The following is a 112901-nucleotide window of genomic DNA, read 5'->3' on the forward strand; positions in this document are numbered from 1 at the left end:
GACGGTTTCATCAACGCCGTGCGGCGCCACGGCTTCGAGCCGCACGGCACACGCGCGCTGATCGTTGGCGCGGGCGGCGCCGGCAGCGCGATCGCCTGGTCGCTGAGCGAGAACGGCGTTGCGAGCCTCACGCTCGCCGATCTCGATACCGCGCGCGCACAGCGGCTCGGCGCGCTGCTCGCCGCGCGCTTCCCGGCGGTGGCGATGAGCTTGCAGTTCGATTCACTCGATCCGTTCGATCTCATCGTCAACGCGTCCCCGGCCGGGATGCCCGGCAACGACGTGCTGCCGATCGCGGAGGATCGATTCGCCACGCTGCGCGCCGGCACGCTCGTCGCGGATGTCGTCACGACACCCGAAATCACGCGCTTCCTGGAGCTGGCTCGCCGCGCGGGCTGCCGCATCCAGACCGGGGCTGAAATGGCTCTGGCCCAGTTCGGCAATCTGGGCGCATTCATGAACATGACGCCGCTTACGGCGTGATCGCCGTGGCCACGCGTGCGCTATGCGGCGCACGAGCGTGGCTGCGGCACCCACTCGAACATCAAACAGGAGACCACAAATGGACATCGACGGAAAAATCCCCGCGCCATCCAGGCAACAAACGAGGCGCGCGACGGCCAGCGGCTGGATCGGATCGGTGCTCGAATACTACGACTTCTTCATCTACGCCCAGGCGGCGTCGATGGTGTTCCCACAGCTGTTTTTCCCGCATGGCAATCCGAAGCTTGCGATCGTCGCATCGCTCGCGACCTACGGCGTGGGCTACGTCGCACGGCCGATCGGCGGTTTCGTTCTCGGGCGCCGCGGCGACACGCACGGCCGCAAACATCTGCTGCTGCTGTGCATGTTCCTGATGGGTATCTCGACATTCGCGGTCGGCCTGCTGCCCACCTATAAGCAGATCGGCATCGCCGCGCCGATCGCACTGGTCGTGCTGCGTCTGATCCAGGGCTTCGCGGTGGCCGGGGAAATCTCGGGCGCCAGCTCGATGATTCTCGAACAGGCGCCGTTCGGACGGCGCGGCTATTACGCGAGCTACGCGCTGCAAGGCACGCAGGCGGGCCAGATTTTCGCGGCAGCCATCTTCATGCCGCTCGCGTACTGGTTGCCGGCCGACGCATTCGCCTCGTGGGGCTGGCGAATCCCGTTCCTGCTCAGCGCTTTCGTGCTCGCAGCCGGCTACGTGATCCGGCGCAACGTTCAGGAATCCCGAGCATTCATCGACGAAGGCTTGCAGGGCGCGATTCCCGAGTCGCCGATCCGGGTTGCCTTCCGCGAAAGCTGGCGGGACATCGTTCGCATCGCGGTGATGGCGTCGGCCGCCGTGATCGCGATGGTCGCGACGATTTTCGGCGCGGCCTATGCGGTGCAGCCGGCCTACGGCATCGGCTTTCACCCCGACACTTATCTCGTGATACCTCTGGTGGGCAACATCGTCGCGGTGATCGTGATCCCGTTCGTCGGCCGGCTGTCCGACCGGATCGGGCGGCGCATCCCCGTCGTCGTCGGTTCTCTGGGCGCGGGACTGCTGTCGTACGTCTATCTGTATGCGATCAGCGCGGGCAACGCGCCTGTCGCGATCGTCACGTCGGTGCTGATGTGGGGCATCGTCTATCAGGGCTTCAACGCCGTGTTTCCGAGCTTCATGCCTGAACTGTTTCCGACCCGTACGCGCGTGTCGGCAATGTCGATCGGGCAGAACGTCGGCATGGCACTGACCGCGTTGCTGCCGTCGCTGTTCGCCGCCATCGCGCCGCCGGGCACGAAGGACATTCCGCTGTTGATCGGTACGCTCACGCTCGTCATCACCGCCGTCGCGGCGATCGCGGCCTGGACGGCCCGCGAGACCTACCGTACGCCGTTGCACGAACTGGGTGGGCCCGGTTCGGGCCGGCGCCCGGCCGCGGGGATTGCATCTGCCGATGCCGTCGAGGCTCGCTGACGAAGAGGCGCGCGTAATGACGAATTAATAGCGAACTAATGACGAACTGATGGCGAACGATCGTACCGAAGCGGCGATCCGGCTTCGGCCAATCGTCGGGCAAATCGCGAGACAGTGCGCGACCTCTGGAAGCAACGCTTTTTCATGACGTCCATCGCGAAACCGGCAAAAGGATTACCGCCTGGCTTACCACCTCCGCTTTGCCGGTAACCCAGGCTTCAGCCAATGAGATCGGCACCTGTCGTCAGGACAATCTTCCCAAAGTGGGTGCCGGAGTCGATCAACTCGTGAGCGCCGCGAGCGTCGGCAAGCGCAAAGGTCTTGTAGACGACCGGCTTGATCTTGCCGCTCTCGATGAGCGGCCAGACCTGCCGCTCCAGGTCATTGATGATGATCGCCTTGTCCGCGGATGTGCGCGATCGCAATGTCGAGCCCATATGCGTCAGGCGTTTCGTCAACATCGGCACGATGTCGAGATCCTTCGCCGGTCCCTTGATCACGCCCACCTGGAGGATCCGTCCGTCCATGGCTGCGGCGTCATAGTTTCTGGCCACGTAGTCGCCGGCGATGATGTCGAGGATCAAGTCGACGCCTCTGCCATCGGTAAACCGCTTCGTTTCGGCGACGAAATCGTCCTCGCGGTAATCAACCGCGAGGTCTGCGCCTAGCGCCAGGCTGGCCTCCCGATGCGCCTGCGAGCCAACCGTCGTGATGATTTTCGCAGCGCCGAATGCCTTCGCCAGCATGGTCGCCGCGGTACCGATACCTGACGCGCCGCCATGGATCAACACCGATTCACCGGCAACCAGCTTGCCGCGCTGGGACAGGTTCAGCCATACGGTCATAAACGTTTCGGGCATAGCCCCCGCTTCCACCAACGTCAGGCCTTTGGGGATATGCATGGTGTTGCAGGCGTGCGCGACTGCGTATTGCGCGTAGCCACCGCCGGGAATCAATGCACACACCAGTTCGCCGATCCGGAATTGGGACGCGTCGGAGCCCACGGCAACCACTTGACCTGCCACTTCCAGCCCCGGAATGTCCGAAGCGCCGGGGGGCGGATCATACAGCCCTTTGCGCTGGAAAACGTCCGGGCCATTCACGGCAGCCGCGTGGATGCGGATCAGAACCTGATCGGCAGCCGGCATCGGCACCGGGCGCGTTGCCGGCACCAGGACTTCAGGACCGCCGGGCTGTTTGATCTCAATGGCCGTCATGGACGACGGCACACGATAAGTCGAAGCAGACATGGATACCACTCCTTCAATTGATGAGGCTCGATTGATCCGGGTGGATCATTAAACGAGGAACTCCTGGGTTCAGTATAGGCATCGACATTGATGAATAAGCGCAGCATTATTCAGGTAATGAGATGCAAATTTGCATCAGGAGGGTGGCACGATGAACTGGGATGATGCACGCGTGTTTCTCGCGGTGGAGCGCGAAAAAACGCTCCGTGGTGCGGCGAGGACGCTCAATCTCGATCAGGCGACGGTCGGCAGACGAATTGCGGCACTGGAGCACGCCCTACGTGCAACGCTTTTCCTGCGCACCTCCGAGGGTTACGCGTTGACCGCCGCAGGCGAGGCCGCGCTGAGATCAGCGGAGAAAATGGAACATTCCGCACACGAACTCGTGAGACGAACGCAAGGCACGGATACCCGGCTTGCGGGGGACGTAAGAGTCACCAGCACCGACTCGATTGCGCTCGAATTCCTGCTTCCCGCCATCGAACGCCTGCACGCTGCGCATCCCGAAGTGCGTGTCCTGCTGGACACGTCGACGCGCATGCTCAATCTGGCAAAGCGTGAAGCGGATATCGCGGTCCGCTCCGTCAGGCCGGATAATCCCGATCTCGTCGCGCGGCGCCTCGCTCGCTGGCCCATGGCGCTCTTTGCCTCGAATGCTTATCTCGAGCAGCACGGCGAGCCCGCCGCTGGCTCCGCGTTCGCGGGTCACGATCTTGTCGTCTATCAGGGAAGCTGGACCGGTAATCGATCACCGACTCTTGCTGGCGAACCGATACACGCGGGGCGCATCGTATCGACCTTCAATTCCAGCCTCATGCTGCGTACCGCGGTAAAGGCTGGCATCGGTATCGGCGAGCTTCCGATAGCTCTGGCTCAACACGACGGCCTCGTGCAGATATGGCCGGAACCCGCGCGTGGGGTGGCCTACGAAATCTGGCTCGTCACGCATCAGGACCTTCGGCATACCGCGCGCATCACAGCAATGATCACGGCATCGTCTCCGCGTTCGAAGATCACACAACCCACGCGAAATAGTTAGGCACGGCTTAGCTACGGCCGGGCGGCCGATTTGTTCGACTATTTGTTCAACTAACAGACGCCTGGCTGCGCGATCATCGCGATTCAGCTAACCGAGGAGTCTCGATGCCGTCCGGACGATTTCCTCGACGAACACTTTGACGATTGGATGGTTGCGCTCGCCGCGTCGATAAGCGACGTAGATTTTGCGGCGAACCTCTGGCTTCAGCTTTACCCATGCCACGCCGCGCGGCGAGCGTAGCCTCCTGAGTCCGGGGACGATCGACACCGAGCAACCGGAGGCCACCATCGCTTCGATCATCTCAGATCCACGGCATATGGCGTTGGTCCGAGGCTCGTACCCGGCGCGGCGGCATAAATCGGCGACGAAGCTGCCGAAGGGGCCGCCACTCGATTCGATCGCCCAGGTTTCGTCCGTGAGATCGGCCAGGCTAAGCGACGGTCTTTTGCTCAGCGGGTGGTCAGTCGAGACTGTCACGTACCACACGTCCTCGGCCAGCGGCACAATCGCGACGTTTTCCCGATTGTCGCCCGCGACGATTGAAAGATCGTCAATCAAGGCGATGTCCGTTCTCCAGGACCGCAATGCCGCAACCCCGTCTATCGCCTCCAATTCTTCAATTGCGATCTCCAGGCGTGGATACGCGTGCTGCAGCGCCTTGACCGTGTCAGGGAGTACAACCGAGGCGATCGACGGAAACGCGGCGACGCGCAGCTCGCCGGCTATTTCACGCCGAAGCTCCGCCATTTCCGACCGAGCCTCGTCCAGCACAACCATCAGCCGCTCGGCGTACCCCACCAACGCGTGGCCGGCGGGAGTAAGCCTGACCCCGCGGCCGATGCGCTCCGTAAGCTTGACGCCGGCCTCCTCTTCCAGTTGTGCGATCTGCTGTGACACCGCCGAGGGCGTCAGGAACAGAGCCTCAGCGGCGGCGGCCATCGTGCCGCACCGCGCCAGTTCCAGGAGCGCCCGCAGTCGACCGACTTCCACCGTAGGTGCCTCCTGAAAAAGCAGGTTGATTCAACAGAATGGTTAATGTATTGCATAAGAAACGATAAGTATACGTAAGCATATTTGCCGCCTACGATTGAATCGTCGAACGGTGCCGGAGAACAGCCGCGAGACACATGCATCGCGCCGCGTCCGGCCGACTGCGTCACTGGTAAGCAATTTCTCGGAGATTATTATGTTTGCCTTCCTTCTCACTCAGATTGGCCGCTGGTTCGACCGCGCCGAACAACGCCTTGATGATCAGTACCTTGCCGGCGCGCGAGACCTTGCCGAGCTCGAACGGCGCATGCGCAAGCTGGAAAGCAGCTGTTGACTGAGGTGATGCTTCCGCGATCAAAGGACAAAAGAGTACGCCGCATCGAGATACTGCAGCACTGCGCGAGGACCGAACTCGAGGCGCGCCCGTAGCGTCGCCTCGATGCTTCCACTCTCGAACACCGTGCGCCACGGAATGTTCTCGTCCGCAAGCACACCAGGCACGACCCGTTACCCACGTTACCCACACCAGCGGTTCGACGCGGATCTGTACGAACGCAATCGAAACCTGCGGGCCGCCTTTATCGACGGTCTGATACGCAAGCATGTATTTCAGTCCTCACACGTTATGGACGAATCTCAACCTGTTACGTACTAATACATCCTGTGTATTGTATTATCTGAACGAAGGATGTCACCGTATGGAAACAGGCCATGTTCAAACTGACGCGAGAGGAAATTCGGGAAGGCAAGGCGGATTCCATCCGGCGTGCGATCGAACGGGCAATACTCGACGAGCGGCTCAAGCCCGGCGATGCACTGCCAACCGTCCGTTCGCTCGCCGAAGACCTTGGCATCAACAAGAACACGGTGGTCGCCGCCTATCGGCAGCTTCAGCAGGCCGGCCTCGTGACGGCGGACGGCAGGCGCGGCTCGACCGTTTTCGCGCAGGCTTCGTCGCGGCAAGATCGCGGCGCATCGGCTCGCGACAGCCGGCAAACACTGTCGGTGCGGGACGGCAATCCAGACATCGAATTTCTGCCGGATGAAGCGGAAATCCGCAACGCGCTCGGCCGAATGACGGTCGCCCATCATCTATACGGCGAACGGCGCAACTTTGGGCCGTTCCTCGACTGGGCCACGGAGCGCTTCGCCGCTGACCATGTCGACGTGCCGCACGGCGTGTTCGTCTCAGCGGGCGCGCTGGACCTTGTCGAGCGGGCGCTGAGCGCGTTCGGTCTGGAGCCGGGCGACAGGGTTGCGGTGGAAGACCCCAGCTACATGACCCTGCTCGCTCTCGCCCGGTCGATGGGCTTCCAGCTTTTGCCGCTCGAGCTCGATCAGAACGGTATCGTGCCGGCGAGCCTGCGCGGGGCGTTGAAGCGCGGAGCAAAAGCGGTACTGACCTGCAGTCGCTCGCAGAACCCGACCGGCATCGCCACGTCGAAGTCGCGCGCTGCGGAACTGAAGCGTGTGGCGGGCAGCGCCGGCGAGGTACTGTTCATCGACGACGACCACTCGAACCTGCTCGAACTCGCCCCCTACTACGCATGGCACACCGACGCGCCGCGCTGGCTGACGGTGCGGTCGCTGTCGAAACTGCTCGGGCCGGATTTCCGCATCGCTGTCTCGACCGGGGATGCCGAAACGATCGCCCAGCTCGAAAGCCGACAGAGCGTGGGCATGGGCTGGATCAGCACCTTCTTGCAGCGGCTTGCATTCGAACTGCTGACGAGCGCGTCCGTCCAGAAAAAAATCACGGCGGCCGGTCTGGCTTACCGCGATCGCTATCAATCACTTCAGGCCGCTCTGAAAAAGAAAGGCTTCAAGGTGACCGGCAGCGCCGGGCTGAATCTGTGGATACCCATCCAGAACGAAACGGAAGTGGCGGAACGGCTGTTCGATGCGGGTTGGCTCGTCTGCCCTGGCCGCGAATTCTGCGTCACCGAACAGCCCGGAATCCGCGTGACGTCGTCGCGCATGACGACGCAGCAAAGTCTCGCGTTCACCGAAGCACTCCTGAGCATCTCTCACTCCACGGCAACGACACTGATCGCGTGACACGCCTGTCCACGCGTGGCACAACACCCGATTCAGCGTGCAGCTAGTGGACCCCAAGGCCGACCGTATCGCGCGGACGGCCCTGTCTTCCTCGCTTGACTCCGTGGCATCGATTACGCGCCCCCGATACGCGACTGGTACGCACGGCCCGTGGCCATACGCTTCTCCGTGATCGCCCTCGCCCGCTCGGTGATGGTCGCGAGAATCGAATCCGGCGCAGTTGCGGGAGACCCGGCGTGGAATGGTGGCTTCGGGTCGTAAGCCATGTAGAGCTGCAGTTCCTGCGCGACGGTCTCACCGCGCAAAAGCGATACGACGATCAACGACCCGTCGATTCCGGATGTGACGCCACCGGCGCTCACGAACTGACCATCGATCACGACCCGCTCGTCGGTCGGAATTGCGCCGTACAGCGGAAGGACGTCCATCGCGGTCCAGTGCGTTGTGGCGCGCTTGCCTTGCAGCAGGCCCGCCGCGCCGCAAATCAATGCGCCCGTACAGACCGAGTACACATAGCGTGCTCCTGCTGCCTGCCTGCGAATGAACGACAGCACAGTTTCGTCGTTCATCAGCGCTTCCTGGCCATAACCGCCAGGCACCAGCAACACGTCCAGTTGCGGGACTTCGTCGAATGTCGTGTCAGCGAGCAATTGCATGCCTGCAAGATCCCGCACGGGATTCCTGTCCTTCCAGATCGTCATGAACGACGAGTTCGGTACACGCGCTAGCGCTTCGAATGGGCCAGTGAAGTCGCACTGATCCATGTTCGGGAAAATGATGCCGCCGATCTTCAGATGAATGTCCAATGGAATAGTCACGATCTCTACCTTTGCGATTTTTGGGTTAGTACAAATATATATTTGTATGCATGCAAATCACTATAGACCTGCGCCCGACTATGTCAACCCCTTCTTTGCCGATGACCGCATAACGGGATCGAACCGGCGAATCGACACCTGGTGAGATGTGGCGATTACATGCGAAGTAATTGCCCGGAATGGTGGCGAATCGAAATATTCCGGTATCCGGTCGAGTCCGATCGCCGATCGGCTGCAACGGAGCGTTTGTCCTAATACATACGGGAGGACCATGAACGCATTGAACCTCAACCAGCGAGTGCCGAAGGAACTGGGTGGACTACTACGGCACTGGCGAGAAGTGCGAGGCGTCAGCCAGCTCGATCTCTCTTTCGACGCAGGCATCTCGCAACGGCAGATCAGCTTCATCGAGAGCGGACGAAGTGTGCCGGGACGGCAGACGCTACTGAATATCGCACAGTCGCTCGAGGTGCCGCTGCGCGAACGCAACGTTCTGCTGTTGTCGGCCGGATACGCGCCGATGTATTCGGAAGCGGAGTGGAATGCCCAGGAAATGTCGCTCGTGACAAACGCGGCCGGACGTGTTCTTCAGCAGCACGAACCGTTTCCCGCGATCGTCATGGACCGGTACTGGAACGTGCTGATGACCAATCGTGCCGCGCCGGACTTCTTCAACTGCTTCATCGACATGGAGGCACGCATGGGGCCGCGCAACATCCTGCACCTGATATTCGATCCCCAAGGTATGCGGCCACATGTGGCCAACTGGGAGACGGTGGCGCGCAGTCTGATCCAGCGCGTGCAACGCGAATCGGTGGGCCATGTCGTCGATCTTCAGACACAGCAGCTCCTCGATGCACTGCTGTCCTACCCCGGCGTGCGCCCCGAATGGCGATCACAAGGCATGGCCGGTTCTGCGTCCATGCTGCCGATGGTGCCGATGGGCTTCATCAACGGCGGCGAGGTACTCAACTACTTCTCGATGATCACCACGGTCGGAACGCCATTGACTGTGGCCGCACAGGAGTTGCGGATCGAATGCATGTTTCCCGCCGACGGCGAAACCGAAGCGCGGCACCTCGCCCTGCTCGACGTGGCCCACAAATAGTTTGCTTTGCTTATTACATGCCATGTAATTGGCGTGGCTCGCATCTCTCACTAACCTGTGCTCATCGCCTGATCGTCTCAGCGATACCTTCAACTCTCAAGGAAACATCGTGGCTCACTTTCCCATCTATACACTCGACTCCGCACCCGAACAATCGAAGCCTGGGCTGAACGGCCTGGCTCAGGCCTTCGGCATGGTGCCCAACATCGCTGGCGCAATTGCCGGCTCGCCGAAGCTGATCAATGGCCTCGTCGGCGTGTTCCAGCAGGTGCATGGCGGCAGCTTCACCGAAGCGCAGGTCCAGACCGTGCTGCTCACCAATGCGGTGACCAATGGCTCCACCTGGCCAGTCGCATTCCACTCGTTCCTCGCGCTCAAGGAAGGCTTGAGCGAGGCCGACGTGCAGGCGATCCGCGAACGCCGCCTCCCGCAGGACGCCAAGCTCGCGGCGCTGTCGCGCCTGGCACGCACGCTGATCGAAAAGCGCGGCCGCGTCGATGAGCACGACATCGCTTCGTTCACTGAGGCGGGCTTCGATCAGGCGCTGGTGCTCGATGTCATCCTCGTGGTCGCCGCCTCGACGATGACGAACTACACCGCGAGCGTCGCCCAGCCGCCGCTCGAAGAACTCTTCCAGCCCTACGCATGGAAGGCTTGAGGCGAGTTTAAGCGGCGGGAGCACCGACCGAACCCGCCGCCGCAGAATGCCTCGTTCAAGCCCTTTCCCTGTCGGGAAAGGGCTTTTTTGATTTCCTGATTCCGGCTGGCAGACATTCCCGCATTTCGCCGCTCTTACCGCCAGAATCGATACTCGCGAGCGCTGTCTGGACGACTACAGTGAGTCTTTGCAATGGCCCTTCCAACCCTTGCGTCACGCGAGCACCGAGAGCCGCGAAGGTGCGATGGCAGTGTTGTGCGACATCGATTCGCGTATGTAGCGCGCGAATTCCAGCGCCGCCGGCTGCGCCGTCGAGGGCAATCGCAGGCAGATCGCGAACGGCGGGAGAACAGGCAAGCCGGCCGCGTGCGGCACGATCGTTTCCAGGTCGGGCGGCACCGTCGAAGCGAGCCACGCTGTGATCGCAAGGCCCGCGCGCACTGTTGCGGCGGTCGTCTCGATGTTCCCGCTCTCGAACACCGTGCGCCAGGCGATGTCCACATCCGCAAGCGCGCCGAGCACCACCGGACGGAACGCACAGTGTTCGTCCACCATCGAAAGCGGCAACGGCCGCTTCGCCAGCGCATCGCTGCCGCGACCCGTCACCCAAACCAGCGGCTCGATGCGGATCACTTCCCCTTCGGCTTCACTCGCAACGTATTCGACCAACGACACATCCACTCGTCCGCTATCAACCGCTTCGCAGAGCTCCCGCGACGCTGCGCACTCGAACGAAATCTCCACGTGCGGATGCGCTTCGGCGAATGCTTTCATCGCGGGCGCGAGCGCTGTCACGAGATCGAAGGGCACGCCGACGCGCAGGCTGCCCTGCAGCGATTGAGCGGTCATGTCGGCCCAGATTTCGTCGTTCAGCCGCAGCATCTGTCGCGCCTTGACGAGAAACAGCTCGCCCTGGCGCGACAGTTCCAGCTTGCGCGCCTTGCGCACGAACAGCAGGCAGTCCAAACGATCTTCGAGGCGTTTGATCTGCTGGCTGACCGCGCCCTGCGTCATGTGCAGCACATTCGCGGCGACCGTCATGCTGCCGCCATCGGCAACGGTAACGAATGTGCGGATCAGATCGAGGTCAAGGTTTCGGGTCATCGACACATCATGCGGCGTAATGGATTGCATCAATATTATTGCCTTTTCTCATGCGTCGGCAATCCGTACAGTTCAAGGCACGATCACCCGGACATGTCCCGATGACCTCGATCCTGCCGCTTCTCCTGTTCGTCGCCGTCGCGACCGTCACGCCTGGCGGCGCCACCATGCTCGCTACCGCGTCAGGCGGGCGCTTCGGCTTTGCGCGTTCGATTCCACTGATGCTCGGCATCGCGATCGCCCTCGCCTCGCTCGCCGCCGTGGCCGCGCTCGGCCTCGGCAGGCTGCTGCTTGCGATGCCCGCGCTGCAGACGACCGTGAAGGCTCTCGGTTCCGCGTATCTGCTGTGGCTCGCTTGGCGCATCGCGCGAAGTGGTGCGCCGAACACGGGCAACGGCCCCGCGCAGCCGATCACTCTCGTGAGCGGTTTTCTGCTGTTGTGGCTCAATCCGAAAAGCTGGGCGATGACAGTGGGCGCCGCGGCGTCCTTCGCGCTGCTCACGAGCAGCCCGAACCGGCTCGCACTGCTGCTCGGCACGGCGTTTGGCCTTGCCGCATGCGTCTCGCTCGCGCTGTGGTGCGCGCTCGGCATGCTGCTCGCGCGGCTTCTGCGCACACCGCTTCACTGGCGCATCCTCAATCTTGCGATGGGCGCGCTGCTCGCCGCATCCGTCGTTCCGACCTGGAAGTAGTCGTGTCACATCATCCACTTGCCGGATCGCACGACGTCGAAGCCACGTTCAGCCATCTATTCTCTTGAAGAATCGATTTTATGAAAAATCTGCTGATTATCATTTCCGTTGGCGGCAATTACCCTATTTCTGTCATTCATCAGCAGACGGAGGATTTCCATGTCCACTCTCGCAGGCAAAGTTGCCGTCATTAGCGGCGGAACCACCGGCATCGGTCTGGCGATCGCCCAGAGCTTCGTAGCCGTTGGCGCTCACGTTTTTATCTTCGGCCGCAGGCAAGCCCAGCTCGACGAAGCCGCCGAACTGATCGGACGCAACGTCACCGCGATCCAGGCTGACGCCGCGAACCTCGACGACCTCGCCCGGGTCGCAGCGGCAGTCCGTGAAGAAAAAGGTGTGGTCGACATCGTCGTGTCGAACGCGGGCTTTACGGAGCAGGCTCCAATCGACACCCTCACACCGGAACATTTCGACAAGACTTTCAATCTCATGGCCCGCGGGCCCGTCTTCATGGTGCAGAAACTTCTGCCGCTGATGGCGGGCGGCGGATCGATCATCCTGGTGTCGTCGGCCATGCACCTCATGGGCATTCCCGGCCATACTGCCTACGCGGCAGCCAAGGCGGCCTTGCGTTCGTATGCGCGCACCTGGGCTGCCGAATTCAAGGATCGCGGCATTCGCGTCAACATGCTAAGCCCTGGCGTGACCGACACCCCGATCCTCGACTCCCAGTCGGCGACACGCGAAGAGCTGGTCAACATGTACCAGAGCATGGTCCCGATCGGTCGGCTCGCTCGGGCCGAAGAGATTGCCAGCGCGGCGCTCTTCCTCGCATCCGACCAGAGTTCCTACGTGACAGGGGCGGATCTGATGGCCGATGGCGGTATCGGCCAGGTCTAAGTGAATCTGGAGAACGTAGACGGCGCTAGAACACGTCGAACGGAGTTGCTATGAGTCACCCAATACTGTTCACGCCGACACAAGTCGGCAACCTGAAACTGGCCAATCGTATCGTGATCGCCCCAATGGCCCAGTACTCGGCCGAAGACGGGCAGATGGGCGCCTGGCATCTGATGCACCTCGGCCAGTTGGCGATTTCGGGTGCGGCGGCGCTGACCATCGAGGGGACGGCTGTCACCACCGAGGGACGCACCAGTTATGGCGACGTAGGCCTCTATTCGGACGAGTGCGAAATCTCCATGGCGCGAGTGCTGCACGACGTTCGGCGGTGGTCGGACATGCCGGTTGGAATCCAACTCAACCATGCTGGCCGGAAGGGATCCCGGCAGAAGTTATGGGACGGCGGTGCACAGATTCCACATGGTCACGCAAATGGTTGGAACACGTACGGGCCATCACCAGTCGCTTTTGCGGCCGGTGACACACCACCCATCGCCCTGAACCGCGATGGTCTGGCCGCTATTCGCGACGCCTTCGCGGCCGCAGCGCGACGCGCCTCGAGGCTGGGGCTGGATTTCATTCAGATTCTCGGCGGGCATGGCTATTTGCTTCATCAATTCCTCTCACCGCTCTCAAACCGCAGGGACGACGAGTACGGCGGCTCCGTGGAAAACCGCATGCGCTTTCCGCTCGAGGTATTTGAAGCCGTGCGAGACGCATTTGCGCACGATCGCCCCGTTACGATGCGGGTGTCCGCTACCGACTGGGTGGACGGCGGGTGGTCCATCCAGGACGCGGTCGCATTTGTCGAAGCACTGGAGGCGAGAGGCTGCGCAGCGATCAATGTCTCAAGCGGCGGCCTTAGTGCTACCGCGCGAATTCCGACCGGGCCCAATTATCAGGTTCCCTTTGCCCGGATGGTGAAGCAGGCGACGACACTCCCAGTCATCGCCGTCGGCATGATCACTGAATTCGAGCAAGCTGAATCCATTCTCAGCACGGGAGACGCCGATCTGGTCGCGCTCGCGCGGGCCGTGCTCTTTGACCCTCGCTGGCCGTGGCACGCCGCCGCTCACTTCGGGACCCAGGTCAAAGTGCCGAACCAATATCGTCGCGCCCAGCCCGCCCGGCTGCAAAACCTGTTCATTTGAATCTGTCTTGTCGCTCAGATAAGCATGCGAACTCATCCGTTTTCCGAATCGTTCCACCTCGAAGCCGCGTTCGGCGATGTGTCGGAATATCGGTTACCGAAAGCGAATGCTGGATCGTGCTGATCGAGCCCGCGCAGACGAAGCACACGGGCGATGTTGTGTCGTCGTTGACGCGGACGATCTCCACGCCGGTCCTCAAGCTATTTCAACTGCGGCTCGCGGCCGACGCAATCGACCAGAAACGCCATCACGGCTTTAATGGCGGGCGTCCGGCGCAGATCAGGATACGTCACCAGCCAGAGCGTCGTTTCGGGGGGCTCGTGCTCGACGTCAAGTTTGACAAGTTCAGCATCGCGTTCGCCGATTATCGTCGGCAGGACTGCAACCCCGGCACCGCTACGCGCGGCCATCTGCTGTGCAATCACATCGCTCGTTTCGAATACGATCGGTCTGCCGTCGAGATATCGGCGCAGCCACTTTTGATGCTTTACATGATCCAGCGACGCGTCGTAAGCAATGAACTCCCATTGCCCGGGAGGACGAGTCGCATACGTGACATTGGCATATAAGCCAAAGCGAATCGCACCGATCCGTCGCGTCATGAGGCTTGCCTCTTCTGGCTTGACCATGCGAATGGCAACATCCGCGACGCCGCGGTCCAGCGGCTCGATTTCGGGTGTGCCTGCCATGACGATTTTCACGGATGGATGTGCTTCATGAAATGCCTGCAGATGCGGCGCAATGCAAAAGTTGCCGACCGTAGGCGGAACGCTGACTCGCACCGTCCCGGACAACGCGGACGATGCACGAAGCGCATAGGCGTCGATTGCCTGAGCGCTTTCGGTCATCGCTGCGGCGAGCCGCGCAACTGCTTGTCCATCCTCGGTCAAACGGCTGCTACGGGGGAGCCGATAAACGAGTTTCAAGCCAAGCGCCTTCTCCAGCGCCGCCACTCGCCTGCCGACCGTGGCGTGCTCAACCGAGAGTTCGCTGGCAGCGCCGGAGAACGATCCGGTACGCGCGAGCATGAGAAAGTAACGCAAATCCTGCCAGTCAAACATAGCGAGTCTTTCACCGAGTCTGTGAGCGAATGCGGAATTCCCCGCCGGGCCGGCTCAGTCTAATCTTGTTCGTAAGCGGATGCCTGATGGCCATTCGCCGACTCAGGAGAATCGACATGCTTTACGAACTGACTACACTGTCTTCGCACATCCTGAAGCTGTCTCAGGTGATCGAGAACGCGCAGGCTTACCTGAACCACCCCGAAACGAAGGGCCGCTGGCTCGGCTCATGGACTTCGGAGAATGGACGACTCGGAGCCGTGCGCGTGCTGCGAGGATTCGCCGACGCCGGGGAACTCTCGCATGAAAGAACGCGCGCGCTCTTTCATGCCGACCCTTTCGGCGCATCCACCAGCGAGTGCGGAATCGAGATGGAGAGCTATGCGGGCTTTCCTTTTCTCCCCCCCGTCGAGCCCGGTGTGTTCGGTAAGTACTACGAATTTCGTACCTACTGGCTAAAATCGGGCGGACTCACGCCGACCATTGAGGCGTGGGAGGCTGCCATGCCCGAGCGCTCGAAACGGTCTCCCCTGACGCTCAACATGTACGCGCTCGACGGTGCGCCGCGCATCACGCACATTTGGCCGTGGCAAAGTCTGGATGAGCGTATCGCGATACGCGCAAAATCCTTCGCCGATGGCATCTGGCCGCCGAAGGGCGGCCCAGAGCAATTTTACGAGGCGACATCGACGATCTGGATACCGACCGCCAATTCGCCACTTCGCTGAGTCGATAAGACCGCGCCCCTGATTCGGCAGGCGATGCAAGATCATATCCGCGCCGATCCTGACGAAACGGATGTCGATGGAGTTGGGCGGATTTCAAGTCTGGAACTATCACGACCCACCCACACCGAACACAACGTAACACATTGATTTTTCTAGAGTAGCATCATTTTTCTTCACGTTCGCGTTACTCGATTGTGGTAGGTTGCGATGTGAGTTACGCACGACTTACACACGCTACGCTATACTCGCGTCCTCGCCCGGATGACGAAATTGGTAGACGTACCGGACTTAAAATTCGGAGGCTAACGCCGTGCGGGTTCGATTCCCGCTCCGGGCACCACGCTGCAAACAAAGAGCCCCACCATGCCGGCGGGGCTTTTGTCTTTTGCGGCCTTCGTCGCGCTACTGAGCGGAACCGCCGAACATCGCGCTGCGCTGCTCCACGCCCGCATGTTTGTTCATCTGGCGGATCACTTCACGGCCAATTTCCTGTAGCGACTGCCGCCGCGCGTGTCGCCGCCCGGCCTCAAGATGCCGGAGCCGCGCGCTTTCCCGTGATTCTGCAAAGAACCGTTAAATGTTCGATTAACGGCCAAAATTAGGCGCAAGCCCATTGCGATCAAGAATGAGCTCCGGTAAAAAAATAAACCGTTCGTCTATCGCGTATCTCATCGGATGAGGTTCGCAGTTATACAACGCTCAGAAACTTACCAACGGAGAATTTGGAGATGGCGAGCCTTGCTTATATGCGGCTTAAAGATGATAGCGATGCAAACGTCAAAGGTGCATGACGAATGGCCTATCACGGAAAGTTTGTAGTGGATAATGAGCCCTTATCGCCGTTGACGATTTTTGGTGTCGGCACATTTAACGCTTTTTCCGGTAACCACCAATATCGCAATCGTGGCGGATGCACGGCGGTGCCTGATGATGGCCCGATACCGGCGGGTAAATACTGGATCGTTGATCGTCCTACGGGCGGTATCCGCTCCCAGGCCACTACGTGGGCAAAAGACACCTTCAACGCGGCATTCGGTACGCCATCAAATCACAACGAATGGTTCGCGCTCTTTCGGGATGACGGCCGCATTGATGACATAACCTGGGTTAATGGTGTCAAGCGCGGGCAGTTCCGGTTGCACCCGGCAGGCGGTCAAGGTATTTCGTTAGGCTGTATTACCCTGCCGAGTCATACAGATTTTCAGGCGATCCGGCGCTCACTTTTACAGACCACCACTATCCCCGTGCGCAATTCGGGGCTTCACGCGTATGGAACGATAGAGGTCATCGCGTATGGCAACACTTGCCCGTAGGCTGTTCAAGATCGCGCTGTTTATCGGCCTGTTCTGTCTTGCCGTGCCCTATGTCCACACGTACCCGTGGCCGATGCCTGAAAGCCAGTCGCTGATATGGTGGCGCACTTCGCGTTGGCTCGGTGTCCGCGATCCCGAGGATTTATATTTCACGGTGTGGGCAACGATTGATCTGATCGTCGCGGCTTTAGCATATGTGGCGATTATGAGGCTCTGGCGGTACTACCGAAAACGAAAAAAACCTATCGAGGGATAATGCGAGCCCGCCCCCAAGGCGGGTTCATTTTCTATGGCTTCCTTGGTGTAGTTTTCCGCTTGGCCGGCCTGTGTCAGCGCCTGATCGATTTCCGCGAGTAGTTTCTTCTTCCAGATCGCCTCATTCACCTCGTCCATCAACTGAATGACAGCGCGCTGAGGAATGCTGCGCATGTTGGCCTGGATCGCGGCACCCAAACGCGCGCCCCACGCGCGCATTTCCACACTGACTCACCCGCGATCCAGCCGCATTTTCCCCTCCACCACCCTCCTCGCGCGAGTCATCCGCCAGTCACAAACGTTCCCGATAATCCGCTCACGAAAACGTTTACAACCGGGCGGAATTCGAAACCCCATGACACCGACGATCAAAGATGTCGCCGCTCACGCGGGCTTTTCCATTGCTACCGTGTCGCGCGTGATCAATGCCCCGCACACCGTGAATCCCGTCACGCTCGACAAGGTGCGGAAGTCCATCGACGCGCTCAACTTCCGTCCCAGCGCGCTCGGCCGGCAATTGCGCGGCGAGCGCACGCGTTTGATCGGCGTCATCCTGCCGACGCTCGCCAATCCGGTGTTCGCCGAATGCCTGCAAGGCATCGACGATCTCGCCTCGGCGCAAGGCTATCGGCTGATGCTGATGACCACGCAGTACGACGTGGACCGCGAACGCCACGCCATCGAAACGCTGCGCGAACAGCGCGTCGAAGGACTGATCCTGACCGTCGCCGATGCCGACACGCATCCGCTGCTCGACGAACTCGACCGCGCGGGCCTGCTTTACGTGCTGATGCATAACGACACCGTGCGGCGGCCGTCGGTTTCGGTCGACAACCGGCTCGCCGCCTACGACGGCGTACGCCGGCTCATCGCGCAAGGCCATCGGCGCATCCTGATGCTGGCCGGCTCGTTCGCGGCTTCGGACCGCGCGCGTCAGCGGCATCTCGGCTACACGCAGGCGATGCAGCAGGCCGGACTCACGCCCGCGCCCGCGCTCGAAGTCGATTTCAACGCGGCGGAACTCGCGCCGTCGGTGCTCGCGCACCTGACGCACGGCGCGAACCGTCCCACCGCGCTCTTCTGCAGCAACGATCTGCTCGCGATGGTCGTGATGCGCGGCCTGCATCGCGCGCGTCTGCGGATTCCCGAAGACATGTCGATTCTCGGCTTCGACGGCCTCGCGATGGGCGAGCTGCTATCGCCGCCGCTCGCGAGCATCTGCGCGCCGAATCGGGAGATCGGCTGCGCGGCGTGGCAGCGTCTGCTCGCGCGCATCGGCGGCCATGACGACGCATGCGGCGACGCCTCGCTCGCGCTGACCCTGCCGCACAGCGTGCGCGAAGGCGCGACGATTGCGGGACTTGCGACGCTCACACCCGCTCCATAGCACGACCACGAACCACAACCTCGCACCACCACCCGCTCTCTTCGCGAATAGGAGACCCGCAGTGATTCGCTCAACCTCACGCTTCGCTTCATCGCTCGAACCGCTCTTGCACAAACTCTCGCGCGTTGCCGCGACGGCGTTGCCGGTGAGCCTGATCGTCGCGAGCGCCGCCTTCGCCACGCTCGCGCCGCAGGCAGCCCGCGCCGACGAAACCGCGATCTGCTACAACTGCCCGCCCGAATGGGCCGACTGGGCAAGCCAGATCAAGGCGATCCAGCAGAAGACCGGCATTCGCGTGCCGTTCGACAACAAGAACTCGGGCCAATCGATCGCACAACTCATGGCCGAGCAGAAAAGCCCGGTCGCCGACGTCGTCTATCTCGGCGTATCGTCCGCGTTCCAGGCGAAGGACAAGGGCGTGATCCAGCCGTACAAGCCCGCTCACTGGAACGACATCCCCGCCGATCTGAAAGACCCGCAGGGCTACTGGTTCACGATCCATTCGGGCACGCTCGGCTTTTTCGTCAACAAGGACGCGCTCGAAGGCAAGCCCGTGCCACGCTCCTGGGCCGACCTGCTCAAGCCCGAATACAAAGGCATGATCGGCTACCTCGATCCGTCGAGCGCCTTCGTCGGCTATGCGGGCGCGGTCGCGGTGAACGAGGCGCTCGGCGGCACGCTCGATAACTTCGAGCCGGGCCTCGACTGGTTCAAAAAGCTCAAGGCCAACGAACCGATCGTGCCGAAACAGACCGCGTACGCGCGCGTGCTGTCCGGAGAAATTCCGATCCTGCTCGACTACGACTTCGACGCGTATCGCGCGAAATACAAGGATCACGCGAACGTCGAATTCGTGATTCCCAAGGAAGGCACGATCTCGGTGCCTTACGTGATGAGCCTCGTAAAGGGTGCGCCGCATGAAGCGAACGGCAAGAAGGTGCTCGACTTCGTGCTGTCCGACGAAGGCCAGAAGCTGTGGGCGCAGGCGTATCTGCGGCCGGTGCGCGCGAGCGCGATGAGCCCCGAAACCGCCGCGAAATTCCTGCCCGCCAGCGACTATGCCCGCGCGAAACCGGTCGACTTCGCGAAGATGGCCGAGAAGCAGTCGAGCTTCGGCGAGCGCTATCTGCAGGTGATGCATTGAACGACGTCACGTTCCCGCTGCGCTGGCGCATTGCGTTGCTCGCGCCGGCGCTCGCGGTCTTCCTCGCGTTCTGGCTGCTGCCGATGAGCGCGCTCGTGCAGCTCTCCGGCGGCGGCCACGCGTTCGCGACCTATCGCGCGATGCTGACGAATCCGCGCTACATGTCGAGCCTCGGTGCGACCGTCGTGTTGTCGGCGGCGGTCACGGCGGCCACGCTCGTGCTGTCGGTGATCGCGGGCCTGCTGCTCGCGCGCCGCGAGTTTGCGGGCAAGCGCACGCTGCTCGCGCTGCTGACGTTTCCGCTCGCGTTCCCGGGTGTCGTGGTCGGCTTCATGGTCATCATGCTGGCGGGTCGTCAAGGGCTGATCGGTGCGCTCTCGCTGAAACTCACGGGCGAGCGCTGGGTGTTCGCGTATTCGATGAGCGGCCTCTTTCTCGGTTACCTGTACTTCTCGATTCCGCGCGTGATCGTCACTGTGATGGCCTCGGCGAGCAAGCTCGATGCGTCGCTCGAAGAAGCCGCGCGCTCGCTTGGCGCCTCGCCGTGGCGCATCACGCGCGACATCGTGCTGCCCGCGCTGTCGCCGGGATTGATCGCCGCGGGCGCGGTGTGCTTCGCGACCGCGATGGGCGCGTTCGGCACCGCCTTCACGCTCGCCACCGACATCGACGTGCTGCCGATGACCATCTACACCGAGTTCACGCTCAACGCGAACATGGTGACGGCCGCGGGCCTGTCGATCGTGCTGGGCATCGTCACGTGGGCCGTGCTTGCGATCGCGCGCAGCGCGAGCGGCTCGGGCGTGGCGGCGAGCGCATGAGCGGCGCGCGTGACCCTGTGACTCGCGTACCGAAAGACAGGATACCTATGCATTCCATCACCGCCTCTTCTTCGCAAGCCGGCGCCGGCGCGCGTGCGCGGCGCAGTTGGCTCGGGCGTTGGTTCCGTCAGTCCCGCCGGCCTGATACGCGTACATGGCTCGCCGCCGGCCAATGGCTCGTCACGCTGCTCCTGTGCGCGTTCCTGATCGTGCCGGTCGTCATGTCGATCGTGGCCGGGTTGACGGTCAACTATTTCAAGGGCGTCTCGAGCGGACTCACGCTGCGCTGGCTCGCCGAGGTGTGGACGCAGTATCACGACTCCGTGTGGCTGTCGCTCGAAGTGGCGGCGGCAACGCTCGTCGTCACGCTGCTGACCGGCGTGCCCGCCGGTTATGTGCTCGCGCGCAGCAAGACGCGCTTCGCACGCGTCGTCGAGGAATTTCTCGTGCTGCCGATCGCGCTGCCCGGGCTCGCCTCCGCGCTCGCGCTGCTCGTGATCTACGGCGGCTTCACGGCGTTCCGCATGAGCGCGGCGTTCATCGTCGCCGGTCATGTGGTGTTCACGCTGCCCTTCATGGTGCGCGCCGTCGCCGCGATCTGCGCGAGCAGCGATCTGCGCACACTCGAAGAAGGCGCGGCGAGTCTCGGCGCGAGCTTCTTCCAGCGCTTCGTGACGATCGTGCTGCCGAACGCGCGGCCCGGCATCGTCGCGGGCGCGCTCGCGGTGCTGACACTGTCGATCGGCGAATTCAACCTCACGTGGATGCTGCACACGCCCGATACGAAGACGCTGCCGGTCGGCCTCGCCGACACCTACGCGTCGATGCGCATCGAGATCGGCAGCGCGTACACGATCCTGTTCTTCATCATGACGATGCCGCTGCTCGTCGCGATGCAATGGCTCGGCGTCGATGCGACCGGCCAGCGCAGCGCGTCGAAAAAGCGCGGCGCCGCTTCTTCCGCGAAGTCCATCGACACGCCATGAAACTCACTTCGGTTCCCATCACGCTCACGCAGTGCGCCAAAACGTTTCGCGGCACGCGCGTGCTCGAGCCGCTCGACCTCTCGATCGGCGCGGGCGAAACCCTGGTGCTGCTCGGCCCCTCCGGCTGCGGCAAGACGACGACGCTGCGCCTGATCGCGGGGCTCGAAACGCCCGACGCGGGCGGCCGCATCGCATTCGGCGACGACGACGTGACCGCTTTGCCGATCGAGAAACGCGCGGTCGGCATGGTGTTCCAGAGCTACGCGCTGTTTCCGAATCTCACCGTGCGCGGCAACATCGGCTATGGGCTGAAGATCAAACGCGTGCCGGCCGGCGCCGCGCGGCAACGCGTGGACGAACTGCTCGACATGATGCGGCTCACCGCGCACGCCGACAAACCGGTCGATCAGCTCTCCGGCGGTCAGCGTCAACGCGTGGCGCTGGCTCGCGCGCTCGCGGTGCAGCCGCGCGTGCTGTTGCTCGACGAGCCGCTGACCGCGCTCGACGCGCGCCTGCGCGACACGTTGCGCAGCGAGATGAACGCGCTTCTGCGCGAGCTCGGCATCACGACCGTCTACGTGACGCACGATCAGGCCGAGGCCATGGAACTCGGCGACCGCATCGTCGTGATGAGCGCGGGGCGCATCGAGCAGATCGGCTCGCCGCGCGACATCTACTATCGCCCGGCGAATCGCACGGTCGCGCAGTTCGTCGGCACGATCAACCGGCTCGCGGGCGAGCGGCGCGACGGCATGCTGACGACGAGCGGCGGCGCCGTGCCCTTGCCTGCCCATGTCGCCGATGCGGCAACCGCCGCGCCCGCGCACAGCACGCACGAGATCTTTTTCCGCCCCGAAGACGCGCGTCTCACCGACCCGGCAAGCGCGCAATTGCGCGGCCACGTCGAAAGCACCGCGTTTCTCGGCGAACGCACGCGTCTGACGATTGGCGGCGCCGCGCCAGAGCCGCTCTTCGTCGATGTCGCGGGCCGCATCGAACTCGCGCGCGGCACGCTGGTCGGCATCTCGATCGAACAGGGCGCGCTCATTGCGCTATCGTAGTGAAAGCAGCGCCGGGTTCCGGCGCGCCATATCAAGGACTCCCCATGCTACTGGCTCAAATCAGCGATCTGCATATCAAGCGGCCCGGCGCGCTCGCCTACCGCCGCATCGATACCGCACCCTATCTCGCGCGCTGCGTCGCCGCGCTCAATGCGCTCGTGCCGCGCCCCGACGCGGTCATCATGACGGGCGATCTCGTCGATCAGGGCGACCCGCAACAGTACGAACACCTGAAAGCGCTGCTCGCGCCGCTCGAGATCCCCTACTTTCTGATGGTCGGCAATCACGACGAACGCGCCGCGTTGCGCGCGGCTTTTCCCGAGCGCGCGGAACTGCATGGCGGTGGCGAGTTCGTGCAGTATGCGGTCGACGTCGGCGCGCTGCGCCTGATCGCGCTCGATTCGCTGGTGCCGGGCGCGAGCGGCGGCATGCTGTGCGACACGCGGCTCGCGTGGCTCGCGCAGCAGCTCGACGCGGCAAGCGGCAAACCGGTCGTGGTCGCGCTGCATCATCCGCCGTTCGCCTGCGGCATCGGGCATATGGACGAAATGCGGCTCGACCCGGCGGCGGCGGACAAGCTCGCGGCGTTGATCGCCCGTCACCCGAATGTGGAGCGCGTGATCTGCGGACACGTGCATCGGCCGATGCACGTGCGCTTTGGCGGCACGATCGCGTGCGCGGTGCCGGCGCCCGCGCATCAGGTCGCGCTCGATCTGCGCGACGACGCGCCGTCGATGTTCGTGATGGAGCCGCCCGCGTATGCGCTGCACCGCTACGATCCGGCCACAGGCATCGTCACGCACCATGCGTATGTCGATGCGTCCGACGGGCCTTATCCGTTTTACGACGACGACGGGCTGATCGACTGAAGCGGGTGGCCCGCCGGGCCGACACTCAACGCGTCGGCCCGGCACGAGCGCGCAGAAAACACCGCTTTCCCGCGCCGGGCGTCCGTCAGCACGATCCGCCCCGCTCCGGTATGATCGGCACGCTCGAGGATCGCGCATGGGCCGGTCCGCTGCTCCACGCCTCTCTCATGTCCACTCCCGACGCTTCCCCCTCCGCTCCCGCTTCCTCGTCCCGCTCGTTGCGCGGCCTGTTGCTGCTGCTCGCGACGATCGCCGGTATCTCGGTCGCGAACATCTACTACAACCAGCCGCTGCTCGACAATTTCCGCCAGTCGTTTCCGGGCAACGCGTCGTGGGTCGGCGCGGTGCCGGCCGTCACGCAGCTCGGCTACGCGGCGGGCATGCTGCTGCTCGCGCCGCTCGGCGATCGCTTCGACCGGCGCCTGCTGATCCTGCTGCAGATCGCCGGCATGTGTATCGCGCTCGTCGTCGCGGCTTCGGCGCCGACGCTCGCGGTGCTGATCGTCGCCAGTCTCGCGATCGGCGTGCTTGCGACGATCGCGCAGCAGGCCGTGCCGTTCGCGGCCGAACTCGCGCCGCCGTCCGAGCGCGGCCACGCGGTCGGCATGGTGATGAGCGGCCTGCTGCTCGGCATTCTGCTCGCGCGGACCGCGGCGGGCTTTGTCGCCGAATACTTCGGCTGGCGCTCCGTGTTCGGCGCGTCGGTCGTCGCGCTGCTCGTGCTGGCGGTCGTCATCATGCTGCGTTTGCCGAAGAGCCAGCCGACCTCGACGCTGCCGTACGGCAAGCTGCTCGTGTCGATGTGGCATCTCGTGACCGAGCACCGCGCGCTGCGCGAGGCGTCGCTGACCGGCGCGGCGCTGTTCGCGGCGTTCAGCATCTTCTGGTCGGTGCTCGCGCTGCTGCTCGCGGGCGCGCCGTTCCATCTCGGACCGCAGGCGGCGGGTCTGTTCGGTATCGTCGGGGCAGCGGGCGCGATGGCCGCGCCGCTTGCGGGCAAGTTCTCCGACCGGCGCGGACCGCGCGCGATCATCACGGTCTCGATCGTGTTCGTCGCCATTGCGTTCGTCGTGTTCGGCGCATCGGCGAAGAGCATCCTGGGGCTCGTGGTCGGCGTGATCGTTCTCGACATCGGCGTGCAGGCCGCGCAGATTTCGAACCAGTCGCGCATTTACGCGCTGAAGCCCGAAGCGCGCAGCCGTGTGAATACCGTGTACATGGTCGCGTATTTCATCGGCGGCGCGCTCGGCTCGGGTGTCGGCGCAATCGTCTGGCCGGTGTTTGGTTGGATCGGCGTGAGTGTCGCGGGGATTGCATTCACGGGGTTGGCCGCGTGGAATCATTTGCGGCTGCCGGCGCGGGCTGGGCATTGACATCGGGCTGACCAACGCGGCGCACCTACACTTTTGCCGATCCAACACCGCTGGACCGTAATTCGTGTATCTCGCTGAGGAAAATCATCCTTCGCCCATTTCATACTTCGTCGCGATTGGATAGCTTAACGGACGGTTAACATCTATAACAGCCTCGTGAAACAAGAGGACCGCCTGTAATGAACGACACATGGGTCGATCTCGATCAGTTCATACGGGAAATGCGCACACCTGCTGCGTTGCCTCTCGACGAGGAACTGACCCGCGACATGGATCTGTATCACGATCTCGATTGGGAGCCTGCGAGGATCACAGACGTGATGCATCGGTGGGCCGAGCGGTTCCACGTGGACCTGAAGGACTTCGATGTGGCCTACTACGTTCCCTCCGCAAACATGCGAAAGCGCGACGTCATGGCGGCCGCACTGAAATCTCCTTTTAGTGCAAAGGCACGCGAATTACTCGGTGGTCGCTCACTCACACTCGGGATGCTCGAAGAAGCAATGAAGCGGGGACGGTGGCAACGGGACTAGAAACACAGCCCAAACCCGGGCAGCGCGTGGCGGGCGCTTCGACATCCGGCGCGGTGCGTTGAGCGGCACGGATATCGATGTCGTGATGCCAGGTGTCAGCACAGCAACGCCGCCGGTCGATCTGCCGCCGCCGCAGACTTCACTCGCATCGCTGACTTCGTCGCAAAGCAAGGCCCGGCGGCATGGCGCAAGCGCCGTTGTGGGGCTACGCCGGCGCAAACACCGGCGCCTGCCTACAACAAAATCGCCCCGCGTCTGACAGCGCCGCTCCTGTCCTTTTTTACCGTACAATCAGGCCAGTTCGAACCCGGATCGACTGGCATGGCTCCGACCGGGCGATATCAACCGCTGCTTTCTCGACAAGGAGAACTTTCATGACCCGACTGATCGCTTTGCTTCTGCTTGCAGGAACGGCAATGCTTGCCACCGGTTGCAACACAATAGCGGGGGCCGGTGAAGATATCTCGAAGGGTGGCAATGCCATCACGAACTCCGCGGATAAGGCCAAGTAAGCGGAAGTCTGGTGGAATCGGGATAGCCCGTCGCGGAAAGCCGTGGCGGGTTTTTTATTTCTGTCGTGCTTTATAGGCCGCGCCCCTCACGCAGTGCCCTTCTTCCGGTAATCGAACCAGAAAGACAGCCCGACGCTCACCAGAATCACGATCGTCGCCACCACCGTCGAGCGCGTGACCGGCTCGCCGAGCAGCAGCGCGCCGAGCACGACCGCGATCACCGGATTCACGTACATGCAGCTGCTCGCAATGATCGGGCTCGTGTGGCGGATCAGAAAGCCGTACGCGACATACGCGGCCATCGTGCCGATCAGCATCAGGTAGAAAAACGCGAGCACCGGCAGAAAATGAAGCTCGAGCATACGTTCGCCCGACACCCACGCGACCAGCGTCGAGATCGCGCCGCCGAGGCCGATCTGCAGCGCGGTCGACAGAAACAGATCCGACGGCAGCTTCAGCCGCCCGGCCAGATGCGCGCCGACCGCCCAGAAGAGCGCGCCGCAAAGAATCGCGAGACTGCCGCCCGCTGAACCTGGCGTGCTGTCGCCGTGACTGAGAATGGCAATACCGACGAGCCCGAGCCCGACCGCGAACCATTCGCCACGGCCGATCTTGCGGCCCGCGACGGCCGCGATGATCGTCGCGAAGAGCGGCACGGTCGCGACCATCACCGCCGCGGTACCGGTGCCGACGGTGCGCATCCCGTAAGCAAGCATGCCGCTCGACAAGCCCACGAGCATCGTGCCGACGATCCCCGCGTTGCGGATTTCAGCGAAAGTCGGCCACAGCGGCTTGCGGCGCACCGCGAATACGAACAGGCCAATGCCGGCGAACAGGTTGCGCAACCCGGAGAGCAGCAGCGGCGGGAACGAGCCGAGCGCGACGTGCACGGCGAGATACGTCGAGCCCCATACGAGATAGACGACGGTGAGCGCGAGCGCAATCTGGCCGTTATGCGACTGCGGCAAACGGATCGGCCAGTTACGCGGAGAAAAAACCGAGCGTTGCAACGACATGCGTTCAGCCCGCCTGCGCCGCCGAGGTTGTCCATGTGGGAGGCGTGGCGCCTGCGCTGAAAACGCGGGGGCGGCATGGCGAACGCCGCATCGGCGATGCGGTCTGGCGGGTGAGGCTGGCGGACATGTCGGTGGAACGGGAAAACGATGCGGGCGGCCAGATCGGTCAATGAGGTCGATCAGGCCAATGAGGCCACAATGCCGCGGCCCCGATGAGAAGTGCCGCGACTGGCACGTGCCGAAAGCTGCGGCGCGCACCGCATTATGCAGTAAGCGCCCACCGCGTCGCTCGGGAGAATCGTAACTTTTTGGCGTACTTGCAACAGAAAAAAGCCGGGGACGCCGCCCCGGCTTCTTATCGGCCTCTTATCGGCTTCCGGCCGGCTTCTTGCGCGCTTCTTGCGCGCTTCTTGCCCGCCTCTTGCCGGCTTTTTCGGCCCGCGCCTTACCCGCCCAAGTTGGGACCGGCGAGGGCCGCTGCGCGGCTCAATTGGCCATTGCGCCCGACGCCTCGTGCTTCATGCCCGGGGAGCCCATGGCGTCGCCCTTCTTCATCGAGTCGTGCTTCATCGCGTCCTTCTTCATGCTGTCCTTCGACATGCTGTCTTTGGACATCGAATCTTTCGACATCGTGTCCTTCGACATCGCGCCGCTCGCCTGAGCGAACGCTGCGCCGCTGCCCGTGAGCAATGCGGCCGTGATCGTTACGATAGTTGCGACTGCAAACTTTTTCATGGGATGACTCCATTTGTGGTGAGTGAATCGATGCCGGCTCGAGCCGGCGCATTTCCGAAGCCGCTGCCGCAAGCGGTCGCGTGCGCGGCGCGCGTGGCGTAGCCCTGCGCGTGCGCCGCTGTCGCCTGCGTCAGGAGCCTCCGAACCAGTTGTAGCCCTGGTCGACCCAGTAGCCGCCAGGATAGGTGTTGGTGACGAATATCTCGACGATGTGCTTCGGATTCTTGTAGCCAAGCTTGGTCGGCATGCGCAGCTTCATCGGGTAGCCGTATTTCGCGGGCAGGAGCCCGCCGTCGTACGAGAACGTGAGCAGCGTTTGCGGATGCAGCGCGGTCGGCATGTCGATGCTTTCGTAGTAGTCGTCCGCGCACTTGAAGCCGACGTACTTCGCGCTCGTGTCCGCGCCGATGCGCCGCAGGAAATCGCCGAACGGCGTGCCGCCCCAGCGGCCGATCGCGCTCCATCCTTCCACGCAGATATGCCGCGTGATCTGCTCGGCATGCGGCAGCGCGTACAGTTCGGGCAGCGTCCAGACGCGCTGGCCGGTGACGAGGCCGCTCACCTCGAGGCGGTAGCTGGAGCCGTCCACGTGCGGCACGTCGTCGATGCCGTAGAACGCGTTGAACGGGAACGGCCGCGTGATCTGCGCCTCGGTGTAGGTCGGCGCGAGCTGGCGCGGATCGAACAGCGCGGCCTGTGCACGGTCGTTCAGACGTGAGACGGCGGTGAGGAATTTATTGACCGAATCGTCGTCGGTCAGCGAGCAGCCGGTCAGCATCGACAGGCCGCCGAGCGTCAGCAATTGCTTGCCGAACAGGCGCCGCGACGGCATCGAGAGCTCGCGCTTCGCATCGGTCAGGATCGATGCGCGGTCGAGCCGATGGATGCCGCGTTGGGTGGATTGATCGCTGGGCTTGTTCATGATTCGTTATCCATAACGTTTTGCGTTCTCTGCCTGCGTTTTTGCGCGAATGCAGGCACGCATGCCATTCAACGGCCGCGCAGCATCGCGAGCAGCGAGCGCGGCACGAGCGCCACCATCGCCAGATGCACGGCGAGGAACGCGGCCAGCAGCGACATCGCCGTGAAGTGGACGACGCGCGCGTTGTCGTAGCCGCCCATCAGCTCGCGCAGCAGCGGAAACTGCACCGACTTCCAGATCGCGAGCCCCGAGAGCACCAGCACGATCAGATCGCCGATCACGAACAGATAGGCGAGCTTCTGCACCGCGTTGTAGCTGCGCAGATCGGCGTGCGAGAGCTGGCCGCGCAATGCCGCGACGAAGTCGCGCAGCACCGCGCGCGGCGTGAGCGGCAGGAACTTGCGCACGAGGCGTCCGCTCGCGAGATTCAGCGCGAGATAGACGAGGCCGTTGAACACGAGCAGCCACATCGCCGCGAAGTGCCACTGCAGCGCGCCGCCCAGCCAGCCGCCGAGGGTGATCGCAGTGGGAAAGCTGAACGCCGGGAAAATCGGTGAGGCGTCGTAAATGCGCCAGCCCGAGAGCATCATCACGATGGCCGCTAGCGCGTTGAGCCAATGCGTGACGCGCACCCACAGCGGATGAATCGCGCTTTGCTTGGGCATGGCGGGTGGCGCGTTGTCGCGCAAGGCGTGGGGCGTTGCCATGGGACTCTCCTGAATCAGGTGTGCAGATCCACTGCGTTTGATCGCGCTCAACGGCACGCGGGAAGCTCGGCCGCTTGCAGCACGTCACCGGTTGCATCGTTTTCGACGAAGGCGACGACGCCGAAGCGGCCGGCGGCGTCGCTGGCATCTGCTTTGACGTTGGTGTTGGTGTTAGCGTCGGCCGTCGCATCCGCGACGCGTATGTCCTGACGGATTCGCGCCTTGCCCGCGACGAGCGGCACGGGGCCGATCCACTGCCGCACGACCCGCTCGTGATGCAGCGTGGCGCCACGGTTTTCACCGGCGCCGACCTGCGACGTGAGCGAGTTCTCATAGACCGCGAGATAAGCGCTCAACGGGCTCGCGGCGGACTCGGCCGCGCTGCGGAATTGCGCGTCGACGTCGAACGCGCCTTGTGCGTGCGGCGTGAGCGCAAGCGCGACGTTCGCCCGCGCCGGTTCGGCGACGAGCTGCGCGATGCGGCGCTCGAAGCTGTCGCGTTGCGACCAGTCGCGCAACTCGCGGCCCGCGACGAAAACTTCCGGCGTGTAGATCGTGTGAGCGCCCGCGAGACCGGTCAGCGTCTGCTGACGCTCGGTGAAGCGATGCTGGGCGAAGCGGTCGGTCCAGCCGAGGCTGTTCCAGTAGTCGACGTGCAGCGCGAGCGGCACGATGCCCTGCGCGGCCCCGCCGCTTTTCCATTGACCGAGCCAGCGGTCGGCGGGCGGGCAGCTATCGCAGCCCTCGCTGCTGTACAGCTCCACGAGCGCCACGCGATGCGCCGGGCTCTGTGCCGCGCAACTGCTATCGGCGGCATAAGCGCCGACGCTCGCAGCCATTGCGCTGACGAGAAGCATCGCCAGCACAATGGCTGGCGCGAAAGACAAGGCGGAAAGCCGAAGCGTTAGACGGCTGCGCGCGATCGACATGACGTGCTCCAATCGGAATCTGCACGTTTGTCGAACCGCGCGGCCGGTTATGACAGCCTGCTTTTAATTTTTTTCCGGCTTCGGGTGAACCGCCCGAAACATGCCGTTGCTCACTGCGCCGCTGCTCACTGGTAACTGACGACCACCGTCACGCGCGTGCCGGCATCGGCAGGCTTCGCCATGAGCGACAGCACGCCGCCCATGCGGCCCACGTCGTAGTGTCCGTCGCGGGCCACGGCGGGCCGTCCGCCGCCGTCGACGAAACGCGTCGCCACGAGATCACGCGACTGCGCACTGCCGTTGACCTCGAGCGCGATATCGGCGCCGCCCACGCCCGGCGGCGCGCTGAACGTGACCGTACGCGTGAGCCCCTGCCCCGCCACCTGCACGCCCGCCGCGCTGGTGCTCGCCACCGCGGGCGCCGCATCCGCGCTGATCTCCAGTGGCGGCGCCACGATCGTCCCCACGAACCTGATCACCCCGCTACTGGCCGCCGACGCCGCGAGTGGCGCAGCCAGCAACGCCGCAACCGCCGCCCCCTTGCCCAACGTTCGCCACCGCCATGTTTCCGCTTCCATGCGCACCTCCCCCGTCAATCGGCTCGAGTCGCCTCGCGCCATTCACCCGCGATCCCACGCGAATCGCTTCGCCGGACAGCGGCCTCGCTGCACACTCCTCGTTGCAGATTCAACGGCATTGCTTCGACTGGCCTGAGCGCATCGCGTACAACCGCCTTCCTCACGCTTTGCGCATATTGCAGCGCATGAAACGGCGCGTTGGCGGAGCACCGCGGCGCAAATGGAAGCGCACGCGGCGGCGTGCTAACATTTGGCTTTCGCCTCGCTCTTTCAACGCTTTTTCAGGCGCTATTTAACGGTGCTTGAAGGGGCCCGAGGGTGCTCGAGGCGCTTTCCGGTTTCCGGCTTCGCGCGGCCTTCTTCACGGTACGCGGCGCGTTTGCCTCGCTCTCTCCGACACTTGCCCCGTACTGCGATGCGTCCTCCGACTTTCCGTGCTCTCGTCCGCTTGCGCCCCTGCCGCGCAAGCGGTTGCGCGCGCGCGAACGTCGCGCCGCATACCGCCGGCGAGCCGTCCCGAACGCTCCCGCTCCCCGCCGCCCGGCGCCCAATCTGACGCTTCCCGTTCCATGAGCCGGAGCCGCGTCGACGGGCTCCGGGCTCATCTCATCCGCACACCGTGCCGCGCGCCGTTTTTTGCGCGCCTCACCCCCACACCCGTCTATCTGGAGCGTTCATCGTGAAAAAGACCAAAACCCTTTACCTGACCGAACTCGACCTCACCCGCCTCGAAAAACATGCTGCCGCCGACCCGAAGATGCAGGACATGCTCGACGACGTCCTCGAGCGCGCCGCGATCGTCGACTCGCGCGAAATCCCCGCCAACGTCGTCACGATGAATTCGCAGGTGACACTCGTCGACGAAGCGAGCAGCGAGCAGATGACGTGGACCGTCGTCTATCCGCCGAACGCCGATTTCTCACAAGGGCGCCTGAACGTGTTCTCGCCGGCCGGCCTCGCACTGCTCGGCGCAAAGCGCGGCGAACGGATCCACTTCACGCCGCCGAGCGGCACGCCCAAGGCGCTGCGGATCGAGAAAATCCTTTATCAGCCGGAAGCTGCCGACGATTTCTCGCTGTAAACCTCGCTGTAAGCCATCGAAGTTCGATACGGTGCCAGAACAAGAATAGGATATGTCTGATTGCAACCCAATCCTTCTTCAGACCTATTCGGACAGGTTGCCAAACAGCGGGCGGCCGGTGTATCGTGTGCGCTGCTAACGCGGGGGTCCTGCGTAGCACGGTGCTGGAGGTCCGTGCCACGTGGGTGAGAAATACCCTTTGAACCTGATCTGGATAATGCCAGCGCAGGGAAGCGTACGGATTTCGCACTGCACCGCCGCCTCACCCTCCCGCGATCTCCGACTCCTTCCATCTCAGTCTCCTGCTTAGCGGCCCCACATTGTTTTGAATGGGACCGGGGCAGCGCTTTGTCACCTGCTCTGGTCGCTCGCAATATGTTGCATGGGACCAGAGTAAGGCGCTGAAGCGCCAACTCTGGTCGACAGGAGATAACTCATGAACGCCAATCCGAAGTTCCTTTCCGCCGACGCCCATGTCGACGAAGCCGCCGTCGCGCCGCTGCCGAATTCCCGCAAGATCTACGTGAGCGGCTCGCGCCCCGACATCCGCGTGCCGATGCGCGAAATCTCGCAGGCCGATACGCCTGACAGCTTCGGCGGCGAAAAGAATCCGCCGATCTACGTCTACGATACGTCGGGCCCCTACTCCGACCCGGACGCGAAAATCGACATCCGCGCGGGTCTGCCCGCGCTGCGCCAGGCGTGGATCGAGGAGCGCGGCGACACCGAGCCGCTGACCGGCCTGTCGAGCACGTTCAGCCGCGAGCGCGCCGCCGACCCGGCGACCGCCGAGCTGCGCTTCCAGGGGCTGCACCGCACGCCGCGCCGCGCGAGCGCCGGCAAGAACGTCTCGCAGATGCACTACGCGAAGCAAGGCATCATCACGCCGGAGATGGAGTACATCGCGATCCGCGAAAACCAGCGCCGCGCCGAGTATCTGGAGAGCCTGAAGACGAGCGGCCCGAACGGCGCGAAGCTCGCCGCGATGATGGGCCGCCAGCATCCGGGCCAGGCGTTCGGCGCGAGCGCGTTCGGTCCGAACGGCCTCACGGCGATCACCCCGGAATTCGTGCGCGACGAAGTGGCGCGCGGCCGCGCGATCATCCCGAACAACATCAATCACCCGGAAAGCGAGCCGATGATCATCGGCCGCAACTTCCTCGTGAAGGTCAACGCGAACATCGGCAACTCGGCGGTGACGTCGTCGATCGGCGAGGAAGTCGACAAGATGACGTGGGCGATCCGCTGGGGCGGCGACACGGTCATGGATCTGTCGACCGGCAAGCACATTCACGAAACGCGCGAGTGGATCATCCGCAACAGCCCGGTGCCGATCGGCACGGTGCCGATCTATCAGGCGCTCGAAAAGGTCAACGGCAAGGCCGAAGACCTGACGTGGGAAATCTTCCGCGACACCCTCATCGAACAGGCCGAACAGGGCGTCGACTACTTCACGATCCACGCGGGCGTGCGTCTGCAATACGTGCCGCTCACCGCGAACCGCATGACCGGCATCGTCTCGCGCGGCGGCTCGATCATGGCGAAGTGGTGTCTCGCGCATCATCGCGAGTCGTTCATCTACGAGCACTTCGAGGACATCTGCGAAATCATGAAGGCCTACGACGTGGCCTTCTCGCTCGGCGACGGCCTGCGTCCCGGCTCGATCTACGACGCGAACGACGAAGCGCAGCTGGGCGAGCTGAAGACGCTCGGCGAACTCACGCAGATCGCGTGGAAGCACGACGTGCAGGTGATGATCGAAGGTCCGGGCCATGTGCCGATGCAGCTCATCAAGGAAAACATGGACCTGCAGCTCGACTGGTGCGACGAGGCGCCGTTCTACACGCTCGGGCCGCTCACGACCGACATCGCGCCCGGCTACGACCACATCACCTCGGGCATCGGCGCGGCGATGATCGGCTGGTTCGGCACGGCGATGCTCTGCTACGTGACGCCGAAGGAACACCTCGGCCTGCCGAACAAGGACGACGTGAAGACCGGCATCATCACGTACAAGCTCGCCGCGCACGCAGCCGATCTCGCGAAGGGCCATCCGGGCGCGCAGGTGCGCGACAACGCGCTCTCGAAGGCGCGCTTCGAATTCCGCTGGGAAGATCAGTTCAATATCGGTCTCGACCCGGACAAGGCGCGCGAATTCCACGACGAGACGCTGCCGAAGGATTCGGCCAAGGTCGCGCATTTCTGCTCGATGTGCGGACCGCACTTCTGCTCGATGAAGATCACCCAGGACGTGCGCGAATTCGCGGCGCAACAGGGCGTCACCGCCGACGAAGCGCTGAAGAAAGGCATGGAAGTGAAGTCGATCGAGTTCATGAAGCAAGGCGCGGAGATTTATCAGCGGCAGTGAGCGGCTTCACGCGTGGCGCGTCCCGTTGATCCCATGGATCGATAGATCGCATCACGCTGATCTTCATCGTGCATAGCAGCATCGAAGCCCGCCGCAATGGCGGGCTTTTTCGTTTCGCCGCGACAGCGGGCACGCAGCATGCTGACAGAAGGGAAACAGCTGATTACGAAGCCGACGCTCCGCTGACAGGCTCACACGACTGGATAGGGACCGCGCGGCTACGATCAGACGCAAGGACGGGGTTGTTCCGCTTCCATGAACACGCCCCACCACGAACCGGAGTCAGCATCATGAAAACGATCCGTCACATCGGTACGCTCGCAGCCGTCGCAATGCTCGCCGCCAGTCTCGCGGCATGTGGCGACATGTCTCCACGCACACGCGATACCGCGATTGGCGCGGGCGTGGGCGGCGCCGCCGGGGCGGCGATAGGCGGCAACGGATTGTCGACGCTCGGTGGCGCGGCGGCGGGCGGCATCATCGGCAATCAGATCGGCAAGTGATCCGGTCATGAGCGATGCGGATCTAGCCGCCAGTTCAGTCCGGTTAAGCCAGCGGTGACCGGAACCGCGCGTTTCATGCGTGCCTGAGTCCGGCTTTTCACCCAGCTTCGCGCCCAGCTTTGCAGCCGACAACAACTGATGATTCGCACAGGATACCGAACGATATCCGACGGCATGCGAGAGCGGCCAAACCTCTGCGCTCTCGCCTCGGGCATGCGCTGAAATGAACTGAAATACCCCGTTACGGTTTTGCCACAGTGTTCCCACCGCAAGAGCGTAAGCTCACTCCCAGTGACGTCGCGCATAGCGGCGTCGTTCATCGAGGAGCGCGCCATGAAGCCCCGCGTCGTCAACACTATTTGCTCGGCGCGCCCGTGGCCGCCGCGCGGTTTTTCCCCTTCCGTCCGTACCTTCGCGCACCACGTCGCCATGCTCGGCGGCGGCGCAGCCGTTGCGCTCGCGTTATCGGGCTGTTATTACCCGGCCGGCTACTATCCGTCCGGGTACTACACGTCGTACTACGCCACCCCGCCCGCGGCCACGACCCAGCAGAGCGCGACGGCCGATCCGTCGAATCCGTCCGACGCGCAGCAGGCCCAGGCGCAAGCGCAAGCACAGGCAGCGCCGCAAAACCCGCCACCGGGCTATGTCGTCGCAGCACCGCCGCCCGCGTATGTCGCGCCTTATCCCGCGTACTATCCGCCGCCTGTCTATCCGTACCCGGCGTATTACGGTTATCCGGGCTATTACGGGCCGTCGGTCTCGATCGGCTTCGGCGGATATTGGGGCGGCGGGTGGGGACGGCACTGGCGTTGAAGCGCTTCCGAGCGCCATGCCATGTGAGCCTCGCGACCATTGAAAAGCGCGTGGACCAGACAAGTGAACCTCGCAGTCGTTGAGAAGGCGCGTGGATCAGATTCGCGGTCCACGCATCAGCCGTCGACGCGCTCGCCGCGCCTTATCCCCTTCCCGCTTCTCGCCCCTCGTTCACCCGCGCCTCGTTTCACGCTCCGATAACGCGAGTCGTCTCCACGAGGACGCTGAAGGCGCGCCACTCGCGAGAAGGCACAGCGAGCGGGATTCCGCCGCCCCGCCCGTAGTTTCCCGTCTTGACGCGCCCGCGCAGCGCTCTATCCTTGGCAAAGCCACATGCAGCATTCGCTTAAATCAGGCGGCGCCCGCTTCCTCGGTTTTCCGGCGCGCATCCGCCCTGCCACAGCGACGCGCCCGTCATGCGCAGTCCACGCGTCGATCCGAACGACAACGAAGGAGACGTGATGTTTCATCAACTACTCACTCCGGTCGGCAACTCGCTTTTCCCATCATTCCTCGTCGCCGCGCTGCCGATCATCGCGGTGCTCGCGCTGCTCGGCTGGGCGCGCAGACCGGCCTGGCAGGCGTCGCTCGCGGGGCTCGTAATCGGTCTGATCGTGGCGATTTTCGTCTGGCAGTTTCCGGTTGGACTCGCGTTCAACTCGGTGGCCGCAGGCGCTGTGTTCGCATGCTGGCCCGTGATGTGGATCGTGTTCGCGGCAATCCTGCTCTACAACATCGCGCAACGCTCGGGACGCTTCGCGGCCTTTCGCCTGTGGATGATCGACAACCTGCCGAACGACCGGCGCATCGTCCTCGTCGTGGTCGGTTTTTCGTTCGGTGCGCTGCTCGAAGGGATTTCCGGCTTCGGCACGCCGGTCGCGATCACGAGTTCACTGCTCATCATGCTCGGCTTCCCGACGCTCGAAGCGCTCACCTTCACGCTGATCTTCAACACCGCGCCGGTCGCGTTCGGCGCACTCGGCGTGCCGATCACCGTGCTCGGCGCGGTCACGCATCTGCCGTCCGACATGCTCGCGAAGATGGTCGGCCGGCAGTTGCCGTTCTTCGCGCTGCTGCTGCCGTTCTACGTGATCGGCGTCTATGCGGGCTTTCGCAACATGCTGCGCGTGTGGCCGGTGCTGCTCGTGTCGGGCGCGAGCTTCGCGCTCACGCAGTTCGTCGTCTCGAACTTCGTCAACTACAGCCTGACCGACGTGCTGTCTTCGCTGGTGTCGCTGATTCTCACCGTCGCGTTCCTGCGAGTCTGGAAACCCGCCGTCGATCCGAAGTTCGCGATCAACATCGACCGCATCAACGAGGTGCGCGGCAAGATCGGCGGCGCGCAGGGCTGGTATCCGTGGATCATCGTGTCGGTGGTCGTCATCATCTGGACCGTCGCCAAGATCTTCACGATCGGCGACATCAAGGTGCTGTGGCCGGGTCTCGACAAGGCCGTGTTCATCACGCTGTACAACACGCCTTACGGCGCGGTGTGGGACTTCCAGCCGCTCGCGACCGGTACGGCGATTCTCGTCGCGGCGATCATCACCGCGTTCGTCGTGCGCCTCTCCCCGGGCGAATTCGGCAAGGCGATCGCCGACACGTGGGTACAGACGCGCATCGCGATCCTGACGGTGGCGACCATCGTCGGCCTCGCGTATCTGATGAACTACTCGGGACTCACCTATACGCTCGGTCTCGGCGCCGCCTCGGTCGGGCCGTTCTTCCCGCTCGTGTCGGCGTTCCTCGGCTGGGTCGCGGTGTTCCTGTCCGGCAGCGATACGTCGGGCAACGCGCTGTTCGGCAATCTGCAGGTGGTGGCGGCCAATCAGCTCAATCTGAACCCGGTGCTGATGGCGGCGACCAACTCGTCGGGCGGCGTGATGGGCAAGATGATCTCGCCGCAGAACATTTCGACCGGCGTCGCGACCACCGAACTCAAGGGCAAGGAAGGCGTCGTGTTCGCGAAAACCTTCAAGCACTCGATTCTGCTGACGGTGCTGCTCGGCGTGCTCGTATGGGCGCAGCAGAATTTCCTGCAGTGGATGATTCCGCATTGAAGCGGACGCAGGGTTCCCGGGGCTGAAGAGCTTGCCTCGCGGAACCCCCGGGCGCGCCGCCCGGTAGTGAGCCAAACCGATGACCGCGGGCGCCATGCCCGGTCCGCGTCCGATGGCGGCGCACACCGGAGCGCCGCAAAATATCCCACGTTTTTTCACGTGCCCGCCGCCACCGCACGGGCACGGTTTAAAATCCCCGCCGGTCAGATCGCGATTTTTCTCACATATCGGTGAGAATTGCTCGTTTTGAGCGCACCAGTGACGCGCTTACGATCGACACCACCGGACGCCGCCATCTCCCGGATCTTGCCGTTTCACTCCACACTGAAACGTTTCGCGTGAGCCCGCTGTTACGATGCGCAGGCGTCCCGACTCAACCGCGCGCGGCGCCTGTCCAATGAAAGCCAAAAATCTGCTGCAACTGCTGATTCTCGCCGCCCTGTGGGGCGCGTCGTTCCTGTTCATCCGCGTCGGTGTGACCGACTTCGGCGTCGCGCCGCTGATGGCGCTGCGGGTCGGCATCGGCGCAATCTTTCTCACAATCGTGCTGATCGCGCGGCGGCCGCTGCAACAGTCCGCCACGATCTTGCGCACGCGCGCGCTGCCGCTGCTCGTAGTCGGCATTCTGAATTCGGCGGCGCCGTTCTGCCTGTTCGCGTACGCCGAGCTGACGCTGTCGGCGGGCGTCACCTCGGTAATCAACGCAAGCACGCCGCTGTGGGGCGCGCTGGTCGGCTTCCTGTGGCTGCGCGACCGCCTGAGCGCGCTGCGCACGCTCGGTCTCGTGATCGGCTTTCTCGGCGTGCTGATGCTCGTGTGGAATCAGATCGCCACGCCGGACGGCTCCTCCGCTTCACCGGTGACCGTCACGCTCGCGGCGGCCGCGGCGCTCGGCGCGACGCTGCTGTACGGCATCGCCGCCAATTACACGAAACGTCACCTGACCGGCGTCGACGCGCTGACCGTCGCCGCCGGCACGATGATCGGCGCGACGATCGTGCTGCTGCCGCTCGCGGTCATCTACTGGCCGGCCGCACCGATCTCGCTGCGCGCGTGGGGCGCGGTGATCGCGCTCGGCGTCGCCTGCACCGGTGTCGCGTACATGCTGTTCTTCCATCTGATCGCCGTGGCCGGGCCGGCGCGCGCCATCACCGTGACGTTCGTGATTCCGATTTTCGGCATTCTGTGGGGCGCGCTGTTTCTCGGCGAGGCGGTGTCGCTGGGCATGCTCGAAGGCTGCGCGGTGATCCTCGTGGGTACTGCGCTGGCGACGGGTGTCGTCAAGCGTCTGCCGTGGATCGGCACGCGGCGGGCCGATACCTGAACGTCGTGTTTGCGCTGGCGCGGCCCGATGCGCGAATAGCGGCAAATAGCAGCCACTCGCGGATATCCGCAGCTGCGAGCGACCACCAGCCGCCAGCAGCGCACACGAAAAAAAACCGCCCGGGACTTCCCCGGGCGGTTTTCCGAATCAGCGGCCTCGCCGCCGAAACATCGCTCAGTGCAACTGGTCGGCCATCAAGCTCAGGATCTGCTTGGCCTGTGGGCTTTCGTCGACCTGCCCCTTGTCGTCGACCACGGCCACGCGGGTCTGGTCAGGCGTCACCGCGCGCACGTTCACGCGATACTCCTTGGCGACCTTTTCCTTCTTGCCGTGGAAGACCTGGTTCCAGAAGCCCTGCTCGGCCGACGACAGATCCTTCGGATCGACGTAGCGCACGAAGTAGATGCCACGGGTCGCGTCGCGGTCGTTGACGGTGAAGTTGCTGCGATCGAGCGCCAGGCCCACACGCAGCCACGCGCGGTCATACGGCTCGCTGAGCATGACTTCTGTCGACGAGAGCTGCGCCGACGCATTGCGCGAATCCGCATCCGGCATCGGCTGCTGGGCCGAGAGCATCACGTTCTGCGCCGCGGTGGCGGCCGCCGCCGACTTCGCGCCCGCCGTTGCCGCGTTCGGCGCCGTTTGCGCGCCTGCCGGCGACAGCTCGGCGTTCTGCGTGCCGCCCGCGGTGCGCGAGTCGGCCAGCGCGAGCGCCGCCATCAGGCGCTTCAGATATTCCTGCTCGAGCGCCGGGTCGTTCGGCTTCGGCTGCCACTGGGTCGAATCGTTGTTCGTGCCGGTGATCGCCTCGCGCATGCCCTTCTGGCTCACGAACACGTAGGTGCCGCCGTTCGGCGCCGCTTCGAGACGCGTGCGGAACTTGTTGCGCTCCGAGCTCACGTAGCTGTTGCCCATCGCCTTCGACAGCGTGCTGCGAATGAGGCCGTCGTTGATCTGCGCGTGGGTTTCGTTCCAGTCGGTTTCCATCACGCCCTTGTCGCGCTGGTCGACGACGAGCAGGAAGCCCTGCTCCTGCCAGAAGCGGCGGATTTGCGGCCACGCCTGATCGGGTGTCTTGTTGTCGATGACGAGCCAGCTTTCAGTGCCGTCGCGCTGGATGTGCATGCCCTGAACCGGCGGCACGACCACCACCGAATTACCCGCCGGCGCCTGCGCCTGCACCTGCTTCAACGTGGACAACGAGGTTTCGCCGCCCTGCGGCGGCAGCGAACGCTGATCGGATGTCTCGTCGATCATGTTCGGCGGTACGGCAAGCGATACCTGCTTCGACCGCGAGTCGCTCTTGTAGTCGATTTTGGTCGGCGACGAGGTGCCGCAGCCGGCGACCAGCCCGCCCGCCATCAGCATTACTGCAAACCGCTTGGTAAGACGAAGATCAGTCATGTTCGGGGAATCCTTCCGCTACGCCACGGCAAGTTTCCGTGGATCAACCCAACATTTTACCGGTCCTGGGCAAGCGTGTGCAAAAACTGGGGTTTGCCCGCGAATCGGATGGCCCGATGCGCACGTCCATGCCCCGCTTCTTTCCAGCAAAAAAGTCCATCCTCTTTGCCCCCAATTTCTTTGCCGTGATGTAAATTTCACAGTCGCTAACACTTACGAGGCGACATTGAGAATGTTCCTACGTCGTTGTTAGACGCTTGTCTTGAAAAGACTTTCGGCATCTATGCAGCTTTATTTTGAGATTGTGTGCGGCCGTGTCTGAAACCGCCCATCACGAAGAACAAAAATCGCGTGCTACTTTAAGTTCCATATCTCAATAAAGTCCGGGCGCCCCAGCTCGCAAGGCAGACAGACCATGCTCAAGTCCCGTTTTTGTGCGTCCGCGGTCGCGTCGACGATCGCCCTCATTGTGTGCTGCGCGAGCGCCGGCGCGCGTGCCGAACTCGGCGGCGCGATGCCGAACGAGGCTAGCTCCGGCCCGAGCGCGCCGCGCACGATACTCAACGGCGCGCTGCGCGTGCGCACGCTGACCGACGCCGGCAACACGACCATCAACGAATACGCGACGAGCACCGGCCAGATCGTTGCCTACACCTGGCAAGGCCCAACCATGCCGGACCTGCACGCGCTGCTCGGCCAATACGCCGGCTCGTATCAGACGGGCGCGGCAGCGGCGGGATCGGCGAGCGGCAACCTGCATGCGTCGCGGATTGCGCGGCCCGACGTGATCGTCGAATCCGGCGGCCCGATGCGCGGCTACGTCGGCCGCGCGTGGCTGCCCGCGGCCTTGCCGGCCGGCGTCACGGCCAACGATCTCCAGTAACGCGCCCCCGTCCTTCGGCGCCACCCTTCGGCCCCGGCTCTCAGCCCCGCTTCTCAGCCCCATCCATCAGCCCCATCCATCAGCCCCGTCCCTCAGCCCCAACTGACGCCCGTCACGCCATGAAACCCGCCTTCCGCCTCTACGCCCTCGTCCTCGTCGCGTGCGCGGCCCTCGCCGCCTGTGGCGGCGGCGGCTCGAGCAGCACGTCGTCCACTTCGTCCGGCCCCGGCTCGTCAGGCGGCACGCCGTCCTCGTCGGGCACGTCCACCCCTTCGAACACGCCCAACCCGAACCCGAGCGTGCCGCAGTCGAACACGCCGAACGTGCAGCCGGTCGCGGTCGGCGTGTCGCCCAACATGACACGCAACATGCTGACGACGAGCGTCACGATCTGCCAGGCCGGCACCAGCACTTGCGCGACGATCGACGACATCCAGGTCGACACCGGCTCGAACGGCCTGCGTATCCTCGCGTCCGCGCTGCCCTCGGGCTTCACGCTGCCGGCCGTGGCGGCGGCCGGCACAGCGGGAGTCGCGGGCGAATGCGCGGTGTTCGGCAGCGGCTACGCGTGGGGCTCGGTGCGCAGCGCGGACGTGCGCATGGCCGGGCAGCTCGCCGCGTCGATCCCGGTGCAGCTGATCGCCGACCCGGCGCTGCCCGCCGCGCCCACCGACTGCGCGAACTCCGGCCCGGCCATGCTGACGGTTGCGGGCCTGCACTCGAACGGCATTCTCGGCGTCGGTCTCTTCAGCACCGATTGCGGCGGCGGCTGCGCCAACGCCGCGCTGCCGCGCTGGTACTACAGCTGCACCGCGAGCGGTGCCTGCACGGCGAGCATGCAGGCGCTCGCGCAGCAGGTGACCAACCCGGTCAGCAGTTTCCCTCTCGACAACAACGGCGTCGTGATCGATCTGCCCGCCGTCGCCGATGCCGGCGCGGCCAGCGTGTCGGGCTCGCTGATCTTCGGCATCGGCACCCAGGCAAACAACACGCTCGGCGGCGCGAGCGTCGTCAAGGCCAACTCGGTGACGGGCTACGTGACCACGACGTCCGGCGGCCAGACCTATGCGCTGAGCTATCTGGACAGCGGCTCGAACGGGCTTTTCTTCGGCTCGTCCCAGTTCCCGCTGTGCGGCTTCTGGTACTGCCCGACGTCGACGCAAACGGCCAGCGCGTCGATCACGGGAATCGACGGCGTATCGAACACGGTCTCGTTCAATGTCGGCAATTCGAGCACGCTGTTCGCGTCGTCGAACAATGCGTTCGATAACCTCGCGGGCATGTCGAGCCAGGGCTTCGGCTGGGGCTTGCCGTTCTTCTACGGCCGGCGCGTCTATACGGCGATCGCGTCGCGCAATACGTCGGCCGGGACGGGTCCCTACTACGCGTTCTGAACGCGCCGCAGCGACGCGCTCACGCGCGGGAGAATTCAGGTGTGGGGAAGTAGCCTGCGCGGATTCAACCCGCTGCGCTGGCAGCCTGCGCGACCGGGGCGGCCGGGGCAACCGGTGCAACGAGCTTCGCCGGCGCGAGCCAGCGGAATACGGCGAGTGCTTCGCCATTGAACGTGCATTCGGCGGCGGCCGGCGTCATGACCTTTTTGGGCTTGACAGGTTTCGCCGCCACGTTGACGACAGCCGAAGCCTCCTTCGGTGCAGACGCCACGAGCGGAGCCGACGCCTCTCCCGGTGCGGACGCTACGAGCGAAGCGGAAGCCGCTCCCGGCGCGGACGCCACACGCGGAGCCGAAGCCCCTTTCGGCGCGGATGCCACACGCGGGGCCGAAGCCGCCGCCTCGGACGCCGTCTGCATATGCTCGATCGATCCTTCGATCACCACCCGCGAGCCGCGAATCGCAGCGCCCCGATGGCTGACCCGCAGCGTATCCGACGACGTTTCGGCCAGCTTGCTTCGCATCAACTGCTCGCATGCGCCCGAGTTGCGGGAAGCGGTCGTGCAGGCCGTCAGCAGCGCGGCGGCGGTCGCGACACAGGCGACAGAGAGAATGCGGATCTTCATCGATGTTCCGTTTTTTAGCCGTCGGCCATTGTAGCTTACGGTCTCGCCGACCGGCAGCGCAGCCGCATGCCGCATGCCGCATGCCGCATGCCGCTTGACCGCAACGGATCGCATCGGCATCGTGTTGGGCGGCCGCGTTGTCCGTCCCGCGGATTTGCCGACGGACACGACGCGGTTTCTCCACCTTGCACCGACCCGCTTCTCCATGCTCAGCCTCGTCCTGCTCGCGATCGTCGCCTATGCCGCGACCAATATCGACAACCTGTTCGTGCTGCTCGCGTTCCTGACCGAAGCCGGAACCGGAGGGCGCCGGCGCGTGCTCGCGGGACAGTACGCGGGGTCGCTCATCCTCGTCGCGGCGTCGCTCGTGCTCGCGGCCCTGCTCACGCGCCTGCCGACCGGCTATGTCGGCCTGCTCGGCTGCCTGCCGATCGGCGTGGGCCTGAGCAAGGCGTGGGAGCGTTTCGGCCCCGGCCGCGCGCAACGCAAGGAAGAAACGGACCCGAGCGAGCCCACCGCGCGCGCTTCAACCGATCGAGCCGACCCGGCCCTCTCGAGCCGTGGCTCGTCGAGCTGGGCCGTCGCAAGTGTCGCGATCGCCAACGGCTCGGACAACCTCGCCGTCTATGTGCCGCTTTACGCGAGCCATACGCCCGCCGAGAACGCGCTCATTTCGCTCGTGTTCGTCGTCATGATCGGGCTGTGGTGCGCGGGCGCGGTGTGGTTCGTCGAGCATCCGCTGCTTGGCGCGCCGATCCGGCGTTACGGCTCCGCGCTGCTGCCGCTGATCCTGCTCGCGATCGGCGTCTCGGTAATCGTGCACAACGATACGCTGCACGCTGTGTTCGGGCTGTAAGCGGCGCGGGTCGCGGCGGGATTCACCGCAACACTTCACCGCAACACATCCCGAAAGCCCGCGAGCGAACGGCCCAGGCCCTTGACGCAATCCCAATAATATGTTCCCATTGCGCACCATGTACCGCACCCAGACCACCCTCTCGCTACTACTAGCCCGCTCTACCGGGCTAGGTCTGCTGCTGCGCGCTTCCGCTTCCCTCTGATACACCGAAGCACCGCTTGATTCCCCAGTAACTGACCCAGCCCCGGTTTCCGACCGGCGGCCCAGTATCGCTTTTTCGTCGTCCGGTCGACTACCTCCACGGTCTCCTCCTCGGATGATGAAAATGTTGAAAAACCCCGCTACCAAGTACCGTTCGTTCAAGCCCATCAATCTGGTTGACCGCCAGTGGCCGTCGCGCGTCATCACGCGTGCGCCGATCTGGATGAGCACCGACCTGCGCGACGGCAACCAGGCCCTGTTCGAACCGATGAACGCCGAGCGCAAGATGCGCATGTTCAAGACGCTCGTGCAGATCGGCTTCAAGGAAATCGAAGTCGCGTTTCCGTCCGCGTCGCAGACCGACTTCAACTTCGTGCGCGAACTGATCGAAGGCGGCCATATCCCCGACGACGTCACGATCGAAGTGCTCACGCAGGCGCGTGACGATCTCATCGAGCGCACTTTCGAATCGCTGCGCGGCGCCCCGCGCGCGATCGTCCACCTCTACAACGCGACCGCGCCGGAATTCCGCAAGATCGTGTTCGGCCTCGAAAAGAGCGGCGTGATCGAACTCGCGCAAAAGGCCGCGCGCACCATGAAGCGTTTCGCCGATGCGCAGCCGGAAACGCACTTCACGCTGCAATACAGCCCGGAAGTATTCAGCGGCACCGAACTCGAATTCGCGAAGGAAGTCTGCGACGCCGTGTTCGACATCTGGCAACCGACGCCGGACCACAAGGCCATCGTCAACCTGCCGGCCACCGTCGAAATGGCGACGCCGAACGTCTACGCGGACCAGATCGAATGGATGCACCGCAACCTCAAGCGCCGCGATTCGCTGATCGTCTCGGTGCATCCGCATAACGACCGCGGCACCGCCGTGGCCGCCGCGGAACTCGCGGTGATGGCCGGCGCCGATCGCGTCGAAGGATGCCTCTTCGGCAACGGCGAGCGCACTGGCAACGTCGACCTCGTCACGCTCGCGCTGAATCTCTACACGCAGGGCGTCGACCCCGAACTCGATTTCTCGAACATCAACGAAGTGGCGCGCACAGCCGAGGAGTGCACGCAGTTGCCGGTTCATCCGCGTCATCCGTATGTCGGCGATCTCGTGTTCACCGCGTTCTCGGGCTCGCATCAGGACGCGATCAAGAAGGGTCTCGCCGTGCAGAAGCCGGACGCGATCTGGGAAGTGCCGTACATGCCGATCGATCCGAGCGACCTCGGCCGTACCTACGATTCGGTGATCCGCGTGAACAGCCAGTCGGGCAAGGGTGGCATCGCCTACCTGCTCGAACAGAGCTACGGCGTCGTGTTGCCGCGCCGTCTGCAGGTCGATTTCAGCTCGGCCGTGCAGCGCTTTACCGACGACAGCGGCCAGGAAGTCACGCCCACGCAGATCTGGGAACTGTTCCAGCAGGAATACGTGCGCACGTCCGAACCGGTCCGCTACATCGGACACAGCCTGTCCGAGCATGACGGCCGCGAGCACATCAAGCTCACGGTCGAAATCAACGGCACGCCGCGCGTGCTGACCGGTGCGGGTAACGGCCCGCTCGACGCGCTCATGCACGCATTCGACGTGCCGGTGCGCATCCAGCACTACGAAGAACGCGCGCTCACGCAAGGCGCCGACGCTCGCGCGATCGCGATTGCCGAAATGGCCGGCGCCGATGTGTCCGGTAGCGCGTTCGGCGTCGGCGTCGATGCGAACCTCGTGACGGCCTCGATCCGCGCGGTAATCAGCGGCGTCAATCGCGCTTATGCTCGTGCAAACGTGGAAGCGCAGGAGCGTTTCTTCGAAGCCGCATTGCGCGATGCCGAGGAACGCGCGGCGGTGTGACGCTTCGGTTTGCGTTGACGTGTGCCGAGGTGCGCTGATCATTCAGCGCACCGACGGCAAAGAGGGGGCGCGCTAAACGATCAGCGCGCCCCCTCTTTTCATTCACGATTGATCCGCGCTGGCAGCGGCCAGCGCTCAATGAAACACGTCGCGGCCGAAATACTTTTCTGAAATCCGCTGATACGTACCGTCTTTCCTGAGGCTCGCGAGCGCCTCGTTGATCGCCGCGCACAACTTCGGGCTGCCCTTGCGCATCAACACGGCGGAACGGTCGTAGCTATCGGGCGACGTATCGACCGCGACGACCTTCACCTTCGCATCGGGCTTGCGCTTCTGGTAGTCGAGAAACGACAACGCATCGTTGACGGTCGCATCGACGCGGCCCGCGCTCACCAGCTCGATCGACTCGTCGAAGCCCTGCGCGGGAATCACTTGGGCGCCATGCGCGGCGGCGATCCTGCCGACAATGCTCGTCTGCGTATTGGCGGACTTCCTGCCCTTCAGGTCGTCGAAGCTTTTGATCGTCGTGTTGTCCGACGCGACGATCAACACCGCGTGCGACGTGATGTACGGGTCGGAGTAATCGTATTTGAGCTTGCGCTCGTCGGTGACGGCCACTTCGTTGATCACCGCGTCGTAGCGGTTCATGTCGAGACCGGCAATCAGCCCCTCCCATCTGCCTTCGATGAATTGCGGCCTGACACCGAGACGCTGCGCGATCGCCGTGCCGAGTTCCACGTCGAAGCCGGTCAGCCTGCCCGCGTCGTCGTGATAGGTAAACGGCGCATAGGTGCCTTCCGTGCCGATCCGGAGCACGCCGGTTGCCCTGATTTGCGCGAGGTTATCGCCGGCGAATACCGGGCTCACGCTCGCCTGCAACAGCGCGGCCAGCGCCAGGAAACGAATCGGCTTCATCGAGGGCTCCGTCGGGTTTGCCATGCCGGTGGCCGGGGGCGCGGCGCGGCCCGGCCACCGGCTGGCAGACCCTAACCGCGCGCGACGATCGAATCGTTGAGCGCCGCCACCACGCGGCCAATGAACGATTCGTCCTTGCTCGAGAGCGCTTTGGCTTCGCCCGACGAGCTATGCAGCAGCACGTGATACTCGCCTTTCTGCGCACGCCACCATAGCACGGCGAGCGCAATCAGGATCGCGCCGATCACGACGCCGGCGAGTCCGGCAAACATCGCGCACAGTCCAACCACGCCGACCACGATCGGGCCGCCGCGCTTCGCCGGCTCGATCTTGCTCTTGACCGACGTGATGCCGCTCATCGCATAGGTCTGCGCCGGCACGATGAAGCGCGCGCTCGTCACCTTCACGCCGCCTTCTTCCAGAAAGATCCGCTCATCCATGTGTTACTCCTCTTGTAGTGTCCAGTGACGGCGCTCCTGCGTGAGCACTTTGCATGAGCGCCCTGCATCAGCGCCCTGCATGAGCGAGCCGTTCAATTGATCGGGCTGAGCAGCGCCGGCTGACCGAATTCGACGAGCTTCGCATTCGACTTCTCGAACCAGCTGCTCCAGAACTGCCGCAACGCAGCCATCGTCTTCGGATCGCGATACGCCTTCGTCTTGTCCGCGTCCTCGGTGAGAATGCCCGCGCCCAGCACGTACACGCGCGCGCCGCCGAAATCGCCGAACAGCGAAGCGTCGGCGACCTTCTTCAATTCGGCGGACGGGTCGATCTTGCGCACCGCGTTGTGCGCGTAGAAGCTGCTGATCGACGAGTTTTCGAGCATGTCCGAGACGAGGAACACCACGCGGTCCTGGGAGGGCGAATTGCGCACGCGGTCGGACAGATCCTTCAGGCTGGCGAGAATGTCCGACTTGGCGAGGTCGTTGGTCGCGCCGTTTTCGATCTCGATGAATTTGCTGGCGGCCAGCTTGCGTCCATAGCCAAGCTGGCCTTGCATGCACGCATCGAAATTACGCAACAGGCGCTCGCTGATATCGTCGCGATCCTTCTGCGCGACCGGCTGCTCCAGGTAGCCGCGCGTGACCACGTCGGTGTAGTGCCCCTGGGTGAACGCGGAGAATTCGGCGAGCGTAAACGCCGAGCCCGGTTTCACCAGACGCGCGAGGTTTTCGTTGACCTGCGCCTTCAGGTTCGCATCGAGCTGCGTGGTCTGATCGACCATCAGAAAAAGCTCCTGCTGCGGCACGGCGGCCGGCGCCTTGAGCTTGTTGGCCGCATAGCAGCTCGGCACGTCGTTGGTCGTGCCCGCCCAGCTCGCCGTCGCGGCGCACAGGCTGAGCACGCACACGCTGGCGGCGGCGCAAAGACGGATCGGCAGACGAGTCATGAATTGCATGAGTTCGCCCCTCAACCCAACAGTGAATCGAGTTCGGCGGAACGCTTCGCCTTCTCGGCGTCGGCGATGTCCGCTTCCGCTTTCTTGCGGCGGCCGATTTCGGCGATCACCGCTTTCTGCGTCGCCTCGTCCAGCGCGAGCACGTAAGCCTTCTTCTGCGCCGGATCGGCCAGCGTGCCGAGGCGCGCCATATGTTCTTCGATGCCGCCAGGCAGCGCCGTGCTCAGCGAAGCGGGGGCCGTCGTCGCGGGTGCGGCTTGCGGTGCGGCAGCGGTTTCCGACGCCGTGGTCGTCGTGGGCAATACCGGCACGGCCTGCGGCAAGGCTTGCGGCGCGACCTGCGATTGCGCAACGGATTGCGCGGCCTGCTGCGCCAACGCGGCCTGCGCATTCTTCGCTGCCGCGTCCGCCGCTTCGCGGGCCGCTTTCTCGCGCGCCCGGACCTGCAACTGCTCGAGGTAATCGTCGAAGCTGAAGCGGTAGCCAGCGTGCGAGTTGCTGCTGTTTTCGGTCAGACGGCGCTGCAGATTCTGCAGTTGCGAATTGGCGAGCGCGATCAACGGACGGAAGTAATCTTCGTAATCCTCATAAGTGGCGAAGCCGCGATTCGCGAGCCAGGCCGCATGACCGTCACGCGACGCGAAGCCGCCTTTGAAGCCCGCGTAAATACCGATGATCTGCGTCATCACGAAGATCACCGCCAGCGTGATGAAGGCGGCGATGCCCTCCGTCCTCGTCGACGCATGTTCGTCGCTTTGCGCCTTCGCGTCTGCCTTCTTCTGCGAGTCGGTGATGTCCGCGGGCAACGTGGCGGCGCTCGCGAACGGATTGCCGTTGTCGGTTGCGGTGATGCCGACCGTCTCGCGCGTCTGCTCGCCTTCCAGCGCGCTCATACGCATCCACGTCGACAGCACGGCGATCGCAATGATGACGACAATCGCCGCGCCCACCATGAAATAGCTGCCGTGCGCGCCGACGCGGTTGACGATCTGCTTGTACGAGGGCATGCCGTCATCGAGCGACTGGTTGCCCGACAGCGCGATCGGCGTGTGGAAGTCGCCCTTGCGGCCACCTTCCTGCCACTCCTTGCGGCAGCGGCGAATCAGATTCGAGCGATGCAGCTGATGGCCGGCCGCGTGCGTGAGAAACATCATCGCGACGCACAGCACGATCACGATCGCGAACATCAGCAGCGTGTGCGTGTTGGCGCTGCCGTCGCGCGCCATCCATGTGCCGAGCAGGTACGAAAAGCCGAGGCCTTCGGCGGCCACCAGCACCGTCAGCACGGCCCACAGCCAGATCGGCGTGGGCTTGCGGCCGTTGTCCTCGGCGCGCGACAGATACACGTTGCGGCGCTCGAACTCGGTGCGCGAATGGTAGTGAACGAACTTGCCGTAGTCGGAGCACAACGTGCGTTCGGAATCGGTCCAGCCGGTCTTTTCGTCGGGCGTCGCGCTGCGCGAGAGCTTCGCCATCTTGCCGATCAACGGTACCTGATACCACCAGTGCATCAGCCGGAAATTGAGTGTGGCCCGATAGGCGAACAAGGTCGCCAGCACGATGCCGGCCGCGACCACGGCGCCGACGAGCCAGCCGTGTTGCTGCATGAAGTCAAACATGATTCCCCCGCTTTTCCTGTATCGATACGGTATTTATCTGGCCTTATCTGGCGATGGCGGGCCGGAAGTCGGCCGCGTAATACTTGCCCTGTTGCGCGCGCACGAGTTGTCCCTGACTCGCGACGAACGGCGCCGTCTTCGGAAAGACGATGTCCATGCAATTGAACAGCTTGCCGTTGTCGACGAACACGCGATACAGCACGCCCTGGCTGACCGGATACGCGTTCACGCGCGGGTGCAGCTGAAACGAGGGCCTGGCGCTTTGCGCCTGCGCTGGTGTGTAGTCCTGATAGACGACGAGTTCCGGGTTGTGCACGGGCGCCGCGCCATCGCGCAGCACGGCCACGTTCTTGAGCGCGACCAGATGACCGTTGACGGTCTGCGCCCACGATGTGTCGTAAAGCCCAGGGTAGTACTGCGAGGTCTTGAGGTTGAGGTCGGCGTCGTTGCTGACCGACTTCACGCTGTTGGCCACGCGAACCCGGTCGTTCGCGCAGGTGCGCGAGACGGGCGCGTCGTCGGCCTTGGCGTCGGAGAAAATCGACAGCGCCGATTTCTGTTGCGTCACGCTGCCGAAGTTGACGCCGAGCGACGCGGGCGCTGCTTCGTGCCAGCCGAAATCGACTTCGCCGGCCTTGACGGACAACGGCGCGGCCACGCCTCCCGTAGCGGGAGCGGCGGCCGTGGCAAAGGCCGATGCGGTAGCCGTGGGCTTCGACGGTGTAGCCGATGCAAGCGCGGCAGCCGGCGTTTGCGCACTACCGGCGCCAGCGGTTTTCGCCGTCGTGTTCGTGCCAGCGGCGCTTGGGCTTACCGCGTTCGTTGCATTCGCCGAGTTCGTCGCGACGGAAGCCGACGTGGCCGCCGCAGCCGCCGCGCTCGCGTTATCCGTATCCGTGCGGACGCCAGCCGAACGGCTATTGGCATCGGCCACGGCCGCCGCCTTGCCCGTCGCCCTGCCTTTTGCGCGCCGCGAGCCGGCGCGCGGCGTCTCGTGTGCGCCGCTGTCGGCCGCCACGTGCGCGTCGGCTTGCGCCGTTCGATCGACCGGGCGGTAGTACTGGTAATTCGGCGTGCGGCTGCTCAGGTAGTTCGACAGAATGTCGGACTTCACGTCGGTCAGATCGACGATTTCCACCCGGCGGTTGCTGGCGCGGCCTTCTTCCGTGCGGTTATCCGCGATCGGCAAGGTTTCACCGGCACCCTGATAGAACACCGAGTCGGCCGGCACGCCTTTCGCCGCGAACAGCTTCGCCACCGCGCGGGCGCGGCGCTCCGACAGATCCGCATTGTGCTGCGAGTCGCCGGTGTCGTCGGTGTGGCCGATCAGGAGGATGCGCGTGCTCGCCACCGCCGCCCGCTCTTGCGGCGTGCTCGCGCTCGCGAGACGCGTTTGCGGCCGGTACTGTTCCGCGATCTCGCCGAAATAGCGTTGCGCTTCGGGCGTCAGCGTGTCGGAGCCGCTGCGGAATTCCATGTTGCGCGGCATGTCCTTGATCGACACGCTGAGGCCAACCGGTTGCGCGTGCGAATCGCCGTCGGCCACTGCGACCGGGCTCACCGTCATGTCGAGATTGTTGGCCTTCGCGATTTTCGACAGCGCGCAGCGGCGCGCATCGAACGCGTGACCGACCAGACCGCCGGTCGCCGCACCGATCGCCGCGCCTATCAGGCCGCCAATCAGCTTGTTTCGGGAGACGGCCACGCCGATGGCCGTGCCGACAACCGCCCCGCCCACGCCGCCGATATTGCGCGCGTTATCCGAGCACGGATCGGCATTGTCGAAATGGGTTTGAATAAACTGCGCGAATCCGTTGGACGCGTGATTGGCGCTTCCCGAGGACGCGCCATTGGTTTGACCACCCTGCATATCCGCGCAGCCGCTTACACCGACCGTCGCGATCAAGGCAACACAAATCGGCCTTTTCATATTCGCCGTTATTATCTTCGAAATGTCTAGCAACAGCCGCGACCCAACCGCCCTCTCAAGCGTGCGACCGACCCCGTACGACAATGCCGGCATTAAAGCGGCATCGCGCATTACTACCTATCTTTCTATTTGGGCGTGATCCTAGCATGGGATTACGGCTGCTAATCAATGATTTTTTAATTACAAATACCTTACCCTGAATATAAGCCGGCGAATGATCTGGCCGTTTTATGTACGCGAAATCGTTTGCGCGTGTTCGATAATGATTCATTTTTGCATGTCCCGGTGATGAGAAAATCACCCGGTTGCGTCCGCCAGTCACGCACGCAACCGGATTCGCCGATTATTTTCCCGGCGCGTCAGCGTTTATTGCAAAGACCCATCACAAAGAATCCCGAACCGTTCGGCTCGTCGAGCCAATACATCGTCGTACTGTTGACGGGCAACAACACTGTCGTTTCCTTGCCCGCCGTCAGTTGAAACTGCGCGGCGATCATGCCGTCGATTCCCTGCGCAATCACCGGATCGGCGCTCGAGCGCGCCGCCGCATCGAGATCGAACGCGGCGTTGTAGCTCAGCGCCTGATGCAAGGTGCCGTCGGCGTTCACCATCTGGCCGCCGGCGATGGTCGACTCGATCACGTCGGCCTTGCCGGTCAGCACATTGCCGGGCGTCGTGTCGGGCTCGAGGCACACCCACTAGCCGTCATAGTCACCGCTGCGCAGCGTGCGGGTCGTGGTCAGCACCCACGAGCCGGTGCGCGGATTGCCTTCCGGCGCAAAACCGAAGCGGTCGACGAACAGCGTCGTGTTGCCGCCCTGGCGCGTAACGAACGCGCGGCCGATGGTCTGGCCGCCGATCGTGATATCGAACGCGCCGGGGTAGCTGGCCTGATCGGGGTCGGGGCTGAACGTCGCGGTGTCGGTCAGCGTGGCGCCGGTCGACGGATCGACGTTCGTGCAGGTGTCGGCATACGCCTTGCCAAAACAGAAGCGCGCGCTGCCATCCGCGTTGATCTTGACCTGGCCGGCCTCCGGCTCCTGCCAGCCGACCGGCACGCCCAGCTTGCTATAGTCGCCCGTCAGCGAGACGAGGCTGTAGGTGCCCGCGAGTTGCGCGAGGCCGGTCACGCCGTTGTTGGTGAGCGCGAGCTGCCCTTGCAGCAGCCCGCCGCCGCCGAGCAGATTCGGCACGTTCGACAGCGCCCCGCTCAGCAGGCCCGCGCCGTCGGCGTCCTTCGACAGCGACAGGGACAGCTTCAGCGCGGTGGCCTGCGCCGGCGACAGCGGCGAGCCGGCCGCCGCCGTCAGGTTGCTCACCGTGATCTGGCCGTTGTCGTTCTGATAGCTGCCGCTCACCTGCCCGCTCAGCCCGAATTGCGAGGTGACGAACGTGAGCGTCAAGCTGCCTGCGGCCGGCTGGTCGAGATCCACGCGGATCGTATCGCCGAAGCCCACGGTGCCGACATAACTGGAGCCGGATGCGAGCGGCGTCACGCTGCCCTGCGCGGGCGTGGTGGGCGTGCCCGTGGCGCCCGTGCCACCCGACGCGGCGGGGGTGCCACCATCGCCGCCGCCCCCGCAGGCGGCAAGCAGAATGGACAGGCTGGCACTGATACAAAGCAAAGCGGTCGTGGTCTGTTTCATTGTGTATTTGATGGCACTGGTAAAGAATTAAAAAAACATCGGTTTAAAACCGCGCTTCATTCAAGGTTGTTGCAATAGTCGAGAAAACTTCTTTGCAAGCGGGGATGCGCGTCGATCACCGACGCACACAAACCGGGAAATCGTTTCAGGAATGGAATCAACGGTGTGTTGTCGCGCGGAAATGCCCATTCTTCGCTTGGGCACATCACCACGGCTTTTTTCGAGTCGGCGGTAATTTCTATCCGCGGCCACGCGAGACAGATAAAACAGCCGGCGACAAACACATTGGTATCGGAATGAAAAGCCTGCGGGACATTGTCCAGAATGAATTGCAGCTCCATGGATTCTATATTTCTTATCGATGACCGTTGTTGCGAAGATTTCGCGTAAAGAAAGCGGGTTCGCCCACCAGCCGCGGACCGGATCGACGCGATTGGGCGTCTTATTGGTGTATTCGGTCGAAGTGCCAATTTGTTCGCCTTGCTGGCGAAATTTTTTTGAACCCGTTTTTCGGCTTGCGCCGCCACGGCCAATGCAATGTATCAATTCGCCACACAACCTTTTAGGTTGCATTGAAACCCAAAGAGCACTGTATGTCAACAAGTAGCAATGCGACTATTAAGGTAGCAAATCAAACGGTGCAGAGACATGGACAGAGAGCAGGAACAGGCGCTGGCGGAAGCCGTGGGGCGCGCGATCGCGCGCAAGCGTGTGGAGGCGGGTTTGACGCAGGAGCAGGTGGCCGAACAGTTGGCGCTCGGCCGTGAAGCGGTGGCGCGCGTCGAACGGGGCACGGCGATTCCGACCATCGTTCGGCTGGTCGAACTGGCCGAGCTGTTTGGTTGCCGTACCGAGGAGTTTCTGTCCGGCGCATCCACGCGCGAGGACGATCAGGCCGTGGCGATCGCAGGCGCCCTGCGAGGGGTGTCGTTAAAAGACCGGCAGATGCTGATGGAATGGCTCACGACGCTGGCGCAGCGTCTGCGCAAAGGGGCTTGAGCGAAAGCACGGGCGGAGACAAAGATAGAACCCAGGCGCAGCGTCGCCAGCGCGACGCCCGCCGCCCAGTTGCGCCCTACTGCACCGGCGGCGGCCTGCGGCTTTGACGCGCCATGCTATTCATCATGGTCGTCATGGCTTCCGCCAGGTTTCGCGCGGCATCGCCCTGGCCCGTTTCGGCGCGCAGTTGCGCGAGGTCGAGTTTGGCCCGCGTGTAGTCTTGCGCGGCTGCGCGCGCCAGCCATTTTTCGGCTTCGTCATAGTCGCGGTTGACGATCTTTCCTTCGAAGTACGCCTCGCCGAGCAAGGTCTGCGCAATCGGATAATTCGTCTGTGCCGCGCGCCGGTAATACGCAAGCGCGGCTCGCGTATCGCGCGGCATGCCGAGTCCCTCTTCCGCCATCATGCCGAGTGTCGTCAGCGCGGCCGGGTCGTGCGGACGGCCGCGCAGATTGCGAATCGACGCGGCGCTGCTGTGTTGCGCGCTCATCGTGAGGCGGTATTCGGCGTCGTCCCAAGAATCGGCGCGCTGCTGCGCGGCAGCGTCGGCGGCCACCGTGCCCGCGCCACCGAAGTTCGCCGCAGCCGGCGCGTTCTGCTGCGGGAGCGCGCCGTGGTTTTGTCCGTGCGTTTGTCCACGCGGTTGTCCACGCGTTTGCCCCTCGACGGCCGCGAGCGGCGCGGGAGCCGGCAGGTTCGGCGGCGCGGCGCGCGCGAGCGTCACGTCACCGATCAAGCCGCTCTCGATCCACGGACGCTGCTGGCCGCGCGTGATGTCGCTGACCTGCTGCTGCGTCTGTTCGAGCGCACCCTTGATCGTCGCGTTCGGCGCTTTCATATACATCGACAGATAGTAGGCAAACGGACCGTCATCGACGGCGGTACCGAAGGTGCGCATCGAATCGTACGCGGACGCCTGCCCCGCCGTCGAATAGGCGATCAGTTCGCCGCGCGCGGCGCTCTCGCGCTTGAGCGCCGCACCCGCGCCGCCGCGCGACGGCACCCGGCATGCATCGATCAGCGCAATGAACGAACCAGGTTGCGCGGCCTTGACCTTGGTGCGCACCATGTCGAGGCGGATCGCGCGCTCGAGCAGGATCGCGCGCGTCATCGCGTTGATCGGCACGCCGGCTCGCACGGGCACGAGGAAGTTGTCGCCGCTCGCCTCGAAGCCGTGCCCCGCGTAATAGAACACCACGACCTGAGCGCCTTGCGCGTGCGCGGCCAGCCAGTCCACCGCACCGTTGAATTCATCGCGCGACAGGTCTTCGCTCACGTGCGTGTCGAAGCCGAGTTGGCGCAGTGTTTCGCCGATCAGACGAGCGTCGTTGGCAGGCGAGAGCAACCGGTCGGCGCCCGCATACGCGCTGTTGCCGATCACCAGCGCGACCTTCGCGCCGGACGGCATGGGCCAGGCCGGCGCGGCGCTGGATGCGGCATCGGCGCAGGTGGCGATGCCGGCCACGGCCAGGCACAGCAGAGTCAGCAGAACACGGCGAAAAGAAACGCGCATGAGGACCTCAGGCGGATGAAACGTCGAAGGCGCGATGCGGCACGCCGGCCGCGGCCCCGCCGTTGATCCGCCGTGTAGTGGCGTTGCTCGACATGACTCTCCCGCGTCGATTCAATCAATTCGATGGCGACTGACAGGCGCTCACATCGTCCACGCGCTGCGCCACGCGCGCTGCCGCGGGGTCGTGAAGGAAGGCCGCGCGGGCCTCGGCGTCCGGCAATGCGACCCGCAAGCGGCCATCCGGATCGGGGCCGGCGGCAAGCGAGCCGCCGTATTGCAGCAACCAGTCGCGCAACGCCTGAACGCTGGCGTCAGCGCGTGGCGTGATCCAGACGTCGAGGCAGGATGCGCCCGCGCCACGCACGAGCGGCGTGGTTTCGCTCACGCGATGTTCGCCGCTCACCAGATAACCGAGCGCGCCGGCCTGCGCGATCACCAGCAGGAGAAGCGCCGGCTGCAATGCCGGTGCGGCGCTGCGCAGCCAGTTCCGCAGCCGCGTCAAAACGTTAGGCGTGTGTGGGACTGAGCGCTTTGCGGCTGAAGCGGCCGTGGATGAAGCGGCTGAAGTGGCCGAGGCTGCCGGAGCCACCGCGGATGAGCGCGCGGGTGCGGATGCCAGTGCAGATGCAGCCGCCGTTGAACCCAGCGCTGCTTGCAGCCGGGCGAACGCGTCTGTGGCCGATGCGTCCACGTAATCGTCGGTGGTCTGCTGCGCCAGCGCGCGCAGCCATTCGAGTTCGTCGCGCAATGCCGGGTTCGTCGTCAGTTGCATCGCGAGCGCGCGGGTTTGCGCGACGCTCAGCTCGCCACGCAGATACGCAAGCAGTGTGTCGTGTTGCGCATCGCTCGCATCCGCGCTCGCGCCGCCGGGCAGGTCGGTATCGTTCACGCCATGCCTCCGCTTACGCCGAGCGCGCAGCGCATCAATACATTCTTCGTTTCGGACACGCGCCGCCGCACCGCTACGGCCGAACCCGCCCCCGTGCGCTGCTGGATTTCCACGTCCGTATGGCCGCGCAGCGCGAGTTCGATGGTTTGGCGCGCGAGGCTCGTCAACTGGCGCAAGCAGCGCCCGAGAATCTCCAGCCGCCGCGCGTGACGCAGATGATCTTCCGGGGTATCGGCGACATAGCCCGCGTCGGCGAGCAACGCGTCGAGCAGATCGCCCGGGCGCTCATCCTGGTCGATTCGCACCAGCGTCTTCACTTCGTGACCGAGCTTGTCCATCCGGTCGGTCAGCTTGTTCAACGCCGCGGCACGCACATAGGCCGCAAGGCGCGCCTCGAATGCAGGATGGTCGTCGAGTTCGTTCGCGGGCACGCTGAAATTGCCGCGCTGCTGGAGTACCGCGACGAGCGCTTCGTGCAGACTCTCTTCGATATCGAAGTCGCGCGCCCAGGGAAAGCGGCGGCGCGCCAGGCGAAAGAAGCCCTTGCGCAACAACATGAAGAAATCGTGAAACCGCTCGCGATGCGCGAGCAATTGCCCGATCGCGGTGGAAGCCCCGTGGTCCATTTTTCTGAGTCGAAGAACGACGCTTTATCTTTAGTGTGCGCAGAGTATCAGAATTAAATGGGAACAGGAACTGGCGGCGGCCGGCGTGCGCCATGACGTTTCGAGGCCCCGCTGGACAGACGAAACCGCCCCGCCGTCAAGGACGACATGTTCACGGAGCACGTGAGGCCGTGGCTCGGACTGCCGCCCAAAGCGCGGCGCGTCCGCGGCGGCGTCAGTACGTCTCCAGATGCAGCCGCCCTTCGCGCTTCAACTTCGCCCACAGCGCTTCCCAATCGAGCCGATGCTGCTCGCCGATCTCCTTCAACGCCTGCAGCACGCCGTCTTCCATGCCCTTCAGCCCGCACACGTAGATATAGGTGTTGTCGTCCTTGAGCAGGTTCGCGACGTCCGGCCCGCGCTCGCGCATCGCATCCTGCACGTAGCGCTTCGCCTGCCCCGGCGTGCGCGAAAACGCGAGCGTGGTGTCGATGAAATCCTTCGGCAGATTCATCAGCGGTCCGAAGTAAGGCAGCTCTTCCTTGGTGCGCGCGCCGAAGAACAGCATCAGCTTGCCGGTCGCGCCCTTGAGACGCTTGCGCCGGCGATACTCGGTCATCGCGCGCATCGGCGCGGAACCGGTGCCCGTGCAGATCATGAGCAGATGCGAGTTCGGATGATTCGGCATCAGGAACGTGCTGCCGAACGGGCCGATCACGTTGACCACGTCGCCCTTCTTCAGATCGCACAGATAGTTCGAGCAGACGCCGTCGATGGCATCGCCGTGCTGCTGCGACACACGCCTGACCGTCAGCGACACGTTGTTATAGCCGGGCCGCTCGCCGTCGCGCGGACTGGCGACCGAATACTGCCGCGCGTGATGCGCGCGGCCGTCGGCGCTCGCGCCTGGCGGCAGAATGCCGATCGACTGGCCTTCGAGCACCGGAAACGGCATCGAGCCGAAATCGAGCACGATGTGATGGATATCGCTCGCTGTGGAATTGTCCGTGAGCCGGTAGTTGCCGACCACGGTCGCGGTGGTCGGCGTCTTGTGCGTGTAGAGATTCACGTACGGTTTCGCGGCCGACCACGGCGGCACGAGCGCACCGCGCACCGTGTCGACTTCGATGCCGTCCGCTTCTTCGGATGCATCGCCCGGCACGCCCGCGCCCGCCGCTTCCTCCACGGCGGGCACCGCCATCGTGTTCTGCTCCGGCAGCACGTCCCACGTGAGCTGCTCGTCGATCGAATACGCGTCGGCCTTCAGCACCGTGCGCCAGTTGTCGATCGCACCGGTCGGGCACGGCGGCACGCACGCCATGCAGCCGTTGCAGACATCCGCCTTCACCACGTAGTTGTTGTCGTCGTGCGTGATCGCGTCGACCGGGCAAGTCTCTTCGCAGGTATTGCAGCGAATGCAGATTTCCGGATCGATCAGATGCTGCCTCAGAACTTCGATCGACACTGGGCCGTTCATGACTTCCTCCACCTGGTAATACGGCGCGCGCGGCGGCGCGTGCCTTTCGTGCCCCTCGTGCCTCAGTTGAAGCGCACGTATTCGAAATCGACCGGCTGACGGTTCACGCCCATCGCGGGCGGCGCGATCCAGTTCGCGAACTTGCCCGGCTCCGCGACACGGCCCATCAGCGACGCGACGAATGCGCGGTCTTCCGGCGTGGCGAGCCACTTCGCTTCGTTGGCGGCCCATTCGGCCTCGCTGACGACACGGCCATCGGGCGACACGCGCGTACTCGCAAACGTGCCGATCTGCCGGTTGAACGCCTTGTGCGGCACCGTCATACGGAAATCGACGCCGGCCTTCTCGAGCACCTTGTTCCAGCGCCCGACGCCCGCAACCGAGTCCTTGATGTAATCGTCGCGCAACACTTCGTTCATCGCATTGAGCATCGGCACCTCGCGCTCGACCAGCTTGCCGTCCTGCACGTCGAGCAGCTTGTAGCTGTGGCCGCTCAACTGATGATCGTCGTCGCGCTTGCCTTCCTCGTAGCGGCCTTTCAGGCCCGAGCTATAGAACGTCGCCGCGTTCGACGAATGATCGGCGCCGAACAGGTCGATCGTGACCGAGTAATGGAAGTTCAGATAGCGCTGGATGGTCGGCAGATCGATCACGCCGGCCGCGCGAATCTTCGCGACGTCGTCGGTGCCGAGTTCGTTCATCACTTGCGCGGTGCGCTGGATCACGCGCGACACGCCCGATTCGCCGACGAACATATGATGCGCTTCCTCGGTCAGCATGAACTTCGTCGTGCGCGCGAGCGGATCGAAGCCCGACTCGGCCAGCGCCGACAACTGGAACTTGCCGTCGCGGTCGGTGAAGTACGTGAACATGTAGAACGCGAGCCAGTCCGGCGTTTTCTCGTTGAACGCGCCGAGAATGCGCGGATTGTCGTCGTCGCCCGAGCGGCGGCCGAGCAATGCTTCGGCTTCCTCACGGCCGTCGCGGCCGAAGTAACGATGCAGCAGATAGACCATCGCCCACAGGTGGCGGCCTTCTTCGACGTTGACCTGGAACAGGTTGCGCAGATCGTAGAGCGAAGGCGCGGTCAGGCCGAGGTGGCGCTGCTGCTCGACCGAGGCCGGCTCCGTGTCGCCCTGCGTGACGATGATGCGGCGCAGATTCGCGCGATGCTCGCCCGGCACGTCCTGCCATGCCGCTTCGCCCTTGTGCTCGCCGAAATGGATCTTGCGGTCCTGCTCGCCGGGCGTGAGAAAAATGCCCCAGCGGTACTCCGGCATCTTCACGTAGTCGAAGTGCGCCCAGCCGCCCGCGTCGACACTCACCGCGGTGCGCAGATAGACGTCGTAGCCGTGCGAGCCCTCCGGGCCCATGTCGCCCCACCACGACAGAAAGTTCGGCTGCCACTGCTCGAGCGCGCGCTGCAAGGCGCGGTCGTCGGCGAGGTTGACGTTGTTCGGAATCTTTTCGCTGTAGTTGATCGTGGACATGGTCGTTTCCCTGTTCGGAAGCTGCAATGGCGAGAGGCGCGTATCGGCAGGCGGCGTCGTTGAGTCAGTCGTGCATCGGTTGAGGCGTCGCGTGTATCGAACTCGTATCAAACACGCGACACGTCGAATTGCGCCTTGCTGCCCTTGCCGTACACCTTGAGCGCGCCCTTCTCGCCCACTGCGTTCGGCCGGTTGAAGATCCAGTTCTGCCAGGCGGTGAGACGGCCGAAGATGCGCGTCTCCATCGTCTCCGGCCCGTTGAAGCGTAGATTCGCTTCGAGGCCGGTCAATGCATCGGGCGACATCGCCGCGCGCTCTTCGAGCGCGAGGCGGATTTCGTCGGCCCAGTCGATGTCGTCGGGCGACGCGGTCACGAGCCCGAGGCGCTCGGCGTCGAGCGCCTTGACCGGCTGGCCGATCCGCGAGCGCACTGCGTCGAGCGGCTCGGCTTCTTCATAGAAGCGGCGCGCGAGCCGCGACTGGTGCGTGACCATCGGATAAAGCCCGAAATTGACTTCCGACAGCGTGATGGCCGGCTCTTCGTCTTCGTTGTCCGGCAGCGCGGCCATGTAGGTGCGATCGGCGGCGAACGCGAATTCCGCGAACGTGCCGGCGAAGCACGAGCCCGGCTCGATCAGCGTGAAGAGCGAGCGCGACGATACGTCGATGCGCGCGAGCGTGCGGCGCAGCATGCCGATCGTTTCGCGCACGAACCAGTGGTCCTTGTGCTGCATGAGCGTGGCGTCGGCGGCGAGCAGGTTGCGCGCATCGCCTTCGGTCCTGAACACCCACGTGCCGATTTCGAGCTCGTTGGTGCGCATCGACAGGATCGCGTCGTCGAGTTCGCGGGCGAATTGCAGCGGCCACCAGGTAGCTCCAGCCGCGACGATCGCGTCGATCTCCGCCGGCTGCGCGTCTTGCGGCGCGCGCGCGGTGAAGGTCGCGACTCGTTTCGCGCGATCGATGGAAACGTCCACGGTCTTGTAGCCGAGGCCGTCCTCGCGCTCGGTGCGCTCGATACGCGTAAGCGCAACGCCCTTTGCACCCGCAGGACGATCGCTCTGCGCGGCGAGTTCGAGCGCGCGTGCGTGGATCGCCTGGTCGAACTGATTCGGCTTCACGACTTCATCGACGAGACGCCATGCCTTCGCGCGCTCGCCGCGCACGCCTTCGACCACCGTGCAGAAGATGTCCGCGCGATCGTGGCGTACCTTGCGTTTGTCGGTGACGCGCGTCAGGCCGCCGGTGCCCGGCAGCACGCCGAGCAGCGGCACTTCAGGCAACGATACGGACGACGAACGGTCGTCGATCAGATAGATTTCGTCGCAGGCGAGCGCGAGTTCATAGCCGCCGCCCGCGCACGCGCCGTTCACCGCCGCGAGAAACTTGAGCCCCGAATGACGCGACGAATCTTCGAGCCCGTTGCGCGTTTCGTTCGTGAACTTGCAGAAGTTGACCTTCCACGCGTGCGTCGAGAGGCCCAGCATGAAGATGTTCGCGCCCGAGCAGAACACGCGGTCCTTCAGGCTCGTCACGACCACCGTGCGCACCTCGGGATGCTCGAAGCGGATGCGCTGGATCGCGTCGTGCAGTTCGATGTCGACGCCGAGGTCGTAGGAATTGAGCTTCAGCTTGTAGCCGTCGCGAATGCCGCCGTCTTCAGCGATATCGATGCCGAGCGTCGCAACTGGACCGTTGAAGCTCAGTTTCCAGTGCCGGTACTGTGACGGATCGGTACGGTAGTCGACCGGCGCGGCGGCGGTTTGTACTGTGGACATGGGGGCGTCTCCTGACTGGACGATGCGAATCTGTTTTTTGAACAATAATGCACCAACACAACCAAGTAAAGCACTTTAATGCATATTCGAGTAAAAACCCTGACGCCCCAATGCAGTTCAACCGACGCGCGTCTCCTCCGGCGCTTCTGCCGCGAGGCGCGCGGCAAGCCGGTCGCGCAATTGCAGGTACGCGTCGGCGAGCGTTTTCTCGCTCGTGTCGAAGCTCATGTCGGCGCGTCCGTACAACTCGGCGCGGCCCGTGAGGATGCGCTTCAGGTCGTCCATCGCCTCCCTGTTGCCGGACATCGGCCGCAGATCGCCTTGCGCGACGACGCGGCGCATATGCTCCTCGGGCGTGGCCTGCAGCCACACGGTAAAGCAGTGCGACAGCAGCGCGTTGAACGTGCCCGACTCCGACACGAGCCCGCCCGGTGACGCGATCACCGCGCGCTCGTGCTCCGCGATCACGGCCTCGAGCGCGCGATGCTCGTAGCGCCGGTACGCGCTCGCGCCGTAGAGCGAATGAATCTCCGACGGCGGGCAACCCGCGAGCTGTTCGATCACGCGCGTGAGTTCGACGAACGGCACCTTGCGCTCCTGCGCGAGCATGCGGCCGAACGTCGATTTGCCGGCGCCGCGCAGGCCGATCAGCGCGATGCGGTCCTTGCGGTGCGGGTCGCGCGGCGCCAGCGCGAACATCTCGGCGAGCGCCACGCGCGCGCGCTGCAAGGCCGCCTGGTCGCGCCCCCGCAGCAATTCGCGGATCAGCAGCCATTCGGCGGACGCCGTGGTTTCATCACCGATCACTTCGGCCAGCGTGCAGTTCAGGGTGGCCGCGATCTGCCGCAGCACGAGCACCGACGCATTGCCGACGCCCGATTCCAGATTCGCGAGATGCCGCTCCGACAGGCCGGTTTCAGCCGCGAGCGTCTTGCGAGTCATGCCGCGGCGCGCGCGCAGCAGGCGCACGCGCTCGCCCATCGCGGTCAGAAACGGATCGCGCTCTTCGCGATCGGCGCCACGTTCGGCTCCGCGCTCAATGCCCCGCTCGCTGCGCTCGGCGCGGCTGGTGTCGGCGTCGGCATCGGCGGCGGCTTCGTCCAACGGTGCGGGAGAGTTCTTTTGATTCATGTTATGTGACCTCGCAACCTCAATACATGTACTATAGTGCTTGACACGCACTTGGTGAACGGTTTAATTTTCGCCAAAAGCTGATCCAATCACAAACGATCCCGAACTATCAGAACGCCGCCGGACTTCTCCGGCAGCGTCATGGAGACGGCGCGGCAGCACACATGAACCTGGGTTCCGGTGCCGGAACCTCGGGTCTGCGTGAACGCGCTCTTCTGGAGGCTCGCATGTCCCCGCATGAATTCCAACGCCTGATCGCCGGCGTGACCGCGCAACTCGACGGGCGGCCGCTCGACGATTCTCTCGCGGCATGGCTGAACGACATCTGGCCAGCCGACAGCCCCACCTTCCGCGAACTCGCAAACGCGTGCCGCAGCGGCGTCGCCGAAGGGTGGCTGTGCAGCCGCGAAGCGGGCGGCATCCGCTACGGCCGCATCTTCAAGGCGCTGCCCGATACCCACGGTTTTTCCGTCGACGTCGTCGATATGCGGGACATTGCCGGTCCGCATCACGTTCATCCGCACGGCGAAATAGATCTGGTCATGCCGCTCACCGACGGAGCGACCTTCGACGGCCATCCGGCCGGCTGGTGCGTGTACGGTCCGGGCTCTGCGCATCGTCCGACCGTCGCTAACGGCCAGGCGCTCGTGCTGTATCTGCTGCCGCAAGGCGCGATCGAATTCACCACGGCCTGAGAACGCGACGGCGGACTCCTGAGGAATCAGGACGCGCGCCTGGGACACGCGTTTAGGACACGCGCTTGGCACACGCACCGGCCAGCGGCCGGGCAGCGCGAAGCCGCGCAAACGCAAACAGCAAGCATCGGGCGGATCACGAGCGCAGAACAGCCGGACCGCCACCATGGATGGAGGAGACAGATGGAAGCCCTGCCGGAAGCCCTGCTGCAAACGACCGCGCCTCAGCCGGTCGCGCCGCCGCCCCCGCTATTCAATTTCGCGCGCCATCTGTTCGAATTGAACGAGGCGCGCGCGAGCAAGCTCGTCTATATCGACGACACCAGTGCGACGACCTACGGCGAACTCGAAGAACGCGCGCGGCGCTGTGCCAGCGCACTGCGCACACTCGGCGTGCATCCCGAGGAACGTGTGCTGCTCGTGATGCTCGACACGGTTTCGCTGCCGGTCGCGTTTCTCGGCGCGCTCTATGCGGGTGTCGTGCCGGTCGTCGCGAACACGCTGCTCACGGCCGCCGACTATACGTACATGCTCACGCATAGCCATGCGCGAGCGGTGATCGTTTCGGAAGCCTTGCTGCCCACCGTCACACAGGCGCTGGAGAGCATCGATCATGACGGCTGCCAGTTGATCGTTTCGCAGCCGAGGGCGCCCACAGACGCGCCGCCTGTTTCACCGCCGACCGCGCCACATACCGCGCCACGCTTCGAAGACCTGCTCGACGCCACGGCACCCGCGCTCAAGGGCGCGGCGAGCAGCGGCGACGACATCGCGTTCTGGCTCTACTCGTCGGGCTCGACCGGCAAACCGAAGGGCACGGTCCACACGCATGCGAACCTGTACTGGACCGCCGAACTGTATGGGAAGCCGGTGCTCGGCATCGTGGAAAGCGACGTGGTGTTTTCCGCGGCCAAACTGTTCTTCGCGTACGGACTCGGCAATGCGCTGACCTTTCCGTTATCGGTCGGCGCCACCGCGATCCTGATGGCCGAGCGCCCCACCGCCGACGCGGTGTTCTCGCGCCTCGTGCGGCATCGTCCGAGCGTGTTCTACGGCGTGCCCACGCTCTACGCGAGCATGCTCGTCTCGCCGAATCTGCCCGCGCGCGCCGATGTCGCGATGCGCATCTGCGCCTCGGCGGGCGAGGCGCTGCCGCGCGAGGTCGGCGAGCGCTTCACCGCGCACTTCGGCGCCGAGATTCTCGACGGCATCGGCTCGACGGAAATGCTGCATATCTTCCTGTCGAATCGCGCGGGCGAAGTCGAATACGGCACGACCGGCCGGCCGGTGCCGGGCTACGAAGTCGAATTGCGCGACGAAGCCGGCCAGCCGGTGCCCGATGGCGAAGTCGGCGACCTGTACATCAAGGGGCCGAGCGCGGCGCTCATGTACTGGAGCAATCGCGAGAAGTCGCGCGCGACGTTTCTCGGCGAATGGATTCGCAGCGGCGACAAGTACCGGCGCCTCGCGAACGGCTGCTATGTCTACGCGGGCCGCAGTGACGACATGCTGAAAGTGAGCGGCCAGTACGTGTCGCCGATCGAAGTGGAAATGGTGCTCGTGGAGCACCCCGCCGTGCTCGAAGCGGCGGTGGTCGGCGTCGATCACGGCGGCCTCGTGAAGACGCGCGCGTTCGTCGTGCTGAAGCATGAGTTCGCGCCATCTGAGATACTTGCCGACGAACTGAAAGCCTACGTCAAGGAGCGGCTCGCGCCGCACAAGTATCCGCGCGATATCGTGTTCGCCGACGATCTGCCCAAGACCGCCACCGGCAAGATTCAACGCTTCAAGCTGCGCGAACAATCATAAGGTGATCCATGCAGAACCCCGCTACCGCCGCTGCCCTTTCCACTGCTTGCGCCGCGAGCGAATTCGCCGAACTGCCGGCGAACGCATCGCACGGAGCGCTGCGCATCGAGTATCGCTGGGTCAATGAACAGGCGGGAAAAAAAGCGGGTGAAACAGGGGAAGACGCGCCGTTCGCGGTGTTCCTGCACGAAGGACTCGGCTCGGTCGCGATGTGGCGCGACTGGCCGCAAAGCCTATGCGAGCGGCTCGGCATGCGCGGGCTCGTCTATTCGCGCCCCGGCTATGGACTCTCGACACCGCGCGCGCATCACGTGAAATGGCCGGTCGATTTCATGACCGCGCAAGCACGCGATGTTCTCCCGGCACTGCTCGACGCGCTCGGGATCGGCATGCGGCAACGCAAGCGCATGTGGGTCATCGGCCATAGCGACGGCGGCTCGATCGCGCTGCTCTACGCGGCGCTCTATCCCGATGCGCTGGCGGGCGCGGTCGCCATTGCGCCGCATGTATTCGTCGAAGACATCTCCGTGCAGAGCATCGCCCAAACGAAGCAGCTTTACGAAACCACCGACCTGCGCGGCAAGCTCGCGCGCTATCACGCCGACGTCGATTCCGCGTTCTATGGCTGGAACGACATCTGGCTGAATCCCGCGTTCAGGCAGTGGTCGATCGTCGACGAACTCGCGCCGATTCGCCGGCCGCTGCTCGCGATACAAGGCCGCGACGACAACTACGGCACGATGGCGCAGATCGACACGATCGTCACACGCGTGCCACATGCGCAACTCGTCAAGCTCGATGCCTGCGGGCACTCGCCGCATCGCGATGCGCCGGGCAAGCTCAATGACGCGATTGCGGCATTCATTGAGGCGCAGAGATGACCGCAGTGGTAACCGTAACCACAGCGGTAATCATAAGCCGCTCACCCCTTACACATTCTTCATAAAAATTACACGGATCGGCGATTATGCTGCGGCATCGCTGACCTCGGCACATCGATGCCCAGGCATCCCTTCCCCGTGCCGGAGACAGTGCATGCTCTTCGTGTCGAAGCCGTTCCCGGCGTTCCGTGTGCCCACGAGCAAACGGCAACGCAAACGTTTGGCAAGCGCATTGGCCATCGTCTCGCTGTGCACGCTAAGCGCCGCATGCAGCAACGACGACAAACCCATCGACACGAATACGATCAGCTCGACCGGGCAGCCAGCCGATAACGGCGGCAACCCCGGCGGCAACCCCTTTTCGACCGCGTCGCCGGCAAACCCCGCGCCGGCGACGCTCACGATTCAGACTCCCGCAGTCCCCGCATCCGGCGCCGATGGGTCGGCCTCACTGACGAGTTCACTGACCAACTCGTCGACGCCGTCAGCGCCGCTTGCCAGCCCCGTCATCCACACCGTGGATTGAGTTGCGCACCGCGCGCGGCGCCGGGCCTCTCTACGCGCGCGATGCCTCGTCACAGTGCATCTTCGCAGTGCACTTTTCTCCATCGAAGATCAAGCCAAAACCATGACCTCAAAAAATCGCCGTGATTTTCTGCGCTCGGCCGCGCAAGCCGCCGGTTCCTTCACCGCGTTGAGCATGCTGCCGCCGGGCATTCGCAACGCGCTCGCCATTCCGGCGAATAACCAGACCGGCACGATTCGCGACGTCGAGCACATCGTCGTGCTGATGCAGGAGAACCGCTCGTTCGATCATTACTTCGGCACGCTCAAGGGCGTGCGCGGTTTCGGCGACACGCGCGCGATCACCCTCGCGAACGGCCAGCCGGTGTGGTACCAGCCGCTCACCACCGATGCGGCCGGCGCGAATTACGTGCTGCCATTCCGCCCGAGCGCACCGAACCTCGGGCTGCAATTCCTGCAGGATCTCGCGCACGACTGGGGCAGCACGCACGCCGCCTGGAACAACGGCCGCAACGATCAATGGGTGCCCGCGAAAGGCGCCACGACGATGGCCTACCTCACGCGCGACGACATCCCGTTTCACTATCAGCTCGCCGACGCCTTCACGATTTGCGACGCGTATCACTGCTCGCTGATGGGCCCGACCGATCCGAACCGCTACTACATGTGGAGCGGCTGGGTCGGCAACGACGGCAGCGGCGGCGGCCCGGTGATCGACAACTCCGAACTCGGCTACGGCTGGTCGACCTACCCCGAGGTGCTGCAAAACGCTGGCATCTCGTGGAAGATCTATCAGGACATGGGCAACGGGCTCGATGCGAACGGTTCGTGGGGCTGGACGCAGAACGCATACATCGGCAATTACGGCGACAACTCGCTGCTCTACTTCAACCAGTATCGCAACGCGCAACCGGGCAATCCGCTCTACGACAACGCGCGCACCGGCACCAATGCGGCGAAGGGCGACGGCTATTTCGACATCCTCAAGCGCGACGTGCAGAACGACACGCTGCCGCAGGTGTCGTGGATCGTCGCGCCCGAAGCGTATTCCGAGCATCCGAACTGGCCGTCGAATTACGGCGCGTGGTACATCGACCAGGTGCTGCAGATTCTCACGTCGAATCCCGAGGTGTGGAGCAAGACCGTGCTGCTCGTCAACTACGACGAGAACGACGGCTTCTTCGATCACATCGCGGCGCCGTTCGCGCCCGCGTCGAACGCAAACGGCCTGTCGACCGTCGACACGACGCACGAAATCTATCCGGGCGACGCGAAGACGCCCGCCGCTCCGTACGGGCTCGGCCCGCGCGTGCCGATGCTCGTGGTCTCGCCGTGGTCGAAGGGCGGCTACGTCTGCTCGGAACTGTTCGACCATACTTCGGTGATCCGCTTCATCGAAAAGCGCTTCGGCGAGCATCACGACCTCGGTGAATCGAACATCACGCCGTGGCGTCGCGCGGTATGTGGCGACCTGACTTCGGCGTTCAACTTCAGCAATCCGAACGCTGCGCTGCCGTCGCTGCCGAGCACGACCCCCTACGTGCCGCCCGATCAGAACCGTCATCCGGACTACGTGCCGCAGCCGCCCGCCGCTCAGGCGGTGCCGAAGCAGGAGCCCGGCGTGCGCCCCGCTCGCGCGTTGCCCTACGAACTGTTCGTGCGCGCCGACGCAGGCTCGAACGGCACGCTGACGATGCGCTTCATCAATACGGGGCGTACGGGCGCCGTGTTCCTCGTCTACAACGCGAATAGCACCGACGCGCCGCGCACCTATACGGTCGAAGCCGGCAAGCGCCTGCACGACGCGTTGCCGCTCAATGCGGACGGCAGCTACGATTTCACCGTGCACGGGCCGAACGGTTTCCTGCGCCGCTTCGCGGGCAAGGCCGTCGCGCGCAACAACTGGTGGAGTGGCAAGGACACGGCGCGTCCGGATATCGCCGAGGGTTACGACGTCGCCAACGGCAACCTGCAACTGCGCCTCGAAAACGTCGGCAGCGCGCGTTGCCAGTTCACGATCGTCAATGCGTACGATCCGGGCAACGTCATCACGCATTCAGTGCGTGGTGGCGATACCGACCCGTTGTACCTCGACCTGCGCAACGCGCACGGCTGGTACGACCTGGCGATCACGGTCGACACGGATGCGTCGTTTGCGCGACGCCTCGCCGGCCACGTGGAAACCGGCCAGAGCAGCATGAGCGATCCGGCCTTGGGTAGCTAAGCCTTGGGTAGCTAATCTGGGCAACCAAGTCCGGGGCAACCAGGCCTCGAACCAATGCTGCTGTTTCCGTAAAAGCAACGGCCGCTGCGTCCGATCACACGCAGCGGCCGTTGCCTTGAAGCGCTCTGGCGAGCCTGAAAATACCGCGCGACCGCTTACGATTCGAAATCGAGCCCGCCGATCAACGCAACCGGCTCGCCCTGCGTGTGCGTGAGGAAATCGAGTTCGCGCGCCTGAGTCCATGCATTGAGCTTGCGTGGCAGCGCCGCGAGATACCGGGTAAAGCGCGCCGACCCTTGCTCGCCCATCAGCCTTTCGATTTCATCGCCGTCCCAGGTCAGATACAGATTCAGCGGATGCGGGTAATGGCCGAGTTCTTCGAGCGGCGCCGCATGAATCCGCACACGGGTGGGGTGCCCGTGTCCGCCGTACGGCAGCACTTCGGTATGCACGGTCTTCGCGAAACATGCAGCGATCGCCTCGGCGATGCGAGGCGCGAACTCCTTGTCGAAACGAACTGCACTTTCTGGACGCATCCAGGTCTCCGATGTATTGCGTAATGTGATCGATCATCGTAGCACGCGGGTCTGCCGGTGCTTGCCGGTGCCCGGCAGCATCCGCTCTGCCCGTCCACCACGTCGGCCCGAACGCAGCAGTATCGGCATTCAGCTTCGGCTTCCTCACTCAACTTTTCCCGGCCAGCGTGTCCGCGTTCTGCGTCACCGCCTCGCGCAACGCCTTGCGGATCACCTTGCCGGTCGCCGTCAGCGGCAGGTTCTCGACAAAGCGGATTTCGCGCGGATACTCGTGCGCGGCGAGGCGCGTCTTCACGTGCTGCTGGATCTCGCGCACGAGCGCATCGTCGCCGACGAAGCCCGCTTTCAGCACGACGAACGCCATCACGATTTCGGTGCGCTCGCGATCCGGCGCACCGATCACGGCCGCCATCGCCACCGCCGGATGACGCAGCAGCGAGTCTTCGATCGACGCCGGCCCGATCCGGTAGCCGGCGCTCGTAATCACGTCGTCGCCGCGGCCGACGAAGCGGATGAAGCCGTCCGCGTCGCGCGTGCCGAGATCGCCGGTCAGCAGGAATTCGCCGCGGAATTTTTCGCGCGTCGCCGCTTCGTTGTGCCAGTAGCCGAGGAACATCACCGGATCGGGCGCGGCCACCGCGATATCGCCGATCACACCGGGCGGCACTTCGTGGCCGTGCGCATCGACGATCGCAACGCGATGCCCGGGCACCGCGCGCCCGATCGCACCAAAGCACGGCTCGAACAGCGCCGCGCATGACGACACCACGACGTTGCACTCGGTCTGCCCATAGAACTCGTTGATCGTCACGCCGAGCGCCTCGCGGCCCCAGCCGATCAGTTCCTCGCCGAGCGATTCGCCGCCGCTCGCGACCGAGCGCAACGCGAGGCGCAGACCGGCGGGACGCTCGACGCCGCGCATCATCTTCAGCGCGGTCGGCGGCAGGAACGCATGCGAGACCGCGTGACGCGCCATCAGGTCGAACGCGGCGTGACCGTCGAATTTCGCGAAGCGGCGCGCCAGCACCGCGACGCCGTGATGCCACGACGGCAGCAGCACGTCGAACAGGCCGCCGATCCACGCCCAATCCGCGGGCGTCCACATCAGTGTCGCGTGCGCGGGGAAGCCCTGCTGCGACATCTCGACGCCGGGCAGATGCCCGAGCAAGACACGGTGCCCGTGCAGCGCGCCCTTCGGTTTGCCGGTCGTGCCCGAGGTATAGATGATGATCGCGGGATCGTCCGCGCTGGTATCGACCGGCGTGAAATCGACGGGAGCCTCGTTCAGCGCACGCCAGAACGAGCGCACGGGCGCGGGCGATGCTTCGTCATCCTGTTCGATATCGACGCTGAACACGTGCCGCAAGGCCGGTAACGCGCCGCGGATTTCGTCGATCTTCCGCACGCCGGCCTGATCGGTAATCAGCGCGAGCGCGCCGCTATCGCCGAGCCGGTGCTCGATCGCGTCGACGCCGAACAGCGCGAAAAGCGGCACGGCGACGAGGCCCGCCTTGTACGCGGCAAGATGCGCGATGGCCGTTTCGATCGATTGCGACAGGAAGATGCCGATGCGGTCGCCACGTTGCGCGCCCGATGCCTGCAACGCATTCGCGAAGCGGTCGGACAGCGTTTTCAATTCGTCGAACGTATAGCGCGTGGCGCGGCCGTCGGCGTCTTCGTAGATCAGCGCGAGACGGCCCGAGCCGTCGGCCCATTTATCGCAGGAGTCGACGCCGATGTTGTAGCGCGCCGGAACGCGCCACGTGAAGTTCGATGTGAGCGAATCGTAAGTCTGACCGTCGAGGTTCATCGTGTCTCCTTGATGTCGTTTTTTATCGCTGCATGGCGCGCGATGCGTGGCCGATGCGTAGCCGGGACGTGGCCGAGACGTGGCCGGGACGTGGCCCATTGCTTGCTGCGCATGCTCACACGCCGTGTGTTCTTCAGTTTAGCCCACGTCCCGGCGCCCTCCCCGACGCATCGCCGCGCTCTGCCGAATTCGCTACATACGACATACTCCCGCCCAAATTCGCCTACACGCAGCGCCCGTCTCCACGTTTCGCGACAACTCCTGTGCGATTCGGGCCCTTTACGTCTGATCTGTGCCTCACGCGTCTAGCATCGATACACTGGTTCGGCGCGCATGTTGCGCCGCATGATCGTTTCTCCGGACAGCATATGCGCAAGACAAGATTTGCATCGTTCTGGCACGGCCCGGAACTCTCGCCCTACGAAATCGCCTGTCTGAATTCGTTCACGCTGTATGGCAGCGAGGTCGCGCTGTACAGCTATGGGCCGATCGCCAATCTGCCGCCAGGCGTGATCGCGAAAGACGCTCGCGAGATTCTGCCGCCCGACACGCTGAGCGATTTTGCGATTCACGGCGTGCCGTCGATCGCGCATTTCAGCGACTACTTCCGCTTCGCGATGTTCACGAAGACCGACGAAATCTGGGTCGACACCGATCTGCTGCAGTTGCACGATTTCGACCTCAATGCGAAGGGCGATCTGATCGGCAAGGAAACGCCGACGAGCCTCTGCACGGCGATACTGCGGCTCGATCCCGACTCGCCGCGCCTGCGCGAACTGATCGAACGGGTCGAGGCGATGAAAGGGACCGAACTCAAGTGGGGCGACACTGGTCCGCGCCTGCTGACCGAGGTCTACGGCATCAAGGCGGGCTTGCCTGAAAGCCTCTTCTACCCCGTGCATTTCGACGACTACTACAAACCGTTCCTGCCGCGCCATTTCGACGAATGCGCGGCGCTGTGCTCCGACGCGTACACGCTGCACCTGTGGAACAACCGCGTGGTCAAGATGGGGCTCTTCAAGCGGATCGGGCCGCCCGCCGGTTCGTTCCTGCATCACGTGTTTGAGCAGACCGGCGCGAACAGCCAGTTTCGCGAGTTCTACCCGGCGAACGTGATGCAGACGATGATCGACAACGCGGTGCAGAAAGTCGGCAGCGATGAAGGCGTGCGCAAGCTGCTGCGCGTCGGCGTGCCGATGGTCAAGACCGCGATCGTGCGCAGATTCGGCGTATAGATGTAACCGGCACATCCGGCACGGCGGGCGCCACGCTTCGGCACGACACCTCAGCACGACGCTTCAGAACGACACCTCAAGCGGCGCTTCCCCTGCCCGATCCACGCGCCTGCTCCAGGATGAACTCGATGAACGTCGCGGCCGCGCGCGTGTGGTGCCGGTCCGGCATGTACACCATGTACATGTGCGTGCCGAAGATACTCAGGCGCCATTCATCGAGCGCGGTCAGCACGTCGCCGCGCTTCAGGTCGTCCTGCACGACATAGTCCGGCACGAGTCCGACCCCGAGACCCGCCAGCACCGCCTGGCGTAAAAACAGAAAGTTCTCGGAGATGATCGTCGGCTCGAGCAGCACTTCATGCCGCTCATCGCGCAGATAAGCGGCCAGCCGCAACTGCCTGCCGATCACGGCCGCGGTAATCAGCGGCGCGGCGCGCAGGTCGTCGAGCGTCGCGGGCATGCCGTGCGTGCGCGCGAACCCGGGCGAGGCGCACGCGACGTACCTGACCGGCCCCATGTCGCGCGCGACGAGGTTCTGCGGCGGCTCGGACATCACACGCACCGCGATATCGACTTCGTCGCGCATCAGATCCTCGACGCGGTTCTCGAACAGCACGTCGAGCACGATGCCCGGATACAGCCGCTTGAACGCGATCAGCCAGTCGGACATCACGATCTGGCCGTAGCCGCTCGGCACGCTCAGGCGCACGCGGCCCTGCAGGCCTTGCCCGAGCGACGTGACCGACTCGCGCGCGGCAAGCAGCGCGTTCTGGATCGCGCGGCCGTGTTCGTAGAGCCGCAGACCAATCTCGGTCGGCTCGACGCGGCGCGTCGTGCGCCGCACCAGTTGCAGGCCGATCGAGCGCTCCAGCTGATTCAGGTGATAGCTCACGTTCGCGCGGCTCATCTTGAGCCGGCGCGCGGCTTCGCTCAGATTGCCGGCGTCGAGGATATCGACGAGCAAGGTCAGGGAATTGACGTCCATCGCAGCGCTTTTGTCAAAATAATTTTGACAGTCTGTCAATTCGGCATGCCATTGTCAACGAAGCTTGACCGCTCCAGAATGGCACGATCCGGCGCGCTGACGTCCTCGCTGACGTGGTGCCCGCGCGCCCTCGCCCAAATCACAACCCAAATCACTATCCTGTTGCATGGGATCGGAGACGCCACGATGCCCCCTACTTCCTCAGCCGACGTTGTCACGCGCGAATTGCGCGGCAAGGTGCTGCTCGTCACGATCGACCATGCGCCGGTCAACGCGCTATCCGCCGACGTGCGGCGCGGCCTGCTCGCCGCGATCGAAGCCGCCGACGCCGACCACGCGGCTGAAGCCGTGCTGATCGTCGGCGCGGGGCGCAACTTCATCGCCGGCGCGGACATTCGCGAGTTCGGCAAGCCGCCGGTGCCGCCGTCGCTGCCCGACGTGTGCAACCGCATCGAGGCGTGCACGAAGCCCGTGATTGCCGCGATTCATGGCGCGGCGCTCGGCGGCGGCCTCGAGGTCGCGCTCGCGGCGCACTATCGGCTCGCCGTCGAAGGCGCGAAGCTCGGCTTGCCCGAAGTGCAGCTCGGCCTGCTGCCCGGCGCGGGCGGCACGCAGCGCACGCCGCGCCTGATCGGCGCGCAGGCCGCGCTCGATCTGATCCTGAGCGGCCGGCATATCGGCGCGAAAGAAGCGCTCGCGCTCGGCCTGATCGACCGCATGGGAGAAAGCGGCGACGCGCTCGCCGAAGGGCTCGCGTACGTGCACGAACTGCTCGCCGTGCATGCGCCGGTGCGCCGCACCCGCGACGCCACCGCCTTGAGCGATCGCGCCGCGAGCCTCGCGGCGGCGGCCAAAGCGCGTGAGGAAACCGCGAAGAAATCGCGCGGTCTGTTCTCGCCGCTGAAGATCGTCGAAGCAGTCGAGGCCGCGATCGAGCAGCCTTTCGACGAAGGCCTGAAACTCGAACGCAAGCTGTTCCTGCAATGTATCGACAGCCCGCAGCGCGCTGGGCTGATTCACGCGTTCTTTGCCGAGCGCGAGGTGCTCAAGGCGCCCGAAACGCGCGATGCGAAGCCGCGTGCGCTCGACTCGATCGGCGTGGTCGGCGGCGGCACGATGGGTGCGGGCATCGCGGTCGCGGTGCTCGACGCGGGCCTGCCCGTGACGATGATCGAACGCGATGACGCCTCGCTCGCGCGCGGGCGCGCGCACGTCGAAAAGGTCTACGACGGCCTGATCGCCAAAGGCCGTCTCACCGCGGAGAAAAAGGCCGCGATCCTCGCTCGCTGGAGCGGCAGCACGTCGTACGATGCGCTCGCCCACGCCGATCTCGTGATCGAAGCCGTGTTCGAAGACCTCGGCGTGAAAAAGGCCGTGTTCGCCGAACTCGATCGCGTCTGCAAACCGGGCGCGGTGCTCGCAACCAACACGTCGTATCTCGACATCGACGCGATCGCGGCCAGCATCTCGCGCGCAGCCGACGTGATCGGCCTGCACTTCTTCTCGCCCGCCAACATCATGAAGCTGCTCGAAGTCGTGGTGCCGCGGCAGGTCAGCGCCGATGTGGTCGCCACCGCGTTCGAACTCGCGAAGAAGCTGCGCAAGACACCGGTGCGCGCGGGCGTGTGCGACGGCTTCATCGGCAACCGCCTGCTCGCCGTCTATCGCGCCGCCGCCGACGCGATGATGGAAGACGGCGCGTCGCCGTACCAGATCGACGCGGCCGTGCGAGCGTTCGGCTTCCCGATGGGACCGTTCCGGGTGATCGACCTCGCGGGCGGCGACATCGGCTGGGCCACGCGCAAGCGCCGCGCGGCGACCCGCAATCCGAACGCGCGCTACGTGCAGATCGCCGACCGCCTGTGCGAGCGCGGCTGGTTCGGTCAGAAGACGGGCCGTGGTTTCTATCTGTACCCCGAAGGATCTCGCAGCGGTGTGCCCGATCCGGAAGTCGAGGCGATCATCGACGCCGAGCGTCAACGCGCGGGCGTCACGCCGCGCAACTTCACCGACGAGGAGATCATGCGCCGCTACATGGCCGCGCTCGTCAACGAAGGCGCGAACGTCGTGCATGAAGGCATTGCGCTGCGCCCGCTCGACGTCGACGTGACCCTGCTGTACGGCTACGGTTTTCCGCGCTACCGCGGCGGCCCGATGAAATACGCGGACATGGTCGGCCTGCCGGCGATCCTCGCCGACATCCGCGAGTTCGCGAAGGAAGACCCGCTGTTCTGGCAAGCGTCGCCGCTGCTGGTTGATCTCGTCGCGCGCGGCGCCGATTTCGCGAGCCTGAACCAGGCGGGCTGAGTCCGTCATTCGATGTATTGCGGCCGGCGCCATAGGCGCGCCGGCCTGTTGAACACTTAGGGAAGAACTTGCGATGGATCTGAACTTCACTCCCGACGAAGAGGCATTCCGCGTCAGCGTGCAAGCCTTTCTGCGCGACAAACTCCCGCAGCGTCTCGCCGACAAGGTGCAGGGCGGGCGCCGCCTCACGCGCGACGACATGGCCGGGTGGCAGGCGATTCTCAACGCGCAGGGCTGGCTCGCGAACCACTGGCCGAAGGAATACGGCGGCCCAGGCTGGAACGCGGTGCAGAAATTCATCTTCGAGAACGAATGCGCGCTCGCGGGCGCGCCGCGCGTCGTGCCGTTCGGCGTCAACATGCTCGGCCCCGTGCTGATCAAATACGGCAGCGAAGCGCAGAAGCGCTACTGGCTGCCGCGTATTCTCGACGGCTCCGACTGGTGGTGCCAGGGCTACTCGGAGCCGGGCGCGGGCTCCGATCTCGCTTCGGTCAGGACGGCGGCCGTGCGCGGCAAGGACGCGCACGGCGAGCACTACATCGTCAACGGCCAGAAGACGTGGACCACGCTCGGCCACTACGCGAACATGATCTTCTGTCTCGTGCGCACCGCGACCGACGTGCGCAAGCAGGAAGGTATCAGCTTCCTGCTGATCGACATGAACACGCCCGGCGTCGAAGTGCGGCCGATCATCACGCTCGACGGCGAGCACGAAGTCAACGAAGTGTTTTTCACCGACGTGCGCGTGCCCGCCGAGAATCTCGTCGGTGAACAGAACAAGGGTTGGACCTACGCGAAATATCTGCTCACGTATGAGCGCACCAATATCGCGGGCGTCGGCTTCTCGGTGGCCGCGTTCAACCGCTTGCGCAAGATCGCCGCGAAACAGCGCCGCAATGGCCGCCCGCTTGCCGAAGACCCGGCGTTCGCAGCGCGTATGGCGCGCGTCGAGATCGATCTCGAGAACATGAAGACCACGAACCTGCGCGTGATCGCGGCGGTCGCGGGCGGCGGCGTGCCCGGCGCCGAGAGTTCGATGCTGAAGATTCGCGGCACCGAAATCCGCCAGGAGATCTCGTCGCTCACGCGCCGCGCGATGGGCGCGTATGCGCAGCCATTCGTCGAAGAAGCGCTGCACGAAGGTTTCGACGGCGTGCCGGTCGGCCCCGACGAAGCCGCGAGCGCCGCCTCGCTCTACTTCAACAATCGCAAGCTGTCGATCTTCGGCGGCTCGAACGAAATCCAGAAGAACATCATTTCCAAAATGATTCTCGGACTGTAAGAGGCGCACGTCATGAATTTTCAGCACACCGAAGACCGCCGCATGCTGGCGGACACGCTGAACCGTTTCGTCAGCGAACAATACGGCTTCGAGACGCGCGACCGGATCGCGCGTTCGGAGCAGGGTTTCAGCACGGAACTGTGGGGACGCTTCGCGGAACTCGGCATCATCGGCGCGTTGTTCGACGAAGCGAGCGGCGGGTTCGGCGGCGGCGGATTCGATATCTCCGTGGTATTCGAGAGCCTTGGGCGCGGGCTCGTCGTCGAACCGTTTCTCGATACGCTGATCGTCGGCCGCGCGATGGCTCGCAGCGGCAGCGAGGCGCAGAAAGCGGCGCTTGCTTCGTTGATCGACGGCTCGCGAATCGTTGCGCTCGCGCATGGCGAACCGGACAGTCATTACGAACTCGCTCGCGTGAGCGCGACGCGCGCGCAGCGCGATGGCAACGACAGCGGCAACGACAGCGGCAATGCGTGGAGCCTGAGCGGCGCGAAAGCGGTCGTTCAGCAGGGCGAGCACGCCGACGTGTTCCTCGTCTCGGCGCGCACGAGCGGCCATGACGATGCCGAAGCCGGCATCACGCTCTTTCTGGTGCCTCGCGATGCGGCGGGCGTGAGCGTGCGCGGCTATCGCAGGATCGATGGCGGACGTGCGGCCGAAGTCACGTTCGACAACGTCACGCTCGCCGACGACGCCGTGCTCGGCTCAGTGGACGAAGGCTTCGCGACGCTCGAATACGCGGTGAGCTGCGGCGTGCTTGCGTTGTGCGCTGAAGCGGTCGGTGCAATGGACGTCGCGAAGGATGACACGCTCGACTATCTGCGCACGCGCAAGCAGTTCGGCGTGCCGATCGGCAGTTTCCAGGCGTTGCAGCACCGGATGGCCGATCTGCTGCTCGAAATCGAGCAGGCGCGCTCGGCGGTCATCAATGCGGCCGCGGCGCTCGATGACGAGCGCCGCGCGCGCGAGCGCGCGGTGTCGGCGGCGAAGTACAGCATCGGCAGGATCGGCACGCTGGTGGCCGAGGAATGCATCCAGTTGCACGGCGGGATCGGCATGACGTGGGAGCTGCCGCTCGCTCATTATGCGAAGCGCCTCGTGATGATCGATCACCAGCTCGGCGATGAGGATCATCATCTGGAGCGGTTCGTGGCGTTGGGGGCTCAGTGTGCATCGGTGCGCACATGAGAGCGGCGATGAGATCCCTGCTTTTGGCGCTTACGCTCGTTAGCACTTCAGTGCTGGCGAGCGCCCCCGATCCGGTCGACGAAATCGCGCATCGAAGCGGATTGCCCGCAAGCGAGGTCAGCGCAGCGTTGTCGAACTGCGACGACAATCAAACCAACATGAATTTCTGTGCATGGCGTGATCAGATCGTCGCGGAACAGAAACTGGAGCGTGTCGTGGATGCGACGGCGGGCTCGTCGGCGGCCTGCAAAAGCACGCTGGAAAAAAGGATCGCCGCGTGGAGAAAACGCCGCGACGCCAACTGTTCGAAGTCGGCCGCCCGCGAATGGGGCGGCGGTTCGATGCTGCCCACCGCAGTCGCGATGTGCAAAACAGCCGAGACAGAGCGCATGAGCAAAGCGATCAAGTCCGCGAAGTGCAGATGATCGACGCGGTCGCGATCCGCGCCTACCCTGCCAATTCCCGATGCAATGCCGTGAATTCCTGCGTGAGCTTATGACGCGGATCGTAGTGAATCATCGGCCGCGCGTACTGATGAGACTCACGAATCTTCACTGACGACGACAAGCGCGAGTCCAGCACCGGCAGCCCCTCGCTGATGAGTTCCTCGACGAGTTTCAGCGGCAGGCTTGCGCGCGGCTGAAACTGGTTGATGACGATCCCCTCGACTTCGAGTGCGGCGTTGTGGTCCTGCTGAATCTCCTTGACGTTATCGAGCAGCGCGTAAAGCGCACGGCGCGAAAAATCGTCACAGTCGAACGGGATCAGGCAACGCTCGACCGCAATCAGCGCGGAGCGCGTATAGAAATTCAACGCCGGCGGCGTGTCGATATAAATCGCATCGTACGCATCGAGTTCGTTGAGCGCATCGCGCAATTTATAGATCTTGTAGCGCGATTCGAGCTTGCCGTGCAGAACCTCGAGATCGGGATGCGAAGGCATCACGTCGAGATTCTCGAACGGCGTCGGATGGATGAAGGTCGAGACGGGCGTCGGCCTGAAGCTGAAACTCAAAGCCGTTTCGAAGAAGTCGGCCACCCCGGGCTTGAGATCCCTCGCCTGTTCGCCAAGCAGATACTGGCTCGAGTTGGCCTGCGGATCGAGGTCGATGACGAGCGTTCGCCGGCCTTCGGTGGCGCTGATGGCGGCGAGGTTGCATACGATCGTCGACTTGCCGACCCCACCTTTCTGATTGAATATCACGCGCCGCATAGACCTCGATCCCTTTTCACGAATTCCCGAAGCGCACAGCTTACTCTAGTGACATGACAGCGCGAATAGGCGGCTGGGAAAAGCAACACAGCAAACGGGCAAGAAAAAAGGACCTACGGCTTGCACCGTAAGTCCTTGTTTTCTTTGGTCGGGGCGAGAGGATTTGAACCTCCGACCACCTGCACCCCATGCAGGTACGCTACCAGGCTGCGCTACGCCCCGAACAGAAGAAAAATTATAACAGACACTTTATTCGATTAGAACCGCCCCGCACGAACAAAGCGAAGGGCAGCACAAACTAGTGGCCCAGCAGGTCGATCACGTTCTGCAGTTCCTTGCGCAACTGCTCGACATCCACCGCACTCGTTACCGTGGCCGATGAAGCCGCCTGCCCTGCCACACCCTCGCCTTCCCCCGCTGCAGCCTCTTCATTCTGCGCGACGCCACCATGCGCATCGAGCCGGTTGCGCGCGCCGTTGATCGTAAAACCCTGTTCGTACAGCAACTCACGAATCCGCCGGATCAGCAGCACCTCATGATGCTGGTAATACCGGCGATTGCCGCGCCGCTTGACCGGCCTCAACTGCGTGAACTCCTGCTCCCAGTAACGCAGCACGTGGGGCTTCACGCCGCATAGTTCGCTCACCTCACCAATGGTGAAGTAGCGCTTCGCCGGAATCGGAGGCAAGACGACTTTTTCGATCGTCGCTGTCATCTTCGGTTAGCCGTGATGGGTTGCGCGGAAAGCGCGCCAGTCGATCAGCGCGCGAAGCTCGCCTCGGCGCCGTTCTCCACCAGCGCTTTCAGCTTTTGACTTGCATGAAACGTGACAACGCGGCGTGCGGCGATCGGAATCGCCTCGCCAGTCTTCGGGTTTCTACCGGGACGCTGGGGCTTGTCGCGCAGCTGGAAGTTGCCGAACCCGGACAGCTTCACGCTGTCGCCGCTTTCGAGCGCGTCGCGGATCACCTCGAAGAACGCTTCGACCATGTCTTTTGCTTCCCGCTTGTTGAGCCCGACGTTGTCGAACAGCAACTCGGCGAGTTCTGCTTTGGTGAGCGTCGGCGTTTCAGCGGAAACAGCGCCAGGTGATGTCGGAATATCTCGAATCATGGCACTACGTTGCGCCGTAAGAAGGGCTTCGAAATCACTCGAGTTCATTTCATTCATATCTATCAAATGGCGCGCCAAGCGTAAAACAATGGATGCGGAAACAGCCATGCAATTGTTAAATACGGATTATCCGCGCAACCGTGCGCCATAGACTCGAGCCAGACGTTCCACAAGAGTTTGAATAGCCAGATCGACTGTTTCATCCTGAAGGGTTCCGCCAGTATCTTGCAAGGTCACACGGAACGCAAGGCTTTTCTCGTGCGCGGCCAGGCCACCGGAAGTATTTGATTTTGGACGAAATTCGTCGAAAAGCGCAACCCTCTGGACACTCCTGCAAGCGGGCTCGGAGAGGGCGTTCTGAAGCTCGTCGAGGAGCGCCTGGACCTCGATTTTCTGATCGACGACCACCGCGATATCGCGTCGAACCGGCGGGAATTTCGATACTTCCGACGGAACCGGCAATACTCGCTGCATTAATGCTTCAGCTTCGATTTCAAACAGAATCGGCGCATGCGGCAAATCATATTTCTGCATCCAGCGCGGATGCAATTCGCCAATCCAGCCTGCCGCGCGGCCATTCAATTCGATGCGCGCGCTGCGTCCGGGATGCAGCGCCGGATGCTCGGCCTTCACGAAACGCGCGAGCGCCGGGGCCACCAGCGCTTCGAGATCGCCCTTCACGTCGAAGAAGTCGACGGTGCGCGCGGGCGCGCCCCACTGCTCTTCGAGCGCGGGACCATAAGCGAGCGCACCGATCATCTTCGGCTGAGCGAAACCTTCGACGGCCAGTTCGCCGGCCTTGATCGACGGATCGTGGAGGAACACGCGGCCGGCTTCGAACACGCGCACGCGGTCCGCGGCGCGGCGATTCAGGTTCGTGCGCAGCACGTGGATCAGGCTGCCGAACAGCGTCGTGCGCATCACCGACAACTGGCTCGCGATCGGATTGAGCAAACGCACCGGGTTGCTGTTGCCCGCGAAGTCCTGCTCCCACTCCGCGTCGACGAAGCTGAAGTTCACCGTTTCCGCGTAATCGCGCGCGGCGAGCGCGTGACGGATCACGTGGATCGAGCGTTGCGTTTCGTTGGTCGCGCGCATTTCGCTCGTCGCGACGGGCGGGTGCGCCGGAATCTTTTCGAAGCCATAGATACGCGCGACTTCTTCGATCAGGTCCTCTTCGATCTCGATGTCGAAGCGGTACGACGGCGGCATGACCGAGAACGTATCGCCGTCGCGCTCGAACGAAAGGCCGAGGCGCGTGAAGATCTGCGCGATTTCATCTGCGCCGATCTCGACGCCGATGATGCGGTTCGCGCGTGCAACACGCATCTTCACGGGCGCGCGCTTCGGCACATTGACGATCTGGTCGTCGACCGGACCGGCTTCGCCGCCGCAGATGTCGAGGATCAGTTGAGTGATGCGCTCGATGTGCTCGACGGTCGTCGCATAGTCGACGCCGCGCTCGAAGCGATGGCCCGCGTCGGTCGAGAAGTTGTACTTGCGCGAGCGGCCGCGAATGCTATCGGGCCACCAGAACGCGGCTTCGAGATAGATGTTGGTGGTGTCGAGCGTGACCGCGGTGCTGTCGCCGCCCATGATGCCCGCAAGACTTTCGATGTGCTGCTCGTCGGCGATCACGCCGACCGTTTCGTCGATCTCGACCGTGCTGCCATTCAGCAGCTTGAGCGTTTCGCCCTTGCGGCCCCAGCGCACGTCCATGCCGCCGTGGATCTTGTCGAGATCGAACACGTGCGACGGGCGGCCCAGTTCGAGCATCACGTAGTTCGAGATGTCGACGAGCGCGGAGATGCTGCGCTGGCCCGAACGCTCGAGCCGTTCGACCATCCACTGCGGCGACTTCGCGCGCGCATTGACACCGCGAATCACGCGACCGGAAAAACGGCCGCACAGATCAGGCGCGGATATCTTGACGGGCAGCGTTTCGCTGAGCTTCACGTCGGCCGGCTTGATCTCGAGCGGACGCAGCGGCGCGCCGGTGATCGCCGACGTTTCGCGCGCGACACCGAACACCGACAGGCAGTCAGCCTTGTTCGGCGTCAGCTTGATTTCGAAAACCGTGTCGTCGAGGTTGAGCGTCTCGCGGATGTCCTGGCCGATCGGCGTATCTTCCGGCAGGATCAGGAGGCCGCTATGATCTTCGGAGAGCTTCAGCTCGCGCGCCGAGCACAGCATGCCCTGGCTTTCCACGCCACGCAGCTTCGACAGCCTGATCGCGAACGGCGCACCGCCCTCTTCGGCCGGCGGCAGTTGCGCGCCCACGAGCGCGACCGGCACCTTGATGCCGGGCGCCACGTTCGGCGCACCGCACACGATGTTCAGCGTCGCGCCGGTGCCGGCGTTGACCTGACATACGTTGAGCTTGTCCGCATCCGGGTGCTTAACGACTTCCAGCACCTGACCGACGACGATCTTCGAGGTCGGCGGCGCGGCCGGCCGCAGGTCTTCGACTTCGAGACCCGCCATCGTCAACGCGTGCGACAGCTCCTCGGTGGTCAGTTGCGGATCGACAAAAGTTCTGAGCCAGGATTCCGGAAATTGCATGGTTCTGTGTACGTTCTGATCAGGTTAGGTCCACGTCCGGCGTGTGCTTCGTGTCACTCGGTGGCATTGCGCCGGGTTCATCGTGCACTGCCGGGGACGCTCGCGGCATGCACCGGGTGCGATGCCGCGCTCTATGCTTGTCGCGCTCACGCGCGCCGGTTCACGCGAATTGACGCAGGAAACGCAGGTCGTTTTCGAAGAACAGGCGCAAGTCCTGCACGCCGTAGCGCAGCATCGTGAGGCGCTCGAGGCCGCTGCCGAACGCAAAGCCGATGTAGCGCTCCGGGTCGAGACCCATGTTGCGGATCACGGTCGGGTGAACCTGGCCCGAACCCGAAATTTCGAGCCACTTGCCGGCGTTCTTGCCCGTTTCGAACAGCATGTCGATCTCTGCCGACGGTTCGGTGAACGGGAAATACGACGGACGGAAGCGCACGAGGATGTCGTCGCGCTCGAAGAATTTTTTCAGGAAGTCGGTGTAGACACCCTTCAGGTCCGCGAAGCTGATGTTCTCGTCGATCCACAGGCCTTCGACCTGGTTGAACATCGGCGAGTGCGTCGCGTCGCTATCCACGCGGTACGTGCGGCCCGGCACGATCACCTTGATCGGCGGCGTGTTGGTGCGCGCGTAGCGCACCTGCATCGGGCTCGTATGCGTGCGCAGCAGCAGCTGACGGCCATCGGCGTCTTTGCCGTCGACGTAGAAGGTGTCCTGCATCGAACGCGCCGGATGGTTTTCCGGGCTGTTCAGCGAGGTGAAGTTGTACCAGTCGGTTTCGATTTCGGGGCCGTCGGCCACGTCGAATCCGATCGTACGGAAAATCTGTTCGACACGCTCCCATGTGCGCATCACCGGATGCAGGCTGCCCGCGCTGGCGCCGCGGCCAGGCAGTGTGACGTCGATCGCCTCGGCGGCGAGGCGCTGGTTCAGGAGCGCCTCGGCGAGCGCCTGGCGGCGTGCCGTCAGCGCGGCTTCGACCTGTTGCTTGACGAGGTTGATCCGTGCGCCTTCGGTCTTGCGCGTTTCGGGATCGAGTTTGCCAAGGCTCTTCAACAGCTCGGTCAGCGCACCCGCTTTGCCGAGAAAGCGGGCTTTCTCGTTCTCGAGCGTGGTGACGTCGGAGGCTTCTGTGAAGGCTTTTTGCGCGTCGGCGACAATCTGGTCCAGATCCATTGATCCCATCATTTCAACGTCAGTGTTCTATCGAAACAAAACTGGTTCTACCAACAAAAACGGGGCTCGGTGAGGAGCCCCGTTTTTGTTGCAGCGTCACCGGGACTACCGGATGTTCGCTGCAACGAACCACGCAGTTTTAATTGCCAGAAGCGCAATCAGGCTGCAACGGCGGCTTTCACCTGCTGAACGATCGCAGCAAAAGCAGCCTTGTCGAACACAGCCATGTCGGCCAGCACCTTGCGGTCGAGTTCGATCGAAGCCTTCTTCAGGCCGTTGATGAACACGCTGTACGTCATGTCGTGCTGACGCACCGCCGCGTTGATACGCGTGATCCACAGTGCGCGGAACACACGCTTCTTGTTGCGGCGATCGCGGTAGGCGTATTGGCCTGCGCGCATGACCGCCTGCTTGGCGATGCGATAGACGTTATTGCGACGGCCGCGGTAACCCTTGGCCAGCTTGATGATCTTCTTGTGACGGGCCCGTGCGGTAACCCCACGTTTTACTCGAGGCATGTTTCGCTCCTATGAGTGTCGGTTAAGGGTTAAGCGAACGGCAGCATTGCGCGAACGGAGTTCAGATCGGAATCATGAACTGCCGTGGCGCCGCGCAGATGGCGTTTGTTCTTGGTGCTCTTCTTGGTAAGAATGTGACGCTTGAAGGCCTGACCGCGCTTGACGGTACCGCCCGGACGCACCACGAAGCGCTTTGCAGCGCTCTTCTTGGTCTTCATCTTCGGCATGACAACTCCATTATTAGATGGACATGGGTGTGCGGTCGGCCAGATGGCCATTTCCCGCCCTTCGAAACCCATTCCACTTGGTATGCAGACCGCCGATACCGCCAGCGGCCGCTTTTCGGGAACCGCCGCGCACTTGCATGCGCGCCGCCCCAAAATCTTCCGACACCACGCCGGACATCCGGCACAGCATCATGCAAATTTTCGCCAGCGGAGCGCGCATCACATGATGCGCCACCGCTCCGGCCAACTGCCTTGCGCTTACTTCTTTTTCTTCGGAGCGAGCACCATGATCATCTGGCGCCCTTCCATTTTCGGCATCTGCTCGACCTGACCGACTTCGTCGAGGTCGGTGCGCAGGCGCTCGAGCATGCGCATGCCGATTTCCTGGTGGGCCATCTCACGGCCACGGAAACGCAACGTGATTTTCGTCTTGTCGCCGTCTTCGAGGAAGCGGATGAGGTTACGCAGCTTGACGTTGTAATCACCGTCGTCGGTACCCGGGCGGAATTTGACTTCCTTGACCTGGATGACCTTCTGCTTGAGCTTGGCCTCGTGCTGCTTCTTCGCTTCCTGATACTTGAACTTGCCGTAGTCCATCAAACGGCAAACCGGCGGAACCGCTTGCGGGGCGATTTCGACCAGATCCACGTCCTGCTGTTCCGACAGGCGGAACGCATCAGCAAGTTTCACGATGCCGAGCGGTTCGTTCTCGACGCCGACCAGTCGCACCTCGGGTGCTGTAATTTCACCGTTGATGCGGTGCGCAGACTTATCAGTAGCGATGTTACGTTTCCTCTAAAAATTAAAAAAAACGAGCCGGGCTGCCAAGTGGCTCAGTTGAACGACTGCACGTCCTGGCGCAGACGCTCAATGAAGGCGCCGACGGGCATTACACCCAGATCGACACCACCACGGGCACGCACGGCTACCGTTTGGGCTTCACGCTCTTTGTCGCCGACCACGAGCAGGTACGGGACCTTTTCCAGCGTGTGCTCCCGTATTTTATAGCTAATCTTTTCGTTGCGCAAATCGGCCTCAACTCTAACCCCTTGTTTTTGCAACGATTGGGCTAAAGACTGCGCATATTCGAGCTGGCTTTCCGCGATATTCATGACGACGACCTGCATCGGCGCGAGCCACGCGGGCATTGCACCAGCATGGTGCTCGATCAGAATACCGAGGAAGCGCTCCATCGATCCGACGATTGCCCGGTGCAGCATGATCGGACGCCGGCGGCTGTTGTCCTCGGCGACGTATTCAGCGCCAAGACGCTCCGGCAGCACCATGTCGAGCTGCAACGTGCCGCACTGCCACGAGCGGCCGAGCGCGTCCTTGATGTGGTACTCGACCTTCGGGCCATAGAACGCGCCTTCTCCCGGCAACTCTTCCCACGTTACGCCGCAGGCCGTCAACGCCTCGCGCAGACCCTGCTCCGCACGATCCCACGTTTCGTCCGTACCGGCACGCGCATCGGGACGCAGCGACAGCTTGATGTCGACATTGTCGAAACCGAAATCGCGGTAGACGCTCATCGCCAGCGTGTTGAACGCGATCGATTCGCTGATGAACTGATCTTCGGTACAGAAAATATGCGCGTCGTCCTGCACGAAGCCGCGCACGCGCATCAGGCCGTGCAGCGCGCCCGACGACTCGTTGCGATGACACGAACCGAACTCCGCGTAACGCAGCGGCAGATCGCGATACGAGCGCAGACCGTGGTTGAACACCTGCACGTGACCCGGACAGTTCATCGGCTTGATCGCGTAGTCGCGCTTTTCCGATTCCGTCGTGAACATGTTTTCACGATAGTTCTGCCAGTGGCCCGACGCTTCCCAGAGCGAGCGGTCCATGATCATCGGCGTCTTGATCTCGAGGTAGCCCGCGTCGTTCACGCGCCGGCGCATGTACTGCTCGACCTGCTGCCACAGCGTCCAGCCGCGCGGATGCCAGAACACCATGCCCGGCGACTCGTCCTGCATGTGGAACAGGTCGAGCTGCTTGCCGAGCTTGCGGTGATCGCGCTTCTCTGCTTCTTCGAGCATGTGCAGGTACGCTTCCTGGTCTTCCTTTTTGGTCCAGGCCGTGCCGTAGATGCGCTGCAACTGCTCGTTCTTCGAATCGCCGCGCCAGTAGGCGCCCGCGACCTTCATCAGCTTGAAGACCTTCAGCTTGCCGGTGGACGGCACGTGCGGGCCGCGGCACAGATCCGTGAAGCCGCCATGCGAGTACAGCTTGATTTCGTCGCTAGCCGGAATCGACTCGATGATTTCGGCCTTGTACTTCTCGCCGATGCTCTTGAAGTACTCGACGGCTTCGTCGCGCGAAACCACGCGGCGCGACACCGGTTCGTCCTTCTTCGCGAGTTCCTGCATGCGCTTTTCGATCTTTTCGAGATCTTCCGGCGTGAAAGGACGGCCGTAGGAGAAGTCGTAATAGAAACCGTTGTCGATGACCGGACCAATCGTGACCTGCGCCTCCGGGTACAGATCCTTCACCGCGTACGCAAGCAGGTGCGCCGTGGAGTGGCGAATGATATCGAGACCGTCCGCATCCTTTTCGGTGACGATGGCAAGCGCCGCGTCGCGATCGATCAGCGCGGACGTATCGACGAGCTCGCCGTCGATCTTGCCGCCGAGCGCAGCTTTCGCGAGGCCGGGACCGATCGAGGCGGCCACTTCGGCAACGGTCACCGGATGTTCGTACTGTCGAACAGAACCGTCAGGCAAGCGTATCGAAACCATTGCGTTCTCCGTGGTGCCGACTGGCGGCGGTGCATACAGGCAGATCAAAAGACAAAAAAAATGCGGCCCCGCTTTCGAGGGGCCGCATTCACATTTCTTGCAAACTACACTGGCGAAAGTGGTCCTCGACTAGCGTCGCTCCGAAGTAGTTTCGGTCAACGTTCGCGGTGCCATAACCGTTTCGCCCTTTTTGCGCCAAAAGCGCTTACTGCAGTTTGCGAAACCCCGGCGAGACCAGAGTTTCTTTTTCGTTGGTAGGCTCGATTGGACTCGAACCAACGACCCCCACCATGTCAAGGTGGTGCTCTAACCAGCTGAGCTACGAGCCTGAAGAAACGAGATTATATGGAGCCCCACGAAACTTGGCAAGTCTTTTATGTGAAGACTTTAAATCAGCTTTTGCGCGACGCGCGCATCACGCCCGTCACTTCGCCGAGCAGCGTGCACGCGCGCTGAATCTGCGCGGCGCTCGACACCTCGACGGTGAATTGCATGAACGCAGCGTTACGGCGCGTCTGCGTCTTCACGCCGATCACGTTCATCTTTTCCCGTGCAAACACTTCGGAGATATCGCGCAGCAAGCCCTGCCGGTCCGTCGCCTCGATACTGAGGTCGACCGGATAGACCGACTGGCCGCGCCCGCTCATCACATCGGCCGACCATGCCGTCTGCAGCACGCGCTCCGGCGCGCGCTCGGCCATGCGCCGGAACGTCGCGCAATCGCTGCGGTGAACCGACATGCCTTTGCCGCGCGTGACGAAGCCGCTGATATCGTCGGGCGGCGCCGGCCGGCAGCAGCGCGCGAGCTGCGTGAGCAACGCGTCGACGCCGACCACGAGCACACCCGTGGACGCGCCGCGCGCAACGCTCGCACCGCTGCTGCGCTTCTCGAATTTCTCCGGCGCGTCGACCTCGGGCTCAGGCGGCGGCGCATCCTGCAGCGCCTGCTCGATGAGCCGCAGGCTGAACTCTTCCTTGCCGACCACGGAGAACAGATCGTCGGTGGTCTTGAAGCCAAGCCGCGCGGCCAGCTGATCGAGATTGACCGAGGTCTTGCCCTCGCGCTGCAAGGTCTTTTCGACCGTCGCGCGTCCGTTCGCAATGTGCTCCTGCAGATCGACCGCGTTGAACCACGCGCGCACTTTCTGCCGCGCACGCGCGCTCTGCAGATAGCCCAGCTGTGGATTGAGCCAGTCACGCGATGGACCGCCCTCCTTCACCGCCACGATCTCGACTGTCTGGCCGTTCTGCAATGACGTGTTGAGCGGCACCATCGCACCATCGACACGCGCGCCGCGACAGCGATGCCCAAGCTCGCTATGCAGGTGATACGCGAAATCGACCGGCGTCGCGCCGTGCGGCAACGGAATCACGCGCGCCTGTGGTGTCAGCACGTAGATGTGATCGTCATCGAGCGTGGCCTGACGCAGTTGCTCCCACGGCTGCGCCGCGCGCGCGTCGCCATGCTCGCCCTCGGACACCTCGTCCTTCCAGGCGAGCAACTGACGCAGCCATGCAATCTTCTCGTCGTACTTCTCGTTCGCGGCGAACGTGCCGCCGTAACCGCGCGTGCCCGCTTCCTTGTAGCGCCAGTGCGCGGCCACGCCGTACTCGGCGAAGCGATGCATTTCCTGCGTGCGGATCTGCACCTCGAACGCGCGGCCGTCGTCGCCGATCACGACCGTATGCAGCGATTTATAGCCGTTCGGCTTCGGCCGCGAGATGTAGTCGTCGAACTCTTTGGGCACCGGCTGCCACAGATTGTGCACGATACCGAGCACGGTGTAGCAGTCCTTGATGTCCGGCACGATCACGCGGAATGCGCGCACGTCGTAGAGCTCGGCGAAGTCGAGCTCCTTGCCGCGCATCTTGCGCCAGATGCTGTAGATATGCTTCGGCCGGCCACTCACTTCCGCGCGGATATGCGCCGCGGCCAATTCCTGCTGCAGGCGCTCGATCGCCTGCGCGACATAGCTCTCGCGCTCGACGCGCTTCTCGTCGAGCAGCTTCGCGATGCGCTTGTAGGTGTCCGGCTCCTCAAAGCGGAACGCGAGATCCTCGAGTTCCCACTTCAGTTGCCAGATACCGAGACGGTTGGCGAGCGGCGCGTAAATATCGAGCGTTTCGCGCGCCACGTCGGGCGAAGGCGTGACTTTCGCCGCCGCGTAATAGCGCAGCGACTGCAAGCGTGACGCGAGACGAATCAGCACCACGCGAATGTCTTGCGCGAACGCGAGCAGCATCTTGCGCAGCGCCTCGACCTGGGCCCGGCGCGCGGCCTGCGCATCGCGCCCCGCTTCGGGAATCGCGTTTTGCGCCGCGCGCAGGCTGACCGTGCCGAGGCGCAGCAGCTTGCGCACGTCGCCGACCAGTTGCGCGACTTCTTCGCCGAAGTTGTCGGCGATCACGCGCTCCGGGTCGCGCAGATGCGGCGTCAGCGCAAACAAAGCCGCCGCCAGCACCGCCGGCGGATCGACGTTGAGCTTGCGCATGATCGACGCGGTGCCCGCCGCGTGATCCGCCAGCAATTCGCCCGACGACAACCGCACCTCGCCCGCATGCTCGCGCACGAACGCCATCGCTTCGTCGAAAGAAGGATAAGGATGAGGCGCGTTCGTAACGGTTTCGGTATTCATGGTGCGACGGCCCGCCGGGCGAGACGAATCAACGGGAATTCAACAACGGTGATGCTTGACGGGTGCGGCTTAGCTGCGCTGCGCCGCGACCACGACGATTTCGACGAGGCACTTCGGGTTGGCGAGCTTCGCCTCGACGGTCGCGCGCGGCGGCGTCGCGCCTTGCGCGACCCACTCGTCCCACACCGCGTTCATGCCGGCGAAGTGCACCATGTCCGAGATGTAGATCTGTACCGACAGCAGAAGCGACTTGTCGCTGTTCACTTCGGCCAGCAGACGGTCGATGTGGCCGAGCACTTCGCGCGTCTGGCCGGTGATGTCCTGATCCGTGTCTTCGGCGATCTGTCCCGCGAGGTACACGGTGCCGTTATGCACGGCGATTTCCGAAAGACGCTTGCCGACGTGGTGACGAATGACTGCCATGAAAAATCCTGATCTGGTTGGTTGATCGAAAAGCATTCCGCGCGGCAATTCCCGCCGGAAATGTCACGAGGAACTTAATATTATGACGCGTTCGCGGCCGCGCCGACGAAGAACGCCCTCGCAATCGCGATCTGGTCGTCTGCGAGAAACGCGGGCGCATGCCCGACACCGGGAATCTCCACGCTCTCTACCGCGCGCCCGCTTGCCACCATCTTCGCGACGGTTTCGCGCGACAGCAGATCGGATTGCTCGCCGCGCACGACGAGCACCGGCCCCTGGAACGACGCGAGCGAATGCCACAGCGCCGCCTCGCCGAGCTTCACCGCTTCCTCGGTCACCGCGGCAAACGGCTGCGCGATGCGCGGGTCGTACCGCAACACCCAGCCGCCTTCTCCCTCGCGTAGAAGCGGCGTATTGATTTCGCGCCATTCGTCCGGCGTGAGCGGACCAAAGCTTTGCGCGAGCTGCGCGGCATAATCGACGCCCTGCTGCAGCGTTGAGAAGCTCACGGGCTTGCCGAGGTAATCGCCGATGCGCTGCACGGCCACCGGCTCGAGGTGCGGCCCGACGTCGTTGAGCAGCAGCTTGCGGATCGGCGTTTCCGGCAGACCAGCGAGCGCCATGCCGATCAGGCCGCCCATCGAGGTGCCGAACCAGTCGAGCGTTTCGACATCGAGCCGCGCGATCAGTGTGACCATATCGGCGACATACTGCGGCACGGCATACAGGTTGGGGTTCGCGAGCCACGACGACAAGCCGCGGCCGGCCACGTCCGGACAAACCACGCGGTAGGTGTCGGCGAACTGCGCCGCGAGGCGGTCGAAATCGCGCCCTGAGCGCGTGAGGCCGTGCACGCACAACAGCACGCGCGGATTGTCCGGATCGCCCCATTCGGTGTAGGCGATGCGATGCAGGCCGGCGGCGCTCGCGCACTGCACGTAACGTTGACGCGGCTCGGAGAGCCCGATGGCAGAAGAGGAAGTCGTTGCGGTCATCTGAGGTCCTTGCAGAAGCGCTGCGGATCAGGGGCTCGTGGACGGCAAAAATACGCCGGGAAACCAGCCGGAATACGGCGGAAATCGGGAAGCGTTCAAGCTGTCGACGATTGTAAACCGCTTCGCCGCGCGGCAAGGATTAGCCAGAAGGCGTAGGACGGCCGGATCGGGAACGGATCAGAGGCAGAACAATTCAGCGCGCATCAAACAGAACGGGCGAGACTCACGTCCCGCCCGCCCGGAAACCGCGTGGCCGCCGCCTGCTCACATGAGCCGCACGGCAGCCTTCACGATCAAGCTCAGCTCACCGCGCTCACATCGAGCGGCGCGCCGGTTTTCGCCTTGATTTCCTCGACGCTCACACCCGGCGCCAGCTCGGTCACCTTCAGGCCGTCATCGGTCACTTCGATCACGCCGAGGTCGGTGATGATCTCGTCGACCACGCCGACGCCCGTCAGCGGCAGCGTGCACTCTTCGAGAATCTTGTGCTGGTCGCCCTTCGCGACATGCTCCATGAGGACCACGACGCGCTTGACGCCTGCGACCAGATCCATCGCGCCGCCCATGCCCTTGATCATCTTGCCCGGGATCATCCAGTTGGCGAGATCGCCCTTCTTGCTGATCTGCATCGCGCCGAGAATCGCGAGATTGATGTGGCCGCCGCGAATCATCGCGAACGAATCGGCCGATGAGAAAATCGACGAGCCCGGCAGCGTGGTCACGGTCTGCTTGCCCGCGTTGATCAGGTCGGCGTCGACTTCGTCTTCGGTCGGCGACGGGCCGATGCCGAGCAGGCCGTTCTCCGACTGCAGCCATACTTCGACGCCCGGCGGCACATGGTTGGCGACGAGCGTCGGCAGGCCGATGCCGAGGTTCACGTAAAAGCCGTCCTGCAATTCCTTCGCCGCGCGCGCGGCCATTTCCTCACGAGTCCATGCCATGATCAGTCTCCTTTCGCGCGGACGACGCGTTGTTCGATGCGTTTTTCCGGATGCGCATTCAGCACGATGCGTTGCACGAAGATGCCAGGCGTGTGGATCGCGTCCGGATCGAGCTCGCCCACTTCGACGATCTCTTCCACTTCCGCGACAGTGATGCGGCCCGCCATCGCGCACATCGGATTGAAGTTGCGCGCGGTGCGGCGATAGATCAGGTTGCCGGACTTGTCGGCCTTCCATGCCTTGACGAGCGCGACGTCGGCGGTCAGCGAATGTTCGAGCACGTATTGGTTATCGCCGAACTGGCGGGTTTCCTTGCCTTCGGCGATCAGCGTGCCGTAGCCGGTGTTGGTGAAGAACGCGGGGATGCCCGAGCCGCCCGCGCGCAGCTTCTCGGCGAGCGTGCCTTGCGGCGTGAATTCGAGTTCGAGTTCGCCAGCCAGGTACTGGCGTTCGAACTCCTTGTTCTCGCCGACGTACGACGAGATCATCTTCTTGACCTGGCGCGTTTCGAGCAGCAGGCCGAGGCCGAAACCATCGACGCCCGCGTTGTTGCTGATGCAGGTGATGCCCTGCACCTTCGAATCGCGCAACGCCGCGATCAGCGCCTCAGGAATGCCGCACAGCCCGAAACCGCCGACGGCGAACGTCTGTCCGTCCTTGACGATGTCTTTCAGCGCCTCGGCGGCGCCTGGATAGACCTTGTTCATCAGTATGTCCCTTCCTTTATGGAAACCCGAAACCGGATCGTTGCGGCCGGCATCGCGCATGGCGAACTTCGCGCCGCCGGGCGATATCGCTCCGTCATTCTAGTCATCCGCGGCAGCGTGCGTGTCGAACGTTGCAGGCCACGTGCTCAAATGCCTCGGGCCGCCGCCGCGCCATGCGCCGCGTTGTTGCGCCCCGTTGCCGTCTGCCCAAAAGGGTACGCTCGCCGCGCCATACGGCACAATACGCAAAAATACATAAGTACTTACCACCCGCTCATGCCCGCCCTCGATTACCGCACCGCGTTTCACCTTGCCCCGATCGGACTCGTGCTGTCGCGCGAACGGATCATCGAGGACTGCAACGACGAACTCGCATCGATTTTCGGCTATCCGCGCGAGGCGCTGCTCGGCCAGTCGTTCCAGGTACTGTATCCGTCGGCCGATGAATTCGAGCGGATCGGCGCGCGCATTCCGCCGATCATGACCGCGCACGGCAGCTATACGGACGACCGCATCATGAAGCGCGCGAACGGCGAATTGTTCTGGTGCCACGTGACAGGCCGCGCGCAACAGCGCTCCGACCCGCACGCGGCGGGCGTCTGGACCTTCGAGGATCTGAGCGCGACGCGGCGCGTCGCGGTGGAACTGACGCCGCGCGAGCGCGAAATCGCCGCGCAGCTGGTGACGGGCAAGACCAGCAAGCAGATCGGCCGCGTGCTCGATATCAGCCCGCGCACGGTCGACGTGTACCGCGCGCGGCTCATGCGTAAATACGAGACGGGGAATGCGACCGAGCTGCTGCAGCGGCTGCTCGGGAATTGAGCAAGGGAATCGGATCGAAGCGCGCTTTCACGCAACGCCGTCAGGGCTTCCTGACAAGCGCCGCACGCTCAATGAGCTCGCGCAGCGAATCAGGCACCGGCACCGACTTGCCCGCCGCATAGTCGATCCACACGCAGCGCGCGGCGCCCCGCGCGTAGAGCGTGTCGGGCTCGTCGGCGCGCAGGAGCTCGAATGCCGTATCGAAGCTGCTGCGCCCGGGCGTCGCCACCGACATCCGGCCGATCACATCGCCCGGATAGTGAAGCTGCTTCAGAAACTCCATCGATGCATTGACGATGACCGGCCCCTGCCCGTTGCCGCCGCCGAGAAAGTCCATGTGCTCGAACCACGAAATCCGCACCTGCTCCATGTAGCGGAAATAGACCGTGTTGTTCACGTGGCCGAACGCATCCATGTCACCCCAGCGAATCGGCATCGTCATTTCGAAAACTGCGTGAAAATCGCTCATTCTGTACTTCCGTTCTTCCTTTGCAGCCTCGCGTCGAAGCCTTGAAGCGCTGAAACCTTGAAACCTTGCAGGAGGCCCGCGGCCGGCGCGCTCATGCGAGCCCGAAGCCGTCGTCGGCGGCGATCACCGAGCCGTTGATGAACTGCGATTCATCCGCCGCGAGCAGCAGCAGGAGCCCGTCCAGATCTTCCGGCTTGCCGACGCGATGACGCGGCAGCATCGAGACGAGCTTCTGCCCCTGCTCGGTCGACCAGTGATGATGGTTGATCTCGGTGTCGATATAGCCCGGGCAGATCGCGTTCACGTTGATGCCGTGCCGCCCCCACTCGAGCGCCATCGCTTTCGTCATATGAACCACCGCTGCCTTGCTCATCGAATAGAGGCCGATTTGCGGCAGCACGCGCAGCCCCGCCATCGACGCGATGTTGATGATCCGGTACGACGGCTTCTGCGCGTTGTTGCCGCGCATGATCATGCGCTTGGCGACTTCCTGCGCGACGAAAAATGCACCGCGCGTATTCGTGTCGAACACGTATTCGAAGTCGGCGGGCGTGACTTCGGAGAGCTTCTGCGTGGTCGATACGCCCGAGTTATTGACGAGAATGTCGATCGTGCCGGCCTCGGTCTCCGCGTGCGCGACGGCCGACTTGATGCTCTGGTAGTCGGTCACGTCGAGCGACACGACGTGCGCCGCGCCGCCGGACGCCTCGATCTCCGCGCGCAACTCCTTCAGACGCTCGGTGCGCCGGCTCGCCAGCACGACCTTGGCGCCCGCCTGCGACAACACCTGAGCGAAGCGCTTGCCCAACCCGCTCGAGGCGCCGGTAATCAGCGCGACCTTGCCTTCCAGATTGATCGAACGGCCCATTGTCGTTCCTTGTTCGGTTGTAATGACAACTGCGGTTGACGGGGTTCGGCCGGACCGTCGCAGCGGTTCGATACCGTATCATTAAATAGAACGATCGTGCTAATCCTTATTCAATCAGGTTGCAGGCCGGGAGTCGATCGCCCACAATACGAACCCGAAAAAAGCATTCTAACGGTAAGAGGAGCATCAATGACCCCCGCAAGTCTCATTGAGCAGTACGGCCCGCGCGAATCGATGGAATACGACGTCGTGATCGTAGGCGGCGGCCCGGCTGGCCTGTCGGCGGCAATTCGCCTGAAGCAGCGCGCCGCCGAAAAAGGCGTCGAGCTAGGCGTGTGCGTACTGGAAAAAGGCTCGGAGATCGGGGCGCATATCCTCTCGGGCGCGGTGATGGACCCGCGTGCGATCACCGAACTGATTCCGGACTGGAAGGAAAAAGGCGCGCCGCTCACGGTCGACGTGACCGAAGACAAATTCCTGTTCCTGACGGAAACCGGCTCGAAGAGCGTGCCCACCTGGGCGTTGCCGGACAACTTCAAGAACCACGGCAACTACGTCATCAGCCTCGCAAACGTGACGCGCTGGCTCGGTCAACAGGCCGAGGCGCTCGGCGTGGAAATCTTCCCGGGCTTCCCGGCAGCCGAAGTGCTGTACAACGAAGACGGCTCGGTCAAGGGGGTCGCGACCGGCGACCTCGGCATCGGCAAGGACGGCGAGCCGACCGAAAACTTCCAGCTCGGCATGGAGTTGCACGCGAAGTACACGCTCTTCTGCGAAGGCGCGCGCGGGCACCTCGGCCGTCAGTTGAACGACCGGTTCAAGCTGCGCGATGGCGTCGATCCGCAGGTCTACGGCATCGGCATCAAGGAGCTGTGGGAGATCGATCCCGCGAAGCACAAGCCCGGTCTCGTCATGCACACGGCCGGCTGGCCGCTCGAAAACGACACGTATGGCGGCTCGTTCCTCTATCACATGGACAACAACCAGGTGGTGGTGGGCTTCGTTGTGGGTCTCGGCTATTCGAATCCGTATCTGTCACCGTTCGAGGAGTTCCAGCGCTACAAGACGCATCCGGCGATCCGCGCGATTCTCGAAGGCGGCAAGCGCGTGTCGTACGGCGCGCGCGCGATCACCGCGGGCGGGCTGATGTCGCTGCCGAAGCTGGTGTTCCCGGGCGGCGCGCTGGTCGGCGACGATGCGGGCTTCCTCAACGCCTCGCGCATCAAGGGTTCGCACGCGGCGATCAAGACCGGCATGCTCGCGGCCGACGCCGCATTCGACGCCGTGCAGGCCGGCCGCGAGGCCGACGAACTGACCGCCTATCCGGAAAGTTTCAAGACCTCGTGGCTCCACACCGAGCTGTATCGCGCGCGTAACTTCAAGCAATGGATGAGCAAGGGCCTCTACCTCGGCACGCTGATGGTCGGCATCGAGCAGAAGCTGCTGGGCGGCAACGTGCCGTGGACGCTGCATCATCAGCATTGGGATCACGAAATGCTGAAGCCCGCTTCGCAGTGCAAGCCGATCACGTATCCGAAGCCGGACGGCAAGCTCACGTTCGATCGCCTCTCCTCGGTGTTCATCTCGAACACGAATCACGAAGAGAACCAGCCCGCGCACCTGACGCTGAAAGATCCGACCGTGCCGGTCAACGTGAACTGGCAGACGTACGCCGGGCCGGAGTCGCGCTATTGCCCTGCGGCCGTTTATGAGTTCGTGAAAAACGACGACGGCAACGAGCGGCTCGTCATCAATGCGCAGAACTGCGTGCATTGCAAGACGTGCGATATCAAGGACCCGACGCAGAATATCGTGTGGGTGACGCCTGAAGGGGGCGGCGGACCGAACTATCCGAACATGTGAGCGGTGTTCGGGTGACCTTCGCGGCGCGTGGCGGAAACCGCGCGCCGCGAAGGCTAATCTCGCCAGTCAGCGTTACGGCGCGCTTGCCGCGATCTTCGGTGTGCTCACGGCCACATCGCCGCATTGCGCGCGATGGCGCAGCGCGTGATCGATCAGCACGAGCGCGAGCATCGACTCGGCGATCGGCGTGGCGCGAATGCCGACGCACGGATCATGGCGCCCAAATGTTTCGACGACGGCCGGCTGCCCCGCCTTGTCGATCGAACGGCGCGGCGTGCGAATGCTCGAGGTCGGCTTGATCGCGATCGATACCGTGATGTCCTGCCCCGTCGAAATGCCGCCGAGCACACCACCCGCGTGATTGCCGACGAAGCCCTCCGGCGTCAGTTCATCGCCATGCACTGAACCGCGTTGCGCGACGCTCGCGAAGCCCGCGCCGATCTCGACGCCCTTGACCGCGTTGATGCCCATCATCGCGTGCGCGATGTCGGCGTCGAGGCGGTCGAACAGCGGCTCGCCGAGGCCGACCGGCACGCCGGAAGCGACCACGTTGATGCGCGCGCCGATCGAATCGCCGTCCTTGCGCAGCGCGTCCATGTACGCTTCGAGCTGCGGCACGATCTGCGCGTTCGGCGCGAAGAACGGGTTCTCGCGCACCTGCGCCCAGTCGACGAACGGCACGTCGATCTCGCCGAGCGCAGCCATATAACCGCGAATCTCGGTGCCGAATTTCTCGCGCAGCCACTTTTTCGCGACGGCGCCCGCCGCCACCGTCGGCGCCGTCAGCCGCGCCGACGAGCGGCCGCCGCCGCGATAGTCGCGAATGCCGTATTTCTGCCAGTAGGTATAGTCGGCGTGACCAGGGCGGAACGTTTCGGCGATGTTGCCGTAGTCCTTGCTGCGCTGGTCCGTGTTGCGAATCAGGAGCGCGATCGGCGCGCCGGTCGTGTGACCTTCGAACACGCCCGACAGGATCTCGACCTTGTCTTCTTCCTGGCGCTGCGTGACATGACGCGACGTGCCCGGCTTGCGGCGATCGAGTTCGAGCTGGATGTCGGCCTCGTTGAGCGCCATGCCCGGGGGGCAGCCGTCGATCACGCAGCCGATAGCGGGGCCGTGCGATTCGCCGAAGGTCGTGACAGTGAAAAGCGTACCGAGCGTGTTGCCGGACATGGGCGTCGTCCAAAGAAATGCGGGGAGAACGTTATTATGCCAGCCCGCTCGCCTCGGGGCCGCAGCGCGTGGCACGCTCGTGGCACACGCGTGGCACTTCGGGCCGAACGGCCAGGGCGGGACCTGGCGGGGAAGCCGCGTGAGCCGAGGTCCAGCGCCGGCCGGGTGAAAACCGCTATGAAAGCCGCCGTGATAACCGGGACTGCCGCCACCGCGATGAGTCCCGCAGCAGCAGCCATCACGACCATCGCTATTTACGCGCCCCGCGCAGCTCGGTCACGGCCTGCTGCAACTTCTCCGGCGTCGCGAGCACCGGGTCGAGCGGCTCGCCCACCGCGAGGCTCAGCCGGCTCATCACGCCCTTGCTGACCGGCCGCGGCCAGTGCGCGTCGACGGCGCGCGAAAACACGCTGCCCCACAACCCACGCAGCGCCATCGGAATGACGGGCGCCGGCGTGCGCTTGACGATTTCCATCACGCCGTGACGAAACGGATTCATCTCGCCCGTGCGCGTGAGCTTGCCTTCCGGAAAGATGCACACGAGTTCGCCGTCGGCGAGCGCCTGCGCGCACAGATCGTAGGCGCGCGCGAGCAGCGCCGCGTCCTGATGCGCGGGCGCAATCGGAATCGCCTTCGCGTGACGGAACAGCCAGCCGATGAACGGCGAGCGGAAGATCTGATAGTCCATCACGAAGCGGATCGGCCGCGGGCTCTCGGCCATGATGACGATCGCATCGACGAAACTCACGTGATTGCACACGAGCACGGCCGCGCCCTCTTGCGGAATCCGCTCGGCGTGCACGAGCCGGATCCGGTAGAACGTATGCACGAGCAGCCACGCGACGAAGCGCAGCAGGAACTCGGGCACGAGCGAATAGATGTAGCCCGCGACGGCCACATTCAGCAGCGCGGTCACGAGGAAGATCGCCGGAATGCTGAAGCCCGCCGCGGTCAGTCCCATCGCCATCAGCGCGGAAACGATCATGAACAGCGAGTTCAGGATATTGTTCGCGGCGATGATGCGCGCGCGGTGGCTCGGCTGGCTGCGGCTCTGGATCAGCGCATAGAGCGGCACGCTGTAGAAGCCGCCGAACATCGCGAGCAGGAACAGGTCGGCAAGCACGCGCCAATGTGCGGCCCGCGCGAGAAATTCGCCGACGCTCAGCAGATGCCCCGCCGGCGGCAGCGCGTGGCTTGCGAAAAAGAGGTCGATGGCGAACACGCTCATGCCGATCGAGCCGAGCGGCACGAGGCCGATTTCGATACGCCGCTTCGAGAGCCTTTCGCACAGCAGCGAGCCGATGCCGATACCGACCGAGAACGTGCCGAGCAGCACGGTCACGACGTCGGGGTCGGCCGAGAGCACGTCTTTCGCGAAGTTGAAGAACGAGGCGAGGAAGGTCGCGCCGACGAACCACAGCCACGAAATGCCGAGCAGACTCAGGAACACGGTGCGGTTTTCGTGCGCGAGCTTCAGGTTGCGCCACGTTTCGCTGACCGGATTCCAGTTGATGCGCAGATCGGCCTGCGGCGCGGGCGTGGCCGGCACGAAACCCGACACGACGCGGCCGGTCAGCGCGATCGCGACACACGCGCAAGCCAGCACCACCGCGCCATGCTGGGCGAACCCCGCGCCCGCGCCGCCGACGATCGTGCCGAGCAGAATCGCGACGAAGGTGCCCATCTCGACCATGCCGTTACCGCCGACCAGTTCCGCCTGCGACAGATGCTGCGGCAGATATGAGTATTTGACCGGGCCGAACACGGTCGAGTGCACGCCCATCAGGAACGTGCATAGATATAGGAGCGGCGCGCTATGCAGCCAGAAGCCCGCGCCGCCGATCAGCATCACGACGATCTCGAAACTCTTGACGAGGCGCGTGAGCATCGCCTTGTCGTACTTGTCGGCGATCTGCCCCGAGGTGGCCGAAAACAGCACGAACGGCAGGATGAAAATCGCCGAGATCAGGAACGCCGCGGTTTTCGGATCGACGCCCGAAAAGCGCGCCGCCTGATACGTGACGAGCGACGTGAAGCCGATCTTGAAAACGTTGTCGTTCATCGCGCCGAGGAACTGCGTCCAGAAAAACGGCGCAAAGCGGCGCTGGCCGAGCAGGCGGAACTGGGATCCGTGCGCTTCGTGCGCGCGAGCGGCGCGGCGGGCGGCAGGCAAGGGACGATCGTTCATGAAGGTCGGCGAACGGCACGCAAAAATGGCAAGGAAGCAGGCGGCGCGGCGAATAACGGGATAGGCGGGATAAGCGGGATAAACGCGACGCGCGCGCAGGCTGCCGCGCTCCCCCCATCCCCGTGGCCGGAAACAAGGCCAGACACAAAAAAAGCGCCCGCTTTCGCGCGCGCTCTCTCATCGAACTCGCGCTCCCGCCGACGGCCCGAGCGCGACGTCCGAGCCTCGCGCATTAGCGCGCCGGCTGCTGTTCCTGCTGTTCTTCCGGCCAGTCGCGGATATACGCCTTGAGCATGCGATTCTCGAAACCCTGCTCTTCAACCACCGCCTTCGCGACGTCGTAAAACGAGATGACGCCCATCAGTGTGCGGCTTTCCATCACCGGCAGATAACGCACATGATGTTCGAGCATCATGCGGCGCACTTCGTTGACGTCGGTTTCCGGCGTGCAGGTGAGCGGATGGTCGTCCATCACCTTGCGGATCGTGGAGGTGCCGACGCTGCCGCCGTTCTTGCTCAACGTCAGAATGATTTCGCGAAACGTCAGCATGCCGACGAGGTCGCCATACTCCATCACGACGAGCGAGCCGATATCGTGCTCGGCCATTGCATTGACGGCGTCATGCAGTGTGGTATCCGGCGTGACCGTAAAAAGGGTGTTGCCCTTGACTTTAAGAATGTCGCTGACTCGCATGATCTATCTCCTGATACCACTCGTCCTGCAATGCATGAAATGTTTTTTCGATCCTAGCGGAAAGGCCCATAAAAGGAAAGCGGACCGCCCGGCAAGGCGCGGCGGGTTTTCGCCATACCGAATTCACACGTTTTCGGGAACGCGCCGCGGTATTTCCCGGCGCATTCCAGCGAAGCCATGGGCGAGACCGCGGACAGAACCGCGGGAAAGCCGCGCTTGAAACAGCGTGCACCGGTGATAGGATGGCCGCCACCTTCATCTTTCGCGAGGCCGCCCACGGCCCCGCCGCCCACGATGTCCGCCAACCGTTTCGATACGCTTGCGCTGCACGCCGGCGCCGCTCCCGACCCCGCCACCGGCGCGCGCGCCACGCCCATTTACCAGACTACCTCGTTTTCGTTCCGCGATCCGGATCACGCTGCGGCGCTCTTCAACATGGAGCGCGCGGGCCACGTCTACTCGCGCATCTCGAACCCGACCGTCGCCGTGTTCGAGGAGCGCGTGGCCGCGCTCGAAAACGGCGCCGGCGCGATCGGCACCGCGAGCGGCCAGGCAGCCCTCCATCTGGCGATCGTCACGCTGATGGGCGCGGGCTCGCATATCGTTGCCTCGAGCGCGCTGTACGGCGGCTCGCATAACCTGCTGCACTACACGCTGCGGCGCTTCGGCATCGAAACGACCTTCGTCAAGCCCGGCGACATCGATGCATGGCGCGCCGCACTGCGCCCCAATACGCGCCTGCTGTTCGGCGAAACGCTCGGCAACCCGGGGCTCGACGTGCTCGACATCGCCGCCGTCGCGCAGATCGCGCACGAGCACCGCGTGCCGCTGCTCGTCGATTCCACTTTCACGACGCCCTACCTGCTGCGGCCCTTCGAGCATGGCGCCGATTTCGTCTATCACTCGGCGACCAAGTTTCTCGGCGGCCACGGCACGACGATCGGCGGCGTGCTCGTGGACGGCGGCACGTTCGATTTCGATGCCTCCGGCCGCTTTCCCGAATTGACCGAGCCTTACGAGGGCTTTCACGGCATGGTGTTCGCCGAGGAAAGCACCGTCGCGCCATTCCTGCTGCGCGCGCGCCGCGAGGGTCTGCGCGACTTCGGCGCGTGCCTGCATCCACAGGCCGCGTGGCAGCTGCTGCAAGGCATCGAGACGCTGCCGCTGCGCATGGAACGGCATGTCGCCAATACGCGGCGCGTGGTCGAATTCCTCGCCGCTCATGCCGCGGTCGAAACGGTTGCCTATCCCGAACTGCCGACGCATCCCGATCACGCGCTCGCGCAGCGGCTGCTGCCGCGCGGCGCCGGCGCGGTCTTCAGCTTCAATCTGCGCGGCGACCGCGCGGCCGGGCGCGCCTTTATCGAGGCGCTGTCGCTGTTCTCGCACCTCGCGAACGTCGGCGACGCGCGTTCGCTCGTGATCCACCCAGCCTCGACGACGCACTTCCGCATGGACGCCGCCGCGCTCGCCGCGGCCGGCATCGCGGAGGGCACGATCCGTCTGTCGATCGGCCTCGAGGATCCCGACGACCTGATCGACGATCTCAAGCGTGCACTGAAGGCCGCGCAGAAAGCCGCGCAATCGGGGGGCGGGACCGCCTCCCAGCAGCCCAATACCGCGAACGCGGCGTCATCCGGGACCTCCGCCTCCTCCGCCCAGTTGCCCTCTTCCCGCCCGGAGTCCGCATGATCGTCACCGTTCAAGGCAAACCCGCCTACGCCTACACGGGCGGCAAGACGTTCGACGCGAGCCTGCCGACGGCGGTGTTCATCCACGGCGCCGAGCACGATCACAGCGTGTGGGCGCTGCAAAGCCGCTACTTCGCGCATCACGGCTTCGGCGTGCTCGCGCTCGACCTGCCGGGTCACCGCCGCAGCGCCGGCCCCGCGCTCACCAGCGTGCCGGCGATGGCCGGCTGGCTGGCGGCGCTGCTCGACGCCGTGGGCGTTGCGCGCTCCTTCGTGGCCGGCCACAGCATGGGCTCGCTGATCGCGCTCGACTTCGCCGGCCGCTACCCCGAGCGCGCGACGCATCTCGCGCTGCTCGCCACCGCGATGCCGATGGCCGTCTCCGACGCGTTGCTCGACGCCGCGCTCAATCGCGAGCCGGAAGCAATCGGCCTCGTCAACCAGTGGTCGCATTCGACGCTCGCGGCCAAGCCGTCCTGCCCAGGCCCCGGTTTCTGGCTGCACGGCATGAACCAGCGGCTCATGGAACACGTTTCGGCGAGCGGCGAACCGCACCTGTTCCACACCGACTTCGCCGCGTGCCACCACTACGCGGATGGCCTCGCCCGCGCGGCCCAGGTGCGCTGCGCGACGCGGCTGATCGTGGGCCGGCGCGATGCGATGACGCCGCCGCGTGCCGCGAAGGCAATCGCCGACGCGCTCGCGCAGGCCGGCACACCGGTCGACACGGTCACGCTCGACGCGGGCCACGCCTTGATGACCGAGCAGCCCGACGCGACGCTCGACGCGCTGTTCAGTTTCGCGTCCCGGGCGCCGCGCGAAGTGCAATGAACGGGCGTGGCGATGTCGGCACGTCGTTGACACGTCGCTGGCACGTCATTAGCACGCGGCTGGCCTCGGCGAGGGCCGCAAAGCGTCACGGACAGTCACGGGGAATCGTTGCGAACGGTCAAGATACGCGTGCGGAACGCGCCGCGCCATCTGCCGAATGGCCAGGTTGCGCGCGACCGGTGATCGCCGGACAATGACAGAAGCCTGTCTGTTTCAGCCCGCGAGCCCGATCTGCAGGCGCAAGGCAGGAGCGCCGCGCGGCAACGAAGCGCGACGGGCACGCAAGCAAGCCGCAGCAGTTGGTTGTGTCCACATCCGGAGGCCATCATGGCTCATACCGCGCACACCGATCACTTCGCGAGTTTCGCGGAGTTTTATCCGTACTACCTGAGCGAGCATCGCAACCTGGTCTCGCGGCGGCTGCATTTCGTCGGATCGCTCGGCGTGATTGGCTGCCTCGCCATGGCGCTCGCCACCGGCGACTGGCTATGGCTGCCGGCGGCGGTGATCTGCGGCTATGGCTTTGCGTGGGTCGGCCATTTCTTCTTCGAGAAGAACAAGCCGGCCACTTTCCGCCATCCGTTTTACAGCCTGATGGGCGACTGGGTGATGTTCAAGGACATCTGCGTGGGGAAAATTTCGCTGTAGCCGGGCCGGCGGCGGCCTGAGCCGCAACCTCACGCCGCCTGATGCGGCATCGAAGCCGCCGTCTGCTCGCTCCCCCCTGCACGGGCCGCTCTCGCGGCCGCGCGTGCCACGAGCAACGCAGCGAGCGTAATTTTCAGTTTGTCGTTGTCGAGCGCCGCCAGCAGCATCCCGCCATCCACCCGCGTGGATTCCAGTTCGAGCTGGTAGGCAAGTTCCGCGCGGTCGATCACAAACAGGTCGAACAGGCGCTGCACCGTGACCTGCGCCGGGTTCGCGAGCAGCAGGTAGTGCGGGCCGCTCAGGTCCTCCTGCAGGCGCGCAATCCACTCGATTTCCTCGAGCCGCTGCAGCAGCATCAGCGTCGTGTCCATGTCACGGCGAAGCATGCGTGCAAGCTCGGGCATCGTGTAGCCCGGCTTGCCGGCCTCGCGCGCTTCGGAAAGCCGCGCGAGCAGTTCGAGCGAATCGAACAGATTGCTGCCGTTGAAGACGGGCCGGTGAAACTGGCCGATGCGAATCGCCGGCAATGCGGACGCGATCATCGCGCCGGTGAGCGAGATGAACCAGCACAGGTACATCCACAGCAGGAACAGCGGGATCGCGGCAAACGCGCCGTACACCGCGGTATAGGTGGGAATGCGGCGCACGTAGTAGCCAAAGCCGCGTTTGGCGAGTTCGAACGCGATCGCGGCGGTCACGCCGCCGATCACCGCATCGCGCCACTCGACCCGGCAATTCGGCAAATAAACGTAAAGCATCGTGAACGCGAGCGCGGTGAGCGGCAGCGCGGCGCCCGTGAGCGCCCATTCGATCAGCGGCGTGATGCGCTGCGCGGCCGAGAACGACATCGATTGCGTGAACAGATACGAAGAGATCGAGAGGCTCACGCCGATCAGAATCGGCCCGAGCGTGATGATCGCCCAGTAGACCAGAATGCGCTGCGCGAGGGGCCGCGCCTTGCGCACGCGCCAGATCACGTTGAACGCGGATTCGACGGTCATCATCGTCATCACCGCGGTGACGAACAGCACGATCATGCCGATCGTCGTCAGCCCTTTGGCTTTCGAGGCGAACTGGTTCAGATACTTGAAAATCTGGTCGTTCAGTTGCGCGGGCATCAGGTGGTCGGCGAGAAAAAACTGCAGCGACGCCTGGAACGAACTGAAGATCGGAAATGCGGTGAACAACGCGAACGCCACCGTGGCGAGCGGCACGAGCGCGAGCATCGTCGTGAAGGTCAAGCTGCCCGCCACCTGCGGAATCCGGTCCTCGCCGATGCGCTGCGCGGCAAACTGCGCGAGCCGTTTGAGCGTGTCGAGATCGAAACGCACCCTGGACAACAAACCTGCCTCCTTGCTTCCTGAACTGCTCAATTGGGACTGCTTGATCGGGACTGCATGAGCCGCACGCGGCACCTGGTGAAACGGCCCATGAGCGGCTCATGAACGGCTCATGAACGGCCACGAGCGGCCTGTACAACGGACCGAGCCCCTATAATACCCGTTCACCGATGAGGCCTATGAAAGACATTCTCGTGCTTTATTACAGCCGTCACGGCGCCACGCGCGAACTCGCGCTGGCGATCGCGCACGGCGTCGACAGCGTCCCCGGCATGCAGGCGCGCGTGCGCACGGTGCCGGCGGTTTCCACGGTCTGCGAGGCGGCCGAGCCGGACATCCCCGCCGAAGGGCCGCCCTACGTCGAATTGCGCGACCTCGAGGAATGCGCGGGCCTCGCGCTCGGCTCGCCCACCCGCTTCGGCAACATGGCGGCCGCGCTCAAATACTTTCTCGACGGCACCACGCCGCAGTGGCTCTCAGGCGCGCTCGCCGGCAAGCCGGCCTGCGTGTTCACGTCGACCGGCAGCCTGCACGGCGGCCAGGAAACCACACTGCTTTCGATGATGCTGCCGCTCCTGCATCACGGCATGCTGATCGTCGGCATTCCATACACCGAGAGCGCGCTCTCCACTACGCAAACGGGCGGCACGCCGTATGGCGCGTCGCATTTCGCGCGCGCGGGAACGGCCGGGCAAGGTATCTCCGCCGAAGAGAAGACGCTCGCGACCGCACTGGGCGCACGCGTCGCGCGCACGGCGGCCGTGATGAGCGAAAGGCCGTGAGCGAGAGACCACGAGCGACCGAACGTGAGCGAAATGCCGTGAGCGAATCCGATCTGCCGCCAATCGAACGCGGGGATATCCGCGAGACCGCGCCCGTGCAGCCCAAAGCCGCTGCCGCGCTCGTCGCCGCTTTCACGCTGGTCACGATGATCGCGCTCGCCGTCGCATGGGAATGGTGGCTCGCCCCGCTGCGTCCCGGCGGCTCGCTGCTCGTGCTCAAGGCGTTACCGCTGCTCGCGGCGCTGCCGGGCGTGTGGCAACGCCGGCTCTATACGCTGCAATGGGCGTCGATGCTGATCCTGCTGTATTTCGCCGAGGGCGTCGTGCGCGGCTGGAGCGACCATGGGCTGAGTTCGCGTCTCGGCTGGCTGCAAGCTCTGCTTGCCGTGATCTTTTTCGCGAGCACGCTCGCCTATGTCGGGCCGTTCAAGCGCGCGGCGAAGCGGATGCAGAAGCAGGCAGCCGCCGATGCCGCGCACGCTGCTGCCGATCGCGAAACCACGCATGACTGAACAAGCCCGCGCAGCCGCTCGCCTGAACCTCGCCTGAACCTCGCCTGAACATGTGACACCCGCGTCCCGCGCCCAACCTTTCCAGCCAACCCACATGACCCAAACCGCCTTCCTCGCCGCCTGCCGGGACGCCATCGGCGCGGCCCACGTACTGACCGACCCGCACGACACGGCCCCCTATATCACCGACTGGCGCCGCCGCTACACGGGCGCGGCATGCGCGGTGCTCTGCCCGGCTACGTCCGCCGAAGTCGCGGCGCTCGTGACGCTCGCCGCCGAGCATCGCATCGCACTCGTGCCGCAAGGCGGCAACACCGGCCTCGCGGGCGGCGCGACGCCCGACGCGAGCGGCGCGCAGGCCGTCATCAGCCTGCGGCGGCTGAATCGCGTGCGCGACATCGATCCTCACAACAACACGATCACGGTCGAAGCCGGCGTGATCCTCGCCGAGGTGCAGAAGCACGCCGAAGCGGCCGGGCGCCTCTTTCCGCTGAGCCTCGCCGCCGAAGGCAGCTGCACGATCGGCGGCAATCTCTCGACCAACGCGGGCGGCACCGGCGTGCTGCGCTATGGCAACACGCGCGAACTGTGCCTCGGCCTCGAAGTCGTGACGCCGCAAGGCGAGCTGTGGGACGGCCTGCGCGGGCTGCGCAAGGACAACACCGGCTACGATCTGCGCGACCTCTTCATCGGCGCGGAAGGCACGCTCGGCATCATCACCGCGGCGGTGCTCAAGCTCCATCCGCAACCGGCCGCGCGCGTCACCGCGCTCGCCGCGCTCGCGTCGCCGCACGCGGCGCTCGATTTTCTCGCGCTCACGCAAAGCATCGCCGGGCCGCTTCTGACCGGCTTCGAACTAATGTCGGATTTCTGCCTGCGCCTCGTCGGCCGGCATTTCGAGCAGATGCGCTATCCGTTCGCCGAACCGCATGCGCAGATCGTGCTGCTCGAACTGTCGGACAGCGAAAGCGAGGCGCACGCGCGCACACTGTTCGAGCATCTGATGGAAACGGCGCTGGAACGAGGTCTCGTCGAGGACGCGGTGGTCGCGGAAAACCTCGCGCAGTCGCGCGCGTTCTGGAATCTGCGCGAACACATTCCGCTCGCGCAGGCCGAAGAAGGCCTGAACATCAAGCACGACATCGCGGTGCCGATCTCGCGCATCGGCCACTTCATCGAGGCGACCGACGCCGCGATCGGCGAGGCCGCGCCGGGCGCGCGCATGGTCACGTTCGGCCATCTCGGCGACGGCAATCTGCACTACAACGTGCAGGCGCCCGAGGGCGTCGACGCGAAGGCGTTTCTGAACGAGTACCAGAGCCCGATCAACCGGATCGTCTACGACAGCGTGCACGCGCATCGCGGCAGCATCAGCGCGGAACATGGGCTCGGCCAATTGAAGATCGACGAGGCTGCCCATTACAAGCAGGACGTCGAGGTGCGGATGATGCGCGTGCTCAAGCAGGCGTTCGATCCGCTCAACCTGATGAACCCGGGCAAGGTGCTACGCTAACGTCTGAAGCCCCCGCGCGGGGGCGTTTGCAGGAGTTGCATCCGTGAAGATTCGCGTGCTGTCCGATCTGCATCTGGAAAACGACGAGCCCGAGCTGATTGCGCACGCGCAGGCGGATCTGGTCGTGCTGGCCGGCGACATTCACAACCACGCGGCCGGCCCGCGCTGGGCCGCGCAGACGTTCGACGGCGCGCTGCCCGTCGTCTACGTGCCGGGCAATCACGAGTACTACGACGGCGAATTCGGCGCGCTCGAAAGCGCGCTCATCGATGCGGCCGCGCAGGTCGACAACGTGCACGTGCTGAACAACGCCGCGCTCGTCGATCCGCAAGGCCGCTGGCGCGTGCTCGGCACGACCTTGTGGACCGACTTCGCGTTGTACGGCGCGACGCCCGACGCAATCGAAGAATCGATCGATGCCGCGCGCCGCGTCATGCTCGACTATCTCGGACTGATCCAGATGAACTGGCCGCACGGCACGCACGATGCCGCACGCGACTTCACGCCCGCCGACTCGCTCGCGCTGCATCGTCACGCGCGCGCGTGGCTCGAAGCGGAGCTGGCGAAGCCGTTCGGCGGCAAGACGATCGTGGTCACGCATCATGCGCCGCATCGGCTGAGTCTTGCCGCGCGCTATGCCGAGGACCGCGTATCGGCGGGCTTCGTCAGCCACCTGCCGGAACTCGTGCACGCACCTGTCGCGCTATGGATTCACGGCCACACGCATACGTCGTTCGACTACACCGTGAACGGCACGCGCGTCGTGTGCAATCCGCGCGGCTATTTCGACCGGCGCAGCAGGCAATGGGAAAATCCGCTGTTTGCGTGGGATAAGGTCGTCGAGATCTAGACGCGGGAAACTCGGGGAGAGGGAAAGGACCTGCGACTGGACGCGCTGCGGGACCTGCTACAGCCACGTGCTTTAAAAGCGCATCAAGGAAAAACCCTCCGGGAGCGGAGTCCTACGGCCTCGCTCAACGCTCGCGCGGCTGCATATCCTGCTGCTCGACCTTGACCGGCACGAGTTGCGGCTGCTGTATGCGCATGCGGCGCAGCAGCTCGCGCGATGCGGCGACGCCGATCAGTCCCAGCATGACGGCCACGCCGATCATCAGGTGCGTATCCATGAATCTGTCGTCCTTCAGTGGTTGCAAAGTGCCGAACGGCGGCGAATTCCGCGCGTGCGGCCGGAGCGGCAGCGCGTGAACCACACGTTAGCAAATCGCCCGCGCGCGAAAAGTAAGGAAGTGTTGCGGCGCCGCACTTATGTAACAGGCTGTCACGCCGCGCGGCTCCCATGCGTCAAACATTGCAAGGGCATGCGTGCGGCGGGCCCGGCACATCAACCCGCGCCCCTCACGAGCGCGCGAACTGGCGCAATTCCACCTGATCCGCAGCGAGCGTGGCCGGCAGTTCGTCGCGCAGGAATTCGACCCACGTGCGGATTTTCGCGTCCAGATACTGCCGCGACGGATACAGCGCATACAGGTTCATTTCCTGCGACGTGTATTCGGGCAGCAGCCACACGAGCTCGCCGCTGCGCAAACCGCTGATCGCCGAATAGATCGGAATCAGGCCGACGCCCATGCCCTTGCAGGCGGCCACGGCCATCGCCTCGGCCACGTTCACCTGAAACGTGGCCGCGCCGAGCGCCACGGTTTCCTCGCCGTTCGGGCCGTCGAAGGTCCATTTGTCCGGCGGGAACACCGGCGCGACCAATTGCAGGCACGTATGGCGCGCAAGATCCGAAGGCGTTTGCGGCACGCCATGCCGCTCGAGATACGCGGGCGACGCGCACACGATGCTGAACGCGCTGCCAAGGCGCTGCGACACGAGCCCCGAATCGGGCAAGCCGGTCGCGAGCGTCAGCGAAACGTCGAAGCCCTCGTCGAGCAGATCGGGCATGCGCTGCGCGAGCGTCAGTTCGATATGCACGTCCGGGTAGCGCTCCTGGTAGCGGCCCACGGCGGGCACCACGTAGTGCTGGCCGAAGCTCGTCATCGCGTGAACCTTGAGCTTGCCCGACGGGCGCGCGTGCGCGTCGCTCGCCTCGGCCTCCGCCTGGTCCACATACGCGAGAATCTGCTCACAGCGTTGCAGATAGCGCTCGCCGGCCTCGGTCAGCGCGATGCGGCGCGTCGTGCGGTTCAGGAGCCGCGTGCGCAGATGCGCCTCCAGATCGGAGACCGCGCGCGACGCGTACGCCGTAGTCGTATTCAGATGCTGCGCGGCGCCCGTGAAGCTGCCCGCTTCGACGACGCGGACGAATACGCGCATGTTTTGAAGCGTGTCCATACCCTTTCCTATCGATCCGGAGCCGGCGCTTTAGCTATCGATCCAGAGTCGGCGCTTTGACACCTACTCCGGTCCCATGCAGCGCATCGACCCCGATCTCATCCAGCGTAATTGCGATTGATCGGTGGCGATTGTTGCATGTTCCGCAAAGACAATTATCTCATGTTTCGTAAAAATGCCTTGCATCTTTACCGGTTATTTCCCAATCAATCAAAAAATATAATAGCGCACAAGTTTCTATAGTCATTTTTGGAGGAAATCGTGCAGTCTCCGGTACAGAAAGGGATCGCCGCAGCCGCGGTTCTTGCGATCCTATTAACAATCGCCGGCTGCGCAAGTACCGGAGGCGTCGCGCCGCAAGCGGACGCGATTGCCCCTGCGTCGCTGGACGCGGGCAACGCGATCCACGCCGCCAACGCCGACGCGCAATGGCCCGCCGCCGACTGGTGGCGCGTCTACGACGATCCGCAGCTGAACCAGTGGATCGAAGCCGCGCAGGCGGGCAACCCGAGCCTCGCGGCCGCGCAGGCGCGCGTGCGCGAGGCGGCGTCGATGGCCGGCGTCGCGCGCGCGGCACTCGCGCCGCAGGTCAACGGCAGCCTGTCGATCCAGCGGCAGAAATGGGCCGACAACCTGTACTACGGTCCGGGACCGCTCGCGGGCGAGCAGTCGTGGAACAACACCGGCACGCTCGGCCTCGCCTATCACCTCGACATCTGGGGCAAGGACAAAAACGCCGCCGAGCGCGCGCTCGACCTCGCGCACGCGAGCGCCGCCGATGCGCGCGCCGCGCAGCTCGAACTGCAAGCCAACGTCGTGCGCACCTACGTCGAGATGTCGATGAACTACGCGCTGCTCGACATCGCGAAGGCGACGCTGCAGCAACAGCAGCAAATCGTCGACCTCGCGAACCGGCGTCTCAAAGGCGGCATCGGCACGCAGCTCGAAGTGAGCCAGGCCGAGACGCCGATGCCGGAGTACGAGCGCCGCATCGACGAGATCGAGGAAAAAATCGCGCTCGGCCGCAACCAGCTGGCCGCGCTGGCGGGCAAGGGCCCGGGTGCGGGCGATGCAATCGGGCGCCCGACGCT

The 112901-nt window shown here is 64.0% G+C and carries 109 protein-coding genes, 3 tRNA genes, 1 pseudogene and 1 riboswitch (2 of these 114 only partly in view); of the genes and pseudogenes, 57 read left to right on the forward strand and 56 right to left on the reverse strand.

From position 1 onward, the window contains the following. Together B9Z01_RS02580 and B9Z01_RS02585 are read left to right on the forward strand one after the other, a co-directional pair. Window positions 1–483: the 3' portion of a shikimate dehydrogenase family protein gene (locus B9Z01_RS02580; RefSeq protein ID WP_085481156.1), read on the forward strand. Its footprint begins 327 nt before the window's first position; only the last 483 of its 810 coding nucleotides appear in the window; its start codon lies beyond the left edge, outside the window; the stop codon is at window positions 481–483. 79 nt (window positions 484–562) lie between these two features. Continuing rightward, the gene (locus B9Z01_RS02585) at window positions 563–1945 is read left to right on the forward strand and encodes an MFS transporter (protein ID WP_085480685.1); all 1383 of its coding nucleotides are present in this window, start codon (window positions 563–565) and stop codon (window positions 1943–1945) included. A gap of 218 nt (window positions 1946–2163) precedes the next feature. Here B9Z01_RS02585 and B9Z01_RS02590 read toward each other — a convergent pair whose 3' ends face one another. Beyond that, window positions 2164–3195 carry an NAD(P)H-quinone oxidoreductase gene (locus B9Z01_RS02590; protein WP_085480686.1) on the reverse strand — a complete coding sequence of 344 codons (1032 nt, stop codon included), beginning with the start codon at window positions 3193–3195 and terminating at the stop codon, window positions 2164–2166. Window positions 3196–3346: 151 nt separating this feature from the next. On the opposite strand from B9Z01_RS02590, the gene B9Z01_RS02595 reads away from it, so the two are divergent. Next, on the forward strand, window positions 3347–4234 hold the full coding sequence (locus B9Z01_RS02595) for a LysR family transcriptional regulator (protein ID WP_085480687.1): 888 nt from the start codon (window positions 3347–3349) through the stop codon (window positions 4232–4234). Window positions 4235–4321: 87 nt separating this feature from the next. On the opposite strand, the gene B9Z01_RS02600 is transcribed toward B9Z01_RS02595, so the two are convergent. After that, complete coding sequence (locus B9Z01_RS02600; RefSeq protein ID WP_085480688.1) at window positions 4322–5224, reverse strand: LysR family transcriptional regulator; 903 nt, start codon at window positions 5222–5224, stop codon at window positions 4322–4324. Window positions 5225–5420: 196 nt separating this feature from the next. Between B9Z01_RS02600 and B9Z01_RS02605 the strand changes: the two genes are divergently transcribed. Together B9Z01_RS02605 and B9Z01_RS02610 are read left to right on the forward strand one after the other, a co-directional pair. Beyond that, on the forward strand, window positions 5421–5558 hold the full coding sequence (locus B9Z01_RS02605) for a DUF3563 family protein (RefSeq protein ID WP_085480689.1): 138 nt from the start codon (window positions 5421–5423) through the stop codon (window positions 5556–5558). Window positions 5559–5935: 377 nt separating this feature from the next. Next, the gene (locus B9Z01_RS02610; protein WP_085480690.1) at window positions 5936–7282 is read left to right on the forward strand and encodes an aminotransferase class I/II-fold pyridoxal phosphate-dependent enzyme; all 1347 of its coding nucleotides are present in this window, start codon (window positions 5936–5938) and stop codon (window positions 7280–7282) included. Window positions 7283–7395: 113 nt separating this feature from the next. Here the strand turns inward: B9Z01_RS02610 and B9Z01_RS02615 are convergent, their stop codons facing one another. After that, complete coding sequence (locus tag B9Z01_RS02615; protein WP_244195907.1) at window positions 7396–8100, reverse strand: DJ-1/PfpI family protein; 705 nt, start codon at window positions 8098–8100, stop codon at window positions 7396–7398. 271 nt (window positions 8101–8371) lie between these two features. On the opposite strand from B9Z01_RS02615, the gene B9Z01_RS02620 reads away from it, so the two are divergent. Next, complete coding sequence (locus B9Z01_RS02620) at window positions 8372–9208, forward strand: helix-turn-helix domain-containing protein (RefSeq protein WP_085480691.1); 837 nt, start codon at window positions 8372–8374, stop codon at window positions 9206–9208. Between the two features lie 109 nt (window positions 9209–9317). Then, window positions 9318–9866 carry a carboxymuconolactone decarboxylase family protein gene (locus B9Z01_RS02625; protein ID WP_085480692.1) on the forward strand — a complete coding sequence of 183 codons (549 nt, stop codon included), beginning with the start codon at window positions 9318–9320 and terminating at the stop codon, window positions 9864–9866. Window positions 9867–10079: 213 nt separating this feature from the next. Here B9Z01_RS02625 and B9Z01_RS02630 read toward each other — a convergent pair whose 3' ends face one another. Further along, window positions 10080–10970 carry a LysR substrate-binding domain-containing protein gene (locus B9Z01_RS02630; RefSeq protein WP_085481158.1) on the reverse strand — a complete coding sequence of 297 codons (891 nt, stop codon included), beginning with the start codon at window positions 10968–10970 and terminating at the stop codon, window positions 10080–10082. 101 nt (window positions 10971–11071) lie between these two features. On the opposite strand from B9Z01_RS02630, the gene B9Z01_RS02635 reads away from it, so the two are divergent. From B9Z01_RS02635 to B9Z01_RS36845, 4 genes and pseudogenes are all read left to right on the forward strand, one after another. Then, on the forward strand, window positions 11072–11662 hold the full coding sequence (locus tag B9Z01_RS02635; protein WP_085480693.1) for a LysE family translocator: 591 nt from the start codon (window positions 11072–11074) through the stop codon (window positions 11660–11662). Between the two features lie 159 nt (window positions 11663–11821). After that, the gene (locus tag B9Z01_RS02640) at window positions 11822–12562 is read left to right on the forward strand and encodes an SDR family NAD(P)-dependent oxidoreductase (protein WP_085480694.1); all 741 of its coding nucleotides are present in this window, start codon (window positions 11822–11824) and stop codon (window positions 12560–12562) included. A gap of 50 nt (window positions 12563–12612) precedes the next feature. After that, complete coding sequence (locus tag B9Z01_RS02645; protein ID WP_085480695.1) at window positions 12613–13713, forward strand: NADH:flavin oxidoreductase/NADH oxidase; 1101 nt, start codon at window positions 12613–12615, stop codon at window positions 13711–13713. 92 nt (window positions 13714–13805) lie between these two features. After that, window positions 13806–13895, forward strand: a pseudogene (locus tag B9Z01_RS36845) (cupin domain-containing protein); the annotation flags it as partial. An 18-nt stretch (window positions 13896–13913) separates the two neighbouring features. On the opposite strand, the gene B9Z01_RS02655 reads toward B9Z01_RS36845, so the two are convergent. Beyond that, window positions 13914–14774: a LysR family transcriptional regulator gene (locus B9Z01_RS02655; protein ID WP_085480696.1), complete on the reverse strand. Its 861-nt coding sequence runs from the start codon at window positions 14772–14774 to the stop codon at window positions 13914–13916. Window positions 14775–14890: 116 nt separating this feature from the next. Here B9Z01_RS02655 and B9Z01_RS02660 point away from each other — a divergent pair, with 116 nt between their 5' ends. The 5 genes from B9Z01_RS02660 (at window position 14891) to B9Z01_RS02675 (ending at window position 17071) form a co-directional block, all read left to right on the forward strand. Beyond that, on the forward strand, window positions 14891–15502 hold the full coding sequence (locus B9Z01_RS02660) for an NIPSNAP family protein (RefSeq protein WP_085480697.1): 612 nt from the start codon (window positions 14891–14893) through the stop codon (window positions 15500–15502). A gap of 255 nt (window positions 15503–15757) precedes the next feature. Further along, window positions 15758–15842: transfer RNA gene (locus B9Z01_RS02665), tRNA-Leu, on the forward strand. Window positions 15843–15865: 23 nt separating this feature from the next. Next, entirely contained in the window at window positions 15866–15997 is a 132-nt protein-coding gene (locus B9Z01_RS36615) for a hypothetical protein (protein WP_275937484.1), read from the forward strand. Between the two features lie 299 nt (window positions 15998–16296). After that, complete coding sequence (locus B9Z01_RS02670; protein ID WP_085480698.1) at window positions 16297–16815, forward strand: DUF2778 domain-containing protein; 519 nt, start codon at window positions 16297–16299, stop codon at window positions 16813–16815. Next, window positions 16796–17071: a hypothetical protein gene (locus B9Z01_RS02675; RefSeq protein WP_085480699.1), complete on the forward strand. Its 276-nt coding sequence runs from the start codon at window positions 16796–16798 to the stop codon at window positions 17069–17071. The genes B9Z01_RS02670 and B9Z01_RS02675 overlap by 20 nt, the downstream gene beginning before the upstream one ends. On the opposite strand, the gene B9Z01_RS34610 is transcribed toward B9Z01_RS02675, so the two are convergent. Continuing rightward, the gene (locus B9Z01_RS34610; protein ID WP_143808796.1) at window positions 17038–17295 is read right to left on the reverse strand and encodes a hypothetical protein; all 258 of its coding nucleotides are present in this window, start codon (window positions 17293–17295) and stop codon (window positions 17038–17040) included. The genes B9Z01_RS02675 and B9Z01_RS34610 overlap by 34 nt on opposite strands. A 130-nt stretch (window positions 17296–17425) precedes the next feature. Between B9Z01_RS34610 and B9Z01_RS02680 the strand changes: the two genes are divergently transcribed. The 9 genes from B9Z01_RS02680 (at window position 17426) to B9Z01_RS02725 (ending at window position 25756) form a co-directional block, all read left to right on the forward strand. After that, window positions 17426–18457 carry a LacI family DNA-binding transcriptional regulator gene (locus B9Z01_RS02680; RefSeq protein ID WP_085480700.1) on the forward strand — a complete coding sequence of 344 codons (1032 nt, stop codon included), beginning with the start codon at window positions 17426–17428 and terminating at the stop codon, window positions 18455–18457. 61 nt (window positions 18458–18518) lie between these two features. Beyond that, complete coding sequence (locus B9Z01_RS02685; RefSeq protein ID WP_085480701.1) at window positions 18519–19601, forward strand: ABC transporter substrate-binding protein; 1083 nt, start codon at window positions 18519–18521, stop codon at window positions 19599–19601. Continuing rightward, on the forward strand, window positions 19598–20422 hold the full coding sequence (locus B9Z01_RS02690; protein ID WP_085480702.1) for an ABC transporter permease: 825 nt from the start codon (window positions 19598–19600) through the stop codon (window positions 20420–20422). Before B9Z01_RS02685 ends, B9Z01_RS02690 begins: the two co-directional genes overlap by 4 nt. Before the next feature lie 47 nt (window positions 20423–20469). Beyond that, a complete protein-coding gene (locus B9Z01_RS02695; RefSeq protein WP_244195908.1) occupies window positions 20470–21408 on the forward strand; it encodes an ABC transporter permease in 939 nt (312 codons plus the stop codon). Then, window positions 21405–22469: an ABC transporter ATP-binding protein gene (locus B9Z01_RS02700; RefSeq protein WP_085480703.1), complete on the forward strand. Its 1065-nt coding sequence runs from the start codon at window positions 21405–21407 to the stop codon at window positions 22467–22469. Before B9Z01_RS02695 ends, B9Z01_RS02700 begins: the two co-directional genes overlap by 4 nt. Before the next feature lie 44 nt (window positions 22470–22513). After that, window positions 22514–23338, forward strand: a complete 825-nt coding sequence (locus tag B9Z01_RS02705; protein WP_085480704.1) for a phosphodiesterase — start codon at window positions 22514–22516, stop codon at window positions 23336–23338. Window positions 23339–23505: 167 nt separating this feature from the next. Then, window positions 23506–24711, forward strand: coding sequence for an MFS transporter (locus tag B9Z01_RS02710; RefSeq protein ID WP_085481160.1), 1206 nt, complete (start codon window positions 23506–23508; stop codon window positions 24709–24711). A 179-nt stretch (window positions 24712–24890) separates the two neighbouring features. Continuing rightward, window positions 24891–25244: a DUF1493 family protein gene (locus B9Z01_RS02715; RefSeq protein WP_085480705.1), complete on the forward strand. Its 354-nt coding sequence runs from the start codon at window positions 24891–24893 to the stop codon at window positions 25242–25244. A 374-nt stretch (window positions 25245–25618) separates the two neighbouring features. Beyond that, complete coding sequence (locus B9Z01_RS02725) at window positions 25619–25756, forward strand: entericidin A/B family lipoprotein (RefSeq protein ID WP_085480707.1); 138 nt, start codon at window positions 25619–25621, stop codon at window positions 25754–25756. A gap of 86 nt (window positions 25757–25842) precedes the next feature. On the opposite strand, the gene B9Z01_RS02730 is transcribed toward B9Z01_RS02725, so the two are convergent. The 6 genes from B9Z01_RS02730 to B9Z01_RS02755 form a co-directional block, all read right to left on the reverse strand. Next, window positions 25843–26772 (reverse strand): EamA family transporter, encoded by a 930-nt coding sequence (locus tag B9Z01_RS02730; protein ID WP_085480708.1) that lies wholly within the window; start codon window positions 26770–26772, stop codon window positions 25843–25845. A gap of 486 nt (window positions 26773–27258) precedes the next feature. Beyond that, on the reverse strand, window positions 27259–27507 hold the full coding sequence (locus B9Z01_RS02735; RefSeq protein ID WP_085480709.1) for a pentapeptide MXKDX repeat protein: 249 nt from the start codon (window positions 27505–27507) through the stop codon (window positions 27259–27261). A gap of 130 nt (window positions 27508–27637) precedes the next feature. Continuing rightward, window positions 27638–28429, reverse strand: a complete 792-nt coding sequence (locus tag B9Z01_RS02740; RefSeq protein ID WP_085480710.1) for a molybdopterin-dependent oxidoreductase — start codon at window positions 28427–28429, stop codon at window positions 27638–27640. A 68-nt stretch (window positions 28430–28497) separates the two neighbouring features. After that, window positions 28498–29136, reverse strand: a complete 639-nt coding sequence (locus B9Z01_RS02745) for a cytochrome b/b6 domain-containing protein (RefSeq protein WP_085480711.1) — start codon at window positions 29134–29136, stop codon at window positions 28498–28500. 47 nt (window positions 29137–29183) lie between these two features. After that, window positions 29184–30065 (reverse strand): DUF1223 domain-containing protein, encoded by an 882-nt coding sequence (locus tag B9Z01_RS02750; protein ID WP_085480712.1) that lies wholly within the window; start codon window positions 30063–30065, stop codon window positions 29184–29186. 125 nt (window positions 30066–30190) lie between these two features. After that, complete coding sequence (locus B9Z01_RS02755) at window positions 30191–30643, reverse strand: hypothetical protein (RefSeq protein WP_085480713.1); 453 nt, start codon at window positions 30641–30643, stop codon at window positions 30191–30193. A 679-nt stretch (window positions 30644–31322) separates the two neighbouring features. Between B9Z01_RS02755 and B9Z01_RS02760 the strand changes: the two genes are divergently transcribed. The 6 genes from B9Z01_RS02760 to B9Z01_RS02785 all read left to right on the forward strand — a co-directional run bounded on the left by B9Z01_RS02760 (window position 31323) and on the right by B9Z01_RS02785 (window position 38795). Further along, window positions 31323–31724, forward strand: coding sequence for a GreA/GreB family elongation factor (locus tag B9Z01_RS02760; protein WP_208625836.1), 402 nt, complete (start codon window positions 31323–31325; stop codon window positions 31722–31724). A gap of 132 nt (window positions 31725–31856) precedes the next feature. After that, window positions 31857–31974: riboswitch (TPP riboswitch) on the forward strand. A gap of 186 nt (window positions 31975–32160) precedes the next feature. After that, window positions 32161–34092 carry a phosphomethylpyrimidine synthase ThiC gene (thiC, locus tag B9Z01_RS02765; protein ID WP_085480714.1) on the forward strand — a complete coding sequence of 644 codons (1932 nt, stop codon included), beginning with the start codon at window positions 32161–32163 and terminating at the stop codon, window positions 34090–34092. Window positions 34093–34382: 290 nt separating this feature from the next. Beyond that, window positions 34383–34595, forward strand: a complete 213-nt coding sequence (locus B9Z01_RS02770) for a glycine zipper 2TM domain-containing protein (RefSeq protein ID WP_085480715.1) — start codon at window positions 34383–34385, stop codon at window positions 34593–34595. 333 nt (window positions 34596–34928) lie between these two features. After that, entirely contained in the window at window positions 34929–35411 is a 483-nt protein-coding gene (locus tag B9Z01_RS02775; RefSeq protein ID WP_085481162.1) for a hypothetical protein, read from the forward strand. Between the two features lie 461 nt (window positions 35412–35872). Next, entirely contained in the window at window positions 35873–37471 is a 1599-nt protein-coding gene (locus B9Z01_RS02780; protein ID WP_085481163.1) for an L-lactate permease, read from the forward strand. A gap of 397 nt (window positions 37472–37868) precedes the next feature. After that, entirely contained in the window at window positions 37869–38795 is a 927-nt protein-coding gene (locus B9Z01_RS02785; protein WP_085480716.1) for a DMT family transporter, read from the forward strand. Window positions 38796–38969: 174 nt separating this feature from the next. Here the strand turns inward: B9Z01_RS02785 and bamC are convergent, their stop codons facing one another. Continuing rightward, window positions 38970–40199 carry an outer membrane protein assembly factor BamC gene (bamC, locus tag B9Z01_RS02790; RefSeq protein WP_085480717.1) on the reverse strand — a complete coding sequence of 410 codons (1230 nt, stop codon included), beginning with the start codon at window positions 40197–40199 and terminating at the stop codon, window positions 38970–38972. A gap of 38 nt (window positions 40200–40237) precedes the next feature. On the opposite strand from bamC, the gene B9Z01_RS35390 reads away from it, so the two are divergent. From B9Z01_RS35390 to B9Z01_RS02800, 3 genes are all read left to right on the forward strand, one after another. Further along, window positions 40238–40393, forward strand: a complete 156-nt coding sequence (locus B9Z01_RS35390; protein WP_167387420.1) for a hypothetical protein — start codon at window positions 40238–40240, stop codon at window positions 40391–40393. 221 nt (window positions 40394–40614) lie between these two features. Continuing rightward, window positions 40615–41082 carry a DUF2844 domain-containing protein gene (locus B9Z01_RS02795; RefSeq protein ID WP_085480718.1) on the forward strand — a complete coding sequence of 156 codons (468 nt, stop codon included), beginning with the start codon at window positions 40615–40617 and terminating at the stop codon, window positions 41080–41082. A 119-nt stretch (window positions 41083–41201) separates the two neighbouring features. Beyond that, window positions 41202–42476, forward strand: a complete 1275-nt coding sequence (locus B9Z01_RS02800; protein WP_085480719.1) for a DUF3443 domain-containing protein — start codon at window positions 41202–41204, stop codon at window positions 42474–42476. Between the two features lie 64 nt (window positions 42477–42540). Here B9Z01_RS02800 and B9Z01_RS02805 read toward each other — a convergent pair whose 3' ends face one another. Next, entirely contained in the window at window positions 42541–43101 is a 561-nt protein-coding gene (locus tag B9Z01_RS02805) for a hypothetical protein (protein ID WP_085480720.1), read from the reverse strand. A 205-nt stretch (window positions 43102–43306) separates the two neighbouring features. On the opposite strand from B9Z01_RS02805, the gene B9Z01_RS02810 reads away from it, so the two are divergent. Beyond that, window positions 43307–43957, forward strand: a complete 651-nt coding sequence (locus B9Z01_RS02810) for a cadmium resistance transporter (protein WP_085481164.1) — start codon at window positions 43307–43309, stop codon at window positions 43955–43957. 328 nt (window positions 43958–44285) lie between these two features. Beyond that, window positions 44286–46004, forward strand: a complete 1719-nt coding sequence (gene leuA / locus B9Z01_RS02815; RefSeq protein WP_085480721.1) for a 2-isopropylmalate synthase — start codon at window positions 44286–44288, stop codon at window positions 46002–46004. 135 nt (window positions 46005–46139) lie between these two features. Here the strand turns inward: leuA and B9Z01_RS02820 are convergent, their stop codons facing one another. The 8 genes from B9Z01_RS02820 to B9Z01_RS02855 form a co-directional block, all read right to left on the reverse strand. Next, window positions 46140–46919 (reverse strand): amino acid ABC transporter substrate-binding protein, encoded by a 780-nt coding sequence (locus B9Z01_RS02820; RefSeq protein WP_085480722.1) that lies wholly within the window; start codon window positions 46917–46919, stop codon window positions 46140–46142. 71 nt (window positions 46920–46990) lie between these two features. Next, window positions 46991–47359, reverse strand: a complete 369-nt coding sequence (locus B9Z01_RS02825; protein ID WP_085480723.1) for a DUF6232 family protein — start codon at window positions 47357–47359, stop codon at window positions 46991–46993. 92 nt (window positions 47360–47451) lie between these two features. Next, a complete protein-coding gene (locus B9Z01_RS02830; protein WP_244195912.1) occupies window positions 47452–48318 on the reverse strand; it encodes a hypothetical protein in 867 nt (288 codons plus the stop codon). An 11-nt stretch (window positions 48319–48329) separates the two neighbouring features. Further along, window positions 48330–49937: a hypothetical protein gene (locus tag B9Z01_RS02835; RefSeq protein ID WP_085480724.1), complete on the reverse strand. Its 1608-nt coding sequence runs from the start codon at window positions 49935–49937 to the stop codon at window positions 48330–48332. A gap of 43 nt (window positions 49938–49980) precedes the next feature. Continuing rightward, complete coding sequence (locus tag B9Z01_RS02840) at window positions 49981–51978, reverse strand: OmpA family protein (protein WP_085480725.1); 1998 nt, start codon at window positions 51976–51978, stop codon at window positions 49981–49983. A gap of 248 nt (window positions 51979–52226) precedes the next feature. Then, window positions 52227–52562 carry a hypothetical protein gene (locus B9Z01_RS02845; protein WP_085480726.1) on the reverse strand — a complete coding sequence of 112 codons (336 nt, stop codon included), beginning with the start codon at window positions 52560–52562 and terminating at the stop codon, window positions 52227–52229. Window positions 52563–52565: 3 nt separating this feature from the next. Further along, window positions 52566–53513, reverse strand: a complete 948-nt coding sequence (locus B9Z01_RS02850; RefSeq protein WP_085480727.1) for a hypothetical protein — start codon at window positions 53511–53513, stop codon at window positions 52566–52568. 56 nt (window positions 53514–53569) lie between these two features. Next, the gene (locus B9Z01_RS02855; RefSeq protein ID WP_085480728.1) at window positions 53570–53854 is read right to left on the reverse strand and encodes a hypothetical protein; all 285 of its coding nucleotides are present in this window, start codon (window positions 53852–53854) and stop codon (window positions 53570–53572) included. A gap of 307 nt (window positions 53855–54161) precedes the next feature. Between B9Z01_RS02855 and B9Z01_RS02860 the strand changes: the two genes are divergently transcribed. After that, entirely contained in the window at window positions 54162–54512 is a 351-nt protein-coding gene (locus tag B9Z01_RS02860; RefSeq protein WP_085480729.1) for a helix-turn-helix domain-containing protein, read from the forward strand. A gap of 76 nt (window positions 54513–54588) precedes the next feature. Here B9Z01_RS02860 and B9Z01_RS02865 read toward each other — a convergent pair whose 3' ends face one another. The 7 genes from B9Z01_RS02865 to B9Z01_RS02895 all read right to left on the reverse strand — a co-directional run bounded on the left by B9Z01_RS02865 (window position 54589) and on the right by B9Z01_RS02895 (window position 63395). Continuing rightward, entirely contained in the window at window positions 54589–56025 is a 1437-nt protein-coding gene (locus tag B9Z01_RS02865) for a caspase family protein (RefSeq protein ID WP_085480730.1), read from the reverse strand. A gap of 115 nt (window positions 56026–56140) precedes the next feature. Next, entirely contained in the window at window positions 56141–56914 is a 774-nt protein-coding gene (locus tag B9Z01_RS02870) for a hypothetical protein (RefSeq protein ID WP_085480731.1), read from the reverse strand. Next, window positions 56911–57540, reverse strand: a complete 630-nt coding sequence (locus B9Z01_RS02875) for a sigma-70 RNA polymerase sigma factor region 4 domain-containing protein (protein WP_085480732.1) — start codon at window positions 57538–57540, stop codon at window positions 56911–56913. The genes B9Z01_RS02870 and B9Z01_RS02875 overlap by 4 nt, the downstream gene beginning before the upstream one ends. A gap of 214 nt (window positions 57541–57754) precedes the next feature. Continuing rightward, entirely contained in the window at window positions 57755–58996 is a 1242-nt protein-coding gene (boxA, locus tag B9Z01_RS02880) for a benzoyl-CoA 2,3-epoxidase subunit BoxA (RefSeq protein WP_085480733.1), read from the reverse strand. Between the two features lie 62 nt (window positions 58997–59058). After that, window positions 59059–60486, reverse strand: a complete 1428-nt coding sequence (gene boxB, locus B9Z01_RS02885; RefSeq protein ID WP_085480734.1) for a benzoyl-CoA 2,3-epoxidase subunit BoxB — start codon at window positions 60484–60486, stop codon at window positions 59059–59061. Window positions 60487–60593: 107 nt separating this feature from the next. Then, on the reverse strand, window positions 60594–62264 hold the full coding sequence (gene boxC / locus B9Z01_RS02890; RefSeq protein ID WP_085480735.1) for a 2,3-epoxybenzoyl-CoA dihydrolase: 1671 nt from the start codon (window positions 62262–62264) through the stop codon (window positions 60594–60596). 117 nt (window positions 62265–62381) lie between these two features. Further along, window positions 62382–63395: a helix-turn-helix transcriptional regulator gene (locus tag B9Z01_RS02895; RefSeq protein ID WP_085480736.1), complete on the reverse strand. Its 1014-nt coding sequence runs from the start codon at window positions 63393–63395 to the stop codon at window positions 62382–62384. Window positions 63396–63622: 227 nt separating this feature from the next. Between B9Z01_RS02895 and B9Z01_RS02900 the strand changes: the two genes are divergently transcribed. From B9Z01_RS02900 to B9Z01_RS02920, 5 genes are all read left to right on the forward strand, one after another. Next, the gene (locus tag B9Z01_RS02900; protein WP_085480737.1) at window positions 63623–64090 is read left to right on the forward strand and encodes a DUF4863 family protein; all 468 of its coding nucleotides are present in this window, start codon (window positions 63623–63625) and stop codon (window positions 64088–64090) included. 183 nt (window positions 64091–64273) lie between these two features. Then, window positions 64274–65899: a benzoate-CoA ligase family protein gene (locus tag B9Z01_RS02905; protein WP_085480738.1), complete on the forward strand. Its 1626-nt coding sequence runs from the start codon at window positions 64274–64276 to the stop codon at window positions 65897–65899. 8 nt (window positions 65900–65907) lie between these two features. Next, window positions 65908–66780 (forward strand): alpha/beta fold hydrolase, encoded by an 873-nt coding sequence (locus tag B9Z01_RS02910; protein WP_085480739.1) that lies wholly within the window; start codon window positions 65908–65910, stop codon window positions 66778–66780. 154 nt (window positions 66781–66934) lie between these two features. Next, window positions 66935–67306, forward strand: a complete 372-nt coding sequence (locus B9Z01_RS02915; RefSeq protein WP_085480740.1) for a hypothetical protein — start codon at window positions 66935–66937, stop codon at window positions 67304–67306. Between the two features lie 102 nt (window positions 67307–67408). After that, the gene (locus tag B9Z01_RS02920; protein WP_085480741.1) at window positions 67409–69529 is read left to right on the forward strand and encodes a phosphocholine-specific phospholipase C; all 2121 of its coding nucleotides are present in this window, start codon (window positions 67409–67411) and stop codon (window positions 69527–69529) included. Between the two features lie 155 nt (window positions 69530–69684). Here the strand turns inward: B9Z01_RS02920 and B9Z01_RS02925 are convergent, their stop codons facing one another. Continuing rightward, the gene (locus tag B9Z01_RS02925; protein ID WP_085480742.1) at window positions 69685–70065 is read right to left on the reverse strand and encodes a DUF5594 family protein; all 381 of its coding nucleotides are present in this window, start codon (window positions 70063–70065) and stop codon (window positions 69685–69687) included. A 148-nt stretch (window positions 70066–70213) separates the two neighbouring features. After that, the gene (locus B9Z01_RS02930) at window positions 70214–71875 is read right to left on the reverse strand and encodes an acyl-CoA synthetase (RefSeq protein ID WP_085480743.1); all 1662 of its coding nucleotides are present in this window, start codon (window positions 71873–71875) and stop codon (window positions 70214–70216) included. A gap of 368 nt (window positions 71876–72243) precedes the next feature. On the opposite strand from B9Z01_RS02930, the gene B9Z01_RS02935 reads away from it, so the two are divergent. Continuing rightward, on the forward strand, window positions 72244–73110 hold the full coding sequence (locus tag B9Z01_RS02935; RefSeq protein ID WP_085480744.1) for a hypothetical protein: 867 nt from the start codon (window positions 72244–72246) through the stop codon (window positions 73108–73110). A 76-nt stretch (window positions 73111–73186) separates the two neighbouring features. Here B9Z01_RS02935 and B9Z01_RS02940 read toward each other — a convergent pair whose 3' ends face one another. After that, entirely contained in the window at window positions 73187–74095 is a 909-nt protein-coding gene (locus tag B9Z01_RS02940; protein ID WP_085480745.1) for a LysR family transcriptional regulator, read from the reverse strand. A gap of 186 nt (window positions 74096–74281) precedes the next feature. Here B9Z01_RS02940 and B9Z01_RS02945 point away from each other — a divergent pair, with 186 nt between their 5' ends. The 4 genes from B9Z01_RS02945 to B9Z01_RS02960 all read left to right on the forward strand — a co-directional run bounded on the left by B9Z01_RS02945 (window position 74282) and on the right by B9Z01_RS02960 (window position 79297). Next, on the forward strand, window positions 74282–76402 hold the full coding sequence (locus B9Z01_RS02945) for a 3-hydroxyacyl-CoA dehydrogenase NAD-binding domain-containing protein (protein ID WP_085480746.1): 2121 nt from the start codon (window positions 74282–74284) through the stop codon (window positions 76400–76402). 73 nt (window positions 76403–76475) lie between these two features. Next, on the forward strand, window positions 76476–77684 hold the full coding sequence (locus tag B9Z01_RS02950) for an acyl-CoA dehydrogenase family protein (RefSeq protein WP_085480747.1): 1209 nt from the start codon (window positions 76476–76478) through the stop codon (window positions 77682–77684). Between the two features lie 12 nt (window positions 77685–77696). After that, window positions 77697–78872: an acyl-CoA dehydrogenase family protein gene (locus tag B9Z01_RS02955; protein WP_085480748.1), complete on the forward strand. Its 1176-nt coding sequence runs from the start codon at window positions 77697–77699 to the stop codon at window positions 78870–78872. Next, entirely contained in the window at window positions 78869–79297 is a 429-nt protein-coding gene (locus B9Z01_RS02960; protein ID WP_338047348.1) for a lysozyme inhibitor LprI family protein, read from the forward strand. Before B9Z01_RS02955 ends, B9Z01_RS02960 begins: the two co-directional genes overlap by 4 nt. A 22-nt stretch (window positions 79298–79319) precedes the next feature. Here the strand turns inward: B9Z01_RS02960 and B9Z01_RS02965 are convergent, their stop codons facing one another. The 16 genes from B9Z01_RS02965 to B9Z01_RS03045 form a co-directional block, all read right to left on the reverse strand. Further along, window positions 79320–80084 carry a ParA family protein gene (locus B9Z01_RS02965; protein WP_085480750.1) on the reverse strand — a complete coding sequence of 255 codons (765 nt, stop codon included), beginning with the start codon at window positions 80082–80084 and terminating at the stop codon, window positions 79320–79322. Between the two features lie 145 nt (window positions 80085–80229). After that, window positions 80230–80306: transfer RNA gene (locus B9Z01_RS02970), tRNA-Pro, on the reverse strand. Between the two features lie 76 nt (window positions 80307–80382). Next, on the reverse strand, window positions 80383–80799 hold the full coding sequence (locus B9Z01_RS02975) for a MerR family transcriptional regulator (RefSeq protein WP_085480751.1): 417 nt from the start codon (window positions 80797–80799) through the stop codon (window positions 80383–80385). A gap of 44 nt (window positions 80800–80843) precedes the next feature. Then, window positions 80844–81254 (reverse strand): integration host factor subunit alpha, encoded by a 411-nt coding sequence (locus tag B9Z01_RS02980; protein WP_143808830.1) that lies wholly within the window; start codon window positions 81252–81254, stop codon window positions 80844–80846. A 69-nt stretch (window positions 81255–81323) separates the two neighbouring features. Then, window positions 81324–83759 (reverse strand): phenylalanine--tRNA ligase subunit beta, encoded by a 2436-nt coding sequence (gene pheT / locus B9Z01_RS02985; RefSeq protein ID WP_085480753.1) that lies wholly within the window; start codon window positions 83757–83759, stop codon window positions 81324–81326. Between the two features lie 160 nt (window positions 83760–83919). After that, window positions 83920–84933, reverse strand: coding sequence for a phenylalanine--tRNA ligase subunit alpha (pheS, locus tag B9Z01_RS02990; protein WP_085480754.1), 1014 nt, complete (start codon window positions 84931–84933; stop codon window positions 83920–83922). A 158-nt stretch (window positions 84934–85091) separates the two neighbouring features. Beyond that, complete coding sequence (rplT, locus tag B9Z01_RS02995) at window positions 85092–85451, reverse strand: 50S ribosomal protein L20 (protein ID WP_006052502.1); 360 nt, start codon at window positions 85449–85451, stop codon at window positions 85092–85094. A 29-nt stretch (window positions 85452–85480) separates the two neighbouring features. Continuing rightward, complete coding sequence (gene rpmI, locus B9Z01_RS03000; RefSeq protein ID WP_085480755.1) at window positions 85481–85678, reverse strand: 50S ribosomal protein L35; 198 nt, start codon at window positions 85676–85678, stop codon at window positions 85481–85483. Window positions 85679–85936: 258 nt separating this feature from the next. Then, window positions 85937–86461 (reverse strand): translation initiation factor IF-3, encoded by a 525-nt coding sequence (gene infC / locus B9Z01_RS03005; protein ID WP_085480756.1) that lies wholly within the window; start codon window positions 86459–86461, stop codon window positions 85937–85939. Window positions 86462–86511: 50 nt separating this feature from the next. Then, a complete protein-coding gene (gene thrS / locus B9Z01_RS03010; protein WP_085480757.1) occupies window positions 86512–88419 on the reverse strand; it encodes a threonine--tRNA ligase in 1908 nt (635 codons plus the stop codon). 252 nt (window positions 88420–88671) lie between these two features. After that, window positions 88672–88748 (reverse strand) — tRNA-Val (locus tag B9Z01_RS03020). Window positions 88749–88811: 63 nt separating this feature from the next. Beyond that, window positions 88812–91055: a RelA/SpoT family protein gene (locus B9Z01_RS03025; protein ID WP_085480758.1), complete on the reverse strand. Its 2244-nt coding sequence runs from the start codon at window positions 91053–91055 to the stop codon at window positions 88812–88814. Window positions 91056–91124: 69 nt separating this feature from the next. Next, a complete protein-coding gene (locus tag B9Z01_RS03030) occupies window positions 91125–91478 on the reverse strand; it encodes a RidA family protein (protein WP_085480759.1) in 354 nt (117 codons plus the stop codon). 80 nt (window positions 91479–91558) lie between these two features. After that, window positions 91559–92473, reverse strand: a complete 915-nt coding sequence (locus B9Z01_RS03035; RefSeq protein WP_085480760.1) for an alpha/beta fold hydrolase — start codon at window positions 92471–92473, stop codon at window positions 91559–91561. 299 nt (window positions 92474–92772) lie between these two features. Continuing rightward, window positions 92773–93414: a CoA transferase subunit B gene (locus B9Z01_RS03040; RefSeq protein ID WP_085480761.1), complete on the reverse strand. Its 642-nt coding sequence runs from the start codon at window positions 93412–93414 to the stop codon at window positions 92773–92775. A 2-nt stretch (window positions 93415–93416) separates the two neighbouring features. Next, window positions 93417–94121 (reverse strand): CoA transferase subunit A, encoded by a 705-nt coding sequence (locus B9Z01_RS03045; RefSeq protein WP_085480762.1) that lies wholly within the window; start codon window positions 94119–94121, stop codon window positions 93417–93419. Window positions 94122–94397: 276 nt separating this feature from the next. Between B9Z01_RS03045 and B9Z01_RS03050 the strand changes: the two genes are divergently transcribed. Next, window positions 94398–94943, forward strand: a complete 546-nt coding sequence (locus B9Z01_RS03050; RefSeq protein ID WP_085480763.1) for a LuxR C-terminal-related transcriptional regulator — start codon at window positions 94398–94400, stop codon at window positions 94941–94943. 40 nt (window positions 94944–94983) lie between these two features. Here the strand turns inward: B9Z01_RS03050 and B9Z01_RS03055 are convergent, their stop codons facing one another. Both B9Z01_RS03055 and B9Z01_RS03060 read right to left on the reverse strand, forming a co-directional pair. Further along, window positions 94984–95412, reverse strand: a complete 429-nt coding sequence (locus tag B9Z01_RS03055; RefSeq protein WP_085480764.1) for an acyl-CoA thioesterase — start codon at window positions 95410–95412, stop codon at window positions 94984–94986. A 91-nt stretch (window positions 95413–95503) separates the two neighbouring features. Then, window positions 95504–96280, reverse strand: coding sequence for an SDR family oxidoreductase (locus B9Z01_RS03060; protein ID WP_085480765.1), 777 nt, complete (start codon window positions 96278–96280; stop codon window positions 95504–95506). A gap of 189 nt (window positions 96281–96469) precedes the next feature. Between B9Z01_RS03060 and B9Z01_RS03065 the strand changes: the two genes are divergently transcribed. Continuing rightward, entirely contained in the window at window positions 96470–98143 is a 1674-nt protein-coding gene (locus tag B9Z01_RS03065) for an electron transfer flavoprotein-ubiquinone oxidoreductase (protein ID WP_085480766.1), read from the forward strand. A gap of 72 nt (window positions 98144–98215) precedes the next feature. On the opposite strand, the gene aroC is transcribed toward B9Z01_RS03065, so the two are convergent. The 3 genes from aroC to B9Z01_RS03080 form a co-directional block, all read right to left on the reverse strand. Continuing rightward, on the reverse strand, window positions 98216–99316 hold the full coding sequence (aroC, locus tag B9Z01_RS03070) for a chorismate synthase (protein ID WP_085480767.1): 1101 nt from the start codon (window positions 99314–99316) through the stop codon (window positions 98216–98218). A 250-nt stretch (window positions 99317–99566) separates the two neighbouring features. Further along, the gene (locus B9Z01_RS03075; protein WP_085480768.1) at window positions 99567–101504 is read right to left on the reverse strand and encodes an MFS transporter; all 1938 of its coding nucleotides are present in this window, start codon (window positions 101502–101504) and stop codon (window positions 99567–99569) included. Between the two features lie 232 nt (window positions 101505–101736). Next, complete coding sequence (locus B9Z01_RS03080; RefSeq protein ID WP_085480769.1) at window positions 101737–102198, reverse strand: CBS domain-containing protein; 462 nt, start codon at window positions 102196–102198, stop codon at window positions 101737–101739. Window positions 102199–102492: 294 nt separating this feature from the next. On the opposite strand from B9Z01_RS03080, the gene B9Z01_RS03090 reads away from it, so the two are divergent. The 3 genes from B9Z01_RS03090 to B9Z01_RS03100 all read left to right on the forward strand — a co-directional run bounded on the left by B9Z01_RS03090 (window position 102493) and on the right by B9Z01_RS03100 (window position 105368). Next, the gene (locus B9Z01_RS03090; protein ID WP_085480771.1) at window positions 102493–103890 is read left to right on the forward strand and encodes an O-acetylhomoserine aminocarboxypropyltransferase; all 1398 of its coding nucleotides are present in this window, start codon (window positions 102493–102495) and stop codon (window positions 103888–103890) included. Then, window positions 103887–104720 (forward strand): alpha/beta fold hydrolase, encoded by an 834-nt coding sequence (locus B9Z01_RS03095; RefSeq protein ID WP_085480772.1) that lies wholly within the window; start codon window positions 103887–103889, stop codon window positions 104718–104720. The genes B9Z01_RS03090 and B9Z01_RS03095 overlap by 4 nt, the downstream gene beginning before the upstream one ends. 327 nt (window positions 104721–105047) lie before the next feature. Then, complete coding sequence (locus tag B9Z01_RS03100) at window positions 105048–105368, forward strand: Mpo1-like protein (RefSeq protein WP_085480773.1); 321 nt, start codon at window positions 105048–105050, stop codon at window positions 105366–105368. A gap of 29 nt (window positions 105369–105397) precedes the next feature. On the opposite strand, the gene B9Z01_RS03105 is transcribed toward B9Z01_RS03100, so the two are convergent. Then, window positions 105398–106711: a YihY family inner membrane protein gene (locus tag B9Z01_RS03105; protein WP_085480774.1), complete on the reverse strand. Its 1314-nt coding sequence runs from the start codon at window positions 106709–106711 to the stop codon at window positions 105398–105400. Between the two features lie 176 nt (window positions 106712–106887). On the opposite strand from B9Z01_RS03105, the gene wrbA reads away from it, so the two are divergent. From wrbA to B9Z01_RS03125, 4 genes are all read left to right on the forward strand, one after another. After that, a complete protein-coding gene (gene wrbA, locus B9Z01_RS03110) occupies window positions 106888–107490 on the forward strand; it encodes an NAD(P)H:quinone oxidoreductase (RefSeq protein ID WP_085480775.1) in 603 nt (200 codons plus the stop codon). Window positions 107491–107528: 38 nt separating this feature from the next. Then, window positions 107529–108002: a DUF2069 domain-containing protein gene (locus B9Z01_RS03115; protein ID WP_085480776.1), complete on the forward strand. Its 474-nt coding sequence runs from the start codon at window positions 107529–107531 to the stop codon at window positions 108000–108002. A 94-nt stretch (window positions 108003–108096) separates the two neighbouring features. Then, the gene (locus B9Z01_RS03120; RefSeq protein ID WP_085480777.1) at window positions 108097–109515 is read left to right on the forward strand and encodes an FAD-binding oxidoreductase; all 1419 of its coding nucleotides are present in this window, start codon (window positions 108097–108099) and stop codon (window positions 109513–109515) included. Window positions 109516–109558: 43 nt separating this feature from the next. After that, window positions 109559–110365, forward strand: a complete 807-nt coding sequence (locus B9Z01_RS03125) for a metallophosphoesterase (RefSeq protein WP_085480778.1) — start codon at window positions 109559–109561, stop codon at window positions 110363–110365. A gap of 124 nt (window positions 110366–110489) precedes the next feature. Here the strand turns inward: B9Z01_RS03125 and B9Z01_RS35395 are convergent, their stop codons facing one another. After that, window positions 110490–110642, reverse strand: coding sequence for a hypothetical protein (locus tag B9Z01_RS35395; protein WP_167387421.1), 153 nt, complete (start codon window positions 110640–110642; stop codon window positions 110490–110492). 229 nt (window positions 110643–110871) lie between these two features. Next, on the reverse strand, window positions 110872–111810 hold the full coding sequence (locus tag B9Z01_RS03135) for a LysR family transcriptional regulator (protein WP_085480780.1): 939 nt from the start codon (window positions 111808–111810) through the stop codon (window positions 110872–110874). A 261-nt stretch (window positions 111811–112071) separates the two neighbouring features. Here B9Z01_RS03135 and B9Z01_RS03140 point away from each other — a divergent pair, with 261 nt between their 5' ends. Continuing rightward, a protein-coding gene (locus B9Z01_RS03140; protein WP_085480781.1) for an efflux transporter outer membrane subunit crosses the window boundary here: on the forward strand, window positions 112072–112901 show its 5' portion. 802 nt of this gene lie beyond the right edge of the window; 830 of the gene's 1632 nt are visible here — the first part of the coding sequence; its start codon is at window positions 112072–112074; its stop codon lies beyond the right edge, outside the window.

This window comes from Paraburkholderia susongensis, assembly GCF_900177725.1.
Taxonomy (GTDB): Bacteria; Pseudomonadota; Gammaproteobacteria; order Burkholderiales; family Burkholderiaceae; genus Paraburkholderia; species Paraburkholderia susongensis.

What these genes read in the sequence shown, in the direction of transcription:
- B9Z01_RS02595 (WP_085480687.1), top strand. Translation starts at nt 3,347, where the DNA reads ATGAACTGGGATGATGCACGCGTGTTTCTCGCGGTGGAGCGCGAAAAA.
- B9Z01_RS02640 (WP_085480694.1), top strand. Translation starts at nt 11,822, where the DNA reads ATGTCCACTCTCGCAGGCAAAGTTGCCGTCATTAGCGGCGGAACCACC.
- B9Z01_RS03065 (WP_085480766.1), top strand. Translation starts at nt 96,470, where the DNA reads ATGACCCCCGCAAGTCTCATTGAGCAGTACGGCCCGCGCGAATCGATG.
- B9Z01_RS02590 (WP_085480686.1), bottom strand. Translation starts at nt 3,195, where the DNA reads ATGTCTGCTTCGACTTATCGTGTGCCGTCGTCCATGACGGCCATTGAG.
- B9Z01_RS02715 (WP_085480705.1), top strand. Translation starts at nt 24,891, where the DNA reads ATGAACGACACATGGGTCGATCTCGATCAGTTCATACGGGAAATGCGC.
- B9Z01_RS02940 (WP_085480745.1), bottom strand. Translation starts at nt 74,095, where the DNA reads ATGGACGTCAATTCCCTGACCTTGCTCGTCGATATCCTCGACGCCGGC.
- B9Z01_RS02835 (WP_085480724.1), bottom strand. Translation starts at nt 49,937, where the DNA reads ATGTTTGACTTCATGCAGCAACACGGCTGGCTCGTCGGCGCCGTGGTC.
- B9Z01_RS02820 (WP_085480722.1), bottom strand. Translation starts at nt 46,919, where the DNA reads ATGAAGCCGATTCGTTTCCTGGCGCTGGCCGCGCTGTTGCAGGCGAGC.
- B9Z01_RS03075 (WP_085480768.1), bottom strand. Translation starts at nt 101,504, where the DNA reads ATGAACGATCGTCCCTTGCCTGCCGCCCGCCGCGCCGCTCGCGCGCAC.
- wrbA (WP_085480775.1), top strand. Translation starts at nt 106,888, where the DNA reads ATGAAAGACATTCTCGTGCTTTATTACAGCCGTCACGGCGCCACGCGC.
- B9Z01_RS02960 (WP_338047348.1), top strand. Translation starts at nt 78,869, where the DNA reads ATGAGAGCGGCGATGAGATCCCTGCTTTTGGCGCTTACGCTCGTTAGC.
- B9Z01_RS02930 (WP_085480743.1), bottom strand. Translation starts at nt 71,875, where the DNA reads ATGAACCTCGACGGTCAGACTTACGATTCGCTCACATCGAACTTCACG.
- aroC (WP_085480767.1), bottom strand. Translation starts at nt 99,316, where the DNA reads ATGTCCGGCAACACGCTCGGTACGCTTTTCACTGTCACGACCTTCGGC.
- B9Z01_RS02695 (WP_244195908.1), top strand. Translation starts at nt 20,470, where the DNA reads ATGCATTCCATCACCGCCTCTTCTTCGCAAGCCGGCGCCGGCGCGCGT.
- B9Z01_RS02680 (WP_085480700.1), top strand. Translation starts at nt 17,426, where the DNA reads ATGACACCGACGATCAAAGATGTCGCCGCTCACGCGGGCTTTTCCATT.
- B9Z01_RS35395 (WP_167387421.1), bottom strand. Translation starts at nt 110,642, where the DNA reads ATGGATACGCACCTGATGATCGGCGTGGCCGTCATGCTGGGACTGATC.
- B9Z01_RS02810 (WP_085481164.1), top strand. Translation starts at nt 43,307, where the DNA reads ATGCTCAGCCTCGTCCTGCTCGCGATCGTCGCCTATGCCGCGACCAAT.
- B9Z01_RS02785 (WP_085480716.1), top strand. Translation starts at nt 37,869, where the DNA reads ATGAAAGCCAAAAATCTGCTGCAACTGCTGATTCTCGCCGCCCTGTGG.
- B9Z01_RS02975 (WP_085480751.1), bottom strand. Translation starts at nt 80,799, where the DNA reads ATGACAGCGACGATCGAAAAAGTCGTCTTGCCTCCGATTCCGGCGAAG.
- B9Z01_RS02920 (WP_085480741.1), top strand. Translation starts at nt 67,409, where the DNA reads ATGACCTCAAAAAATCGCCGTGATTTTCTGCGCTCGGCCGCGCAAGCC.
- B9Z01_RS02725 (WP_085480707.1), top strand. Translation starts at nt 25,619, where the DNA reads ATGACCCGACTGATCGCTTTGCTTCTGCTTGCAGGAACGGCAATGCTT.
- B9Z01_RS02710 (WP_085481160.1), top strand. Translation starts at nt 23,506, where the DNA reads ATGTCCACTCCCGACGCTTCCCCCTCCGCTCCCGCTTCCTCGTCCCGC.
- boxC (WP_085480735.1), bottom strand. Translation starts at nt 62,264, where the DNA reads ATGTCCACAGTACAAACCGCCGCCGCGCCGGTCGACTACCGTACCGAT.
- B9Z01_RS02825 (WP_085480723.1), bottom strand. Translation starts at nt 47,359, where the DNA reads ATGGATGAGCGGATCTTTCTGGAAGAAGGCGGCGTGAAGGTGACGAGC.
- B9Z01_RS02675 (WP_085480699.1), top strand. Translation starts at nt 16,796, where the DNA reads ATGGCAACACTTGCCCGTAGGCTGTTCAAGATCGCGCTGTTTATCGGC.
- B9Z01_RS03095 (WP_085480772.1), top strand. Translation starts at nt 103,887, where the DNA reads ATGATCGTCACCGTTCAAGGCAAACCCGCCTACGCCTACACGGGCGGC.
- B9Z01_RS02915 (WP_085480740.1), top strand. Translation starts at nt 66,935, where the DNA reads ATGCTCTTCGTGTCGAAGCCGTTCCCGGCGTTCCGTGTGCCCACGAGC.
- B9Z01_RS02805 (WP_085480720.1), bottom strand. Translation starts at nt 43,101, where the DNA reads ATGAAGATCCGCATTCTCTCTGTCGCCTGTGTCGCGACCGCCGCCGCG.
- boxA (WP_085480733.1), bottom strand. Translation starts at nt 58,996, where the DNA reads ATGAACGGCCCAGTGTCGATCGAAGTTCTGAGGCAGCATCTGATCGAT.
- B9Z01_RS36615 (WP_275937484.1), top strand. Translation starts at nt 15,866, where the DNA reads ATGCCGGCGGGGCTTTTGTCTTTTGCGGCCTTCGTCGCGCTACTGAGC.
- B9Z01_RS02735 (WP_085480709.1), bottom strand. Translation starts at nt 27,507, where the DNA reads ATGAAAAAGTTTGCAGTCGCAACTATCGTAACGATCACGGCCGCATTG.
- B9Z01_RS03060 (WP_085480765.1), bottom strand. Translation starts at nt 96,280, where the DNA reads ATGGGCCGTTCGATCAATCTGGAAGGCAAGGTCGCGCTGATTACCGGC.
- B9Z01_RS02865 (WP_085480730.1), bottom strand. Translation starts at nt 56,025, where the DNA reads ATGCGCGTTTCTTTTCGCCGTGTTCTGCTGACTCTGCTGTGCCTGGCC.
- B9Z01_RS03030 (WP_085480759.1), bottom strand. Translation starts at nt 91,478, where the DNA reads ATGGCAGTCATTCGTCACCACGTCGGCAAGCGTCTTTCGGAAATCGCC.
- B9Z01_RS03040 (WP_085480761.1), bottom strand. Translation starts at nt 93,414, where the DNA reads ATGGCATGGACTCGTGAGGAAATGGCCGCGCGCGCGGCGAAGGAATTG.
- boxB (WP_085480734.1), bottom strand. Translation starts at nt 60,486, where the DNA reads ATGTCCACGATCAACTACAGCGAAAAGATTCCGAACAACGTCAACCTC.
- B9Z01_RS02840 (WP_085480725.1), bottom strand. Translation starts at nt 51,978, where the DNA reads ATGCGCGATGCCGCTTTAATGCCGGCATTGTCGTACGGGGTCGGTCGC.
- B9Z01_RS02740 (WP_085480710.1), bottom strand. Translation starts at nt 28,429, where the DNA reads ATGAACAAGCCCAGCGATCAATCCACCCAACGCGGCATCCATCGGCTC.
- B9Z01_RS02670 (WP_085480698.1), top strand. Translation starts at nt 16,297, where the DNA reads ATGGCCTATCACGGAAAGTTTGTAGTGGATAATGAGCCCTTATCGCCG.
- B9Z01_RS03135 (WP_085480780.1), bottom strand. Translation starts at nt 111,810, where the DNA reads ATGGACACGCTTCAAAACATGCGCGTATTCGTCCGCGTCGTCGAAGCG.
- B9Z01_RS02945 (WP_085480746.1), top strand. Translation starts at nt 74,282, where the DNA reads ATGCCCCCTACTTCCTCAGCCGACGTTGTCACGCGCGAATTGCGCGGC.
- B9Z01_RS02645 (WP_085480695.1), top strand. Translation starts at nt 12,613, where the DNA reads ATGAGTCACCCAATACTGTTCACGCCGACACAAGTCGGCAACCTGAAA.
- B9Z01_RS03080 (WP_085480769.1), bottom strand. Translation starts at nt 102,198, where the DNA reads ATGCGAGTCAGCGACATTCTTAAAGTCAAGGGCAACACCCTTTTTACG.
- B9Z01_RS02965 (WP_085480750.1), bottom strand. Translation starts at nt 80,084, where the DNA reads ATGCGGCGCGTGATATTCAATCAGAAAGGTGGGGTCGGCAAGTCGACG.
- B9Z01_RS02955 (WP_085480748.1), top strand. Translation starts at nt 77,697, where the DNA reads ATGAATTTTCAGCACACCGAAGACCGCCGCATGCTGGCGGACACGCTG.
- B9Z01_RS02630 (WP_085481158.1), bottom strand. Translation starts at nt 10,970, where the DNA reads ATGACCCGAAACCTTGACCTCGATCTGATCCGCACATTCGTTACCGTT.
- B9Z01_RS03055 (WP_085480764.1), bottom strand. Translation starts at nt 95,412, where the DNA reads ATGAGCGATTTTCACGCAGTTTTCGAAATGACGATGCCGATTCGCTGG.
- B9Z01_RS03100 (WP_085480773.1), top strand. Translation starts at nt 105,048, where the DNA reads ATGGCTCATACCGCGCACACCGATCACTTCGCGAGTTTCGCGGAGTTT.
- B9Z01_RS02905 (WP_085480738.1), top strand. Translation starts at nt 64,274, where the DNA reads ATGGAAGCCCTGCCGGAAGCCCTGCTGCAAACGACCGCGCCTCAGCCG.
- B9Z01_RS02750 (WP_085480712.1), bottom strand. Translation starts at nt 30,065, where the DNA reads ATGTCGATCGCGCGCAGCCGTCTAACGCTTCGGCTTTCCGCCTTGTCT.
- B9Z01_RS02610 (WP_085480690.1), top strand. Translation starts at nt 5,936, where the DNA reads ATGTTCAAACTGACGCGAGAGGAAATTCGGGAAGGCAAGGCGGATTCC.
- pheS (WP_085480754.1), bottom strand. Translation starts at nt 84,933, where the DNA reads ATGGATCTGGACCAGATTGTCGCCGACGCGCAAAAAGCCTTCACAGAA.
- B9Z01_RS02775 (WP_085481162.1), top strand. Translation starts at nt 34,929, where the DNA reads ATGAAGCCCCGCGTCGTCAACACTATTTGCTCGGCGCGCCCGTGGCCG.
- B9Z01_RS02770 (WP_085480715.1), top strand. Translation starts at nt 34,383, where the DNA reads ATGAAAACGATCCGTCACATCGGTACGCTCGCAGCCGTCGCAATGCTC.
- B9Z01_RS03045 (WP_085480762.1), bottom strand. Translation starts at nt 94,121, where the DNA reads ATGAACAAGGTCTATCCAGGCGCCGCCGAGGCGCTGAAAGACATCGTC.
- B9Z01_RS02635 (WP_085480693.1), top strand. Translation starts at nt 11,072, where the DNA reads ATGACCTCGATCCTGCCGCTTCTCCTGTTCGTCGCCGTCGCGACCGTC.
- B9Z01_RS02705 (WP_085480704.1), top strand. Translation starts at nt 22,514, where the DNA reads ATGCTACTGGCTCAAATCAGCGATCTGCATATCAAGCGGCCCGGCGCG.
- B9Z01_RS02925 (WP_085480742.1), bottom strand. Translation starts at nt 70,065, where the DNA reads ATGCGTCCAGAAAGTGCAGTTCGTTTCGACAAGGAGTTCGCGCCTCGC.
- B9Z01_RS02830 (WP_244195912.1), bottom strand. Translation starts at nt 48,318, where the DNA reads ATGCAATTCATGACTCGTCTGCCGATCCGTCTTTGCGCCGCCGCCAGC.
- B9Z01_RS02910 (WP_085480739.1), top strand. Translation starts at nt 65,908, where the DNA reads ATGCAGAACCCCGCTACCGCCGCTGCCCTTTCCACTGCTTGCGCCGCG.
- B9Z01_RS02855 (WP_085480728.1), bottom strand. Translation starts at nt 53,854, where the DNA reads ATGGAGCTGCAATTCATTCTGGACAATGTCCCGCAGGCTTTTCATTCC.
- B9Z01_RS02980 (WP_143808830.1), bottom strand. Translation starts at nt 81,254, where the DNA reads ATGAATGAAATGAACTCGAGTGATTTCGAAGCCCTTCTTACGGCGCAA.
- B9Z01_RS03025 (WP_085480758.1), bottom strand. Translation starts at nt 91,055, where the DNA reads ATGAATACCGAAACCGTTACGAACGCGCCTCATCCTTATCCTTCTTTC.
- B9Z01_RS02660 (WP_085480697.1), top strand. Translation starts at nt 14,891, where the DNA reads ATGCTTTACGAACTGACTACACTGTCTTCGCACATCCTGAAGCTGTCT.
- B9Z01_RS03090 (WP_085480771.1), top strand. Translation starts at nt 102,493, where the DNA reads ATGTCCGCCAACCGTTTCGATACGCTTGCGCTGCACGCCGGCGCCGCT.
- B9Z01_RS02655 (WP_085480696.1), bottom strand. Translation starts at nt 14,774, where the DNA reads ATGTTTGACTGGCAGGATTTGCGTTACTTTCTCATGCTCGCGCGTACC.
- B9Z01_RS02875 (WP_085480732.1), bottom strand. Translation starts at nt 57,540, where the DNA reads ATGGACCACGGGGCTTCCACCGCGATCGGGCAATTGCTCGCGCATCGC.
- B9Z01_RS02895 (WP_085480736.1), bottom strand. Translation starts at nt 63,395, where the DNA reads ATGAATCAAAAGAACTCTCCCGCACCGTTGGACGAAGCCGCCGCCGAT.
- B9Z01_RS02730 (WP_085480708.1), bottom strand. Translation starts at nt 26,772, where the DNA reads ATGTCGTTGCAACGCTCGGTTTTTTCTCCGCGTAACTGGCCGATCCGT.
- B9Z01_RS03050 (WP_085480763.1), top strand. Translation starts at nt 94,398, where the DNA reads ATGCCCGCCCTCGATTACCGCACCGCGTTTCACCTTGCCCCGATCGGA.
- B9Z01_RS02700 (WP_085480703.1), top strand. Translation starts at nt 21,405, where the DNA reads ATGAAACTCACTTCGGTTCCCATCACGCTCACGCAGTGCGCCAAAACG.
- B9Z01_RS02950 (WP_085480747.1), top strand. Translation starts at nt 76,476, where the DNA reads ATGGATCTGAACTTCACTCCCGACGAAGAGGCATTCCGCGTCAGCGTG.
- B9Z01_RS02800 (WP_085480719.1), top strand. Translation starts at nt 41,202, where the DNA reads ATGAAACCCGCCTTCCGCCTCTACGCCCTCGTCCTCGTCGCGTGCGCG.
- pheT (WP_085480753.1), bottom strand. Translation starts at nt 83,759, where the DNA reads ATGCAATTTCCGGAATCCTGGCTCAGAACTTTTGTCGATCCGCAACTG.
- bamC (WP_085480717.1), bottom strand. Translation starts at nt 40,199, where the DNA reads ATGACTGATCTTCGTCTTACCAAGCGGTTTGCAGTAATGCTGATGGCG.
- thiC (WP_085480714.1), top strand. Translation starts at nt 32,161, where the DNA reads ATGAACGCCAATCCGAAGTTCCTTTCCGCCGACGCCCATGTCGACGAA.
- B9Z01_RS02605 (WP_085480689.1), top strand. Translation starts at nt 5,421, where the DNA reads ATGTTTGCCTTCCTTCTCACTCAGATTGGCCGCTGGTTCGACCGCGCC.
- rplT (WP_006052502.1), bottom strand. Translation starts at nt 85,451, where the DNA reads ATGCCTCGAGTAAAACGTGGGGTTACCGCACGGGCCCGTCACAAGAAG.
- leuA (WP_085480721.1), top strand. Translation starts at nt 44,286, where the DNA reads ATGTTGAAAAACCCCGCTACCAAGTACCGTTCGTTCAAGCCCATCAAT.
- B9Z01_RS02780 (WP_085481163.1), top strand. Translation starts at nt 35,873, where the DNA reads ATGTTTCATCAACTACTCACTCCGGTCGGCAACTCGCTTTTCCCATCA.
- B9Z01_RS02745 (WP_085480711.1), bottom strand. Translation starts at nt 29,136, where the DNA reads ATGGCAACGCCCCACGCCTTGCGCGACAACGCGCCACCCGCCATGCCC.
- B9Z01_RS02795 (WP_085480718.1), top strand. Translation starts at nt 40,615, where the DNA reads ATGCTCAAGTCCCGTTTTTGTGCGTCCGCGGTCGCGTCGACGATCGCC.
- B9Z01_RS02860 (WP_085480729.1), top strand. Translation starts at nt 54,162, where the DNA reads ATGGACAGAGAGCAGGAACAGGCGCTGGCGGAAGCCGTGGGGCGCGCG.
- B9Z01_RS02900 (WP_085480737.1), top strand. Translation starts at nt 63,623, where the DNA reads ATGTCCCCGCATGAATTCCAACGCCTGATCGCCGGCGTGACCGCGCAA.
- B9Z01_RS02620 (WP_085480691.1), top strand. Translation starts at nt 8,372, where the DNA reads ATGAACGCATTGAACCTCAACCAGCGAGTGCCGAAGGAACTGGGTGGA.
- rpmI (WP_085480755.1), bottom strand. Translation starts at nt 85,678, where the DNA reads ATGCCGAAGATGAAGACCAAGAAGAGCGCTGCAAAGCGCTTCGTGGTG.
- B9Z01_RS03035 (WP_085480760.1), bottom strand. Translation starts at nt 92,473, where the DNA reads ATGACCGCAACGACTTCCTCTTCTGCCATCGGGCTCTCCGAGCCGCGT.
- thrS (WP_085480757.1), bottom strand. Translation starts at nt 88,419, where the DNA reads ATGGTTTCGATACGCTTGCCTGACGGTTCTGTTCGACAGTACGAACAT.
- B9Z01_RS03120 (WP_085480777.1), top strand. Translation starts at nt 108,097, where the DNA reads ATGACCCAAACCGCCTTCCTCGCCGCCTGCCGGGACGCCATCGGCGCG.
- B9Z01_RS02585 (WP_085480685.1), top strand. Translation starts at nt 563, where the DNA reads ATGGACATCGACGGAAAAATCCCCGCGCCATCCAGGCAACAAACGAGG.
- B9Z01_RS02850 (WP_085480727.1), bottom strand. Translation starts at nt 53,513, where the DNA reads ATGAAACAGACCACGACCGCTTTGCTTTGTATCAGTGCCAGCCTGTCC.
- B9Z01_RS02935 (WP_085480744.1), top strand. Translation starts at nt 72,244, where the DNA reads ATGCGCAAGACAAGATTTGCATCGTTCTGGCACGGCCCGGAACTCTCG.
- B9Z01_RS02755 (WP_085480713.1), bottom strand. Translation starts at nt 30,643, where the DNA reads ATGGAAGCGGAAACATGGCGGTGGCGAACGTTGGGCAAGGGGGCGGCG.